We start from the raw sequence: 111426 nt of genomic DNA on the forward strand, positions 1-111426 counted from the left end.
AGGTGCTGCACCCCGACCGGCTCGCGATGGCCGCCGACCGGCAGGATGATCGCGCGGTAGCCGCTGCCGTCGCTGTTGAGGTCGAAATGCATCGGCGCCGCGTCGGCGCTGAACTCCAGTGCGGTGGCGGTGCCGGAGTCGGAGAAGATCGGATCGTCGAAGGTGGCGCTGCGGTCGCCGACCAGCAGCAAGCCCTTCTTGACCCCGCCGGCGGCGATCATCGAACCGAGCAGGTTGATGCCGAACGGGTAGGCCGAGCAGCCCAGGTTGACGTCGAAGGCCACCGTGGCGTGCGACAAGCCCAGGCGGTCCTGCAGGATGATCGCCGTGGCCGGGATCGGGTAGTCCGGCGACTGCGTGACCACGATCAGCGCATCGACCTCCTCGCGCTGCCATTGCAAGCGCTCCAGCAGCACCTGCGCCGCGTCGAAGGCCAGGTCGGAAAAGCACTGCCAGTCCGCAGCCATGCGCCGGGTATGGATACCGATGTTGCGCACCAGCCGCTCGCGCTCGGAGCGGATCTGCGGCCGGCAATCGGTGAGATTGGAGACGACGCGCTTGGGCACGCAGGTCGCCATGCCGGCGAAGCGCACGTTGCGCAGCGTGGAGGTCGGCATGTTACGCCCCGGTCAGTTTGTACAGATCGCCGAGGGTCACCACCGCGGCCAGGTGCTCGCCGGTGATGGTCTTGCCGTACTCCATATCGAACATCACGATCACGCCCAGCGCGGCCAGCGAATCCCACTCGGGCAACTCGCGCAACACCGTGTCCATGGTGACTTCGACCGGATTCTGGAAATCCGTGGCCGACAGGAAATTCTCGATAAACGTCTCTTGGCTCATGCTGCGGGTTCCACGGGTTGGGCGAAGGAGGGAGAGGCGAGGGTGCGACGGGAATCGGACGCGGGCATGACGCCGCCCGCCGCGGCGATCAGGTCGACGATGGCGTCCACCTGCTCGGCCCCCAGTCCGGGAAAGATCGGCAGGCACAGCACGCGGTCGGCCATCTGCCGCGCCACCGGCAGGCCGGCCGGGGCGGAGGAGGGCAGGCCGCGGTACATCGGGAAATCGCTGATCAGCGGGTAGAAATAGCGGCGCACGAGGATGTCGTGGCTGCGCAGCAGCCGGTGCAGCTCGTCGCGCGCCAGCGGGAAGGCGTCCTCGACCAGGATCGGGAACGAGGCGTAGTTGGACAAAGCCGGTTCCCGCGGCGCCAGGCAGCGGATCCCCGGCACCTGCGCCAGACGCTGCCGGTATTGCGCGTCGATCGCCCCGCGCTGCGCCAGCGCGGCATCGATGTGCTGCAGTTGCAGCAGCCCGAAGGCGGCGTTGATCTCGCTCATCTTGCCGTTGATGCCGGTCGCCACCACGGTGGTCTCGTCGACGAAGCCGAAGTTCTTCAGCCGGCTGATGCGCTGGTAGGTCTTGGCGTCGGGGCAGACGATGGCGCCGCCCTCGAAGGTGTTGAACACCTTGGTGGCGTGGAAGCTGAGCACGCTGAGGTCGCCATGGCGCAGGATCGAGCCGCCTTCGTCCTTGACGCCGAACGCATGCGCGGCGTCGTAGATGACCTTGAGGTTGTAGGTATCGGCAATGCGCTCGATCGCGGCGGTGTCGCAGGGCGTGCCGTAGCAGTGCACCGGCATGATCGCGGTGGTGTGCGGGGTGATCGCCGCCTCGATCTTCAGCGGATCCAGGTTCAGGGTCTGCGGATCGATATCCACGAACACCGGCTTGATGCCACGCCACAGCAGCGAATGCGCGGTGGCCACGAACGAGTACGGGGTGGTGATCACCTCGCCGGTGATGCGCAGCGCCTGCAGCGCGGTCAGCAGCGCCAGGGTGCCGTTGGTCAGCAGCGCCAGGTGGTTCACGCCCAGGTACTCGGCCAGCGCCTTCTCCAGCGCGCGGTGCATGTCGCCGCCGTTGGTCAGGATGCGGCTGCGCCAGATCTGCTCCAGGTAAGGGACGAACGCCTCCAGGGGCGGCAGCAGCGGACTGGTGACGGGGATGGACATGGGACCTGCCTGGCGACGGGTGGAAGTCCCCGGTGCGGAACGCCCCGCCCGGTGCTGTTGAAACGTGAAGCAAGCCACATGCCAAAGGTGCCTGTCCACTGTCGGCGCGTTCGACCGGGATGCAATGCAGGCGAAGGGTGGCGTGATCGCCGCGGGCGCGCAGCACAGCAGCCCCAGCGCGAGTCCGGTCTCAAGGGTGGGCAGGGGGATGGAGACGGTATCCGGCGGCACCACGGGCGCGCCGGGTGCCGTCGCACCCGGCGCCGTGCGCCGGCTCAGCTCGCCAGTTCGGTCTGGTCGCGGTCGATGCCGTACTTGCGCAGCTTCTCGACCAGGGTGGTACGCCGCAGGCCCAGCAACTGTGCCGCATGCGCGACCACGCCCTGGGTGCGCTCCAGCGCCTCGTTGATCAGCGCCAGCTCGATGTTGGCCATGTGCCCGCGCAGGTCCAGGCCGCTTTCCGGCAGCGTCGCCGCCGCCGGGGCCGCCGCGTCGGCGTCCGCGCCGCCGGGCTTGCCGCCGGCGTGCAGGTCCACCACGTTGGGCACCCGCCGCGGATCGGCCGCGATCGGCGCCGGCGGCGCCGACACGTCGATGGACGAGGCGAAGTCGCCACGATAGCGTGCCGGCAGGTCCTGCACCCGCACCAGGCCGCCCGGATGCAGCACCGCCAGGCGTTCGACCAGGTTGGTCAGTTCGCGCACGTTGCCCGGCCACTCGTAGCTGCGCAGCGCCTGCAGGGCCTCTTCGGAGAAGCGCACTTCGCCGCGCCCGGTCCGCGCCAGCTGCGCGGCGATGGTGTGGACCAGCGCCGGCAGGTCGTCGCTGCGTTCGCGCAGCGCCGGCATCTCGATCGGGAACACGTTGAGCCGGTAGAACAGGTCCTCGCGGAACTGGTTGCCGGCGATGCGCTCTTCCAGGTTGCGGTGCGTGGCGGCGATCACCCGCACGTTGCAGCGGATGGTGACATTGCCGCCGACCCGCTCGAAGCTGCGCTCCTGCAGCACCCGCAACAGCTTGACCTGCATCGGCAGGCTCATGTCGCCGATCTCGTCGAGCAGCAGGGTGCCGCCCTCGGCCATCTCGAAACGGCCCTTGCGCGCGCTCAGCGCACCGGTGAACGAGCCCTTCTCGTGGCCGAACAGTTCGCTTTCCAGCAGATCCGGCGGGATCGCGCCGCAGTTGATCGCCACGAACGGGCCATCGCGGCGCGGCGACTGCTGATGGATCGCGCGCGCCACCACTTCCTTGCCGGTGCCGGACTCGCCCAGCACCAGCACGGTGGTGTCGAAGGCCGCAACCTGGTCGATCAGCCGGCGCAGGCGGGTCACCGCCGCGCTGGTGCCGGTCGGGCCGTTGTCCTGCGCGGCGCCGGCCTGGTGCTCGGCGTCCAGCCGCTTGAGGCTGGCGCGGCGCAGCAGGGTCTCCAGTTGCGCGTGGCGCAGCGGCGCTTCCAGCTGCCACACGTTGGCTTCGTGCAGGCCATGGCGCTGCGCGAAGGCCTGCGCGTCGCCGTTGAGCAACAGCACCGGCGGCGGCAGCGAACTGCGCGCCACCCAGCCGAAGAAGGCGTCGGCCTGGTCCTGGTCGTCGAGCCCGCCGACCAGGATCGCCATCCATTCGGTTTGCCGATGCCGGCCGGGCTGGACGTCGGCCACGTCGGTCACCCAACGCGGGTTGAGGTCCATGAATTCGAGCAGGCTCACCGTCCGCTCGGCGCGCACCGCGTCGTCGTCGATCACCAGGATCCGCGATTCGCTCATGCCGGCACTCCTTCCGTGCGAAGTCCCTCCAGGATCGGCATCACTTCCTGGATGTAGGACAGCTTGCTGACGAAGTTGTCGGCACCGGCGCGCATGGCATGCTCGCGATGCTCGGCGTCGTCGAAATGGCTGGCGATCACGATGTAGGGCGCCTGGTCCTGGGTCTTGATCAGGCGGGTGGCCTGCAGGCCGCCCATCTCGGGCATGGCCAGGTCCATCAGTACCACCTGCGGCCGCAGCGACTCGGAGCGCTCGATGGCTTCCAGGCCATTGGCGGCGCTGCCGATCACTTCCATCCAGTCCAGCTTGCGGAAGTGGCGCATGGCGGCGTTGATGAAACCTTCGTGGTCGTCGACCAGAAGCACGGACAGTTTGTTCATATGCGTCGTTTTTCCTTAGCCCGCACGGGCCAGCAGCGTTTTGCTGCCGCGGCGGCGTTCGCGTGCGGGAGCGATGTCCAATTGTTCACGATACTTGGCAACTGTGCGCCTTGCCACGTTTACGCCCTGTCGCGACAGCAGCCCGGCGATGGCCTCGTCGGCCAGCGGCCGCCCGGCCGGCTCGGATTCGATCAAGCGCCGCACCATCGCGCGCACCGCCTGGCCGGATACCGCCGCACCTTCCAGGCGCACGGCGAAGAAGTGCTTGAGCTCGAAAGTACCGCGCGGGGTCTGCAGGTACTTGCCGGTGGTGATGCGGGAAATGGTCGACTCGTGCATGCCGATCGCATCGGCCACTTCCTTCAGGGTCAGCGGCGCCATCGCTTCCTCGCCCTTGACCAGGAACGCGGCCTGGCGCTCGACGATGGCGCGGGTGGTGCGCAGCAGGGTCTCGTAGCGCATCGACAGGCCACGGGTCAGCCAACGCGCTTCCTGCAGCAGCTCGCGCAGCGGCTGCGCGGCATCGCCGGCCTCGGCCAGGGCGCGCTCGTGCATCGGGTTGACGGTGACGCGGTGGGTGGTGGCGGGGTTCAGCGCCACCCGCCAGGTGCCGTCGGCATGCCAAGCCACCACGTCCGGCAGCACGTGACCCAGGTCCTGCGGCTGCAGGCTGTCGCCGGGGCGCGGCTGCAGCGACAGGATCAGCCGCACCGCCTCGCGCACATCGTCGGTCTCGGCATCGAGCTGGCGCCCGAGCAGGGCGTAGTCGTGGCTGGCGAGCAGGTCGAGGTCGCCGGCGAGGATGCGCGCGGCCAGGTGGCGGCCGGGCACGCGGCCGGGCAGGTCGCTCAGCTGCGCCTGCAGGCACTCGCGCAGGTCGCAGGCGCCCAGGCCGCCCGGGTCGCCATGCAGCAGGCGCTGGCGGACCGCTTCGGCCTGCGCTACCGACAGGCCCAGGCGGGCGCTGGCCAACTGCTGCAGGGTGTCGAGCGCGCCGTCCAGGTAGCCGGCATCGTCGCAGTGCTCCAGCCAGAACGCGGCCGCTTCCAATTCTGCTGCCGGCAGTTCCAGGGCCAGCCGCTGCAGCACGCGCAGATGCGGATCGGTGGACTCGCCGGCGGCGATGCGCTGCATGCGGTCGTCTTCGCCGTCGTTCCAGCCGGCGGCCGGAATGTCCCACATCGAGGATTCGGGAAGTTCGTCGAATGCCGCGGTTTCCAGCGCCGCATCCTCGTGCTTCACCACCGGCTCGATCACGCCCTCGGCCTCTTCCAGCTCGAGCAATGGATTGGTCTCCAGTGCGCGGCGGATTTCCAGTTCCAGTTGCATGCCGTCGAGCTGCAGCAGTCGGATCGACTGCAGCAGTTGCGGCGTCAGATGCAGTTGCTGGCCCAGTTGGGCGGAAACGGTCGGCTTCATGCGGACTTCCTCGGTTCGGCGCCAACCCTCTGGCGCCCGTGGAACGCATAGTGCTTGTCGCCCGACGGTAACAGAATCGGGGGGTTCCTGAGTAGAGTAGTCAAATTCCCGACAGGGTGTCGGGAATTTCCTGACATCGGCGTCGTGGGCGCCGGACAGTCGACGGCGCAATGCCTGATGCGGCGGGGTTCGGCGGGATCGTCACGCCTGCTGACCGGTTAAGGCAAGCGCTATGCCAATCTTCCGTGTCGGGATGCCGTCCCCAGTTCAGCTCAGCTCGCCCTGGTGGCGTGCGGCCAGCAGGACCAGATCGTTGGCGCGGCGGCAGCCCAGCGATTCCATCATCCGCGCGCGGTGGGTCTCGACGGTCTTGACGCTGATGCCCAGGTCCGAGGCGATTTCCTTGTTGCTCTGGCCCCGGCCGATCTGGCGCAGGATCTCGCGCTGGCGCGGCGACAGGGCGGCGATGCCCACCGGGCGCTCGCGGCCGAGCATCGGCGCGATCATCTTGGAAGAAATCTGCGGACTCAGGAACACCTGGTTGGCGCTGGCCGCGCGCAGCGCAAGTTCCAGCTCCAGCGGGGCGGCGTCCTTGACCACGAAGCCGGTGGCGCCGCGGTCCAGGGCATCGCGCACGTGTACCGGGTCGTCGTGCATCGACATCATCACCACCCGGGTCTTGGGCGAGCTGTGCAGCACGTCGGTGAGCGCGTCCAGGCCGCTGCGCCCCGGCAGGGACAGGTCCATCAGCACCAGGTCGGGGCGGTGGAGGGTGGCCAGATCCACCGCCTGCTGGGCGTTGCTGGCCTCGGCGACCACGTCGACGTCCGCAAACGTCTGCAGCAGCCGGCTCAGGCCGGCGCGTACCAGGGTGTGATCGTCGACGATGATGACTCGCACGGTGCAGGTCCTTCTATTCAGATCCGCACCTTAGCCGAGCCGCTCGCCGCCGCCAACCTCACCGCGGCCGCGGGTGGCCCGGGGCGGGCTCAGCGCGCCCGCCGGCTGTCGGCGATCTGCCGGCGGTGCAGCCGGAACAGGTGGCGTTCCAGGGCCTCTTCCAGGCCCGGCGGCTGTGTCTCGAACCGTAGCCAAAGTTGCACGACCCCGGCCGTGGTGGCCTCGGCCAGCACCCGCACCGGCAGTTCCAGGTGGTCCGGCAGCCAGTCCGAGGGCTGCAGGCGCAGCAGGCCGGCGGCGCCGGGCGCGGCGCCCGAGCGCGCGCCCAGGTCCAGCCGCACGCCCCGGCGCGACCAGCACAGCGGCCGCAACGGCAGGGCATCCTCGTGCTGGCGGGCCAACCGGCCCAGCAGCACCAGCATCAGGTCGAGCTTGGCCTCCATCCGCTGCGTCTGCGCGGTGGCGTCGCTGCGGTCGTCGCCGCCGTCCTCGCCGCGCAGATCCTCGATCTGCGCCAGGCTGCGCAACAGCGCCTCGCCCGCGGCCAGCCGGCCGGCACCGTTGCCCAGGCGGAAATCCGCCGGCAGCGCCAACGCGCAACTGAGGGTGTCGTGGAACAGTTCGGCGTCGGCCGGATGCTGCGCCGCGCCGTCCGGGCCGGCGTTCATCCCAGCAGTCCGGCCTGCGAATAGCTCCGCGCGGCATGGCTGGACTGGCGGCTGGCGCGCAGCCAGGCCGCGGCGTGGTCGCGCTCCATGCGCATCTGCGCGGTCACCGCCTGCTGCAAGGCGAGCAGTGGCTTCAGCGCCTCGCGCGAGCGGTCGGCGCCGTCCTGCTGCAGATACGCCTGCAGGCGCCGTGCGTGGTCGGTGACCATGGCCTGGGCCAGCGCGTAATCCTCGCCGCGCAGGATCTCGCGCAGTTCGTGCAGGTCGTTGTGCAGGTCGGCGAGCGCGATGCTCACGATGCGTTCGCCGTGGCCAGTTCGCGCTGCTGCGCGGGGATGGCGGCCCAGGCCGCGTCGATCTCGCTGAGCAGTTCCAGCGCTTCGGTCAGCGCCGCGTCGTCGTTGTGCAGGTTGGCTTCGGTCAGCCGGTGCATCACGTAGTCGTACAGCGCCGACAGGTTGCCGGCGATCTCGCCGCCGGCCTCGTGGTCGAGCGAGCCGTTGAGATGGCCGACGATCGCGCAGGCCTCGCCGATCGCCTTGCCCTTGCGCGCCTGGTCGCCCTGCGCGAGGCAGGCCTGGGCCTGGCGAATGCGCTGGCAGGCACCGGCGAACAGCATGGCGACCAGCTTGTGCGGATCGGCATCGGTGACGCTGGTGGAAATGCCCATCTTGCGATATTGCTCAGCGTACTGGCGGCTGGAACCGTACATGGAAAACTCCTCGGGTGGATCGGCTGGCCTCCGCGCCGTGCCGGTGAGCGGCGACGCTGTGGGCGGTTGCTGCGGCCAATCCGTAATGACTGTCGATACTCTTCATATCGGCCGCGACGCGCTTCGACTTGAGCCGCGGCCGCGCGCGCGTCAGCTGAACTGCTTGGTCAGGCCATCGCTGACGGTCTGCATCTGCGTCACCAGCGTTTCCATCGCGGTGAAGCGGGCGGTGTACTGGTCGCTCAGCGTCTGCATGCGCGCGTCCAGATCGCTGAGCTGGTCGGTCAGGTCGGAGATGTGCTTGTTGAGCGAGTTGGTGCGCTGGGTCAGGGTGCCGTCGGTGCTGTCCAGGTTGCTCTTCAACAACGTGCTCATGCCGGTGCCGAAACTGCCGTTGTTGCCCAGCAGGGTCTTGGCCGCGGACGGATCGCTGGCCGCGGCGGTATCGAACTTGGCGCTGTCGAAGCTCATCACTCCGTCCTTGTCGATGGTCACGCCCAGCGCCATCAGCCCGCTGACGTTGTCGCTGACCAGGCGGCGCAGCGACTGCTGCAGGCCGCGCACCATCGCATCGCCGGTCATCGCCGACGCCTTCTTGTTGGTGGCGTCGTAGGCGCTGGAGGACTTGAGCACGCTGTTGGCGGAGTTGTAGGCACTGACCAGGGCGGTCAGATTGGCCTTCAGCGGGGTGTTGTCGTTGGTGATGTTCAGGTTGAAGGTGCTGCCGGGGATGGCCTTGGTCAGGTTCAGCGCCACGCCGGGCACCAGGTCGGCGATGGTGTTGCTGCTGGAGGTGCGCGTGAAGCCGTCCACCTTCACCACCGCGTCGTCGGCGGCGATGGTCTGGGTCAGGCCGCCGCTGCTGCCGGCAGGGTAGGTGAGGTTGGCCAGGCCGCCGTCGCCGCCGGAGGCGGTGATGGTCAGGGCGCCCTTGGTGCCCGAGTCCACCGCGTTGAGCACCAGATGGTCGCCATCGTCGGCGCTGACCACGCTGGCGGTGACGCCGGCGCCGTTGGCGGCCTTGTTGATGAGGGCGGCCACGTCGCTGAGCTTGCTGCCCGTATCGATGTTGACGTTGAGCGTGGTGCTGCCGTAGGCGATGGTCAGGGTGCCGCTGCCGACCACGGCCCCGCTGGCGTAGCCCGACGAGGTCAGCTTCTGCGACTGCGCCAGCTTCACCACCTCGATCCCGTACTTGCCGGCGCTGGCGCTGGAGGTCACGGTGGCGGTGTAGCCGGCGCCATCGTCCACGCTCGACTTGTAGGCACCGCTGTCGGCGCTGTCGGAGACCGTGCTCATGGCAGTCTGCAGGTTGGACAACGCGCTCTTGATCGTGCTCAGGGCCGACAACTGCGCGCTGGACGCGGTGCCGTCGCGGTTGATCCGGTCTTCCTGCGGCTGGCGTTCCTTCGCCACCAGCTTGGCGACGAAGGTGGGGATGTCCAGGCCTGAGCCGATCGACGTGGTGGACATGATCGCGTTCCTTGAGGTGGCGGGCGCGCGACGCGCCAGCGGCTGAGGGGAGTATCGGCGCGCGGGGGCGCTTCTTGAGCGCCGCCCGCGCGTCGCTGCGGCCCGCAATGCGATGCAAATCCTGTGCCGCTTCCGCCCGCGTCAAAAAAAAGACCCCTCCTTGCGGAGGGGTCTGGTGGCGCTTGCGTTGCGTTGGCGCTTAGCCCTGGAGCAGGCTCAGCACGCTCTGCGGGGCCTGCTTGGCCTGGGCGAGCATGGCGGTGCCGGCCTGCTGCAGGATCTGCGTGCGGGTCAGCTCGGCGGTTTCCTTGGCGTAGTCGGTATCGCGGATGCGGCTGCGCGAGGCCGACAGGTTCTCCGAGGTCGAGCTCAGGTTGGCGATGGTGGAGGTGAAGCGGTTCTGGATCGCACCCATGTCGGCGCGCGAGGAGTTCACCGAGGTCAGCGCGTTGTCGATGATGCTCAGCGCCTTCTGTGCGCCCTGGAAGGTGGAGATGTCCACGTCGGCCAGGTAGTTGGTGGTGCCGGCGGTGGCAGCGGCGCTGGCGGCGATGCCGGCGTTGCTGAAGGTGACGCCGGTGGCGCCGGTGGCCGAGCCCGCGGTGAACGAGAAGTCCTGGCCGCCCTTGACCGATTCCAGCTTCAGCGCGCCGCTGGTGCTGTCGACCGAGGCGTACACGCCGGTCTGGGCCAGCTTGTCGTTGATCGCCGAGGCGATCTTCTTGGAGATGTCGCTGCCGGCGTCGCCGACGGCCACCGAGACCGAGGCGATGGTGACGCCGTTGACGACCATGCCGGAGAAGCTGCCGCTGGCGGTGGCGGTACCGGAGGCCAGGGCGGCCGAGCCGGTCTGGGTGGCGGCGAAGCCGGCCTTGCCCAGCGAGGCGGCGCTGGCGTTGACGATGCTGTTGATGCCGATGGTCTGGCCAGCGTCGGCGCCGACCTGGAACAAGGCGCCGGAGAACGAGCCGTCCAGCAGCTTGGTGCCGTTGAAGTTGGTCTGGCTGGAGACGCGGTCGATTTCCGAGGCCAACTGCTTGACTTCCGAGTTCAGCGCGCCGCGATCGGTGGTGGAGTTGGTGGCATTGGCCGACTGCACCGCCAGTTCGCGGATACGCTGCAGGTTGTTGCCGATTTCGACCATCGCGCCTTCGGCGGTCTGCGCCAGCGAGATGCCGTCGTTGGCGTTGCGCGAAGCCACGTCCAGACCACGGATCTGGGTGGTGAAGCGCTCGGAGATCGCCAGACCGGCGGCGTCGTCCTTGGCGCTGTTGATGCGCAGGCCCGAGGACAGACGCTGGATCGTCGTCGCCAGGCTGGCGCTGGTGGTGTTGAGGTTGCGCTGAGCGTTCAGCGACATTACGTTGGTATTGATGACCTGTGCCATTTTGATATCTCCTCTAAGCGATTTGTCCGGCAACCCGTTGGTGCCTGGAGCCTCCGCAGGGGGCCATCAATTGGCCATTGCCGCTGCTGGTATAAGTAACGGCAGTCGGTGCGCAACCTTTAGGGATTTGCTGCCGAAAATTTGGCGTTTCGGCGATTTGCGTGACACCAAAAACGCGGCGAAAGGCTTGTTTCGGCCGCGCTCTGTCAAACTTTAGGCTTCTTGCCCAAGTCGGGGAACAGCGGCCCGCATCGTGCCGAGCGCGATGTGCGCGATGTGCGCGATGCTCTCGATCGTGTGTCGCGTCGACGACGCGAACGCTTGACCTGCCGGTACGCAGCGCATCGCGACGCAACGGCTTGGCCATCTCATCTCTCCCTCTCTGTCTGATCGCCTTTCCTTGGCGATGAAGTAGAAGGAGTGTCGGTCGTCCGGCGATGTGGGCAATGTCGGCTCGCTGTCAGGTCGTGTGCTGCGCTGACGACACATGACAGGCGGTCTTGGAGCGCCGCCACGGTCATCGCCGACGCTGACCGCCATCCAATCCATTGCTCAAGGGGCGCGCGACAGCCCCAGCGGTCGGTGGCCGTGGCCGTTTCCCGTCGATCCCGCACAACGGGTCGCATGCACAGGGATCATCGCGGGTAGCATGACCACGCCTTCTGCTGGCCGCCGCTCTACAAGGCGGCGCAGCTCTGGCCTTCGGCGTCGAGGACCGGCGACGCGCGGAGATGGCGCTTCCTCCAAGATGCGACGGCCCGTGGCGGGAAAAGAGAACAAAAAAGGCCCCTCCTTGCGGAGGGGCCTCGGTGGTGCTTGCGTTGCGTTGGCGCTTAGCCCTGGAGCAGGCTCAGCACGCTCTGCGGGGCCTGCTTGGCCTGGGCGAGCATGGCGGTGCCGGCCTGCTGCAGGATCTGCGTACGGGTCAGCTCGGCGGTTTCCTTGGCGTAGTCGGTATCGCGGATGCGGCTGCGCGAGGCCGACAGGTTCTCCGAGGTGGAGCTCAGGTTGGCGATGGTGGAGGTGAAGCGGTTCTGGATCGCACCCATGTCGGCGCGCGAGGAGTTCACCGAGGTCAGCGCGTTGTCGATGATGCTCAGCGCCTTCTGCGCGCCCTGGAAGGTGGAGATGTCCACGTCGGCCAGGTAGTTGGTGGTGCCGGCGGTGGCAGCGGCGCTGGCGGCGATGCCGGCGTTGCTGAAGGTGACGCCGGTGGCGCCGGTGGCGCTGCCCGCGGTGAACGAGAAGTCCTGACCGCCCTTGACCGATTCCAGCTTCAGCGCGCCGCTGGTGCTGTCGACCGAGGCGTACACGCCGGTCTGGGCCAGCTTGTCGTTGATCGCCGAGGCGATCTTCTTGGAGATGTCGCTGCCGACGTCGCCGACGGCCACCGAGACCGAGGCGATGGTGACGCCGTTGACGACCATGCCGGAGAAGCTGCCGCTGGCGGTGGCGGTACCGGAGGCCAGGGCGGCCGAGCCGGTCTGGGTGGCGGCGAAGCCGGCCTTGCCCAGCGAGGCGGCGCTGGCGTTGACGATGGTGTTGATGCCGATGGTCTGGCCGGCATCGGCGCCGACCTGGAACAGGGCGCCGGAGAAGGAGCCGTCCAGCAGCTTGGTGCCGTTGAAGTTGGTCTGGCTGGAGACGCGGTCGATTTCCGAGGCCAGCTGCTTGACTTCCGAGTTCAGCGCGCCGCGGTCGGTGCTGGAGTTGGTGGCGTTGGCCGACTGCACCGCCAGTTCGCGGATACGCTGCAGGTTGTTGCCGATTTCGACCATCGCGCCTTCGGCGGTCTGCGCCAGCGAGATGCCGTCGTTGGCGTTGCGCGAGGCCACGTCCAAACCACGGATCTGGGTGGTGAAGCGCTCGGAGATCGCCAGACCGGCGGCGTCGTCCTTGGCGCTGTTGATGCGCAGGCCCGAGGACAGGCGCTGGATCGTCGTCGCCAGGCTGGTGCTGGTGGTGTTGAGGTTGCGCTGAGCGTTCAGCGACATTACGTTGGTATTGATGACCTGTGCCATTTTGATATCTCCTCTAAGCGATTTGTCCGGCAACCGGTTGGTGCCTGGAGTCTCCGCAGGGGGCCATCAATTTGGCCAGTGCGGCTGGTGATATAAGTAACGGCGACAGGCGCGCAACCTTTAGCGATTTACTGCAGAAAATTTGCCGTTCCGGCGATGCGCAAAACACCTGGAACACCGCGGAGAGCCTTTCTCGGCCGCACTTCGGCAAACTTTAGGGCTGCCTGCGCGTTGTCTACTTAGCCAGCGGCGATGGCGGTCTTTTGTATAAAGGAAAAGGCCCGGAGGCGTCGCCGCGCTCCGGGCCTTTTGGTATATCCGGTATATCGGCTGTTTAGCCGAGCCGGTCGAACAGCGACATCTTCTGCATCTGGGTGAAGATGGTCTGTGCCGCTTTCAGCGCCGACTGTTCCAACTGGTACTGGGAAATCGCCTGGGCGTAGTCGAGGTCGCGCAACGAGGACAGAGTGGTCTTCAGGGTCACGTCGTTGGCTTCGCGCAGGTCGGTGGCGTTGTCGATCGCCGCGAGCTGGGCACCGCCGGCGGCGCGCGCGTCGATCAGCTTCGACGAGGCCTGGGTGATGTCGCGCATCGACGATTGCAGGCCGTTCTGCAGCGCCGCCTTGGCCGTCGGAGTGATCGGATCGGTATTGAGCAGGTTGACCAGGTTGCTGATGGTGGAGAACACGTCCTTGGTGGTCGATGGACCGATCTGGAAGCTGTCGCCGGCCGCGGGAGCGCCGTCCACGCGCATCTTCAGGCCGGGCAGGCCGATGCTCTCGCCAGCGGCATAGGTACCGGTGTTGACCACCGTGCCGCTGCTGTCGCGCACCTCGTAGGTGGTGGCGGCAGTGAACACCACACTGTAGCTGCCGCCGTTCCAGGCGCTGCCGGAGCTGTCGCGGCTGAAGTCCAGCAGCAGGCCGGTGCCGGTGTTGCCGGCGGCCGCGTGCGCGTCGACGGTGCCGTCGCCGGTGGGCACGCGCATGAAGATCTCGCTGCCGGGCAGGGTGTCGGAGACCTTGGTATCCGGTGCGATCTCCACGCTGCGCTGGGTCTGGTTGCCACTGTAGACCACGTTGCCGGAGACCACGGCGAACGGCGCGGAGTCGTCGGCGGTACCGCCGAACAGGTAGCGGCCGGAGCCGTCGGTGCTGTTGGACAGGCTCAGCAGGCTGTCGTGCAGAGTCTTCAGTTCCGCGGCGATGGCCTTGCGGTCGGGGGTGGTCAGCGCCGAACTATTGGCTTCCACCGTCAGATCCTTGACCCGGGCCATCAGGTCGCCGGCCTGCGACAGCGAGTTCTCCTGCAGGTTGAGCCGGTTCTGCACGTTGGTGGCGTTGTCGCCGAAGCGCGCCAGCGCCGCCACCGTGCGATCCAGGCTGACCGCGGTGCCCGCGGCGACCGGGTCGTCGGCCGCGCTGACGATGCGCTGGCCGGTGGACAGCTGCTGCTGCAGGTGCGAGATCGTCGCCTGCTTGCCGAGCATGGTGTTGAGCGACTGATTGAAGATCATGCCGCTGGAGATGCGATTGCTCATCGGACCGCGCTCAGGATGGACTGGAACAGGGTGTCGGCGGTGGAGATCAGGCGCGAGGCCGCCTGGTAGGCCTGCTGCAGCCGCAGCATGTCCGCCGCTTCCTCATCGAGGTTGACACCGGACAGCGAGTCGCGCGCGTCCTGGGCGCTGCTCTGGATCACGTCCTGCGCGTCGGCCGCGTACTTGGCCTGGCGCGCCGCCGAGCCGACCGTGGTGGTCAGGCCGGCCACCGCGCCGTTGAGTGTGATCGTGCCGCCGTTGAACGCCTTGGCATCGTCCAGGTTGGACATCAGCAGGGCGTTGCCGTTGTTGCTCGAGCCGACCCCGGTCGGGCCCACCGCGAAACTGTCGCCGGCGGACGGGACGCCGTCCATGGTCAGGCTCCAGCCGTTGGCGCTGATGGTCTGCCCGGCGGTGTAGGTCTGCGGCGCGCCGCCGTTGATCGAGTAGTGGGTGGAATCGATGAAGGCGATGTTCGCCGGCGTCAGCAGGTTGGCGTTGCTGGCGTCGGTCGCGGCGACGTTGCTGACCTTGCCGGTGCCCAGGTTGCTCAGCGTGGCGCTGGCCTGGATCGGCGTGGCCGCGGCGATGCGCGAGGGGTCGGTGATGGCCACGGACAGCTTGTTGATGGCATTGGCGGTGGGCTGCAGCAGGAACTTGTCGCCGCTGGCGGCGGTACCGGACACCTGCAGGGTCACGCCGTTGACCACGAACGGGTCGGCGCTGGTGCCGGAACCGGTCATGGCGACGCTGGCGCCGGTGTCGGCGCGGCTGGCGTTCCAGCTGGTGCCGTTGTAGGTCAGCAGCAGGTTCTGCCCGTCGAGCTTGCTCAGGTCGCTGACGCTGGCGGTGAAGGCGGCCGTGCCGGTGTTGGCGCTGTTGCCGTCCACGGTCGGCGGCGGCAGGTTGAAGAAGTCGCCGCCCATTTGCCCGTACAGGTCCATGCCGGCGTGGTGCTGCGCGTTGTAGCTGCTGGCCAGGCCGGTGGCGATGCGGCCGAGTTCGGCCTTGGTCGGATCCAGGACGGTGCTGCGGAACTCCAGGAAGCCGCCGATCTGCCCGCCCAGCGCCTTGCTGTCGAGCGGCGTCGAGCCGCCTGGCGTCTTCAGCGCGATCTGCAGTTTTTCCGGCTGGTACGGATCGGGGCTGGTGACCAGGGTCGAGGCGTTGGTGCCGACCACCATCGCCTGGCCGCCGGAGGTGTAGACGTTCATCATCCCGCCGTCCTGCTGGATGACGCTGCCGCCGGTGTAGCCGATCAACTGGCTGATCATCTGGTCGCGGCGGTCGAGCAGGTCCGGTGCGGCGGCGTTCGCATTCGAGCCGATCTGGCCGTTGAGCTTGGCGATCTCGGTGGCCAGGCGGTTGGCTTCGGCAGTGCCGGCCAGCAGGCCGTTGTTGACCTCGCTGCCGAGCGAGTCGAGCTGGCCGTTGAGCTGCTTGAAGCGGGTCACCAGCGAGCCGCCGGCGTCCAGCAGGTTCTGCCGGTTGGCGCTGGCCGAGGCGTCGGAGGACAGGCCGCTGGTGGCGTCGAAGAAGTTCGACCACTGCCCGGCGATGCTGGTGGCCTTGTCCGAGAACAGGCCATCGACCCGGCTGGACATGCTGGAGAGCTGCTTCAGCCGCGCGACTTCGCCGGTGCTGTCGAACAGGCGCGAGATCGCCAACTGGTCCGCCACGCGGGAGACGTCGGTGATCTGGGTGCCGTTGCCGATGAACTCGCTGCCGTACTGGCTGGGAACCGTGGTCGCGAACGTCGTCCGCTGCCGGCTGTAGCCGTCGGTGTTGATGTTGGCGACGTTGTGGCTGACCGTGGACAGGGCCCGCTGGAAGGCGAGCAGGGCGCCGGTACCGGTGGAGAGGATGGACATGGGCGGCTACCTCAACGGCGCACGAGGCCGGACGAATCGACGGTGCTGGCCAGCACGCGCTCGATGCCGCCAGCGGCGGCGCTGCCGATCGCAGCGACCGCGCGGCCGATGGTCGGGCCACCGGCGATGGCGGCGATCTTGGCCGCGTAGGCCGGGTCGGTGGCGTAGCCGGCGCGCTGCAGGCCCTGGGCGAAGCCGCGGATGTCGGTGCCGGCCTTCAGCGCCTGCTGGTAGCGCGGATTGGTCTTCAGCAGGCGCACGTAGTCGGCGAAGCTCTCCGCCGGCGAGGAATAAGCGCGGAAATCGGCGGTCTGCGACTGCTTGACCCCATCCACGTACTCGTGGGTGCCGGTGGTCACGCGATCGCCGTCCCAGCCGGTGGCCTTGATCCCGAACAGATTGTTGGAACTGGCGCCGTCGCCGCGGGAGATGCCGCGGCGGCCCCAGCCGGTTTCCAGCGCGGCCTGCGCGACCAGGGCGCGCGCGTCCACGCCCAGTTCCTGCGCGGCCTTCTGCGCATGGTTCCAGATCTTGGCGACGAAGCCTTCCGGGGTGCGCTCGCCGAGGCTGGCCGCGGCGGCGTTGGCGGCCGCGGCGGCGCTGGGATCGATGGCGGTGCTGCTGTCGGCCGACGCTTGCACGTTCGACCAGCGGTCGTCGGCACCGGCCCAGGACAGGCCGGCGCTGCCGTCGGCCGGGCTGCTGCCGATGGCCTGGTGCATGGCGCTGCTCTCGCGGCCGGCGATCATGTCCAGCACCTGCTGCTGCGGGGAGGCGGTCGCGTCGGTGCCGCTCCACGGGCCGACGCCGGCGCCGGCCGCGGCACCGCTGGCGAGCGCGGCCTCGCCCTGCAGCGGCATCGGGCCATTGCTCGACTGGCCGGACACCAGCGAGTAGGCCTTGGCCGCCTTGGCAGCGTCCAGCGCGGTGTTCGGCGTGCCGGTCTCGCTCGTCTGCCCGCCGCCGAGCTGCTTGGCGATCATCGCCCGCAGGCCCAGCCCCTTGCCGTCGGTCAGGCCCTTGGCCAGTTGCTGGTCGTACATGTCGCGGAAAGTCTGGTTCTCGTTCGGGAACAGCGAATTGCCGAAGCTGGCCTCGCGCATGCTCTTGACCAGCATGTTGGCGAACTGCCCTTCGAGCTGGCGCGAGACCTTGTCGATCTTGGCCGGATCGTTCTGGGTAGAGGCGTGCAGGTCGAAGGGAGCGGCCGAGATACGCATGTCAGATCACCTCCAGCTCCGCGCTCAGGGCACCGGCCTGCTTGAGCGCTTCCAGAATCGCGATCAGGTCGCCAGGCGCGGCGCCGACCTCGTTGACCGCCCGCACGATCTGATCCAGCGAGGTGCCGCCCTCGAACTTGAACATGCGGCTGCCTTCGTTGGTGGCGGTGATGGTGGACTTGGGCGTGGCCACGGTCTGGCCGCCGCTCAGTGCATTGGGCTGGCTGACCTGGGTGCCTTCGCTGATGGTCACCGTCAGCGAGCCGTGCGAGATCGCGGCCGGGCTGACCCGCACCTGCGAACCGATCACCACCGTGCCGGTGCGGGCGTTGACCACCACCTTGGCCGGCGCCGCGCCCGGCGACAGCTCGACGTTCTCGATGCGTGCCAGCAGGCCGATGCGTGCGCTCTGGTCGGTGGGCGAACGCACCGCCACGGTGGAGCCGTCCACCGCATGCGCGCTGCCGGGACCGAAGGTGTTCTCCAGCGCCGAGACCATGCGCGAGACGGTGGTGAAATCGGGCTGGTGCAGGTTCAGGGTGATCTCGCCGGTGTTGCCGAACACGTCCGGCAGCGCGCGTTCCACGGTCGCGCCATTGGGAATCAGGCCGACGCTGGGCACGTTCACCGAGATCCGCGAACCGTCCTTGCCCTGCGCGCCGAAGCCGCCGACCACCAGGTTGCCCTGGGCGACCGCATAGACCTGGCCGTCGGCGCCCTTCAGCGGCGCCATCAGCAGGGTGCCACCGCGCAGCGAGATGGCGTTGCCGATCGAGGAGACGGTGATGTCGATGGTCTGGCCCGGCTTGGCGAACGCCGGCAACTGCGCGCTGATCGCCACCGCGGCCACGTTCTTCAGCTGCGGGTTGACGTTGGACGGCACGTTGACGCCAAGCTCGCCGAGCATGTTCTTCAGGCTCTGCACGGTGAAGGGCGCCTGGCTGGTGCGGTCGCCGCTGCCGTCCAGGCCGACCACCAGGCCGTAGCCGACCAGCGCGTTGTTGCGCACGCCGCCGACCTGGGCCAGGTCCTTGATGCGTTCGGCTGCGGCCGGGGCGGCCAGGCCGGCGCACAGGGCGACGGCGGCGAGCAGGCGGCAGGGCAGGGACAGGACGTTCATGGCGGGCCTCAGTACGGCGAGATGCGCGAGTTGAAGAAACGGCTCAGCCAGCCCATCGCGTTGGACTGCGCGACCGCGCCGCGGCCGCCGTAGGCGATGCGCGCCTCGGCGACCTTGCTGGAGGGAATGGTGTTGTCCGGGGCGATGTCGGCGGCGCGGACCACGCCCTGCACCTGCACCAGTTCGTCGCCCTGGTTCAGGCGCAGGTTCTTCTGGCCCTGGATCACCAGGTTGCCGTTGGGCAGGCGCTGCATCACGGTCACGGTGATGCTGCCCTGCATGGTGTTGCTCTGCGCGGTGTTGCCCTTGCCGGCGAAGCTGCGGTCGCCACTGGTGGCGTTGTTGAGGATGTTGGTGCCGTTGACGGTCAGCGGCGCGCCGAGCAGGGTCGGCGTGGCCATGGTCACCGCATCCTTCTTGCTGATGCTGGTGTTGGCGGTGCTGCTGGCGTTGGTGCTTTCGACCAGGGTGATGGTCAGCAGGTCGCCGACGTCGCGGGCGCGACGATCCGAGTACAGCTGCAGGCCGGGGCCGGCGGCGTAGATCGCACCGGCGGTGGGCTGGGCCTGCGGCGCCATCACCGGCGTGATCGGCGCCATCGGCGCGTACGGGCGCACGTCGCCGGCGGCCACGCCCAGGCCGGCGCAACCGCCGAGCAGGACCGGCAGCAGCAGCGCGGCGGAGAAGGAGAGAGAGGACAGGCGCGACATGGCGGATTCCGGAGGCGAGGGGATCAGACGTTGTTGTTCAGATAGCCGAGCATCGAGTCGGTGGTGGAGATGGCCTTGGCGTTCATCTCGTAGGCGCGCTGGGTCTCGATCATGCTCACCAGCTCTTCCACCACATTGACGTTGCTGCCTTCCAGCGCGCCCTGCGCGATCTTGCCGAGGCCGTTGAGGCCGGGCGTGCCGTTGGTGGCCGGGCCGGAGGCGGCGGTTTCCACATACAGGTTCTGGCCCTGGGCCTGCAGGCCGGAGGGATTGATGAAGTCGGTCAGGGTCAGCGAGCCGACCTGCAGCGCCGCGGCGGTGCCGGCAACCTGCACGCTCACCGTGCCGTCGGAGCCGATGGTCACCGACTGCGCGCCTTCCGGGATCTGGATGCCCGGCTGGATCGGGTAACCGCTGTTGGTGACCAATTGGCCCTGCGCATCGATCTGGAAGCTGCCGTCGCGGGTGTAGGCCGAGGTGCCGTCCGGCATCTGCACTTCGAAAAAGCCGCGGCCGTTGACCATCACGTCCAGGGCGCGGTCGGTCTGCTGCTGGCTGCCCTGCTCGAAATCCTTGGCGGTGGCGACCACGCGCACGCCGGTACCGATCTGCAAGCCCGAGGGCAGCTGCGTCTGCGAGGAACTGGCGCCGCCGGGCTGCCGCAGCTGTTGGTACAGCAGGTCCTCGAAGTTGGCGCGGTCGCGCTTGAAACCGGTGGTGTTGGTGTTGGCCAGGTTGTTGGAGACGACCGACATGCGCGTCTGCTGCGCATCCAGTCCGGTCTTGGCGACCCACAAAGCCTGATTCATGACCCGAGTTCCTCTGATGGTGGCCCCGGCACGACGCGCCGGGGGCGCAGGGAGTGATGCATGTGCCGTGCCAAACCGGCGCCGCTGGCGCCGAGGCGCGTCTTAGCCGTTCAGACGCAGCAGCGTGTTGGCCGACTGCGCGTTCTCGTCGCCGTTCTTGATGACCTTGACCTGCATTTCGAACTGGCGCTGCAACTGGATCATCTGCACCAGCGCGCCGGCGGCATCGACGTTGCTGCCTTCGAGTACGCCGGTCCGCAGCGAATTGCCGGTGGCGGGCGCAAAGGCCTTGGCCGGATCGTCGCTGACGTTGCGCATCAGGCCGTCGGGCCGGCGGGTGAGCTGGTCCGCCGGCGCCTGCACCACCTTCAAGGTGGCGACGGTGCTCATCGCGGTGGGCGCTTCGCCCAGCGGCACGATCGATACCGTGCCGTCGTTGCCGATCTCCAGCGACTGGTGCGGCGGGATCGACACCGGATTGCCCTGGTCGTCGAGCACCGCATGGCCGCTGGCGGTGACCAGCTGGCCGTTCGGGGTCAGCGCCAATTCGCCGCCGCGCGTGTACGCCTCCTTGCCGTCGGCGGACTGCACCGCCAGCCAGCGATCGGCGTCCAGCGACAGGTCCAGCGGATTGCCGGTCTGGTGCTGCGCGCCGACATCGCGGTTGAACCCCTGGTCGATGTGCAGCGCATCGATCCGCGACGGATAACCGGCGCCAGGAATCCGATACGCCTCGGTGTTGGCCAGCGCCGCCTTGAACCCGGAGGTCTCGACGTTGGCCAGGTTGTGCGACACGGTGGCCTGCGCCTGCAGCGACGCGCGGGCGCCGGTCATGGCGACGTAGAGGGCTTTGTCCATGGGTGTGGGCCGTGATTCGGGAGGAAGGGATTCGGGATTCGAAAAAGCGGAAATACCGCAGACGATTGGAAGTGGTGGCTCGTGCTGGCGCCCGTTCGACAGGGCGCCAGCGGGTGTCAAATCACCAATCCCGAATCACCAATCCCAGCCTTAACGCATATTGATGATCGTCTGCGTGACCTGATCCTGGGTCGAGATCACCTGCGAGTTCGCCTGGAAGTTGCGCTGGGCCACGATCATGTTGACCAGCTGCTCGGTCAGGTCGACGGTGGACGATTCCAGTGCGCCGGACTGCACGCTGCCGAAGTCCGAGGTCGCCGGCGAACCGGTGCGGGCGATGCCCGAGGCCGAGCTTTCCGCCCAGGCGTTGTCGCCGAGCGAACTCAGGCCCTGCGGGTTGACGAAGTTGGTCACCGCGATCTGGCCCAGCGCCTTGTCGGCGTTGTTGGAGTAGCGCGCGTAGACGATGCCCTTTTCGTCGATGCTGATCGAGTTGAGCTTGCCGCTGGCGTAGCCGTCCTGGGTCGCGCCACGCAGGGCGAAGGTTTCGCCGTACTGGGTCGACCCGAACACGTTCAGGTTCAGCGACAGGGTGCCGGCGCCGGTGGAGGGCGTGAAGGTGCCCAGCGCGATCTTGCCGTCGGCCGGGCTGACCAGCGCGCCGCTGTCGGAGAACTGCAGCGTGCTGGCACCGCCTGCGGCGACGCCGTCGACGTAGTTGTAGACGGTCCACTGGTTCGGCGTGGAGGTCTTGACGAAGTACGAGGTCTGCACGTGGGCCACGCCCAGCGAGTCGTAGACCGTGGTGCCGCCGCTGGAGTTGTTGTAGCTGTTGGCGTCGTTCGGATCGAACGTCGTCACCGTCGGCGGCTGGGTGTTGCCGGGCAGGGTGAAGGTCAGGTTGACCGTGCTGGTCTGCTTGGGCGGGCTGTCGGTGGTCAGCAGCTGCAGGTCGGTCAGGGTGCCGGCGGCGAAGCCGTTGCCGTTGCTCGCCGGCGGGAACACCTGCAGCCGCGCGCCCTGCGGATTGACCACATAGCCGTTGGCGTCGGTCTGGAAGTTGCCGGCGCGCGAATACACGCGGGCGCCGTTGTTGGACAGGGTGAAGAAGCCGGAGCCGGAGATGGCCAGGTCCAGGCTGCGCCCGGTCGGATCGATGGTGCCCTGCGAGAACTGCTGGGCGACGTTGCTGACGCGCACGCCGGAACCCACCGCGTTGCGCGCCAGGCCGTAGCCGTTGAGCGTGAACTGGTCGGCGAACTCGGCGCGCGAGCCCTTGAAGCCGGTGGTGTTGGCGTTGGCGATGTTGTTGGCGGTGACGTTGAGGTCGGTATTGGCCGCCCTGAGGCCGGACAGCGATGTATTGAAACCCATGGTGGACTCCTGTGGATGGTCGGCGCGGGATTAGCTGACGCGGAGGACGTTGGTCAGCGGCGTGGTGCCGAGCCCGGTCAGGTCGAGATAGATGCCGTCCGATCCGATGATGGCGCTCTCGACCGGCGCCTGGACGTAGGTGGACAGGGACAACTGGTTGCCCTGGGCATCGGTCTGCCCAGCGGTGATGCTGTAGCTGCCGGCCGGCATGCGCTTGCCGCTGGCGTCGGTGCCGTCCCAGGCGAAATCGAGCTGGCCGGCCTTGTCGGCGGTCAGGCTGATCTTCTTGATCGGCTGGCCGTTGGCATCGCTGACGGTGACGTCGACCACGCCGGCGGCCTTGGCCGCGACCAGGCCGCCGGTGCTGCCCTCGGCAGCCAGCGGCAGCGTCGCCGACGGCACCAGCACCTTGTGCCCGATCAGGTTGGCGCCGCGCAGCACCTGGTCGGTGCTCATCGACGAGGACAGCGCGGTGACGGTCTTGTTGAGGTCGCCGATGCCCTGCACGGTGGATAGCTGCGCCATCTGCGCGACCATCTGGCTGTTGTCCATCGGCTTGAGCGGATCCTGGTGCTGCAGCTGCTCGGTCATCAGCTTGAGGAAGTCGGCCTGCTGCAGCGCCTTGCCGCTGGTGGTGCTGGTGTTGCTCGAGGCGCTCAGGCCCAGACTGGAATAGGTGGTGTCGGTGGAGCTGGTGACGCTGGTCATGGAAGCGGTCCTGGAACGTGACGCGGCGGAGGGAGGGCGGATCAGCGGCCCATGGTCAGAGTGGCCAGCGCCAGTTCCTTGGCGGTGTTGAGGACCTCCACGCCGGCCTGGTAATTGCGCGAGGCGGAGATCAGGTTGACCATCTGCGAGACCGGATCCACATCGGGCGAATAGATGTAGCCGTCGGAATCGGCAAGCGGATGGCCGGGTTCGTAGCGCTTGATCGGCGGCGCGTTGGTCGTCGCGATTTCCTTGACGTTGACCGAGGTCAGGCTGCTGTCGTGCGGGTTGCGCACCGCCTGGAAGATCGGCTCGATCGGCTTGTAGGCCGCCTCCGCCGAACCGGCCACCGAATCGGCATTGGACAGGTTGCTGGCGATGGTGCTCATGCGCACCGACTGCGCCTGCAGCGCGGAGCCGGCGACGTCGAAGATCGGTAGATTGCTCATGCTTATTGGCCCGTGATCGCGGTGAGCATGGTGCGCACCTTGGACTCGATGAAGCTCAGCGATGCGCGGTACTCCAGCGCGGCGCGACCGTAGGCGGCGCGTTCGGCGTCCGGATCGACGGTGTTGCCGTCCATGCTCGGCTGGCTGGCGGCCCGGGTGACCTGGAACGGGTTCAGCCCGTCGCCGCCGACGGCGATGTGGCGGCTGTCGTCCACCGCGAGCTGGGTGCCCTCGCGCTGTCCCTGCGCCGCGCGCATCGCGGCATCGAAGTCCAGGTCCTGGGCCTTGTACCCGGGCGTGTCGACGTTGCTGAGGTTGCTGGCGATCAGCTTCATCCGCTGCTCGCGCAGCGGCAGGGCGTCGCCGTGGACGCCGAAATAGCCTGTGATCGGGTTGGACATGGCACGATCCCGCGGTTTGTTGCCGAAACCACAGGCAAGGCGCGTGCCAAAGCCGGGCCCAAGGCCCGTGAGATCAGGGGGTTGCCTCGGGGCGGGGAGCGCCCGCGCTCTATTGGAACGTCAGGCAGGCCGCGCAGCCAGGCGCGGCGCCCGGGTCAGGCGGCCGCTTGTGCGGCCGCCGCCACCACCCGCAGCCGGGCCAGGACGTACTCGGCCAGCTCGTTGGGGCTGTACTTGGCGACGAAGGCGTTGGCGCCCACGCGTTCGACCATCGCGTTGTTGAACACGCCCGACAGCGAGGTGTGCAACAGCACGTACAGGCCGGACAGGCCGGCATGGCGGCGGATTTCCGTCGTCAGCGTGTAGCCGTCCATCGCCGGCATCTCGATGTCGGAGATCACCATGGCGTAGCGCTCGGCCGGATTCTCGCCGGCGGCGTGGATCTGCAAGAGATGGTCCAGCGCCTGGCGACCGTCCGAGAGCAGGGTCGCGGCGACCCCGAGCTGGTCCAGCACGCTGCGGATCTGCTGCCGCGCCACTCGCGAGTCGTCGACCACCAGCACCTGCAGCTGCGGGCCGGTGAGCGCCAGCGACGGGTCCAGGTTGGCCTCGACCCGGGTCTGGGCGATGTCGGCCAGCACGCTTTCCACGTCGATCACCTGGATCAGTTCGCCCTGGAAGCGGGTCACCGCGGTCAGATAGCTGGACTCGGCGCCCAGTTCCGGCGGCGGATGGATGTCTTCCACCGCGATGTTGACGATGCGCTCCACGCCGCTGACCAGGAAGCCCTGCACCGAGCGGTTGAACTCGGTCACCACCAGATAGCCTGGCGCGGTGTCCGCGTTCGGTTCGCGTTCCGGGTGGCCGATGGCCAGGCCCAGGTCGAGCACCGGCACCGAGCGCCCGCGCACGTCGGCGACGCCGGAGAATTGCAGCGGCAGCCCCGGCACCTGGAACAGCTCCGGCCGGCGCAGCACTTCCTGCACCTTGAAGACGTTCACGCCAAAAAGCTGACGACCGCCCAGCCGGAACAGCAGCAGGGCAAGCCGGTTGTGGCCCGCCAAGCGGGTGCGCTGGTCGATTCGGTTGAGAAGGTCATGACTCATGGCGTTCATATCGGCGCCCTCGCGGCGGAACTTGAGGGCGGGTCCCGCATTGGACGTTCGGTTTACGGCACGGCCTTTGCATGGTGCCGGCGACCTTTCCCAGAGAGACGGCCATGCGCCCGATCCTATTGCTGGTCCTGCTGGCGGCGACGCCGGCCTGGGCCGCGGACTTCCAGTCGGTGGATTCGATCCGCGCCGCGGCGCTGTCCCTGGCCGGGGCCGACGCCGATGCCGAGGCGACCCTGGACCCGTCGGTCCGGGTGCCGCTGTGCCCGGTGCCGTTGCAGGCCCAGCCGACCGGGACCACCACCGTGGAGGTGAGTTGTCCGCGCGACACCGGCTGGCGGCTGTTCGTGCCGGTCAAGGTACGGCGCATGCAGCATGTCCTGGTGCTGGCGCGCGGCCTGTCCGCTGGAGAAACCATCGGCGCGGCCGATATCGTCCCCGAGAAGCGCGACGCGGCGCGCATCGTCGGCGCCGCGATGACCGAGCCGGAGGCGGCGATCGGCAAGGTGGTGCGGCGAACCCTGCCGGCCGGCACCTTGTTGTCCGCCACCGACCTGGTCGCGCCGCGGCTGGTGAGGCGCGGCGACAATGTGGCGCTGGTGGCGCGCAGCGGTGGCCTGGAAGTGCGCATGTCCGGCCGTGCATTGGGCGATGCGGGCGAAAACGAGCGTGTAACCGTCGAAAACCTGTCGTCCAAGCGCATCGTTCAGGGAACTGTGTCACAAAACGGCGACGTTTTAGTGACGCGCTAAGAATCCGGCTAAAGTTCTCCGACGCTGTGCCGTTACCTACACCGAACCCGTAACAGGATTTCCGCCATGACACAGAAAATTGAAGGGAATTTGCCGAGCCCGGCCACCCTTCGCACCTCGTCCGTCTCGACCAAGGCCGCCTCCGGCGCGTCCGAGGAAGGCAAGGACCGTGCGGTCGGTGCGGCCGCAGCCACCGACAGCCTGCGCCTGACCGGCGAGGCCTCCGGCCTGCAGACCCTGCAACGCCAGCTCTCGGCCGCTCCGGCGGTGGACAGCAGCCGCGTCGAGGCCGTGCGCTCGTCGCTGCAGAACGGCAGCTACAAGATCAACCCCGACGCGATCGCCAGCCGCATGATCGACATGGATCGGCAACTCAGCGCATGAACACGTCGGTGACCAACCCCCTGCAGCAGCTCAGCGACGCGCTCGCCGGCGAGCGCCAGGCGTTGTTGGATCACAATGTGGAAGGCCTCATGCAGGCGACCAGCGCCAAGCTGGCGGCACTGCGCGCCCTGGAGGCCGACGTGCCTGCCGGCGCCGAAGCCGAACTGCGGCTGCGCGAACTGGCCGACGCCAACCGCGCCAACGGCGCGCTGCTGTCGCGGCGCCGGCGCGAGGTCAACTGGGCGCTGCGCCACCTCGGCCGCAGTGAGAGCGCCTCGTCCTACGACGCCAACGGCCAGTCGAGCACGCCGCTCGCCCAACGTCCCCTGGCGATCGCGTAAGCCGCACCGCGTCCCGCTGCGGGGCGCGCATCCGCCGGCGGCAACGGCGTATATTGGGCATCCATCGATCGCCCACGGCCTGTCGTGAATTTCGCCGAAATCAATCCCAACGCAGCACTTGTCCTGCCCGCGCGCGAGAGCCTGCTCGCCCTCAGCGAACTGTTGTACGAAGGCGTGGTGCTGTTCCGCGCCGACGGCCAGTTGCTGCTGACCAACAGCGCCGCACGCCGCCATCTGTCCGGCGCCGACACCGGCGGCCTGGCCGCGCACCTGGCGCAATGGCTGCCGGGCGATGCGCTGTCGCAGGCGCGCAGCAGCGGCCGCTGGAGCGGCAGCCTGCCGACCGAACAGCACGTGGTGCTGGCCCACCTGTACTTCCATGCCGACGCGGACGGCGGCCATTACCTGATGCTGATCCAGGGCATCGAAGGCCAGCAGGACTACGAACAGGAACTGCAGCAGCGCCACGCCGAACTGCGCCAGGCCTACCTGCGCCTCAACGGCGCCCAGGAAAAACTGCTGCAGTCGGAGAAGATGGCCTCGATCGGCCAACTCGCCGCCGGCGTCGCCCACGAAATCAACAACCCGATCGGCTACGTCCATTCCAACCTGGGCAGCCTGCAGGAATACCTGCGCAGCCTGTTCACCCTGATCGAGGCCTACGAGCGCGCCCTGCGCGCGCCGGATCCGAAGGCGCTGATCCCGGAAATCGACGACATCCGCAACCGCTTCGACATCGACTTCATCAGCCGCGACCTGCCGCAACTGATGGCCGAGTCGCGCGAGGGCATCGAGCGGGTCACTCGTATCGTCCGCGACCTGAAGGACTTCTCCTATTCCGGCCGCGAGGAGTCGTGGAAGCTGGTGGACCTGCACTCGGGCCTGGAATCGACGATCAACATCATCTGGAACGAGCTCAAGTACAAGGTCACCCTGGAGCGCCACTACGGCAACCTGCCGCTGGTGGAGTGCCTGCCGTCCGAGCTCAACCAGGTGTACATGAACCTGCTGCTCAACGCCGGTCAGGCGATCGGCGAGCGCGGCACCATCGTGGTCAGCACCGGCCAGGACGGCGAAGAGGTGTGGATCGAGTTCAAGGACTCCGGCGCCGGCATTGCGGCGGACCTGCTGCAGCGCATCTTCGACCCGTTCTTCACCACCAAGCCGGTCGGCAGCGGCACCGGCCTGGGCCTGTCGATCTCCTACGGCATCATCAACAAGCACCACGGCCGCATCGACGTGAGCAGCGTCGTGGGCGAGGGCTCGACGTTCCGGATCGTGATTCCGGTGAGGCAGCCGAAGTAGCCGGGAATGGGGAATTGGGAATGGGGAATCGGAACAGCGGGAACACTGCTGCTGCCGCTTTCCGCACCCGATGTCGTTTCAATGAACTGACCTGAAAAAACGAAAAGCCGCGATGCGGCTTTTCCCATTCCCCATTCCCCAATCCCGGCCCCTCAGGGCCCCGCATCCCGCCGCTGTTCGTCGTGCGTGCGGAAGGCCTGGCGGATGTGTTCGCGCAGTTCGTCGTCGTTCCAGGGCTTGGTCAGGAAGCGGTAGATCGCGCCGCGGTTGATCGCGTCGGTGACGGTGGCCAGGTCGGTGTAGCCGGACAGGACCAGGCGGATGGTGTCGGGGTAGAGCATCTTCACCCGGCCCAGGAACTCGGTGCCGCTCATGTCGGACATGCGCTGGTCGGACAGGATCACCTGCACGTCGTTGGTGGCGAGCAGGTCGAAGGCGTCGCGGACGTTGCCGGCGGCGAGGATGCGGTAGCCGTCGCGGCGGAACAGGCGCACCAGCGAGCGCAGCACGTTCTCTTCGTCGTCGAGCAGCAGCAGGGTGCGGTCCGGGCGGGTCTCGGTGAACGATTCCGGGCGCAGGTAGCGCCGGCGCAGGGCCATGCCGGCCGCTTCGGCGGACATCGGTTCGCCGAACAGGTAGCCCTGGAAGATGTCGCAATCGTTGCGACGCAGGAAGCCGAGCTGCGCCTGCGACTCGACGCCGTTGGCGATCACCACCATGCCCAGCTGGTGGCCCATGGCGATGATCGCGCGGGCGATCGCCGCCTCGCGGTTGCCGGCCGGCGCGCTCTTGATGAAGCTGCGATCGATCTTCAGCTTGTCCACCGGGTAGCGCACCAGCGCGCTGAGGCTGGAATCGCCGGTGCCGAAGTTGTCCAGGCTCAGGCTGATGCCTTCGCGGCACAGGTTGGCCAGGGTCTCGTGGACGAAGTTGACGTTGTTGGTCAGCGCGCTCTCGTTGATCTCCAGCACCACCATCTGCGGCGGCACCCCGGCCGCCTGCAGCGCCGACATCACCTCGTTGAAGAAGGTCGGGCGCAGCAGCTGCAGGGTGGAGACGTTGACCGCGATGGTGAAGTCGTCGAAGCCCTGGTCGCGCCACAGCCGCGCCTGGCGCAGCGCGCCTTCCATCACCCAGGTGCCGATCTGCACGATCACGCCCAGGCGCTCGGCGGTGCGCATGAAGCGCTCCGGCACCAGGATGCCCAGAGTCGGCGACTGCCAGCGCAGCAGCGATTCCATGCCGACCACGCGGCCGTCGCGGGCGCTGACCATCGGCTGGTAGCGCAGCCGCAGTTCGCCGTTGGGGATGGCGTCGACGATCTGCCGCGAGATGATGCTCTCGCTGTGCGCGCTGGGCGGGCCGTCGGCGGCGTACAGGCGCACCAGATTGCCGCCTTCGCGCGCGGCCTGGTAGACCGCGTCCTCGGCGAAGTCGAGCAGGGTCGACAGGCGCGTGGAATGTTCCGGGCACAGGCTCACGCCGATCTTGCCGGTCATGAACAGGGTGTACGGCAGCACCGACAGCGGCAGTTCGATCTGCTGCCGGATCTCCTCGGCGAAGGCTTCCGGCGGCGGCACGTCGGCGGTGCGAGGTACCGCCATCACCAGTTCGTCGCTGCCGTGCCGCCACAGCAGGCCGCGGCCGCGCAGGTGCGCCTGCAGCCGGTGCGCCAGCAGCGCCAGCGCCTGGTCGCCGACCTCCGGGCTCATGTTCTCGTTGATCGAGGCGAAGTGGTCGATGTCGATGTGCAGCAACATCACCCCCGGCCCGCCGGCGAGCGCCTCGGCGATCATGCCGGTCAGGGCGGGATGGCCCGCACCCAGGCGCGACGGCAGTTCGTCGTCCACGGGTACGGCGCTGGCGGGATTCCACATCGGCTCAGGTTCCAGGCGGGGGCGACGGCGGTGCCGCGGTGGTGTAGGGCAGGCACAGCGTCACCCGGGTGCCGGCGCCGGGGGCGGTGTCGATCTGCAGGGTACCGCCGGCGCTCTGCGCGCGCTCGCGCATCACGATCAGGCCCAGGCCGCGCGGCCCGGCCGGATCGAAGCCGTCGCCGTCGTCGACCACTTCCAGGCGCAGGCGCTGGCGTTCCTCGTCGCCGAGGGTCATCCGCACCTCGCCGGCGCTGGCATGGCGCAGCACGTTGGTCAGGCTCTCCTGGGCGATGCGGAAACAGGCCTGCTCGACCTCGCCGCTGGGGCGCTCGGGCAGGGCGGCGATGTCCAGTTGCAGGCGCACCGGCGAGGCACGGAACAGCATGCCGGCCTGCCAGCGCAGCGCCGCCTCCAGGCCCAGCGCGTCCAGTTGCGGCGGACGCAGCAGGGTGGAGAGATTGCGCAGCTTGGTGATGCTGCTGTCGGCCAGTTGCACGATCTCGCTCAGGTCCTCGCGGCGGCGCTCGGCGTCGGTCTCGTCCAGCGCCGCGTGCGCGGACAGCTTCATCGCGGTGATCGCCTGGCCGATGTCGTCGTGCAGATCGCGCGAGATCGCCCGGCGCTCGTCTTCCTGCAGCGAGAACAGGCGCCGCGCCATCGCCTGCAGTTCGCGGTTGCTCTGCGCCAGCGCGTCGCGCATGCGCTCCGGTTCGCTGAGGTCGCGCACGATCATCAGCTTGCAGTCGCGGCCGCTGTAGCGGACGTTGCCGAACGACAGCCCGGCGTGGAACAGCGAGCCGTCGCGACGGCACATGCGCGCGGTGGCGCCGCGTTCGCCCTTGGCGCCCGCCGCGCCCATCCGCTGCCGAACCAGCGCCAGGTCGGCGCTGTCGACCAGGCCCTGCAGCGGCTCGCCGAGCAGGTTCTCGCCCTCGAAGCCGAACTGCCCGGCGCAGGCGGCGTTGGCGTACAGCACGTGCTCCTGGTGCAGGATCGCCACGCCATCCGGCAGCACCCGCACCAGTTCGCGGAACTGCTCCTCGCGCTCGTGCAGCAGGCGCCGCGAGCGCTCGTGCTCGGTCACGTCCTGCAGGGTGCCGTGCACGCAGGCGCCGCCTTCGTCGTCGCTGGACGATTCGGCGCGCAGGTGCAGCATGCGCGCCTGGCCATCGGCGGCCAGCACCGGCAGCAGCATGTCCAGTTGCAGCGGCGCGCTGCCGCACAGGTCCTCGATCACCCGCTGGATGCGCGCCTGCGAGGCCACGTCGGGCGGGACCAGCAGTTCTTCCAGGCGGTGCTGGCGCGGCTGGTCCGGCACGCGCCGGCCGAGCATGCGGTAGACCTGCTCGGAATAGCTGCCCAGGCCGCTGGTCCGGTCCAGTTGCCAGGAGCCCAGCCGCGCGATCGACTGCGCCTCCTGCAGATGCTGCAGGGCCTGGTCGCGGCGGCGCTGCGCGTCGTACTCGGCGCTGCGGTCGCTGATGACCACCAGCCGCGCCTGCCGGCCGTGGTAGTCCAGGCTGGTGCTGCGCGCCTCGGCCATGCACTGGGTGCCGTCGCGCAGGCGCAGCGGCTCGGCCACCACGCAGGTCTTGGACGGGGTCTGGCGGATCGTCTCGATCACCTCGGCCAGGCGGGCGCTGGCGCTGGGCGGCCACAGCCGGGCCAGCTCCAGGCCGACGAACTCGTCGTGCGACCAGCCGAAGAAAGCGACCGCGGCGGGGTTCACGTCGAGGATGCGCAGGCTCTCCAGGTCGTAGACCAGCATCGGGCTGGGATTGGCGTGGAACATCTGCCGGTAGCCGGCCTCCGACAGCGCCAGCCGCGTGTGCGCCTGCACCGCGGCGCGCACCAGCGGGCGCAGCAGGTAGTACAGGGCGACCGCGGTCAGGGCCAGGAACAGGGCGTCGTTGGCCAGCTGCAGGACGATCAACGTGCGGGGATCGTCTACGAAATGCGCCAAAACCAGGTCGCTACCGATCGACAGCGCCAGCCCCAGCAGGACATACAGCAGCACCACCCGCCAGATGCCGCGGTCCAGGCGCTGCGCCAGGCGCATGCCGGAGGTCGCCTGGGTGGGCAGGGAACTGTCGCGTTGTGGTTGCATGCCCCGGCAGCCTGCTGCGGTGGTCCGTGTCCGGCGGACATCTTAGCCGCTGACGGCCGCCGCGGCCCATCGCCGGGCGCTGCCGGCGCTCAATTAATGCCACCGGGTGCCGTTATCACCTTCGACCGCTGGCCTTCAGGGCGGCGAAACGGAGTATCTCGGCGTGGATCAAGGCGTCATCGCAAGCTTGCTGCAGCACCCGCTCACCTCGGCGCTCGTCCTGTTGGACGCCGATGGCAGGCCGCTGGCGGCGAACCGGGCAGCGCAGGCACTGGAGCTGCCGCGCACGGTGGAGGCGTATGCCGAGCTGTTGCGTGCGGCCCGCGAGCGCCTGCTCGGCGGCGAGACCATGCTCGCCTGCGCCTTGCCCGGCACCGCCGGGCGGCGCCTGGACGGCTGGCTGCGTGCGGTCCGCGACGACAGCGGCGGCTTGCTGGCCTACACCCTCAGCGTGCCCGAACCGGTCGGCAGCGACGGCGCCACCCGCTGGGAGATCGCCCTGGACAGCGCCGAACACGGCCTGTGGGACTGGGACATCCCCAGCGACACCATCTTCCGCTCCGAGCGCTGGAAGCGGATGCTCGGCTACGCCGGCGATGCCCCGGCCGACGGCCTGAACGCGCTGCTGCCGCTGGTCCACGGCGACGACCAGGAGCGCCTGCGCCAGGCGATCCGCGCGCATTTCGAGGGCCGCACCGAAACCTACATGTGCGAGTTCCGCCTGCGCCGGCAGGACGGGCAATGGCACTGGATCCTGGACCGCGGCCGCATCGTGGCGCGCACCGCCGACGGCAGCCCGCTGCGCATGATCGGCACCCACACCGACATCCACGAGCAGAAACTGCTCGAGCAGCGCCTGCGCGACCAGCAGACCCTGCTGCGCGAGGCGCAGCGCATGACCCGCATGGGAAGCTGGTCCTGGGACCCGCTGCGCGACCGGGTGTGGTGCTCGCGCGAGTTCCTGCGCGTCACCGGCCTGGACGAACAGCAGGCGCCGAGCAGCCGCGGCTGGCTGCGCCTGCTCAGCCGCGATTCGATGGCGCAGCTGATCTCGGTGTGGCGGCGCATGGCGCGCGAGGCCAAGCCGGCCAACTTCGAGGTCGAGCTGGTGCGCGGCGGCGAGTCGCCGCTGCACCTGCGGGTATGGGCGCAGCCGCAGGTGGAGGCCGACGGCCGCATCCAGCGCGTGCTCGGCCAGGTGCAGAACATCACCGAACAGCGCCAGACCGACGCGCTGATCCGCTGGCGCACCGAACTGCTCAACCGGGTCTCGGCGCTGGGCAAGATCGGTGGTTGCGAGATCGAGGTCGGCACTCGGCGCATGCAGTGGACCGAGGAGTGCTACCGCATCCATGGCCTGCGCAAGGAGGCCATCGATCTGGACCACGCACTGGCGCTGTACACCCAGGATTCGCGGGATGCCTTCGAGTCGGCGCTGGTGCGCATCGCCGAAGGCGGCCTGCCCGAGCAACTGGACCTGTGCTTCCACCGTCCGTCCGGGCAGCGCATCTGGGTGCAGGTGCTGATCGAGCTGGACGAACGCGACGGCCTGCCGCCGCGCTTCGTGGTGCTGTTCCGCGACATCACCCGCGAACGCGAGGCCAGCGAGCGCATCGAGCTGCTGGCCCACTACGACCTGCTGACCGGCCTGCCGAACCGGCAACTGCTGCGCGAGCAGGCCGAGAAGGCGATGCACGAGGCGGTGGAGCGCGGCACCACGCTGGCGATGCTGTTCGTCGACCTGGACGGCTTCAAGAGCATCAACGATTCCTTCGGCCACGCCACCGGCGACGCGCTGCTGAAGCTGGCGGCCACCCGCATGCACCAGCAACTGCGCACCAGCGACCTGTTCGGCCGTTTCAGCGGCGACGAGTTCGTGGTGGTGCTGCGCGACCTGGCCGAGCCGGGTGACGCCGGGCACGTGGCGCGCAAGCTGATCGCGGCGCTGGCCGAGCCGCTGCACAGCGGCGAGAACGTGATCAAGATCGGCGCCAGCATCGGCATCGCGCTGATGGAGGAGGGGCGCCAGGACTTCGACGGCCTGCTGCGCGCGGCCGATGCGGCGATGTATGCGGCCAAGGAATCCGGGCGCAACACCTGCCACTACTACAGCCAGGACGTGCTGCTGCGCGCGCAGCGGCGCCTGGAGATCGAGCATGCGCTGCACGGCGCGCTGGACCGCGAAGAGTTCTCGTTGGTGTACCAGCCGCTGGTGCATGCGGCGGGCGAGCGCGCGCCGGCGGTGGAAGCGCTGCTGCGCTGGCACCGCCCCGGCCATGGCCACTGCAACCCGGCCGAGTTCATTCCCATCGCCGAGGAATGCGGCGAGATCGTGCGCCTGGGCGACTGGGTGATCGGCGAGGCCTGCCGCCAGGCCGCGGCCTGGGATGCGGCGGGGCTGAGCTTCGACCGGGTCTCGGTGAACGTCTCGGCGATGCAGTTGCGCGACCGCGGCTTCGCCGAGCGGGTGATCGAGCTGTGCCAGCGCAACGGCTGGTCGCCGAAGCGGCTGGAACTGGAACTGACCGAATCGGCGCTGATCCGCGACAGCGAGTCGCTGCGCCGTTGCTTCGAACTGTTCGAACAGGAAGGCGTGCTGCTGGCGGTCGACGACTTCGGCACCGGCTTCTCCAACCTGCATTACCTCAACCGCTTCCCGGTGCAGCGCCTGAAGATCGATCGCAGCTTCGTGCAGGACATGCTGCACGACAGCGGCACGGCCAAGGTCACCCAGGCGATCGTGCAGCTCGGCCATGCGCTCGGCATGCAGGTGGTGGCCGAGGGCGTGGAGACGGTGCAGGAAGAGGCGTTGCTGCGCGAGCAGGGCTGCGACGAGATCCAGGGCTACCTGCACGCGCGGCCGCTGCCGCCGCGCGAGCTGGCCGCCTGGTTGCGCGCGCGCCAGCAGGTGGCGCCGGCCACGCATCCACGGCTGGTGCTGGCTGCGCAGTGAATGCGCGGCGCTGCGTGCGCCGTGCCGACTTGCGGCGGCGCAGCAGCTGGCTATACTGCGCGCGCCCATCGTTTCCCGGCCAGAGGCCACCTTCCTTGGACAGTCATCCTAGACCGACGCTGCAGCGACAGAGCTGACAGGACCGCCACGGTCTGGGTCGTCCCAGATGGGTCCCGTCCGCTCAGGACGGGATCGTTCGCCAGCCCCTTGCGGCGCTGGCCTTGATTCCGAGAGTGCGCAAGCCCGATCCGCGAGGACTCCGAGCGTAGCCCCTGGCGTTGCCCGTCGTCGGAGCCGCCCATGCGCCTGCCATCGCCATCGTTCCTGATCCACCTGACATCGCGGCCCAGTCGCGCGCGGTGGCGACGTCCTGCCTGCGCCACATCGCCTGGCGACGCCCGCGCAGCCGGCAGCGGCTGACGCACGCCGTACATCTTCCCCGGTCACACTGGGCGGTCCGCTCCGCGACCCGCGCCAGCGTCCTTTTTCCTGCGGCGCTCGCTGCCGCTCCTGCCGGATCTTCCCATGCTGCCATTCGCTCGCGACCGCACCGCGCCCGGACAGCTCGCCGCACGCCCCGGCGTGCTGCCCAACCTGCACGACCTGGCGGTGTTCGCGCTGCTGTTGGGACTGGGGGCGCTGCTGCTGCACGGCGCTGCCGACATGCGCGCGCCGTTGCCGCCGGCCGGCACCGATGCGGTGTCGCTGGACCTTTGGCAATTGCCCGAATACGGCCTGCGCACCACCTTGCGCATGTTCGCGGCGATGGCCGCCTCGCTGGTGTTCACCTTCGTGGTGGCGACCCTGGCCGCCAAGAGCCGCCGCGCCGAGCGGGTGATCGTGCCGGCGCTGGACATCCTGCAGTCGGTGCCGGTGCTGGGCTTTCTCACCTTCACCGTCACCTTCTTCCTGGGCCTGTTCCCCGGTCGGCAGATCGGCGCCGAGCTGGCCTCGATCTTCGCCATCTTCACCAGCCAGGCCTGGAACATGGCGTTCTCGTTCTACCAGTCGCTGCGCAACGTGCCGCGCGACCTGGACGAGGTGTCGCGCGGCTTCGGACTCAGCGCCTGGCAGCGCTTCTGGCGGCTGGAGGCGCCGTACGCCACGCCCTCGCTGATCTGGAACATGATGATGTCCATGTCCGGCGGCTGGTTCTTCGTGGTCGCCTCCGAGGCGATCAGCGTCGGCGACCACACCCTGGAACTGCCCGGCATCGGCTCGTACCTGGCGCTGGCGATCGCCCAGCGCAACTTCGCCGCGGTCGGCTGGGCGGTGGTGGCGATGGCGGTGCTGATCGCGCTGTACGACCAGTTGCTGTTCCGCCCGATCGTGGCCTGGTCGGACAAGTTCCGCGCCGAGCTCACCGCCTCGCAGGACAAGCCGCAGTCGTGGCTGTACGACCTGCTGCGGCGCACGCGCCTGGCCAAGCGGCTGGTCGCGCCGCTGGCCTGGGTCTGGCAGCGCGCCATGCTGGTGCGCTGGACGCCGCGGCGCCAGCCGCAACTGCTGGCCGTGCCGCAGGCACCCGGCCGCAGCGGGGTGTGGGGCGACCGGCTGTGGAGCGCGGCGCTGGCGCTGGCCGGCGCGGCCGCGGCCTGGTTCGCCTACGACTACGGCCGCCGCCACCTTGGCCTGCACGACCTGGCCGAGGCCTTCGGCGGTGGCCTGGCCACGCTGCTGCGGGTGGTGGTGCTGATCGCCCTGGCCAGCCTGGTGTGGGTGCCGATCGGCGTGTGGATCGGGCTGCGGCCGAAGGTGGCGCAACGGGTGCAGCCGCTGGCGCAGTTCCTGGCCGCGTTCCCGGCCAACGTGCTGTTCCCGTTCGCGGTCCTGGCCATCGTCAGCACCGGCGCCGATCCCAACATCTGGCTGTCGCCGCTGATGATCCTCGGCACCCAGTGGTACATCCTGTTCAACGTGATCGCCGGCGCCAGCGCGTTCCCCACCGATCTGCGCGAGGCCGCGACCATCTACCACCTGCGCTCGTGGACCTGGTGGCGGCGGGTGATCCTGCCCGGCATCTTCCCGTACTACATCACCGGCGCGCTGACCGCCTCCGGCGGTTCCTGGAACGCCAGCATCGTGGCCGAGCTGGCCAGTTGGGGCCACACCCAAGTGCAGGCCTACGGCCTGGGCGCCTACATCGCCCGCGCCACCGCCGCCGGCGACGGCCCGCGGGTCCTGCTCGGCGTGGCGGTGATGTCGTTGTTCGTGACCCTCTTCAACCGCGCGGTCTGGCGACGCCTGTACGTGTTCGCCGAACGCCGCCTGCGTTTCGACTGATTCCCGGAGACCCGACCATGAGCTATTCCGCAAGCGTGCCCGAGCGCGCCCCGCTGGTCCGCGTGCAGGGCGTGCGCAAGAGCTACGACAAGGGCGGGGCGACGCCGCTGGTAGTGCTGGAGGATGTCGACCTGACCCTGCACTCGGGGCAGATCGTCGGCCTGCTCGGCCGTTCCGGCTCGGGCAAGTCGACCCTGCTGCGCGCCATCGCCGGGCTGCTGCAGCCCAGCGCCGGCAGCATCGCCTTCCGCGACGCCGCGCCCGGCCAGGTCGCCGACGACATCGCCATGGTGTTCCAGAGCTTCGCCCTGTTCCCGTGGCTGACCGTGCTGCAGAACGTGGAAGTGGGCCTGGAGGCGCGTGGCGTGGCCGCCGACGAACGCCGCCGGCGTGCGCTGGCGGCGATCGACCTGATCGGCCTGGACGGCTACGAGGGCGCCTACCCGAAGGAACTGTCCGGCGGCATGCGCCAGCGCGTGGGCCTGGCGCGGGCGCTGGTGGTGCGGCCGAAGCTGCTGCTGATGGACGAGCCGTTCTCGGCGCTGGACGTGCTGACCGCCGAGACCCTGCGCACCGACCTGCTGGACCTGTGGTCGGAAGGGCGCATGCCGATCGAATCGATCCTGATGGTCACCCACAACATCGAGGAGGCGGTGCTGATGTGCGACCGCATCGTCATCTTCGGCGCCAATCCGGGGCGGGTGATCGGCGAGATCGAGGTGACCCTGCCGCAGCCGCGCAATCGCCTGGCGCCGGCGTTCCGCGCCCTGGTCGACGACATCTACGCGCGCATGACCGCCAGCCCGCAGCGGCCGCAGACCCGCGAGGGCGTGTTCCCGGGCAGCGGCATCGCCATGGTCCTGCCGCGCGTGTCGAGCAACCTGCTGGCCGGCCTGATCGAGGCAGTTGCGGCCGAGCCCTACCACGGTCGCGCCGACCTGCCGCCGCTGGCGGCCGGCCTGCAGTTGGAAGTGGACGAACTGTTCCCGATCGCCGAGACCCTGCAACTGCTGCGCTTCGCCGTCTTCGAACAGGGCGACCTGCAACTGACCCCAGCCGGGCAGCGCTTCGCCGAACTTGGGACCGACGCGCGCAAGCAACTGTTCGCCCAGCACCTGGCCACCTACGTGCCGCTGGCCGCGCACATCCGCCGCGTGCTCGACGAACGCCCAGCGCATCACGCACCGGCGCGCCGTTTCCGCGACGAGCTGGAAGACCACATGTCCGAGGCCTACGCGGCGGAGACGGTGCAGGCGGTCACCAGTTGGGCGCGTTATGCCGAGTACTTCGCCTACGACAAGCAGGCGGACCTGTTCTCGCTGGAGAATCCGAGCTGATCAAGCGAGCTGCACAGCCTCGCGTAGGAGCGGCTTCAGCCGCGAGCGGACGGCGAACATTGCAGGAACGACGTCAGGCACGGCCTTGCTCGCCGCCCAATGCGCCTTGCAGCAACATGTCGCGATCCGATCGGAGTCGTTGTGGGAGGGACTTCAGTCCCGACTGCAGGCGCATCGAAGCGCCGGACGGCATCGCGCGTCGCGACTGAAGTCGCTCCCACAGTGACGCTTTCCCACGGCCGGGCGCTCGCCATTGGGAGAAGGGTTCAGGCGCGCGCCTGGATGCGACGTCGATCGGTCAATGTGTCGTAGCTCGCCGCCGAATCCGCCTTTGCAGCAACGATGTCGCGATCTGATCGGAGCACTTGTGGGAGGGACTTCAGTCCCGACTGCATGCAGCCGGCCAGGCACGAGTCGCGCGCTTTTCGCGACCGAACGGCATTGCGCATCGCTGCCTTTTGCCTTGGTTTAGCGAGATTAGCCATCGCCTCGTAGGAGTCAACTGTCATGCAGCCGCGATGGCAGGAGGAGCGTACGGGGCCTGATCGCGCGCGATGGCATTGAGCCAGCGCAGGAACTTGTGCATGCAGGCGACGATGGCGACCTTGGCCGGTTTGCCGCCTGCGCGCAGGCGCGCGTAAGTGTTGGCCAAGGGGGATTTGGCGCGGATGCTGGCCCAGGTGGCCATGTACAGCACGCGCCGCACGTCGGCACGTCCGCCTTTGATGCGGCGTTGGCCTTTCCAGCAGCCGCTGTCGTGATTGAACGGGGCCAGCCCGACCAGGGCAGCGAGCTTGCGTGGCGGCAGCGTACCCAGCTCTGGCAACCGCGCGGCCAGAACCGCGCGCAGGATCGTGCCGAGCCCAGGCACCGGGGGGAGGCTCGAGCAGGTCTTGCCCTGCTGCTCGATCTCCTGCGTCAACGTCTGGATCTGCTGGTTCAGCAGGGCGATCACCTCTCGGCAACGGTGTTGCACCTTGGCGCTGGTGATGTGCTCCAGGCGCCGCCGATGGGTATCACGCTGGCTCACCAGGGTGGCACGCAGGTCCAGCAGTTCGCGAAGAGACTGCTGGTGCTCAGGTACCACGGGCGTGGGCATGGTCGGGATGTGCTGGGCGGCGATGGCCAGCAGGCGCGCGTCCAGGGCATCGGTCTTGGCATGCAGGCCCAAGGCCTGTGCTAGCTTGCGCGGACGATCGGCGGCCATCCGCACTGCCGGCAGGTCCGCCTCTCGGAGCACCTGCAGCACGGCATGTTCGTAGCCGCCACTGGCTTCCAGCACGATCCGCTCGCAGCCCAGCTCGGCCAGGCGTTGGGCCAGCGCACGCTGCCCCTGTGGCGTATTGGGTTGGGTCCAGGTCTGCTCGTCCGGCAAGACATGAATGACCAGTTCGGCCTTGGCAACATCGATCCCGACAAAGCGACGCATAGACGTTCTCCGCAGTAGACTCAGGGGTGAGAGCACTCCTGCCGATGCCCATGCTTGTGGAGTTCGAGCTCGCGACTCGAGCAACTGTTCGGGCTTGTGAGGCAGGAGACACGGAGTGCGGCGGCGCTGACTCCTACTCGTGCTTGCTGGCACTGCGGGCTACACGGCCTGCCGCACTCCGCTCTCACCTGCAACGATAGACCCTCTTTTGACACAAGCGGCTTCAGCCGCGACGAAGCATTGCCGAGACCATCCGTCGCGGCTGAAGCCGCTCCTACGGATGCGGGACGCGCATGGTTGGCTCGTCCCTCTCGGCCTTATGCGGCAAGCGAAATCGAGAATAACGAGCTGAGACAAAACGTTTGGCGACGCGCTGAACGCAATGCCCACACAAGGCTCCACTCGCCGCCCGCAACCGCAATCGCAACCGCCGCGTCGACTCAATCGCCGTCGTAAAGCGGGAAGTGCACCAGCGGCGCCGGCGTGCCGGCGGCAGCGACCGCGCTGCCGTTCAGGCCCATGTCCCAGGCCAGGCCGGCCCAGACCGGGTCGGCGATGCGCGCGTCCTGCGGTGCCGGCGCGCGCGCGATCAGCAATTGCCGCAATTCGGCCTGGGCCAGCGTCTCCAGCCGTCGCAGGGCGTGGCCGGGCTGGCGCGGTGCCGCCGCCGGCCGGATGCCGGGATCGGCCACCGGCTCGGACGCAGGCACGTGCGCGCTGCTGCTTTCATCGCAGGACATGGCCGCAACTCGGGACAGGGACTGGAGATGCATCGACATCGACGGGGCCGGACGGGGAGGGCAGAGACGACAAGCCCCGGCAAGGGCCGGGGACTCGTCGGTTCATGGCGTGGAGCGCGACAAGACGGACTTAGAACAACTCGACCGTGCCGGCACCCATGCTCTGCTGCGCCACCGGCTTGTGCGGCGGACGCTCCCACTCCACGCGCATGTCGCGCAGACGGTTGCCGACCCGCTGCAGGGCGTCGAGCAGTTCGTGGTCGAACACGCCGCCATTGCGATGCAGCAGTTCCTGCAGCGCCACGGCCTCGCGGTTGATCGCGGTCAGGCGGTCCAGGTGGGTGTGCACGCCGCCCAGGGCCTGGGTCGCGATGTCCTCGAACTGCAGGGCGCGCACCGCTTCGGCGACGCTGCTGTCGATGGCGCGGCCGCACTCGGAGATCTCGCGCATGCCGTCGCCCAGCGAGTGGTTGATCGCGGCCACGTTGTCGAGCATCGCCGCGGCCTCGGCCCGCGCCTCGCGGGAGCGGTCCATGTCGCGCGAGGCCATGTTCGAGACCGTCTCGCGGACCTTGGCGATGGCGTCCTTGGAGCTGTGCGCCAGCTTGCGGATCTGCTCATTGAAGGTGGTCGAGCGCTCGGACAGGTTGCGCACCTCGTCGGCCACTACCGCGAAGCCGCGGCCCGCCTCACCGGCGCGCGCCGCTTCGATCGCCGCGTTCAGCGCCAGCAGGTTGGTCTGGTCGGCGATCGACTTGACGTCCTCCAGCAGGGCGAAGATGCCGTCCAGGTGCTGGGACATGTCGTCGATGTAGTGCACCGTGGTGCTGCTCTGGCCGCTGACCTGTTCCAGCGCCTCCACCAGCTGCTCCATGCGCTGGCTGGCATGCTGGGCGAAGCGGGCCACGTCCACCCCGGCGCCGCCGTCTTCGCCGGCGCGGTCGACGATGCGGGCCAGCGCCACGCTCTGCTGCCGCGACTTGCGGTTCATCGCCTCGAAGCTGCCACCCAGGCCGCTGACCGCCTGGCGGATCAGTTCGCGGGCGCGTTCGATCTCGGAGCGGGAGCCCTCGATCTCGTTGCCGACGAAGCTGCGCAGCTCGGTCAGCAGGTGGTCCTGCTCGCGCATGACCTTGGCCTGCTCCGGCGAGCGCCGGCTCTGGCTGTACGCGGTCCAGCCGGCAAAGCCGAGCCAGCTCAGCGTCATGGTGGTGAGGATGGCCCAACGGACCGGGGCCGGCCAGTCGAAACCGGCGGCGATGGGGAACAGCAGCGTCAGGGCGAGCGGGGCGGCCAGACGGATCAGGAGGCGTGAGTACATGGAAGTTCTCGGCAGATTCACGATTGCTGTATCGGCCGTCCCCCCCGGGTCTTTAGCAGCGTCATCGCCGGATCGTCGAAACCTGCGTCCTTTCGCAGGATCGGCGTCGCAGAACGGGCGCGGCGGCCCGCGCCCGCCGCCTCCGGGCTCAGCGCAGCGCGCGGTCCACGGTCTCGCGCATGCGCCGCTTGGCCAGCAGGAAGTCCCACAGGCTGCCGCCCATCTGCCGCCATAGCACCGCCGCGCGGACCGCCGCCAGCAGCAGGGCGCGAATCTCCGCCACCACCCCGGCCTGGCCCAGGTAATGCGGATTGCCTTGCACCATCACCCGCGGGCGCAGGTGGCTGATGGTGTCGGCATAGAGCTGGCCCAGTGCGGTGATCACCTCCGGATGGGTGCTGTCGCCATGGCGCTCCAGCAGCGGTGCGATCCGGGCCAGGCCGGCATCGACCTTGGCGTCGGTCTCGGCATCGCCGGCGAAGCGCCGCTCCAGCTGGATCACCGCCATCGCCAGCCGCGGCAGCACCTCGTCCTGGCCCTGGTTGCGGAAGTAGTTGTGCAGCAGGCGCAGGCCCGGCGCCAGGTCGGCACGGCGGCCGTAGACCGCTTCGGGGCTGGGCGCGTCGATGCGGAACACGCTGTCGAGCAGGGTGCGCACCAGCGACGCCTCCGACTGGCCGGTCTCGGCGATGCGCCGCACCTGCTGCAGGGCCTGGGCCAGGCCCGCCAGCGCCAGCATGCGCGCGTCCATGGAATCGGTCATCGAATGGAGTCCTCGTGTACGGCGGGGGCCTGCTGCGCCAGGCGGCGCTCCAGCGGGGCATCGGTGGTGGCGATCACGGCGCCGCCCAGGCATTGCTCGCCCTGGTACAGCACCAGCGACTGCCCGGGGGTGACGGCGCGCTGCGGGCGCGCGAAGCGGACCGACAGGGTGCCGTCGTCGCCGACCTCGACCGTGCAGGGCTCGTCGGCCTGGCGATAGCGGGTCTGCGCGGTGCAGTCGAACCGTCGCGCCGGCGGCGCACCGGCGATCCAGTGGGCGGCTTCGGACTGCAGCCAGTTGGCCATCAGGTAGGGGCTGTCGCGGTCCTGGTCGACGTACAGCACGTTGCGGGCGACGTCCTTGCCGACCACGTACCACGGCGCCGCGGCACGCCCGCGCACCCCGCCGATGTTCAGGCCCTCGCGCTGGCCGAGGGTGAAGTAGAACACCCCCGGGTGCTCGGCCACGACCTGCTCGTGCGGGTCGCGGATCTCGCCGCGCCGGGCCGGCAGGTAGCGGCCCAGGAATTCGCGGAAATCGCGTTCGCCGATGAAGCAGATGCCGGTGGAATCCTTCTTGGCGTGGGTCGGCAGGCCGGCCTCGCGGGCGATGCGGCGCACCTGCTCCTTGGGCAGTTCGCCGACCGGGAACAGGGTCGCGGCCAGTTGCGCCTGGCCCAGCTGGTGCAGGAAATAGCTCTGGTCCTTGTTGCGGTCCAGCCCGCGCAGCAGCCGCCAGCGGCCGCCGACGCAGTCCACCCGCGCGTAGTGGCCGGTGGCGATGCGCTCGGCGCCGAGTTCCCGCGCCGCGTCCAGGAAATGCTTGAACTTGACCTCGCGGTTGCACAGCACGTCCGGATTGGGCGTGCGCCCGGCAGCGTACTCGGCCAGGAAGTGCGCGAACACGCCCTGCCAGTATTCCTGCGAGAAATCGCGGAAATGGAACGGGATGCCGAGCCGCCCGCAGACCGCCACCGCATCGCGGCGGTCGTCGTCGGCGCGACAGTCGCCACTGCCGTCGTCGGCCCAGTTCTGCATGAACAGGCCGGACACCGCCGCGCCCTGCTGGACCAGTTGCCAGGCCGCCACCGACGAATCCACGCCGCCGGAAACCCCGACCATGACCGCTGCGCCGCTCATGCCACCTGCCGCAACAGGTCCAGCGGGTATCGGCGCCCGGCCAGGTAGTCGGCCACCACCTGCCACACCAGCGGGCTGCGCCAGCGCGGCGCGGCGGCCTCCAGCTCGGCCGGGGTCATCCACAGCGCGCGCACGATGCCGGTGTCCAGCGGCCGCTGCGCATCGTGCGCGACCGGGTCGGCGGCGAAGGCGAAGCGCAGGTAGTGGCGGCCGTTGTCGGCCTTCCACTGGTAGGCGCCGATGAAGGCGGTCGGCTGCACCTGCCAGCCGGTTTCCTCCAGCGTTTCGCGCACCGCGGCCTCGATCAGGCTCTCGTCCGGTTCCAGGTGACCGGCCGGCTGGTTCAGCACCAGCGCACCGGCGATGGCTTCCTCGACCTGCAGCAGCCGCCCATCGCGCACCACCACCGTGGCCACGGTCACGTCCGGCTGCCAGGGCTCGGCGATCGCCGTCATCAGAACAGATCCTTGCCGCCGTTGAGCTCGGCGTCCATCGCATCGGCGCCGCGCGCGGCGGCCTCCAGCGCCTCGCGCAGCGCCGTATCGTCGGCATCGGCGGGCAGCTTGACCACGAACACGGCGGTACCGCCCTGGCGCACCCAGCCGCCGAGGATGTCCGACTGCGCGTCTTCCAGCAGCCGGTTGGCGACCTTGGCGGGCAGGCTGTCGCCCTGCGCCTGGTAGGCGGGCGACCAGACCTCGCGGATGCGGTAGCTGCCGAAGGTCTCCACCGGCGAGCGCACGTAGGTGAGCTGCTTGCGCTCCTGGCCGTGGTCGCGCAGGCCGAACAGCACCTGGTAGTCGCCGTCCTGATCGGCCTGCACGTCGTAGCCCAGCGACTGCAGCCGCTTGCCCAGCGCCGCATCCGGCGGCTCGGCGGCGGCCGGCAGGGCGGCGGCGAGCAGCGCGGCGAGCAGCGGAACCTTGGGGAACATCGTCGAATGCATGTGCAGCGCCATCGAAAGGAGGGGAATTGTGCGGGCAGGGCCGGCGATCGTCCAATCCGGGCCGGCAGGCCCCGTATATAATGGGCGGATGCCCCGCAAGAATTCCCCCGAGCACGATCATGGCGTCATGGTGGAGACCGGCAAGCCGGAAGTCGCCCGCCCGCCCATGTATCAGGTGCTGCTGCTGAACGACGACTACACCCCGATGGACTTCGTGGTGACCGTGTTGCAGCAGTTCTTTTCCCTGGACCTGGAGCGCGCCACCCAGGTGATGCTGCACGTGCATACCCGCGGCCGCGGGGTGTGCGGGGTCTATACCCGCGAGGTGGCTGAATCCAAGGTGGCTCAGGTGAACGAGTTCTCGCGGATGAACCAGCACCCCCTGTTGTGCACGATGGAAAAAGCCTGATAGTGGGAGGCGTCGGTCACCGGTTTGCCCGGACTAACGCGGTGTGAACACACTGATCCGATAGGGTTGTGGAAATTCGCAACTCAAGCCACATATTGTCGGCAACAGACGTCGGAGTACACCATGTTCAGCAAAGATCTCGAGCAGACCATCGGCCAGTGCTACAAGCGCGCCAGGGAAGCCCGTCATGAGTTCATGACGGTGGAGCACCTGCTGTTGGCGCTGCTCGACAATCCCTCCGCCCAGGCCGTGCTCAAGGCCTGCGGCGCCGACGTCGACCGCCTGCGCAGCGACCTGGAACAGGCCATCGAAGCTTCGGTGGCCCGGTTGGCCGAGGACGACGGCCGCGACACCCAGCCCACCCTTGGCTTCCAGCGGGTGCTGCAGCGGGCGGTCTACCACGTGCAGTCCTCGGGCAAGAAGGAGGTCAGCGGCGCCAACGTGCTGGTGGCGATCTTCGGCGAGAAGGACTCGCATGCGGTGTATTTCCTGAATCAGCAGGACATCACCCGCCTGGACATCGTCAACTACCTGTCCCACGGCATCGCCAAGATGGGCGAAGACGGCGAGCAGGCCGCGCCGAGCGACGGCGAGCCGAAGGGCGAGGCGGGCGAGGGCGAACCAAAGGGCGATGCCCTGGCCGAGTACGCCACCAACCTGAACGAACAGGCGCGCAACGGCCGCATCGACCCGCTGGTGGGCCGCGCCGACGAGATCGAGCGCACCATCCAGGTGCTGTGCCGTCGCCGCAAGAACAACCCGCTGTACGTGGGCGAGGCCGGCGTCGGCAAGACCGCCATCGCCGAGGGCCTGGCCAAGCGCATCGTCGAGGGCAGCGTGCCCGAGGTGCTGGCCGACGCGGTGATCTTCTCGCTCGACCTGGGCGCGCTGGTCGCCGGCACCAAGTACCGCGGTGACTTCGAGAAGCGCCTGAAGGGTGTGCTGACCTCGCTGAAGAAGGTGCCCAACGCGGTGCTGTTCATCGACGAGATCCACACCATCATCGGCGCCGGTTCCGCCTCCGGCGGCACCATGGACGCGTCCAACCTGATCAAGCCGGCGCTGTCTTCGGGCGAGCTGCGCTGCATCGGCTCGACCACGTTCCAGGAATACCGTGGCATCTTCGAGAAGGACCGTGCCCTGGCGCGGCGCTTCCAGAAGATCGACATCGTCGAGCCGACCGTGGGCGAGACCTTCGAGATCCTGCAGGGCCTCAAGCCCAAGTACGAGGCGCACCACGGCGTGACCTACGCCGACGATGCGCTGCAGGCGGCGGTGGACCTGTCGGTCAAGCACATCGGCGACCGGCTGCTGCCGGACAAGGCGATCGACGTGATCGACGAGGCCGGCGCGCGCCAGCGGCTGCTGCCGGAAGGCCAGCGCAAGGAGCTGATCGACATCGAGGAGATCGAGACCATCGTCGCCAAGATGGCGCGGATCCCGGCCAAGCAGGTCAGCGCCACCGACAAGGACGTGCTGCAGCACCTGGAGCGCAACCTGAAGATGGTGATCTTCGGCCAGGATCCGGCGATCGAGACGCTGTCCTCGTCGATCAAGCTGGCGCGCTCGGGTCTGGGCAATCCGGAGAAGCCGATCGGCAACTTCCTGTTTGCCGGCCCCACCGGCGTGGGCAAGACCGAGGTCACCAAGCAGCTGGCGCTGCAGTTGGGCATCGAGCTGGTGCGTTTCGACATGTCCGAGTACATGGAGCCGCATTCGATCAGCCGCCTGATCGGTGCGCCCCCGGGCTACGTTGGCTTCGACCAGGGCGGCCTGTTGACCGAGAAGATCGTCAAGACGCCGCACTGCGTGCTGCTGCTGGACGAGGTGGAGAAGGCGCATCCGGACATCTTCAACATCCTGTTGCAGGTCATGGACCGCGGCGTGCTCACCGACACCAACGGGCGCGAGGCTAACTTCAAGAACGTGATCCTGGTGATGACCACCAACGCCGGTGCCACACAGGCCTCGCGGCGCTCGATCGGTTTCACCCAGCAGGACCACTCCACCGATGCGATGGAGATCATCCGCCGCAGCTTCACCCCGGAGTTCCGCAACCGCCTGGACGCGGTGGTGCAGTTCCAGCCGCTGGCCTTCAGCCACATCCTGCGCGTGGTCGACAAGTTCGTGATCGAGCTGGAGATGCTGCTGCAGGAGAAGCACGTGTCGCTGTCGGCGACCCCGACCGCGCGCGACTGGCTGGCCCAGCACGGCTTCGACCCGCTGATGGGCGCGCGGCCGATGGCGCGGGTGATCCAGGACAAGGTCAAGCGCCCGCTGGCCGACGAACTGCTGTTCGGCAAGCTGGTCAACGGCGGCCGCGTCACCATCGACGTGCGCGACGGCGAGCTGGTGGTGGAGACCCAGGCCGAGCCGGAGCGCCTGCTGCCGGCCACGGTGGACTGAAGCCGGGCCACGGCACAGGCACGACGAAAGGCGGCTGCAGAGGCTGCAGCCGCCTGGCGAGGTCACCGTCGTTCCACCGTTGCAGACGCGAAAGGCGGCCAGTGGCCGCCTTCTTCATGTCCGCCCGTGGCGGATTACTTCATGCGGTAGGTGATGCGACCCTTGGTCAGGTCGTACGGAGTCATTTCGACCTTCACCCGGTCGCCGGTCAGGATGCGGATGTAGTTCTTGCGCATGCGGCCGGAGATGTGGGCGATGATTTCGTGCCCGTTTTCCAGCTTGACCCGGAACGTGGTATTGGGCAACGTCTCGCTGACGGTGCCTTCGAATTCGATGGAGTCGTCTTTCGACATGTAATCCTGTGCGATTCGGAACGGCCAAAGGCCTGAAGAGCGAGGATTTTACTCGCCTGCGCCGCGCCATGCAAAGTTTGCGTTAATCCCGCTCAGCCCTGGGCCAGTTCCGCGGCCGCCAGGGTGCCGAACTGCGACGTCCATGGCCCGATCTCGGCCGGTGCCGCCACCAGCGGGGCGATGGCCTCCAGGAAGCGCGGGCGCGGCCAGAGCTCGGCGCCCAGGCTCAGCAGATGGCCGTTCTCCACCTGCGCGTCGATCAGCGGCCAACCCCAGCCGTGCAGGCGCCGCGCCAGCGCCGCCAGCGCCACCTTGGAGCCGCCGCTGCGGGCGCTGAACATGCTCTCGCCGAAGAACATGCGCCCGCGCGCCACCCCGTAGATGCCGCCGACCAGGTCGTCGCCATCGAACACTTCCACCGAATGCGCGTGGCCGGCCTGATGCAGGGCCAGGTAGGCGGCGCGCATCGGGGCGGTGATCCAGGTGCCGTCCTGGCCGCGGCGCGGGAGTTGCGCGCAGGCGTCGATGACGGCGGCGAAGGCGGTATCGGCGCGCACCGTCCACGGCGAGCGCCGCAGGCTGCGGCGGAAGCGCGAGGACAGGCGCACGCCGTCGCTGCGGAACACGGTACGCGGGTCCGGGCTCCACCACAGGATCGGTTCGCCGTCGGAGAACCAGGGGAAGATGCCCTGCGCATAGGCGGCGAGCAGGCGGGTCGGCGACAGGTCGCCGCCGATCGCGAGCAGCCCATCCGGCTCGCGCAGGGCGCTGGACGGTGGCGGGAACGGGGCGGCGGGATCGGCCGCGAGCAGGGCAGGGAGACGACGCATCGCCGGCAGCGTAGCCGATGCCTCAGGCGTCGTGGCGGAACGGCGAGTGGCGCTGCAGTGCCGCCGCGCGCTGGCGGACCTCGGCGCGCTCCTGCGCGCACCAGTCGGCCAGCGGCGCGCGGAAGCCGGGGGCGGCGATCCAGTGGCGGCTGCGCACCAGCCGCGGCAGAAAGCCGCGGGCGATCTTGTGCTGGCCCTGCGCGCCCGGCTCGAAGCGGGTCAGGCCCTCGCGCAGGCAGTACTCGATGCCCTGGTAATAGCAGGTCTCGAAGTGCAGGCCGGGCAGGGCATCGCCGCCCCAGTAGCGGCCATACAGGGTGTCGCCGCCGCGCAGGCAGAACGCCCCGGCCACCGGCGTGTCCTGATGCATGGCGAGGAAGATCAGCAGGTTGCGCGGCATCGTTCGCGCAAGATGTGAGAAAAAGTCCAGGGTCAACGCCGGCGAATTGCCGTAGTCGTCGAAGGTGCGCAGGTAGAACCCGTACATGGCCTCCAGGTCGGCGGCGCTGGCCTCGTCGCCGTGCAGTACGCGGAAGCCGATGCCGGCGCGCTGCACCTTGGCCCGCTCCTGGCGGATGTTCTTGCGGTGCTTGTGGTCCATCGCGCCCAGGTAGTCGTCGAAGCCGGTCCAGCCGGCGTCGTTGTGCCACTGGTACTGCACGTCGTTACGTTCCAGCCAGTCGGTGCCGAACGCGGCGTCCTCGTCGGCGCGGTGGAAATTGACGTGGGCCGAGGACAGGCCGGTGCGCTCGGTCAGCGCCTGCATGGCCGCGAGCAGTTCCTGCTGCGCCGCCAGGTCGCGCGCCAGCAGCCGCGGCCCGGTCACCGGCGAGTACGGCACCGCGCACAGCCACTTGGGGAAGTAGTCCTGGCCGTAGCGCGCATAGGCATGCGCCCAGGCATGGTCGAACACGAATTCGCCGTGCGAGTTCGTCTTCACGTAGCCCGGCGCGGCGGCGATCAGGACGTCGCCGTCCCACAGCGTGAGGTGCAGCGGCGTCCAGCCCCAGTCCGGGCGCAGGCAGCCATGGCGTTCTAGGCCGGCCAGGAAGGCATGGGCGACGAAGGGGTTGCTGCCGTCGTGCAGTGCATCCCAGGCCGCCGCGTTCACGCCCTTCAGACCGGACTGCCACTCGGTGCGATGGCGTCCGCTGTCGCTCATCGCCGGGGTGGATTTTTCGCCGGGGCAGTGGCGTGGAAAGTCAATGGCAGACGCATGCCGCTTGGCGGGATGGGGTCTGCGCAACTCAGTCCGTCGGTCGGTAACCAATAGAGCGGCGCAGACAGCGCTGCGAGAAGCGCTGGATTGCGCGCATCCGCAGGCGGTGGAGCCTCGTCTACCTTGGCCTGCGGTGGGCAAAAACTATAATTCACATAGAGCGTAAGATCCTTTTCGGGCGGGGTCTGGCCACGAGTCGTTGCGACGATGGCAGGGGTCAGCAGCTTGGGAAGGAAGTACCCCAGTGCCAGCGCATATGCGCCGGAGGTTGCTGCTGATCCCTTTGCAGCCGTGTCGAGCTTTCCCGCTTCGATGAACAAGGGCACTGCCGCGCTCAGCGAAGGCGGGGCGCCCGGCAGGCCACGCATGGCAAATAACCCCAGATAGAACGCGGCCTCCTTGTCGCCGCCGTGGCGTGCAGTTTGCAGGAACTGCACGATCAGCGCCTGCTTGGCCTCAGCATAGGGAGTGCCGTCGAGTAGGCATTCGGCCCATAGCTTGCCCAGTCGCGCGGCGGAGGCCACATCGCCAGCCTGCGCTTGCTGCTGTGTAACCGCCAGTTTTTCGTATTCCGGCTTCAGTAAGGCGCTCAAGGACCGCGGGTTGGCCGGGTCGTACAACATTTTAAAAAGTACGTTGTCCTGGTCTCGAGTGGCGGCGATCAGTTCGTCGCGATCAAGACACAGGGGGTTGGGCGCAGGCGCTGCCTGTGCGGCCCAGGAACCACCGAACAGTAGCCCGGCAATGCTCAACAGCACAAGGCGCGGGCACTTCATTCGGAAATCTTGTCCAGATAGCGCTCGGCGTCCAGCGCGGCCATGCAGCCGAAGCCGGCCGAGGTGATCGCCTGGCGGTAGTGCTGGTCGGCGACGTCGCCGGCGGCGAACACGCCCGGCACCGAGGTCTCGGTGGCGGCGCCGCCGAGGCCGGAGCGGATCTCCAGGTAGCCGTTGTGCATGGCCAACTGGCCGTCGAACAGCTGGGTGTTCGGGTGATGGCCGATGGCGACGAAGAAGCCGTGCGCCTCCAGGTCGCGGGTGCTGCCGTCCTGCACCGACTTGACCCGCACGCCGGTCACGCCGGCCTCGTTGCCCAGCACCTCGTCCACCTGGTGATGCCAGACGGTCTCGATCTTGCCGGCGGCGACCTTGGCGAACAGCTTGTCCTGCATGATCTTTTCCGCGCGCAGGGTGTCGCGGCGGTGCACCAGGTAGACCTTGCGGGCGATGTTGGACAGGTACAGCGCCTCTTCCACGGCGGTGTTGCCGCCGCCGGCCACGACCACGTCCTGGTCCTTGTAGAAGAAGCCGTCGCAGGTGGCGCAGGCGGACACGCCGCGGCCCTTGAACGCCTCTTCCGAGGGAATGCCCAGATACTTGGCGGTGGCGCCGGTGGCGATGATCAGTGCGTCGCAGGTGTAGTCGCCGCTGTCGCCGCTGAGCCGGAACGGGCGCTGCGACAGGTCGGCGGTGTGGATGTGGTCGAAGATCACCTCGGTCTCGAAGCGCTCGGCATGCGCCTGCATGCGCGCCATCAGGTCCGGGCCCATCAGGCCGTGGGGGTCGCCGGGCCAGTTGTCGACCTCGGTGGTGGTCATCAGCTGGCCGCCCTGCTGCAGGCCGGTGATCACCACCGGCTTGAGGTTGGCGCGCGCGGCGTAGACCGCGGCGGTCCAGCCGGCCGGGCCGGAACCCAGGATCAGCAGGCGGGAATGCTTGGCGGAATTGGCGGCAGAGGGGCTCATGTATACTCGCGAACAGGGTGAAATGGCGGCGGAAACGCGGCATTGCGCGGGTTCCGGCGAAGGCGCATAGAGTGGCGGCCGGCCTGGAACGAATCAAGCCGCGTGGCGGAAACGCTGCGGCCCGCTGCGACAGGCAGCGGGTTTCGCGCGTCATTGCCGGCCTCAATCGGGCGCTGCCAGCGTCGGCCTGCGCAAGTCCGGACGATTCAGGTACCGACTGCTGAAATGCAAGGGCGAGTCGTTTATTATCAATCACTAACGATGCATTTCTAAGGTCTGGTCATAGCGTGGCGAAGCAGGTTCCGGAACGCGGCAAATCCCAGGGCGCCAATGCGGCGGCACGCAAGCAGGGCGCCGCGCCCAACCCACGCCGGCAGAAGCTGTGGCGCGACCTTGCGCTGATCGCGATCGCCCCGCTGTTGCTGTACCTGCTGGCCAGCCTGGCCACGTACTCGGCGACCGATCCGGGCTGGTCGCATACCGGAAGCGTGGTTGCGCCGGTGCACAACATGGGCGGCAAGTTCGGCGCCTGGATCGCCGACGTGCTGCTGCAACTGTTCGGCTACGTGGCCTTCCTGCTGCCGGTGGTGATCGGCGCGATCTCCTGGATCGCGCTGTTCGGCATGGACCAGGACGGCGATGGCGAGGCCGATCTCGGCCCGGCGCTGCGCCTGGTCGGCATCGTCGGCTTTTTGATCGCCGCCACCGGACTGCTGCACCTGCGCCTGTTCGCCGGCGACGTGGCCGGGGCCGGCGGCATCCTCGGCAAGCTGGTCGGCAATTCGCTGGGCGCGGGCTTCGGCGCGCTCGGCGCCAACCTGTTCGTGCTGGTGCTGCTGCTGGTGTCGGTGACCCTGGCTACCGGGCTGTCCTGGTTCGCGGTGATGGAGCGCATCGGCAAGGCGGTGATGACCCTGCCGGCGCTGGCCCGTCGCGGCACCCAGCAGGCCAACGAATGGCAGCAGACCCGCGCCATGCGCGAGGAACGCGAGGAAGTGCGCAAGGTCGACGCAGTGCAGCGCGCCAAGCGCGAGCCGGTCAAGATCGAGCCGCCGCCGGCGCCGGTGGTGGAGAAGAGCGAGCGCGCCAAGCGCGAGCAGCAGATCCCGCTGTTCCACGGCACCGGCAGCGACCCGTCCGGGGTGCCGCCGCTGGCGCTGCTGGACGACCCCAAGCCGCAGGCCAAGGGCTATTCCGAGGAGACCCTGGAAACCCTGTCGCGTCAGATCGAGTTCAAGCTGAAGGACTTCCGCATCGAGGCGCAGGTGGTCGGGGCCTATCCGGGCCCGGTGATCACCCGCTTCGAGATCGAGCCGGCGCCGGGCATCAAGGTCAGCCAGATCAGCTCGCTGGACAAAGACATCGCCCGCGGCTTGTCGGTGAAGTCGGTGCGCGTGGTCGACGTGATCCCGGGCAAGTCGGTGATCGGCCTGGAGATCCCCAACGTCAGCCGCGAGATGATCTATCTCAGCGAGCTGCTGCGCTCCAAGGAATACGACAAGTCGGCCAGTCCGCTGACGCTGGCCCTGGGCAAGGACATCGCCGGGCGCCCGACGGTGGCCGACCTGGCGCGCATGCCGCACCTGCTGGTCGCCGGCACCACCGGCTCGGGCAAGTCGGTGGCGGTCAACGCGATGGTGCTGAGCCTGCTGTACAAGGCCTCGGCCAAGGACCTGCGGATGCTGATGATCGACCCGAAGATGCTCGAACTGAGCGTCTACCAGGGCATACCGCACCTGCTGGCGCCGGTGGTCACCGACATGAAGGAGGCCGCCAACGGCCTGCGCTGGTGCGTGGCGGAAATGGAGCGCCGCTACAAGCTGATGAGTGCGGTCGGCGTGCGCAACCTGGCCGGCTTCAACAAGAAGGTCAAGGACGCGCAGGACGCCGGGCAGCCGCTGATGGACCCGCTGTTCAAGCCCAACCCGGACCTGGCTGAGGCGCCGCGGCCGTTGGACACGCTGCCGTTCATCGTCATCTTCATCGACGAATTCGCCGACATGATGATGATCGTCGGCAAGAAGGTCGAAGAGTTGATCGCGCGCCTGGCGCAGAAGGCCCGCGCCGCCGGCATCCACCTGATCCTGGCCACCCAGCGGCCCTCGGTGGACGTGATCACCGGCCTGATCAAGGCCAACATCCCGACCCGCATCGCTTTCCAGGTCAGCTCCAAGATCGACTCGCGCACCATCCTCGACCAGTCCGGCGCCGAGACCCTGCTTGGCCACGGCGACATGCTGTACCTGCCGCCGGGCACGGCGATGCCGGACCGCGTGCACGGCGCCTTCGTCAGCGACGAGGAGGTGCACCGGGTGGTCGAGCACCTCAAGGCCAGCGGCCCGGCCGACTACATCGAGGGCGTGCTGGACGAGGTGCAGACCATGGGCGACGGCACCGTGATCGGCGCCACCGGCCTGCCGGAAGCCGGCGGTGGTGGCGGCGACGAATCCGACCCGCTGTACGACGAGGCCCTGCGCATCGTCACCGAGACCCGCCGCGCGTCGATTTCCGGGGTGCAGCGGCGGCTGAAGATCGGCTACAACCGTGCCGCGCGGCTGATCGAGGCGATGGAAGCCGCCGGCGTGGTCAGCCCGCCCGAACACAACGGCGACCGCAGCGTGCTGGCGCCGCCGCCGCCGAAGTGAGGCGCACCGCGCCATTCGCCGGCCATGGCCGGCGCCTGTGTGGATTGGCGCAGTTGCCCCGGCTGTTCGCAGCGGCGCTGCTGGCGCTGGCCGGCGCCGCCGCCGCGCAACCGGCACCGGCTGCGCACGGCGACACCGACCAGGCCGCGACCACCGCGGCCGCACCGGTGGTCAGCAACAACTACAGCTACGTGCGCTACCGCGCCGACTACGAGGTGCGCGAGGACGCCACCAGCGTCGAGACCGACGAGTACGAGCTGCTGCTCAAGACCAAGGCCGGCGTCGACCAGTTCAGCCAGGTGCGGCTGGGCTACAGCGAGAAGCTGGAGACGCTGGAGGTGCTGGCCGCCTACACGCTGACCCCGGACGGGCTGCGCCACGACGTGCCGGCCGACAAGATCTATACCCAGGAGAGCTATTCCAGCGCGACGGCGGCGATGTACGCCGACCGCAAGGTCAAGGTAGTGGTGTTCCCGAACCTGATGCCCGGCGCGCGCCTGGTGTACCGGGTGCGGCGTACCCAGAACGTGCCGTACTTCCCCGGCTACTTCAGCCTGTGGGAGACCTTCAGCGTGTTCTCCCAGTACGACGACGCCACGGTGACCCTGGTGGCGCCGCGGCGCCTGCAGATGCACCTGTACACCCGCGGCGTGCAGGGCAGCGATACGCCGACGATCGCCGGCGAACAGGCGCGCTGGGAGTGGCGCTACAGCCGCCGCGAACCGATGAAGAGCCAGAACTGGTCGGCGGCCACCTGGGAATTCAGCCCGACCATCATGGCCAGCAGTTTCCGCCGCTGGTCGCAGATGGCCCAGGCCTACCAGCACAGCAGCGCCGCCGCCGCGCAGGTCACGCCCAAGGTGCGCGCCCGCGCCGAGCAGATCACCGCCGGCATCGTCGATCGCCGCGCGCAGGCCGCGGCGCTGTACGAGTGGGTGGCGCGCAACATCCGCTACGTGGCGGTGTACCTGGGCAACGGCGGGCTGCAGCCGAACAGCGCCGACAGCATCCTCGACAACCACTACGGCGACTGCAAGGACCACACCGTGGTGCTGGAAGCGCTGCTGGCGGCCAAGGGCATCGCCAGTACGCCGGTGCTGATCGGCGCGCAGGGCGGGCCGACCCTGCCGGAGGTGCCGGTGCTGGGCCGGTTCAACCACGCCATCACCTATCTGCCCGAGTTCAAGCTGTACGTGGATTCGACCAGCCCATACGCGCGTTTCGGCCAGTTGCCGGCCGGCGACCTGGGCGTGCCGGTGCTGCACACCGCCGACGGCACCGTGGCGCGCACGCCGCCGGACGACGCCAAGGTCAACCGCTACCTGGCCGAGACCGACTACCGTTTCGCTGCCGATGGCAGCGTCAGCGGCATCACCCGCCTGGACAGCGGCGACGTCGGCGAGATCGGCCTGCGCACCATGTTCGTGCAGCTCAACGCGCAGAACCGCACCCGCATCGAGGAGTCGATCGTCGCCGCCTCCGGCTTCGACGGCAGCGGCGAGCTGCTGCTGCAGGGCGCGCCGCAGGACCTGAGCCGGCCGTTCGGCTACGCCTACCGCTTCCGCGCCCACGACTATGTGGACTTCGGCGTGGTCGGCGGCATGAGCCTGCCGCTGATGCCCGGCGCCGACTCGGTGCGCGGGGTCTACAGCACCGCCTCGGCCGAGCGCAACCTGACCCCGTTCTACTGCAACGACAACGCGCGCAGCGAGACCTACCGGCTGACCTTCCCGGACAGCGTGCCGATCATCGCGATCCCAGCCGACACCCATTTCCGCAACGCCGCCGGCGAGTACGCTGCCACCTGGGTGCGCGACGGACAGACCGTGACCGCCACGCACACACTGCACCGGCGCGCGATCCACGGCCCGGCGGCGCTGTGCCAGCCGCAGGACTACGCCGCCTTCCGCGAGCTGTACCAGCAGGTGCGGCGCGGCTTCCGCGGGCAGATCCTGTACGGCGACCTGCGCCGGATGCAGACCGGGCCGTAGCCCTGGCTCGGCCGGCGACGTCCTCTGATCGCCTATTCAGGCGCGCCGCGTCACACTTCCCACACTCCATCCGGAAATCCATCCGCATGCTTCGCACACTCCGCTACACCGTCCTCGCCACCGCGCTGCTGGCCGGCTCCGCCTTCGCCGGCGCCCGCGAGGACCTCACCGCCTTCACCCGCGGGCTGAAGGGCCTGGACGGCCAGTTCGCGCAGAAGGTCTACGACGGCAAGGGCACGCTGAAGGAAAGCTCCAGCGGCCGCGTCGCGCTCTCGGCGCCGCGCCTGTTCCGCTGGGAATACCGCAAGCCCTATACCCAACTGATCGTCGCCGACGGCAGCAAGGTGTGGGTCTACGACCCGGACCTGAAACAGGCCACGGTGCGCGCGCAGGGCAGCGAGGAACAGAACAGCCCGCTGACCGCGCTGATCGACCCGGGCAGGCTCGACCGCCAGTACGACGTCAGCGAGGAGGCCGTGGCCCGCGACGGGCTGCAGTGGCTGACCATGACGCCGAAGGTGGACACCGAGGCCAGCTTCCAGATGGCCAAGCTCGGCTTCGACCGCAACGGCCTGGCGCGCATGGAAGTGGTCGACCCGGTCGGCCAGCGCACCGAGATCAGCTTCAGCGACTGGAAGCGCAATCCGGCCTTCGCCACCGGCACCTTCCGCTACGTCCCGGACAAGGACGTGGACGTGGTCGGCGACCGCTGAGCCGGCTGCCGCCGCGCACGTTGTCGGTGCGCGGCGGTTTGCCCGGTCAGTCCGGGCAGGTCTGCACTTCGATGCTGACGTGGCCCAGCGTGGCCACGTCCTGCAGGCGCGCGTGGTAGAACGCCGCCGGCCGCGGCTTGTGCGTCACCAGCGACACGATCGCCGCGTGCTGGCCGGGGCCGACCCGCCACACGTGCAGGTCGGCGATGCGCTCGTCGTCCTGCTGCAGGCGGTCGCGGATCTGCGCCTGCAGCGCCGCCGGCGCCGAGGCGTCGAGCAGCACCGCGCCGGTGTCGCGCAGCAGCGCCAGCGACCAGCGGGCGATGACGATGGCGCCGACGATGCCCATCAACGCATCGGTCCAGGTCCAGCCCAGGTACTTGGCCAGCAACAGGGCGACGATCGCCATCACCGAGGTCAGCGCGTCGGCCAGCACGTGCATGTAGGCCGAGCGTAGATTGTGGTCGGCGTGCGCGTGGCGGTCGTGGCTGTGCGCGGGCGCGGCATGGGCGTGCGCATGCCCGTGGTGATCGTGCGGGTGGTGATGGTCGTGACTGTGCGCGTAATCGTGATCGTGCCCATCGTGGTGCGCGTGCGCATGGTCGTCATGCCGATGCGCGGCATGGGCGTGGTCGTGATGATGCCCGTGCCCATGTCCATGTCCATGTCCATGTCCATGCCCATGATCGTGGTGGTGATCGGCGCCCAGCATCCAGGCGCTGAGCAGGTTCACCAGCAGGCCCAGCGCCGCGATCCACAGGGCCTCGTCGTAGGCGATGTGCACCGGCTGCGCCAGGCGCAGTGCCGACTCCACGCCGATGCCCAGGGCGATCAGCGCCAGGATCAGCGCGCTGGAAAAGCCGGCCAGGTCGCCGACCTTGCCGGTGCCGAAGGTGAAGCGCGGGTTGTGCCGGTGCCGGCGCGCGAACCAGTAGGCGAAGCCGGCCAGCGACAGCGCCCCGGCGTGGGTGGCCATGTGCAGGCCGTCGGCCAGCAGCGCCATCGAGCCGGTCCACCAGCCGGCGACGATCTCCACAAACATCATCGCGGCGGTCAGCGCCACCACCGACCAGGTGCGGCGCGCATTGCGCTCGTGGCGCGTGCCGAGGAAGTCGTGCTGGTGGGTAAAGGTGTCCAGGGTGTCGTGGTGGCTCATGGCGGGGTCGGCCAGGCAGGGGGATGCCGCGGATTCTAGCGCCGGCGCCCTACGGCGCGGCGGCGGGCGCGTCGAGATGGCGGCCGCTCCGCATCGCCACCGCCCACTTCGATGCCGGCTCTGCCGTTCCGCACTGGACACGACCGCGGCACGCAGCCTAATAAGGGCTGTTGGAGGATAACTAAGAATATAGCAAAATATCCGCTAAGACACTGATAATTCGGTAAATTCTGAAATTTTACGCATCTCAAATGGCGTGCTAATCGTGGTGCGAACGGACATCGCTGCTACCTCTAGGTCACAACTGCTCATACTTGTGCCGGATAGGAAGGAGTTCCCCTATTCCGAGGATATCCATGCGTTCAATTTCCAATGCGTTCTTTTACCAGGCCGAAATTACCCAGATAGATCGATGGGAGCACGGTCCACTCGAGCTCGCGTTCCTATCCGAGCCGGCGACAGGTCGCCTGGAATGGACGGCTCACCTACACGATTGGAATGCCACGCAAAGGGCAGGATTTGTGCGGTCGGGAAAAGCCATCGAAGGGTTGAAGCCGTTCGTGCCTTATCTTGAAGAGCGGCGCAACCCGAACATGATCCTGGTGCCGACCTACGGCGGGAACTCCGAGCTCGACGTCATGCTGGCCGGCCTGTTGCCCGATGACATCCTGGCCAAGGCTGGTCTCGAACGCCGACGCTCCATGATGGGCCTGATGTACATGCACAACGACTTGCCGGCGGACTACGGTCCGCGGGCACGAACTGCATTTGCGCACTACATCTGGACGCGTTTGTCTCCGCGAGCGCGTTTGGGTAAAGGCGCCTTCAACGCGCGCTCGCCGCTGCGACTGCTCGCCGGCGACACCCTGTACTGGGCACACCGCCTATATCGCCTAGCACTGGCAAGGCGTGATGAGTTCTTCGCTCCCACTACGCACGAAGACGAGACCTGGAGGCCGCTACCAGAGTTACGCGCCGGTATCTTGGCCGACCTGCCTGAAGAAGAGAGACACCTGTTCGATATCCAGCGGCCACTAATAGGCGGCGACATCTGGGACGAGTTTGATGCCGACGAGCGCGAGGAGGTGCTTCAAAGCGCGATTGACGGCGACGGGGTCCTTGAGTCGCTCGATCCGGTGATTGAGTTGCTGCACCGCCACCGGATGCACGAGGACTTCTCGGGCGCGAACTCCTGGATCAAAGAGGATTTCGAGCGCAGCTTCTATTCCAAGCGGGCCAAATTGAAAGTCGATCTAGTCGAGACCATCGACGATGCCCCGGCTTACGCGCTGGAGCCCAACGAGCCGTACGAGCAGGTTCTATTCCGCGATGTGATCGCAATGCTCGATCAAAAAGAGCGTCGCTTGATGGTAGCTCTGCGGCTTGGCAAGAGTGCTTCCACCATCGCGCGCGAGTCGGGTCTGCGCGGCCACGCGTCGGTTTCGCGGCGCATTGCCGCGCTCAAGGCGAAGGTCGCCCGACTGCTAAAATGAGCTAAAGCGCTAGCGCCGAGATAGCACCGTCGAGGATGCGCGCGGCCGCAGAGCGCGTTCCCCAAGCCGTTTGGCCTGGGGTTCCGCTCCGCGGCTTTGGACACCGGAGAAACCTTGTTTTTCACACACCGGTGTGAATGCAGGCTATCGCGCGATCTATGGAATAAATGCGCCGCGTTGCCAGGGCGTAGTGGTGATGACCAACAGGGACAACGGCACCGGCCTGGAACCGTCGATCCTGCGCGACATCGCACGTCTGTATCACTGGCCGCTCCTTCGCATCCTGGTCGGCTGAACGCCGACTGCCGGCCGCAGCACGGCGTATACGGGCCGCGGCGATAGAATGGGCAGATGGCCAAACGCAGACCCTTCGCTTCCGATACCCCAGACCTGTTGAGCGTCGACCGCGAGGCCATGCGCCCGCTGGCCGAGCGCATGCGACCGCGCACGCTCGACGAGATGGTCGGGCAGAAGCGCCTGCTGGCGCCGACCAGCGCGTTGCGCCGCGCGGTCGCGTCCGGACGCGTGCATTCGATGATCCTGTGGGGGCCGCCCGGCTGCGGCAAGACCACCCTGGCGCTGCTGCTGGCGCAGTACGCCGAAGCCGAGTTCAAGGCGATCTCGGCGGTGCTGTCCGGCCTGCCGGAGGTGCGGGGGGTACTGGCCGAGGCCGCGCAGCGTTTCGCCGATGGCCGCCGCACGGTGCTGTTCGTCGACGAGGTGCACCGCTTCAACAAGGCGCAGCAGGACGCGTTCCTGCCGCACATCGAGCGCGGCACCATCCTGTTCGTCGGCGCCACCACCGAGAATCCCTCGTTCGAGCTGAATTCGGCGCTGCTGTCGCGCTGCCGCGTGCACGTGCTGGAGGCGGTGTCGCCGCAGGACATCGCCGAGGCGCTGCAGCGGGCGCTGCACGATCCAGAGCGTGGGCTCGGTGCCGAGCACCTGCAGGTCTCCGATGCGGCCTTGCTGGAGATCGCCGGCGCCGCCGATGGCGACGTGCGGCGCGCGCTGACATTGCTGGAAATCGCCGCCGAGCTGGCCCAGGACGAGGGCGGGGAGATCACCGCGCAGACCCTGCAGCAGGTGCTGGCCGACCGCACCCGCCGCTTCGACAAGGGCGGCGAGCAGTTCTACGACCAGATCTCGGCGCTGCACAAGTCGGTGCGCAGTTCCAATCCTGATGCGGCGCTGTACTGGCTCACACGCATGCTCGACGGCGGCTGCGACCCGTCCTACCTGGCGCGGCGGCTGACCCGCATGGCGATCGAGGACATTGGCCTGGCCGACCCGCGTGCGCAGTCGATGGCGCTGGAAGCCTGGGACATCTACGAGCGCCTGGGCAGCCCCGAAGGCGAACTGGCCTTCGCGCAACTGGTGCTGTACCTGGCCAGCACCGCCAAGTCCAACGCCGGCTATGCCGCGTTCAACCAGGCCAAGGCCGAGGTGCGCGAGACCGGCACCCAGGAGGTGCCGCTGCATCTGCGCAACGCGCCGACCAAGCTGATGAAGACCCTGGGCTACGGTGCGGATTACCAGTACGACCACGACGCCGAAGGCGGCATCGCCCTGGACCAGACCGGCTTCCCCGATGCGATGGGCGAGCGCGTGTACTACCGGCCGGTGGAGCGCGGCCTGGAGATCAAGCTCAAGGACAAGCTCGACCGCCTGCGCGCCGCGCGCGAGCAGGCGCGGGCAGAGAAGGCCGGGACGCGCGGCTGACGGCCACCGAACCGCGGCGCGCGATGCCGCTGGACACCCGCGCGCAACGCCCCGCATACTCGCGGCAGGAGATGGCGTTCCTCCTTTAACCACCACGCGCTCGGCGTGGTTGATGACGCCTACAGTCGCCCGACCAGGTCGGGGCTGTAGGCGCGCGCGTCCGCATCCCTCGCTCCGGTCGGCCCAATCCGTGGATGAGGAGAGGACCGATGCCCAAGTTGCAACGCCTGGAACAGTTCGAATTGCTGCCCTACCTGGGCAAATGGTTGGTTATTGCCCTGATCGTCGGCACGCTGGCAGGCAGCGCGTCGGCGTTGTTCCTGTTTTCCCTCGACGGCGCCACGGCCTGGCGCGAAGCGCATCGCTGGGCGATCTGGTTGCTGCCCGTCGCCGGATTCGGCGTCGGCCTGGTCTACCACCTGCTGGGCAAGGCGGTCGATGGCGGCAACAACCTCATCATCGACGAGATCCACGATCCGAAGAAGGTCGTGCCGCTGCGGATGGTGCCGCTGGTACTGGGTGGGACGGTGGTGTCGCACCTGTTCGGCGCATCGGTGGGTCGCGAAGGGACCGCGGTGCAGATGGGCGGGGCCTTGGCAGACCAGCTCACGCATGTGCTGCGTCTGCAGCGTCCGGACCGGCGCATGCTGTTGATGGCCGGCATCAGCGCCGGTTTCGCCTCGGTGTTCGGCACGCCGCTGGCGGGCGCGGTGTTCGGCCTGGAAGTGCTGGCGATCGGCCGCATGCGCTACGACGCGCTGTTCCCCTGCGTCGTCGCCGCGATCGTCGCCGACCAGGTGTGCCGCGCCTGGGGCGTCCAGCACACCGCGTATGCGATCGGCCAGGTGGTGCCGGTAAGCGGCGCCAGCGTGATGGCCGTGGTCGCCGCGGGCATCGTGTTCGGCCTGGTCGGCATGCTGTTCGCCACCGCGACGCACCACGTCGGTGGACTGGTCAAGCGCACGGTCGCGTATGCGCCCCTGCGACCGGCCCTTGGTGGCATCGTGATCGCCACGGCAGTGTGGGCGCTGGATGCCTACCACTATGTCGGACTGGGCATTCCCGACATCGTGCGGTCCTTTCGGCAGCCGATGGCGCCGTGGGATTTCCTGGGCAAGTTCGCGTTCACCGTGGCCTCGCTGGGCAGCGGCTTCAAGGGTGGGGAAGTGACGCCCTTGTTCTACATCGGCGCGACCCTGGGCAATGCGCTGGCGCCGCTGCTGCACCTGCCGTTCCCCTTGCTTGCCGGCATCGGCTTCGTGGCGGTCTTCGCGGGAGCGGCCAACACGCCGATCGCCACCACGTTGATGGCGATGGAACTGTTCGGCGCCGATATCGGACCGCTGGCGGCGATCGGCTGCGTCACCGCCTTCCTGTTTTCGGGGCACACCGGCATCTATCACGCGCAACGCGTCGGGCACGGCAAGCATCGTCGCGCCGCAGGTCCGATGCCGGAGGCGCTGCGGATCGCCGACCTGGGGCAGTTGCGGCGCCGGCCGTTGCCTGTGCAGGACACGGCGGTGGACGCCGACGCGGAGCGGTTGCCGTGAACCGGCCGCTTCCAGCGCAGATGGCGGCCTTGCGCCTGTATTTTCCGTTCTCCACCAAGGCCGGGCGGCCCACGCGCTTCTGGCATCGGCTGACCGCGCCGGCGCTCGCCGATCACCTGCTGGCGATGGCGCGCCGCAGCCGTATTGCCCAAGCCATGCTGCATCCGGTCGAGCGTGGCTATCTGCCCGGCGCTGGTCTGTCGCAGCGGCATCCGGAGTTGAGCGGCATGCGCCATCCGCATTGCCTGGAACTGCTGGACACCGAGCAGCGCCTGCGCGATTTTGTGGCCGACCATGCCGAGGAGTTGCGCAAGGTCCACGCCGTGCTCTTCCTCTGCGAGCTGCCGCTTGCGCACAATGGGGGCTCTCACTCCGCCTTCCGCGCCCAGGGTGCCGCTCCATGAACACGCTCCAGACCATTGTCGCGATCGGGATCGGCGCGATGATCGGCGCCTTGGCGCGCTACGCCTTGAGCCTGGCGATGAACGGCGTGGTGCCGCAGATCCCGATGGGAACGCTGGCGTCCAACCTGATCGCGGCCTACATCGTCGGGGCCGGCATCGCCTTCTTCGCGGCGATGCCGACGCTGTCGCCGGCGTGGCGCCTGTTCGTGATCACCGGGCTGGCTGGGGGGTTGTCGACGTTCTCGACGTTCTCGGCCGAGCTGTTATTGCTGTTGCGCGATGGCCGTCTGGGCTGGTCGGCGGCAATGCTGGCGATGCATGTGGGCGGCTCGCTGCTGATGACGTTGCTGGGCATGTTCACCATCTCACTGGTCCGCAACGCATGAGCGAGGCGAGGACGATGCAAGGCTATCAACTGACGTTCTTCACCGAACAGGAGCGGCGGCACCGACATGCGCCGATCGGCGAATGGTTGCTGCAGTTCGCCAAGGCGCATGGCGCCTGCGGCGGCACGGTGATCGGCGGGCTCGAAGGCTTCGATCACGGCGACCACCTGCACGCCACGCACTTTTTCGAGCTGGCCGAACAGCCACTCGCGGTCACCGTGTCGGTGGACGAGGCCGCCTGCCAGCGGCTGATGCAGGCCTTGGCGGAGGAAGAACTCGATCTGAGCTACGTGAAAGTGCCGGTCGAGTATGGACGCGTGGGCAAGGCGGTCGCCTAGGCGACCTGCGGCGCATCATCGCCGACGGTGCATGGTCGAGGTCAACCCAGCAGGGCCGCGCCCACGCCCAGCGGCGGTGCAAGCAGCGCCAATGGCACGATCAGCCGCGGCCGGTACGGCAGCAGGCCCAGGGTCAGCAGCGCCGCGCTGGCGCTGAGCGAGCCCACCCACAGCACCGGGCCGATGCCCCAGCCGCGCGCGGTTACGCAGCAGGCGAATGCCGCGCCGAGCAACAGCCAGCCGGCAGCCCGTAGTTGCCGCAGGCGCGGCGCGGATGCGCGCTGTGCACCGTAAAGCTCGAGCTGGTGTTTCTCCATGCCCAGGCACAGCGCGACGAAGCCGGAGAAGGCCAGGCACAGGCCGAGCGTGGTCATGCGCCCTCCGTGGCCAGCGCCGGCTTGGCCGATCCGCCGCGCTCGCGGGCGCGGCGTTCGGCCGCCGACAGCGGCGGTTGCCAGCGCTGCATGCGGCGTGCGGCCAGCGCCAGGGCCACGCCGAGGAACAGGCAGACCAGGTCGAACCCGGCCAACGCCCAGTCGCCGGCCAGCAGGCTCACCCCCAGGTGCGCCTCGGTGGTGAGGGCGTTGAGCAGCGGCAGCAAGCCGAACAGCGCCGCGCCCGCATACAGTTGCCAGGCCCACATCGCGCGCTTCGGCCACACCTGGGCCGCGATCAGCGCCGCGGCCCAGGCCAGGAAGAACACTGCCGCTTCGCGTTCCGGGCGCGATTCCAGATGCAGCGGCAGCAGCCGGTTGCCCCAGAAATAGGCGGCGAAGGCGATCGGCAGCCCGGCCACGGTGCCGATGTTGAGCGCGTCGACCAGGCGCAGGCCCAGGCCGATGCGTCCGGCCTTGGCGTGCTTGGGCCGCTCCTTGACCGCCCATAGGATCGCGCCGCTGGCCACCATCAGGCAGCCGAGCAGGCCGCAGCCGAAGAACAGCCAGCGCAGCCAGGGCCCGGCGAAGTGCGCCAGGTGCAGGCCGTACAGGGTGCTGCGGGTTTCCGCGGCGGCACCGAGTTCGCCGCTGCGGCCGAGGATCTGCCCGCTGGCCGCGTCCAGCAGCAGCGAGGGCGTTGTGTAGCCCAGGCGCTGGCCGTCGCCCTGGCGGATCTGGATCGCCGCGGCGGCGTCGCCGGCGTTGTAGACGGTGAAGCCGGCGATCGGCGCCTGCGCGCCCCATTCGCGGCGCGCCACGTCCAGCAGTTGCGCGATCGGCAGCATGTGCCCCGGCGTGCCGCTGGCCTCGCGCAGGTTCTGCGGCTCCTGGAACGCCTCGGCATAGAACGCTTGCTCGGCGTCGGGGTAGGCGGTCTTGATGCCCCACGGCAAGTACATCAGCATCAGCGTGACCAGCCCGGTGTAGGTGATCATCGCGTGGTAGGGCAGGGCCAGCACCGCGCTGGCATTGTGGAAGTCCAGCCACGAGCGCTGGCCCTTGGCCGGGCGGAAGGTGAAGAAGTCCTTGAAGATCTTCTTGTGGGTGATCACGCCGCTGATGATCGCCACCAGCATGAACATCGCGCAGAAGCCGACGATGTAGCGTGCCCACAGGGCCGGCATGTAATGCAGGTCGAAGTGCAGGCGGTAGAAGAAGTCGCCGCCGCGGGTGTCGCGGGTCTGGCTGGCCTCGCCGCTGACCGGGTCGAGCAGGGCGTTGCCGAACAGTTCCTTGCGGCTCGGGCGGGTGCCGTCGGCCGGCGGCGGATTGCGCCAGAACAGGTCGGTGAACGGCGCGCGCGGGTTGGCCAGCGACACGAACCACTGCGGCGACTGCGGCGCCTCGCGCTGCAGCAGCGCCACCGCGCGTGCGGCGACCACGTCGGTGCTCGGCTGCGCACGCGGGAGTTCCGGGCGCATCCACTGGCTGATCTCGTTGCGGAAATAGCTGGCGGTGCCGGCCATGAAGATCAGCAGCAGCACCCACGACACCAGCAGGCCGCTCCAGGTGTGCAGCCAGGCCATCGATTGGCGGAATCCCTGCTTCATGGTACGTGCTGCTGCAGCCAGGCGATGGCCAGCGCCATCGGCGCCAGCAGCGCGGCGATGCCCAGCCAGGCGCGCCCGGCGCTGCGCGCGGCGAACGCCCACAGTGCGGTGCAGGCGCAGACCAGGATGCCGAGCATCATGCCGCTCAGCACCGCCTGCGCACGCAACGACGGCCACAGCAGTGGCAGCAGCACTGCGGTGGCCGCGGCCAGCGCGTAGCCGCCGACGATGGCGGCCAGGGTGCGTGCCAGCACGCCCAGCCAGGGCGGCAGGGTGCGGCGCCGCGGCGGGGCCGGGTCATCAAGGGTGCGAAGCGGAGCGGAAGAAGAAGACATGCATGCCCGTTGGGAGGAAGCACCGGCTGGGCAGCGGAGGACAGCGCGTGGCGGCGGTGGGTGAGATGTCAGTTAATGATACGCATTCCTATCTTCAGCGCAAATGCAGACATCACCACCGGGAGCGCCGTGTAGTTGGAGCGGCTGCCGCGGTGCGCCGAGTGGCGTGTCAGACCGCGTCGTCCAAGCTGTTCGCTGCGGATGCGCTGAAGAACCTGCTGGACCAGGCCGTCTGAGCGAATCGCCGTCCGTCACCGTTGTTGCGATCGCATCAGCGCTGCGGTGCGTCCATCGACGCGCGATTGGCCTTCATCGCGTCGGCGGCAGCAATTTTCTGCGCCACCGCCTCGCGCAGCGGCGACGCGGCGGGCAGCAGGGTCGACAGGTGGCGCCAGTCACCGGCCGCGTCGGCGTAGCGCTGCTGCTGGAAGGCGGCGATGCCGCGCATCCACAGCGCCCGCTGGTTGTCCGGTTGCTGCGCCAGGACCCGGTCGAGCATGGCGCGGGCGGCGCGGCTGACGGCCAGATCCGCGTGTTGTGCCATGTCGGTCTCCGCCCAACCGAGCAATGCCTCGACGTTGTCCGGGTCCAGGCGCAGGGCCTGCGCGTAGGCGCGCTGCGCGTCCTGCGGTCGCTTGGCCTGTTGTGCGTCCCAGGCCTGCTGCAACACGTCCTGCAGCGCTCGGACGTTCGGATCCGCGGCGGACGGCGGCAGCGGCTGCAGCGGCACACCGGCCAGGGCCGTCGGTGTGCCGATGTGCCAGTAGAGGCCGGCGCCGAGCAAGGGCAGGAGCAGCGCCAGCAGCAGCGCCACACCACGCTCCGCGCGTGCGCCGGTGTGGTGCATGAGCAACGGGCGCAGCACCGCGAACAGGGCGATGCTCAGCATTGCGGCGGCGGCCAGGACAAAGCCGGGCATCACCAGGCGTCCTCCGCGTCCGGTTCCGCCGTCGCGGCGCCGATGGCGCGACGGCGCTGGCGCAGCGTCGCCACGATCACGCCGGCGCCGCCCAGCAACAACAGTGCCGGCCCGAACCACAGCAGCCAGGTGCCCGGCGCCAGCGGCGGGTCGTACAGCACGAAGGCCGAATAGCGATCGACCATGTACTGCTTGATCTGCGCATCGCTGCGCCCGGCCTGCAGTTGCGCGAACACCTGGTGGCGCAGGTCGCGCGCCAGGGTCGCGTCGGAATCGGCCAGGTTCTCGTTCTGGCAGACCATGCAGCGCAATTGCGCGGTCAGGTGCTGGAAACGCTGTTCCTGCGCTCGGTCCTTGAAGGGCAGCGGGTCGACCGCCTGGGCAAAGGCCGGCACTGCGCCGCCTATCACCCACAGCAGCATCAGCAACCGCCACCACGGCATGCGCCGGGGCGTCCGTGCGACGAGGACGCTCATCGCCGCGCTCCGCCGAGCGCCGCAATCGCCGGGCGTACTTCCTCGGCCAGCACCTGCGGCGTCAGCACGCCGACGTGCTTGTAGCGGACCACGCCGTCGGCATCGATCAGGAAGGTTTCCGGCGCGCCATACACGCCCAGGTCGATGGCACGCTGGCCGTCGGCGTCCACCAGCACCAGCGCATACGGATTGCCGCGCTGCGCCAGCCAGGCGGCGGTGTCGTGTGGATCGTCGCGGTAGGCGTAGCCGACCAGGGTCACGCCCAGGTGCCGCGCCTGCGCCATCAGCAGCGGATGCTCCTCGCTGCAGGCCATGCACCAGCTGCCGAACACGTTGAGCAGATACGGATGGCCACGCAGCGCCTCGCTGCCGCTGCGCAGGTCCGGGCGATCCAGGCGCGGCAGCGCGAACGCCGGCACCGGTTTGCCCAGCAGCGGCGAGGGCACCTCGCGCGGATCGTGGCTGCGGCTCCACCACAGGCCGAATCCGAACAGCGCGGCCAGCAGCACGAACGCGGCCAGCGGCAGCAGCCGGCTCATGGCGCGGCTCCGGCGAGCGCGGCCGGCACGGTAGCGCTTGTCGCAGCCGGCTGCGCACGCAGGCGGCGCGCGCCGGCGCTGACGAAACCGCCGAGCATCATCAGCAGGCCGCCGGCCCAGATCCAGCGGATGAAGGGCTTGTCGTACAGGCGCAGGGTCCAGCCGTATTCGATGTGCTGGTCGTCGACCGGCTCGCCGAGCGCGACATACAGGTCGCGCAGCACGCCGGCGTCGATCGCCGCCTCGGTCTGGATGCGTTCGCTGCTGTACAGACGCTTCTGCGGATGCAGCACCGCCACGACGGCGCCGTCGCGCAGCACGCTCACCGTGCCTTGTTCGGCCTTCCAGTTGGGGCCATCGATCAACTGCACGCCATCGAAGCGGAAGCTGTGCACGCCGACCTGCGCGCTCTGGCCGGGATCCAGGCGCACGTCGCGTTCCACCGACAGGCTTTCCGATAGCAGCACGCCGGCCACGAACACCGCAACCCCGGCATGCGCGAGCAGCATGCCAGCCAGTTCGGCGGGGAAGCGGCGGCCACGCGGTGCGCTGCGCCAGCGGGTCAGCGCATACAGCGCGGTGCCGACGCCGACCCAGGCCGCGGCGGCGACGCCGGCCACCGCACGCAGCGTGCCGGCGCTCAACAGCCATGCCAGCAGCGCGCAGCCGAGCGCGGCCAGCCCGGCGCGGGCGGCCACCGCGCGCAGTGCGCCGGGTTCGGTGCGGCCCCAGCGCAGGTAGGGGCCGAACGGCAACAGCAATACCACCGGCAACATCAGCAACGGGAACAGCAGGCCGAAGTAGGGCGGCCCCACCGAAATCTTGCCCAACCGCAGCGCATCGCCGAGCAGCGGGAACAGCGTGCCCAGCAGCACCATCGCCGCGGCCACGCTGAGCATCAGGTTGCCGACCAGGATCGCGGTCTCCCGCGACAGCGCGGCGAACGGCTTGCCCGCGGCCAGGCGTGGCGCGCGCAGTGCGTACAGCAGCAGCGAGCCGCCGACCACCAGCACCAGGAAGCCGAGGATGTACAGGCCGCGGCGCGGGTCGGCGGCGAAGGCGTGTACCGAGGTCAGCACGCCCGAGCGCACCAGGAAGGTGCCCAGCAACGACAGCGAGAACGCCAGGATCGACAGCAGCAGGGTCCAGGCGCCGAGCGCGCCGCGCTTTTCGGTGACCGCCTGGGTGTGGATCAGCGCCGCGCCGACCAACCACGGCATGAAGCTGGCGTTCTCCACCGGATCCCAGAACCACCAGCCGCCCCAGCCCAACTCGGCATAGGCCCACCAGCTGCCGGCGACGATGCCGGCGCTGAGGAAGCCCCAGGCGACATTGGTCCACGGCCGCGCCCAGCGCACCCAGGCCTGCTGCTGCTCGCCGCCGAGCAGGGCGGCGATGGCGAAGGCGAAGGCCACCGAGAAGCCGACGTAGCCGGTGTACAGCACCGGCGGATGCAGCACCATGCCCGGGTCCTGCAACACCGGGTTGAGTTCGCTGCCGTCGCGCGGCATCGGTGACAGCCGCGCGAACGGATTGGAGGTGAACAGGACGAAGGCCAGGAAGCCGCTGGAAATCAGCCCGAGCACGCCGAGCACGCGCGCGGCGAACGCTTCCGGCAAGTGCCGGCCGCTGCGCGCCAGCGCCACCGTCCACAGGTTGAGGATGGCGATCCACAGCAGCAGCGAGCCTTCATGCGCGCCCCACACCGCGGCCAGCCGGTAATACCAGGGCTGCGCCAGGTTGGCATTGGCGGCGACGTAGCGCACCGAGAAATCCAGCTGCAGCAACACGTAGCCGAGCAGGCCGAAGGCCAGCCAGGCGAAGCCGGCCTGGGCGTAGGCGGCCGGCCGGGCCACCGCCATCCAGGCGCGCTGGCCGCGCCAGGCGCCGAGCAGCGGCAGCACGCCCTGCACCAGTGCCAGCAGCAAGGCCAGGATCAGCGCGCACTGGCCGAGTTCGGCGCTCATCGCGCGGCGCTCCCGATGCGGCGGGACGCGATCGGGCTCATTGCCGCGCTGCGGCTGCAGCCGCCGCCGCAGCGGTGCGAGCGGTCCTGGCGCGGTCGGCATGCGCCTGCGCCATCGCGTCTTTCAGTTCCTGCGGCATGTAGGTCTCGTCGTGCTTGGCCAGCACCTCGGTGGCGACGAAGCGCGCACCCTGCATCGAGCCGGTGGCGATCACCGCCTGGTTGTCGCGGAAGAGGTCGGGCAGGATGCCGGTGTAGGCCACGGCGGTGGCACCGGCCTTGTCGATCACGGTGAACTGCACCTGCAGCGAATCGGCGCTGCGTGTGATCGAGCCGGCCTTGACCATGCCGCCGAGCCGGAACACCCGGTAGTCCCGGGCCGCGCCGGCCTGCACCTGGCTGGGGGTGAACAGGTAGCTGATGTTGTGCTGCAGGGCCAGCACGAACAGGCCGGTGGCCAGCGCTGCGGCGCCGAGCAACAGCAGCACCAGCAGCAGGCGGCGCTTACGGGTGGGATGCATCGCGAACTCCAACAGCGGCGGCGTTGTCGCGGACGCGCCGGGCCCGTTCGCGCGTCACTTGCGCACGGATGTCGGCGAGCAGGCGACGCTGGCGGCGGCGCGGCAGCACGCTGTCCAGGAGCAGCACCACCAGGGCCAGCGCGTACGCGCTCCACACGTAGACGGCGTAGCCGCCCATCGCCCAGAACCCGCTCATGCCGCGTGTTCCGCTGGCAGCGGCATGGTGTCCGCTGGCGACGCCGGCACCGGCGAGGACTGCATGGCGATCGCCCGCACCCAGGCCTTGCCGCGCTCCAGCGCCAACAGGTCGGTGCGCAGGCGCCCGCACAGGCTGGCGACGTAATAGCACTTGCTGGCGACCACGCCGGTCAGCAGCGGCCACAGCATCGACAGCGGCATCGTCGACGGGCCGAGCACGCGCACCGTGGAGCCTTGGTGCAGGGTGTTCCACCACACCACCGAGTAATGCACGATCGGCAGGTTGATCAGCCCGACCAGCGCCAGCAGCGCGGCGGCGCGCGCGCCCTGGCGCGGATCGTCGATGGCGCGGTGCAGGCCGATCACGCCCAGGTACAGGAACAGCAGCACCAGTTCCGAGGTCAGCCGCGCATCCCAGGTCCACCATGTGCCCCACATCGGCCGGCCCCACAGCGAGCCGGTGCACAGGGTGACGAAGGTGAAGGCCGCGCCGATCGGCGCCGAGGCCATGCAGACGATTTCCGCCAGCTTGATCCGCCACACCAGCGCGACCAGGCCGCCCATGCCCATCGCCGCGTAGACGAACAGGCTCATCCAGGCGCATGGCACGTGCACGAACATGATGCGGTAGGCATCGTGTTGCTGGTAATCCGGCGGCGCCAGCACCAGCCCGCCGTAGGCGGCCACGGCGCCGAGCAGCATGGCCGCGGCCAGGCTCCACGGGCGCACCGCGCCGGCCACGCGATAGGCCGTCAGCGGTGCGCCGAGCCGGTGCAACCAGAGCGGGATCCAGGAACGCATGGCGATGACCTCAGCGGGCGAGAGGCGCGCTGCGCGGCAACGCCTGCACCGCGGCGGCGGCGTCCACCTGCAGCAGTCCGTCGCGCATGCGGCTGGTACGCAGCAGCAGGTCGTGCACGCTGCGCGCATCCAGTTGCGGCGCCAGCGCCAGCAACAGCGCGACCACGCCGCTGACGTGGGCGGTGGCCATCGACGAGCCGGAGGTGAAGTCGTAACCGCCGTTGGGCTGGGTGGTGAGGATGTCCTCGCCCGGCGCGCTGAGCACGCCCGCCGGCGCCGGCGTGGCGGCGCTGCTGCGCACCACGATCACCCCGGGGATGCCGTCGGGAAATCCGTCCAGGCGGCCGTTCGGCGGCATCGCTGCGACCACGATGCGGCCCTCGCGCAGCAACTGTTCCAGCAGCTTGCGCAGCAGCGGGTCGGCCGGACCGCCGAGGCTGAGGTTGACGATGCGGGTGCGGGTGTCGCCGATCGCCGCCAGCGCCTTGGCCAGAGTGAAGGAGTTGCAGCCGGCGCCGGCGCCGGGGCGCTGCGGATACCAGCAGGCCTTGTACACGTCGAGCATCGCCTTCGGCGCGATGCCGACGATGCCCAGGTGGTTGTTGCTGCCGGCGGCGATGATGCCGGCGACCTCGGTGCCGTGGTGGTCGCGGTTGAACGCGCCCGGGTCGGCGGCGACCAGGTCGCGGGTGTTGCGCAGGCGCCCGCGCAGGTCCGGGTGCGCGGTGTCCACGCCGGTGTCGACGATCGCCACGTCCACGCCCTGGCCCTGGCTCAGCGCCTGCGCGGTGGCCGCGTTGGTGGCGGCGAAGCCGCGCTGCATGTCCACGTAGGGATCGTTGTAGCGCAGCGGCTGCGTCGGCGTCGCTGCGGCCTGGCTGTCCGCGGAGTACGTGCCGAAGTCCTGCAGCGGCTGCGACAGCGCCACGCGGTCGTCCTTGGCCAGTTGCGCCAGCAGCGCGGCGCGGTCGCTGCCCGGTGCCGGCTCCAGCACCACGCAGTACAGTCCCAGCGCCTTGATCGGCCAGCCGGCGACCTGGCGCAGGCCGTAGCGCTTGTTCAGCGCGTCCAGGGTGGCCACCGCCTGGGTGCCGGCGCCGTAGTAGCGGGCCGAGGCGTAGCCGAGCAGGTTGGAGCCGGCATGGCGGCTCGGCGCGGCCATCGGGTTGGCCACGGCGAGGACGATCTGACGCTGGCTGTCCAGCGCCGGCGACGGATCCAGGCTCGGCGCCTTGGCCGCGGCCGTGGGTGCAGGATCGGCAACCGCCGCCGGCGCGGCATGGGCGCAGGCGCCCAGGCCCAGGCAGGCGACGAGCAGGCTGGCGAGACGCAGCTTCATGGCGCGGCGATCGGCTCCGCCAGGCGGATGCCGGCGGTGGCGCGCAACTGCTGCACGCTGCGCTGCGGCTGCGCCGGCGACCCGGCCTGGGTCGGCACCACGGTGTAGGCGCCGGCGGCGTTGGGGCCGCCGATCACCCGCAGTTGCAGCTTGCGCAGCAGCGCGTCCCAGTCGGCCAGGCTCATGCGCGCGTCCGGCACGACCCGGATCGCATCGACCGCCAGCGGCTGCGCGGCATCGCTGAGCGTTCGGTAGGCGGTGCTGCGCGCGTGTTCGGCGGACAGGCGCATGCCCAGCACGCCCAGGCCCACTGCCTGCAGCAGGGCGGCGGCAACCAGCGCCCGCGTGGTCCAACTGGCGCGGCTGCGCTGCGGCCGCGGCTGCGCGACCGGCGCGTCCAGGCGCTGCAGCAGGCGCTGCAGGCCGGCCTCGGCGTCCACCGGCACGTCGCTGGGCAGGGTCATGGCCATGCGCAGGCGGCTCTGCTGGGCGAACTCGGCGCTGCAATGCCGGCACCTGGCCAGGTGCGCCACCAGCCACGCGTTCTCTTGTTCCGTGGCGCTGTCCTGCAGCACCCACGGCATCAGTTCCCAGGCATGCGCGCACTCGTTGCCCGGCTCGTTGAAGCCCGTTTTCATCACGCGCTCTCCGTCAGCGTGGACGCATCGCCGGCCAATCCCGGCAACACGTTGCGAAGCTTGACCCGGGCATGGAACAGCCGGGCCTTGATGGTGCCCACCGGGCACTGCATGATCGCGGCGACCTCTTCCAGCTTGTGGCCGAGGCCGTAGACCAGTTCCACCACCAGGCGCTGGTCGGCCGACAGGCGGTCCAGGCCCTTGCCCAGCCAGTCGCGCAGCTCGCGGTCCTCGTCCGGGTCGGCCGCCGCGGCGTGGTCCTCGGCCATCGCGCCGTCGTCGATGGCGTCGTCGCTGTGGTGGCGGATCGCCTTGAGCCCGCAGCGGTAGGCGATGCCCATGATCCAGGTCGAGACCTGCGAGTCGCCGCGGAAGTCGCCGGCCTTCTGCCAGACGATCCAGAAGCAGTCGTTGATCGCTTCCTCGATGATGTCCGGGCGCCGGGTCAGCCGCGACAGGAACCGGCACAGGCGGCCGTGGTAGGCGCGGTACAGGCGGGCGAGCGCCTCGCGGTCGCTGGCCGCCATGCGCCGGAGCAGCATGCGGTCGGTGGCATCGCCGAGCAGGTCGGTGTCGTTCATGGGAGCAGGTGTGGCAACGGGCACCCGTATGTGCCGGGGCGGCACGGAAAGGTTGCGCTCGCCTCAGAAGCTGCGGGAGACGCTGGCCACCCAGGGCCACAGGCCGCGGTCGGCATAGCCGGTGCGGGCGTTGCTGAACACACGGTCCACCTCCAGGCTCCAGCGCCCGGCGTTCCAGATCAGCCCGGCGTGGCCGTAGCGATAGTGCGCCGTGTACTCCAGTCCGTACAGCGCCGGAGGCGCCTGGCTGACGCCGGCGCCCACCGACAGCGACAGCGGGCCGCGCAGCGGCTGGTGCGCGGTCAGGTCCAGCGCCCCGTACCAGCGCTGCTGCAGGCCGCTGTCGGGCATGCGGAAGGCAGCCAGCGACAGGCTCAGGCGGTCGCGGTAGCTCCAGCCCAGGCTGACTTCGTCGCGGTTGAACACGCGGTTGGCGCGCGACCCGGGGTAGCGGTACAGCAACGCTTCGGCCTGCAGTTGCCAGCTGTCGGACAGGGTCCAGCTGCGCGACAGGCCGAGGCTGCTCATCAGCACCGTGCCCGGCGCATCCAGCGCCACGCTGGCCGACCCGCTCAGCGACCAGCCCGGCGCGGGCAGCCAGAACAGCGCGCCCTGCAGGGTCGGGGTGCTGCGGGTCACGGCGATGCCGCGGTCGACCAGTTGCGAGCTGATCCCGGCGGCGCCGCCGATGTCGCCGGCGGTCGCGGCAGGTGCGTGCAGGGCGGCGAATGCCAGGCCTGCTGCCAATGCCGCGCTGGCGCCTGGACGCACGGACGCGCGTGCGCTCAGCATGCGCGGTCCGCCCTGCGGCGCCGGGGTGCGACGGAAAGCGGCGACAAGGCGCCGCGGGCGGCAGGGGGCAAACGCACGGTGGCTCGATGCTCGCAGGTCAGGAATCGGGCACGGGCGCGGCGCGATGGCCGGCCCGTCGGGCGCCGAATATGACCGGATCGGCCAGCCAGTTCAATGCAGGCTGTGCAGGTAGGCGATCAGGTCCTGCAACTGCTTGGCATCGTCCAGGCCGTCGTACTTCATCTTGCCGCCGGGCAGCGCCTTGGACGCCGGCTGCGACAGGTAGCTGCGCAGTTTGTCGTCGCTCCAGGTCCACTGGCTCTGCTTCATCGCGTCGGAGTAGGCGTAGTCCGGCACGCTGCCGGCGCGACGCCCGACCACGCCGAACAGGGTCGGGCCCTTCTTGTTCTTGGCCGGCGCGGCGCTGTGGCATTCGGCGCATTCGCTGGCGAACACGCCGGCGCCGGGCGCGCCGCCGGCGGCATGTGCGGGCGACGCCACTGCGGCCACCAGCGGCAGCAGGCCGGCCAGCAGCGAACACAAGGGGAAGGCAGTGATGCGTTTCATGGGGGAAAGCTCCGTGCGGGGGAATCAGAAGGCCAGGCTCAGGCTCAGCGAGAACTGGTTGAGGTCGCGCGGGCGGGTGACCGGGGTGGCCCCGAACACGTTGCCGGTGCTGCCGTTGAACTTGCTGAAACGGAACCAGGTCGCGGACAGGCGCAGGTTGGAGATCGACGAGTAGCTGTCGTCCTTGCCGAACGGCGCCCACGAGGCGCTGATCAGGTTGCTGGTGGTGTCCGGCGCGCCGTACGGGCGGTAGCGGAACGGATCGTCCGAGCCGGTGTTGATGAAGTGCGCCAGCAGCAGGCTGTAGCTCTGCTTGTAGGTGTAGTTGAGGCTGAACGACTGGTCGCGCACGCTGGCCCGGCGCGGGCCGGCCACGCTCGGGTCGGCAGGATCGATCAGCGCGCTGCCGTAGCGGCGGCGCTCGTAGATGTTGAGGTAGCCGAGCTTGAGGATGTGCTCGCGGGTGCCCAGGAACTGGTAGTTCAGGTCGTAGCCGAGATCGGTGAAGTCGTCGCGCGGGCCGGTGCTGCGCGGCAGCTGTCGGCGCGTGGTCAGCGCGACCACGCCGGCGGAGAAGAACTGCCGCTTGAGGTCCTTCATGTAGCTCAGGCGCAGGTAGCCGGTGTCGCTGAGCTTGCCGGGATCGCCGCCGATGGCGTAGCCGAGATCGTCCTGGGTCGACACCGGCAGGGCAGTGTAGGTGCCGACTTCGCCGTACCAGTTGCGGTCGTACAGGCCGTAGACGCTGGTACCGATCACCCGGTTGGACAGCGACGACTGGTTGAGCAGGGTGGTCGAGCTGGCATAGGCCGAGGCCGGGCCCAGGCCGGAGGCGTTGGGCAGCATGCCGATCGGGTCCTGGCTGCCGGGATTGTTGTTGACGCTGACGCCGAGCAGGGTGTCCTTGCCGCCGAGCTGGAAGCTCTTGAGCACCGCGCGCAGGTCCACGTTGTCCAGGCGCGTGGTGTAGTCGTTCTTGCCGTTGTTGCTGGTGGCGACCTTGACGTAGCCGCCGACGTTGTCGGTGATGCGTCCGGCCAGGTACAGGTCGGCCTCGCTGAAGCGGGTGCGGCTCTCGCCGCGCACCGGCACGCTGCGGGTGGCGGTGAGCTGCGCGGAGGCCGGGATCTTGGTGCCGTTGCCGTCGCTGTCGGTGTAGCCGCCGAGCTTGAAGCGCATGCCGTACGGGGTCAGCGCCGGGCCGTAGGCGCCGATGTGGCAGTCGGCGCAGGACGAACCGGTCTGCCGCGCGAACGCCGGCACCGCGGCGGCGCGCGGGCTCAGCACCAGCAGCAGCGAGCCCAGCGCCGACCACAGCAGCGCCTGCTCGGCGCCACACGTCCTGTCGCTGCGGGAGGAGGTGGAGGGGGACGACGGGGACTGGTGCATGCGGGAAGTCCTTTGGCAGGCGGGTGGGTGCGGCGACGGACGCGAACGAGGAAGGGAAGGGCGGCTCAGCGTTGGCGCAGGAACGGCAGCATCCGGCGCAGCACGCCATCGCGGCGGACGAAGTGATGCCAGAGCGCTGCGCCGATGTGCAGCAGGATCAGGGCCAGCAGCAGCCAGGCGGCATCCACGTGCCAGGCGCCAAGGCGATCGGCGAGATCGGGATCGGCGTCGACCAGCTCCGGCAGGGTGGCGCCGAACAGATGCACCGGCTTGCCCAGCGACTGGCTCAGCGCCCAGCCAAGCACCGGCAAGGTCAGCAGTAGCGCGTACATCACCACGTGGGTGGCGCCGGCCAGCACGCGCATCAGCGCCGAGCCGGCCTCCGGGTCGGCGCGCTTGCCCAGGCGCATGCGCACCACGACGCGCACGCAGAACAGGCCGAGCACGAACAGGCCGAAGTGGCGGTGGCCTTCCAGCAGCCACTGCCGCCACATGCGGCCTTCGACTTCTTCGCGCAGCAGGATCAGCCCCGCCGCCAGTACCAGGCACAGCACGGTGAGCCAGTGCAGCCACACCATCGGCCGTGGCAACGCGGCCGATGCGGCGGATGTGGAAGCGGGTGGTGTCGGAACGGCCGGCGTGGGCGAGGTCATGGCGGTACGCGGTGTCCTTGAAGGCGACGAGGTGGGGCGCCGCGCCATGCCGGGGGCATCGCTGCAGCTGTTGCGTCGATGGGTGCCGGCGCTGTGGCGAAAGGTTGCGTCGCGCTGCGTGTCGGCCTCGCGCAACCTTTCCGCGGACCGGCGGCACTCAGCCTGGACGCTCCGATGCGGAGCCCGGTCGGGCACTCTGATGGCAATCGAACGAATCCAGTTGCGGACGCACGGCGACGCGCGCGGCCAGCTCGTGGCGCTGGAGCAGCAGCGCGATGTGCCCTTCGACATCCGCCGCGTGTACTACCTGTTCGCCACCCGCAACGGCGTGCATCGCGGCCAGCACGCGCACCGCCATCTCAACCAATTGGCGGTGGCGCTGCACGGGTCGGTGTCGTTCCTGCTCGACGACGGCAGCGGGCCGGTGCAGGTGGTGCTGGACGATCCGCGGCAGGGCCTGCTGCTGGGCAGCATGGTCTGGCGCGATCTGTACGACTTCAGCGAGGACTGCGTGCTGATGGTGCTCGCCGACCAGGCCTACGACCCCACCGACTACATCTTCGACTACGACGAATTCCTGCGCGAAGCCGCAGGCGTGCGCCGGCAGGAGGCCTAGGCGATGGCACGTCCCCTGGTCATCGTCGGCGCCGGCGAGCTGGCGCAGATCGCCTGCGAATACTTCAGCCACGACAGCGACTATGCCGTGCTGGCCTTCAGCGTAGAGCGCGACTACCTCTCCACGCCGACCCTGGCCGGCCTGCCGGTGGTGGCCTATGAGGATCTCGAGCAGCACTATCCGCCGTCGCAGGTGGAGGTGTTCGTGGCGATTCCCGCCAGCGGCCTCAACCGGCTGCGCACGCGCTTCTATCTGGACGCCAAACGCCGCGGCTACCGCATGGCCAGCTACGTCAGCTCGCAGGCCTTCGTCTGGCGCAACGTGGAACTGGGCGAACACTGCTTCGTGTTCGAGCACAACGTGCTGCAGCCGTTCATCCGCATCGGCGCCAACTGCATCCTGTGGAGCGGCAACCACGTCGGCCATCGCACGGTCCTCCACGACCATGTGTTCCTGGCCTCGCATGCGGTGATTTCCGGCTACTGCGAGATCGGCGCCAGCAGCTTCGTCGGGGTCAACGCCACGCTCAGCGACCGGGTCAAGGTGGCTGCCGACAATGTGATCGGCGCCGGCGCGCTGCTGACCCGCGACACCGAGCCCGGACGCATCTACGTCGGTGCGCCGGCGCGGGCGGTGGCAGGCAAGTCCAGCTTCGACGTGGAGCTGTGAGGCGCATGTTCGCCTGGCACAAACGCGGTCTTGTCTTCGACACCGCACGCGATGGCGTCGGCGGCTGGATGCGGCATTCGGCGCTGACGCCGACGCCGCTGCGGCTGGATGCCGAGCGCCTGCGCATCTATGCCGGCTTCCGCGACGACGCCGGGGTCAGCCGCATCGGCTATGTCGACGTGCGCGCCGACGATCCGACCCGTGTGCTGGGTGTCAGCGCCGCGCCGGTGCTGGACATCGGTCGCCCCGGCTGCTTCGACGACAACGGCATGATCCTCGGCGACGTGGTGCAGGGGCCAGACGGTCTCTACATGTTCTATGTCGGCTTCCAGCAGGTGGCGCGGGCCAAGTTCCTGGCCTTCACCAGCCTGGCCGTGTCCACCGACGGCGGCGACACCTTCCAGCGCCGCCAGGAGACGCCGTTGCTGGATCGCGCGCCCGGCCGCAGCACCATCGCCGCGGTGCACTCGGCGCACTACGCGCATGGCCGCTGGCGGCTGTGGTACGCGGTGGGCGACGACTGGGAATGGATCGGCGGCACGCCATATCCGCGTTACCACATCCGCTGCGTGGAGACCGAGGACCTGCAGGCGATCCCGCGGCAGGATACGGTGTGCCTGCAGCCGCAGGGCGACGAGTACCGCATTGGTCGCCCGCGGGTGTACCGATGCGATGGCCGTTACCTGATGCTGTTCACCCACGGCAGCCGCGGCGGCGCCTATCTGCCTGGCATGGCGATCAGCGACGACGGCCGCCACTGGCAGCGCTGCGACGCGGCGCTGGGCCTGCCGCTGTCGGCCGAGGGCTGGGATGCACGCACGCTGTGCTACCCGGCGCTGATCCGCCACGGCGAGCGGCTGCTGCTGTTCTACAACGGCAACGACATGGGCCACGACGGCTTCGGCTTGGCCGAGGCGGTGCTGCCCGCCGGCACCGTCTGGGAGGATGCCGATGCTGTCGGTTAGGGCCTACACCGCCGCCGACGCGCCGCTGTGGGACTCCGTGGTGGATGCCTCGCGCAACGGCAATCTGTTGCACCGCCGCGGCTACATGGACTATCACGCGGCGCGCTTCGTCGATGCCTCCTTGCTGGTCGAGGACGCCGGCATACCGGTGGCGGTGTTTCCAGCCAATCGTGAGGGCGACGCGGTGACCAGCCATGCCGGCCTCAGCTATGCCGGGCTGCTGTCGACCCACGCGCTGCGCGCGACGGCGACACTGGAGGCGTTCGAGCGTATCGCGGCGTACTACCGCGCTGCCGGCGTGCGCACACTGCTGTACAAGGCCGTGCCGCATCTGTTCCACCGCACTCCGGCGGAGGAGGACCTGTACGCGCTGCATCGGCTGGGGGCGCGTCTCAACCACCGCGACCTGTCTTCCGCAGTGCCGCTGCGCGCGCCGCCGCGCTTCGCCGCCGCACGCAAGCGTTCGGTGGCCAAGGCGCGCCGCGCCGGACTGCACGTGCAGCGCGTGGACGACCCGGCGCCACTGCATGCGCTGCTGGGCGAGGTGCTGCAACGCCACGGTGCGCGTCCGACCCACAGCCTGGACGAACTTCGCCTGCTGTGCGCGCGCTTCCCGGCGCAGATCGTGCCGTATGAAGTCCGCGACGGCGCCGACCTGCTGGCCGGCACGCTGGTGTACGACTTCGGCCACGTCGTCCACACCCAATACCTGGCCTGCTCGGAGCAGGGCCGCCGCGCCGATGCGCTGAGCCTGCTGCTGGCCGAGTTGATCGAACAGGTCTACGCCCAGCGCGACTTCCTCAGCCTGGGCATTTCCACCGAGCAGCAGGGCCAGGTGCTCAATGCCGGCCTGGTCGAGCAGAAGGAGCGCTTCGGCGCGCGCGCGGTGGTTCACGATTTCTACCGTTGGGAGTTGCAATGAGCCTGCCGCCGGCCAGCGTGCCGTTCCTGGATCTGCGCGCCAGCAACGCGCGCTATGCCGACGAGCTCAAGGCCGCAGCGGCACGGGTGATCGATTCGGGCTGGTATGTGCTCGGCGAGGAATTGGAGGCATTCGAGCGCGAGTTTGCCGCCTACTGCGGCACGGCCCACGCCATCGGCGTGGGCAACGGCATGGACGCGCTGACCCTGATCCTGCGCGGCTACCGTGCGCTGGGCCGGCTGCACGAAGGCGACGAGGTGCTGGTGCCGGGCAACACCTTCATCGCCAGCTTCCTGGCGATCAGCGAGAACCGGCTGCGGCCGGTGCCGCTGGAGCCGGAGGCGGCCAGCTTCAATCTGGATCCGGCGCAGGTGGAGCGGGCGATCGGGCCGCGCACCAGAGCGATCCTGGCGGTGCACCTGTACGGACAACTGGCCGACATGGCCGCACTGCGTGCCATCGCCGAGCGCCATGGGTTGCTGCTGCTAGAGGACGCCGCGCAGGCGCATGGCGCGCGTCGCGACGGCCGCCATGCGGGCAGCTTCGGCGATGCCGCCGGCTTCAGCTTCTTCCCCGGCAAGAACCTGGGCGCGTTGGGCGACGGCGGCGCCGTGACCACCGACGACGACGAACTTGTGGCGCAGCTACGCGTGCTGCGCAACTACGGCTCGGACATCAAGTACCGGCATCTCGTGCAGGGCGTGAACTCGCGCCTGGACGAGCTGCAGGCGGCGCTGTTGCGGGTCAAGCTGCGCCACCTGGATGCCGATATCGCCGCGCGCCGCGCGATCGCCCAGCGCTATCTCGACGGCATTGCGCATCCGCAGATCGCCGTGCCGCAGGTGACCGACCCGGCCGCGCATGCCTGGCACCTGTTCGTGGTGCGCTGCGCGCAACGCGACGCGCTGCAGCGGCATCTGCAGGCCCAGGGCGTGCACTGCCTGGTGCATTACCCGACGCCGCCGCATCGGCAGCCGGCCTATCCGGAGCTGGCGATGCTGCAACTGCCGCTGTGCGAGCAGTTGGGTGCCGAAGTGCTCAGCCTGCCGATCGGCCCGACGCTGGACGATGCGGCGGTGGCGCAGGTGATCGACGCCTGCCGGCGTTTCGGCGGCGCGGCGGCATGAACGTGCTGCGCAGCGGCGTGTACAGCGGCGTGGCCACCGCGGCCAAACTGCTCGCTGCGCTGCTGGTGCTCAAGTTGGTGGCGGTGTACGCCGGCCCGGCGGGCGTCGCCCGGCTTGGCCAGTTCACCAGCCTGATGTCGCTGCTGGCGGTCGTGGCCGGCGGCGGCGTCGGTGCCGGCGTGGTCAAGTACGTGGCCGAGTACCGCGACGATGCGCAGTCGCTGACCCGGCTGCTCGGCAGCGCATTGGGCTACGCCTGCGCCGCGGCGTGCGCGATGGGCGTGGCCGCGCTGTTGTGCAGCCGCCTGATCGCCGAGCGCCTGCTCGGCGACGCGCAGTACCAGCCGCTGATCTGCGTGCTGGCGGTGGCGCAGCTCGGCATCGCCCTGGCCAACTACATCCTGGCCGTGGTCAACGGCTTCATGGACGTGCGCCGGCTGGCCTTGATCCAGGTCGCCGGCGCAGTGTTGAGCGTGCTGCTGGTGGCCGTTCTGGCGCACGGGCTGGGACTGTATGGGGCACTGCTGGGCCTGGTGCTGGGGCAGGTGGCCTGGCTCTGCGCGGGCGTTCCGGCGCTGCGCCGCAGCCCGTACTTCCGCCGCGAGATGCTGCGCATTCGCTTCGACCGGGCGATGGTGCGGCGGCTGGCGGCCTTCTCGGCGATGACCCTGGCCTCGGCGCTGCTGCCGCTGCTGGTCAACATCGGCGTGCGCGATCACCTGGCCGGCCAGCTCGGCTGGCAACAGGTCGGCTACTGGCAGGCGGTGAGCCGCGTGTCCGATGCCTATCTGTTGTTCTTCACCACCGCCATCAACGTCTACTACCTGCCCAAGCTGGCGGCGCTGCATACGCGCAGCGCGCTGTGGCAGGAACTGCGCGGGGCCTACCGCTATGTGCTGCCGGCGGTGATCGTGGCCGCGGCGGCGGTGTACCTGTGCCGTGCCTGGATCACCCAGCTGCTGTTCTCGGCGGATTTCGCCGCCGCGTTGCCGCTGTACGCGCCGCAGCTACTCGGCGACGTGCTCAAGATCGCCTCCTTCGTGCTGTCCTACCTGATGCTGGCCAAAGCGATGACGCGGCTGTTCGTGCTCTCCGAATGTCTGTTCGCTGCCAGCTACCTGGGCCTGGTGGTGCTGTTCACCGCGCGCATGGGCCTGATCGGCGCGGTCTATGCGTTCACCTGCAACTACGCGCTGTACCTGGCGTTCAACGTGCTGGTGGTGCGCCGCTACCTGCGAGGACTGGGCTGATGGACGCAATGCACACGCCATCGACGCTGCCGCTGGTCTCGATCCTGATTCCGGCCTACAACCACGCGCCCTTCGTGCAGCGCTGCCTGGACAGCGTGCTGGAGGATCCGTATCCGAACAAGGAGCTGGTGATCGTCGACGACGGCTCCCGCGACGGCACCGCCGAGTGCATCGCCGCGTGGATCGCGCAGCACGGCGACAGACTGCACGTGCGCTTCTGGCCACGCGAAAACCTCGGCATCGCCGCCACGCTCAACCACCTGGTGGCGATGGCCCGCGGCGAGTTCCTGCGCCTGGGGGCGAGCGACGATTACCTGTTGCCCGGCGGGCTGGGTGTGCAGGTGGCATACCTGGGCGCGCATCCGCACAAGGCCGCGGTGATCGGCGATGCCATCGTGGTCGACACCCAAGGCCGCACCGTGCACCAGAGCAGCATGCGCGACCTGCACGGCGTGGACAAACGCCTGTACCTGAGCGAAGCCGGCATCCGCCGCGCGGTGATCCGCCACTGGGCGGTGAGCGGGGCGGTGGCGCTGGTGAGGCGCAGCGCGCTGCAACCGGGCGCCGGATGGGACGAGGGCCTGCGCATCGAGGACTGGGACTTCTTCCTGCGCCTGGTCGCGCGCGACGCCCTGGGTTTCCTGGACGTGGCGGTCTGCGCCTACCGCGTGCACGACCACAACGCCAGCCGCACCCGGCATCTGCCCAGCCGCCTGGCCAACCTGGCCGAGTCGCGGCAGGTGGCGTTGCGCCGCGCGCGCTTGTTCGATCCGGCCTGCCGCACCTTGCTGCACGCGCAGGCGCACTACATCGCCGCGAAGATCGCGTTCCTGCGGCGCAGCCCGCTCGCGCTGGGCGGGCACCTGCTGGCGCATGCGTGGCTGTCGCTGTTGGCGCGGCTGCGCCAGGGCGACCAGTCAGCATTGATCGAGCGCGCATGAGCCGCCTGCTGCGCCTGCCGTCGGCGTATTTCGGCCTGCCTCTGCTGCTGAGCTGCGCGCTGACCTTGCTCACCTTCGACCTGCCGCCGGGCTATCTGGCCGGCATCGCACTGCTGGCCGCCGTGGCACTGGCGACGCTGGGCCTGGATGCACTGCTCGGCATCCGCCTGCCACCGCTGGCGGCGTTCCGGTCGCGCGAATACGCCGGCACGCGCGAGGCCTTCGTCGCGCTCGGCCTGGCCGCCGCGGTGGGGCTGTTCTGCCTGCTGGACCTGCTGCTGTTCCCGATCCCCTTGCTGCACAACCCCTCCGCCTACGCCGACCTGAGCCCGCTGCAATCGCATGTGCGGCATGTGTCGAACATGTGCTGGGTCCTGCCGCCGATCGGCCTGCTGTGCGTGCGTGAGCGCAGCGTGCGCAACGCGCTGCTGCTGGCCGGCTTCGCGTTCCCGGTGCTGGTGATCGACCGCAACCGCCTGTTCGCGGCAGTGTTCAGCGTCGGCCTGTTGCTGTTGCTGCGCCGCGACCCGGCGCGGCCGCTGCCGTGGAAGCGGGTGCTGGCGCTGCTGTGCGCCGGCGCCGCCGCGTTCTCGCTGCTGGGCACGCTGCGCTCCGGCTCGCTGGACTCGGTGGCGCTGCCGTTCGGCGCGCTGTACCGGGCCTCGCCGCAGGGCATCAAATGGCTGTTGCTGTACATCGGCGCCGGCCCGTACAACTTCGGCGCGCTGCTGAGCAAGGGCTACGCCAACGCCAGTTTCCTGATCAACCAGCTGGTGCCGCTGAGCGGTTCCATTGCCACCGCCGGCACCGGCATCCCGCTGGATGCGCCGAACATCAATGTCGGCACCGAGTTCCTGCCGTTCCTGCTGGCCGGCGGCCCCGGCGCCGCGCTGGCGGCGATGCTGGCGCTGTACGCGGCGCTGCTGTGGAGCGTGCGCCTGCTCGGCCGCGGCGTGGCGCTGTTCAACCTGCTGGTGTTCCTGCGCATCGCCTACGCCTGCGTGATGTCGCCGTTCGCGCCGCAGGCCTTCACTTGGACCAATGCCGGCTTCGTCGCGCTGTGCCTGCTGCTGCACGCCTGCAGCGCCTTGCTGCCGAACCGCCGCGACCCCACGCCGTCCACGGCCCTGCCTTTCGTTGCCCCGAGATCCCCGCTGCCATGACCGATACCGCCATGCCCCACGACGAAATCTACCTGATCGACCTGTGGCGGATCCTGCGGCGCGAATGGCGCTGGTGCCTGCTGCCGCTGTTGCTGGCATTGGCGCTGGCGGCGCTGTTCCTGCACGGTGCAACCCGCCAGTGGCAAGCGACCGCCTGGGTGCAGGTCGGCGAGTTCGGCCCGACCCCGGCCGGGCGCGACCCCAAGCTGGAGCCGTTCCAGCGGGTGATCGACCGGATCAAGACCCGGCAGTTCCAGGAACAGGTGCTTCACAGCGCCGGCGTAGCCTCGGACAGCCGCCAGGCCGCGCTGTACCGCGACAGCCTGAAGCTGGATCCCGACCCGTACGCCAACCTGATCCAGCTGACCCTGCGCGCGCAATCGCCGCAGCAGGCGCGGCAACTGGCCACGGCCACCATCGCGCAACTGCAGGCGCTGCACCGCCGCATCCAGGCCGGTCCGCTGCAGCAGGCCAGTGCGCGACTGCAGGAGTTGGCCGCGGACATCGCCGCCACCCAGGCCGAGCGCGAGCGCCTGTTGCAGCAGCAGCGCGAAGGCCGCGGCAGCGTCGAGCAGCAATTGCTCGGCAACATGCTGCTGTCGGAGAAGACCAGCACGCTGCGCGGCCTCAAGGCCGAGCGCGAGGACCTGCTCGGCCGGCTCGGTGGGCGCTACACCTACGACACCTCGGCGCCCTGGGACACCTACGTGCCGCCACGCGCGGCGTTCCCCAACCCGGTGCTGGTACTGGCGGCGGCGCTGCTGGCCGGGCTCGGCGGCGGTGTGCTGGCCGCGGTGGCGCGCAACGCGCTGCGTCGGTGCCAGGCGCAGCCGGTGCGAGCGCACGCCGCCGCATAACGGCGTCTCGCCGATTCAACCAAACGCCGCTGCCGCCGCACCTACCTGCAGTTCCGCGCGACCGCTCGCGCGGATTTCGACACGGGCAGGGCAGTGGAGAGGTACAGGTGACAGCGAATGGCAAGGCGGGCGCCGCGGCGCACACGACGACTCTCGATCCGGTGCGGTTGCTGGACACGCAGCGCGCCTTCGACAGCGTGGCCGCCGACTACGATGGCCCGCGCGGCAACAACGCGCTGATCCAGCGCATGCGCACCACGCTGTGGGACACGGTGGCGACGCAGTTGCCGGCCGGCTCGCGCCTGGTCGACCTGGGCTGCGGCACCGGCCTGGACGCACATGCCTTCGCCCAGCGCGGCTACCGCGTGCTGGCCACCGACTGGTCGCCGCAGATGGTCGAGCGCACCCGTGCCCGCGCACAGGATCCGAGCCTGCATGGCCGGCTCAGCGTGGCGCACGTCGGCATCCAGCAGCTGGACCTGCTCGATGGCGAGTTCGACGGGATGTACTCCAACTTCGGCCCGCTCAACTGCGCGCCGGACCTGCCGCAGGTCGCCAGCCATTGCGCACGGCTGCTGCGCCGCGACGGCCGCCTGGTGTTCTCGGTGATCGGCCGCCTGTGCCCGTGGGAGTTGGGCCACTACCTGCTGCGCGGCCGCCTGCGCCGTGCCGCGGTCCGCGCCGCGCGGGGCGCCACCGCGGTGGGCATGAACGGGCACACGATCTGGACCTGGTACTACTTCCCGCGCGAGTTCTACCGCGCGTTCGCGCCGCATTTCGAATTGGAGTCGTACCGCGCGCTCAGCCTGTGCCTGCCGCCACCGTACCTGGTCGACCACTACCAGCGCCACCCGCGCCTGGGCGAGGCGCTGGGCCGCCTCGACGACCGCATCGGCGCCTGGCCGCTGCTGCGCGACATGGGCGATCACTTCCTGATCGTGCTGCGCAAGCGCTGAGCATGGCCGTGCCTGTCGCCCCCGTCGACGTCTGCCTGGACGGTGCGCGCGTCGCGCACGCCGGCGGCGCCGTGCACGCGCCGCTGGCGCTGCACGCTGGTCGCATCGCCACGGCGGCCACGCCGGCCGCGCTGCGCATCGACCTGCACGGGCAGTTGGTGCTGCCCGGCTTGATCAACGCCCACGAGCATCTGCACGTCAATGCGGTGCCGCCGTTGCCGCAGGCTGCGCCGTTCGCCAACAGCTATGCCTGGATCGACGCCTTCGCCGCGCATTTCCGCACGCCGGCGGTGGCCGCGGCGCTGGCGTTGCCCAAGTCGCTGCGGCTGCGCCATGGCGGGTTGAAGAACCTGCTGGCCGGGGTGACCTGCGTGGCCCATCACGATCCCTGGCATGCGGCGCTGGACGCAGCCGACTTCCCGGTCGCGCTGCTGCGCGACTTCGGCTGGAGCTATACCTTGCACGGTCCGGATTATGGGCCGCCGCTGGCGCAGAGCTTCGCCGCGGCAGTCGCCGCCGGCTGGCCGTGGATGATCCACCTGGCCGAAGGCACCGACGCGGTGGCCGCCGGCGAACTGGCCGAACTGGAGCGGCGCGGCTATCTGGCCGATAACACGGTGCTGATCCATGGTGTGGGCCTGGGTGCGAACGACGTCGCCCGCGTGCTCGCCTGCGGCGCGGCGGTGGTGTGGTGCCCGAGCAGCAACCTGACTTTACTCGGACGCACCCTGGACCCGCAGCGCCTGAATGCGGCCGGACGCCTGGCGCTGGGCAGCGATGCGCGGGTCAGCGGCGGCCGCGACCTGCTCGACGACCTGCGCCTGACCGCTGCCCATGGCCTGGACGCGAGCCAGACACTGGCCCTGGCCACCACCGCCGCAGCCGACATCCTGCGCTTGCCGGATCGCGGACATCTGGCGCCGGGCGCACACGCCGATCTGCTGATCGTCGCCGACCGTGGCGGCGCGCCTGCCAACAGCCTGGTCGGACTGCCGCGCAGCGCATTGCGCGCGGTCGTGCGCGACGGGCGGCCGCGGGTCGCCGATCCCGATTTCGCCGCGTGGTTCGCTGCCGCCGGCGTGGACACGGTGCCGGTGACGCTGGACGGCGTGCCGAAGTTGCTCGCCGCAGAACTCGCCGACCCGGCGCTGCTCGCGCTGGAGCCCGGCCTGGAACTTCAGTTTGCGCCACCGCGTTCACACACGACACGCCTGTCGCAGGAATGCCCCGCATGAGCGCCGTCCCGACCCTCGATCCGATCGCCGCCTACGCGCTATGGGCGGACAGCTACCCGGCGCAGGCGCACAACCCGGTGATGCAGGCCGAACAGCGCGCCATGCTGGCGTTGTTGCCGCCGTCGTTGCGCGGGCAGCGCGTGCTCGATGCCGGCTGCGGCAGCGGTCGCTACCTGCTGCATGCGTTGCAGCGTGGCGCCGAGTACGTCACCGGTGTGGATTTGTCGCCGCAGATGCTGGCGCGCGCCGCGCAGGAACTGGCCGACGTCGATGGCGGCCGCTGCACCTTGCGCGAGGGCAGCCTGGAGGCCTTGCCCCTGGCCGACGCCAGCGTCGACCTGAGCCTCTGCGCGCTGGCGCTGGGGCACCTGCCGCAGTTGCCGCCGGCCCTGGCGGAATTGCGTCGCGTCACCCGGCCCGGCGGCTGGGTGCTGTGCAGCGACGTGCATCCGATCGGCCCGGCGCTGGGCTGGCGCCGCGATTTCAAGGCCGGCGACCAGCGCTACGCGGTGCGCCACACCCAGCATCTGTACAGCCACTGGCACGCCGCCTGTGCTGCGCTCGGGCTGGCCATTGACGCCGTCAGCGAACCGCTGCTCGACCCGGCGGACATTCCCGCCGGCGCCCATTTCGATCCCGTTGCATTGCAGGTGCCGGTGGCCCTGGTGCTGCGCCTGCGGCGCCTGCCGTGACCTCCGTCCTGCGTCCGCCCGGTATGTCCTCCACACCCAACACGCTGCTGGTCAATCCCACCATCACCAAGCCGGCCAGCGCTCGCTTTCCGCTGTCGTTGCTGAACCTGGCGGCGGCGCTGGACCGCCATGGCGACAGCCGCATCATCGACGGCAACGTCGACCGCGACTTCATCGAGCGCAGCCTGCAGGCACTGCAGGAGCGGCACTACGATGCGGTCGGCATCAGCGTGATGGGCGGACCGCAACTGGCGCCGTCGATCGCGCTGTCGCAGGCGATCCGCGCGCGCTTCCCGACACTGCCGATCGTCTGGGGCGGCTATTTCCCCACGCTGTACCCGGACACCGCGCTGGCCGCGCCTTATGTGGACTACGCGATCCGCGCGCAGGGCGAGGACACACTACCGGAACTGCTGGCCGCGGTGCGCGGCGAGGGGCCGACGCTGGCGCAGGTCGACGGGCTGTCCTGGAAGCAGGAAGGGGTGGTGGTGCACAACCGCAATCGCGCGTTCCAGCGTGGCGATGCGCTGCCATCGCTGCCTTACGAGAAGCTGGGCGAGCCGCGCCGCTACCTCGGCCGTACCTTCCTCGGCCAGCGCACCGCCTCGCACCAGGCCGCGCTGGGTTGCCGCTTCCGCTGCACGTTCTGCGGGGTAGCGGCGATGTTCGGCGGCGCCACCGCCTTGCCCACCGCGGCGCGCCTGGAGCGCGAGCTGGGATATCTCAAGTACGGCCTGGGCGCCGACTCGATCCAGTTCTTCGACCACAACTTCTTCGACCGCGAAGCCGACATGATCCCGCTGCTGGAGGTGATGGCCAAGCTGGAACTGCCGTGGTGGTGCTACGCACGCGCCGACGCGTTGCTCAACCTGTCCGAGAGCACCTGGACGCTGGTGCGCAAGAGCCGGCTGCGCATGGCCTACATCGGCGCCGAATCGCCGAGCGGGGCGATGCTCAAAGAGATCCGCAAGGGCACGCGGCCCGACCAGACCCTGGAAGTGGCCGAGCTGTGCCGGCGCAACGGGGTGATCCCGGAACTGTCGTTCATGGTCGCGCCGCCGCAGGACAGCGAGCGCGAGACCGAGCAGACCTTCGAGTTCATCCGCGAGTTGAAGCGGATCAATCCGCAGTCGGAAATCGTCGTCTACGTGTACACGCCGCTGCCGGACAGCAGCCGCCACGAGAAGGATCGCGGCCGCCGCGCCGGCATGCCCTTGCTCGACCGCGACGGCGTGCCGGTGCAGTTCCCGCGCACGCCGGAGGAATGGGCGCAGCCGCAGTGGGTGGACTATGCCTGCCACGCCGATGCGCCCTGGCTCACCGATGCGCTGCGCCAGCGCATCCGCGATTTCGTCACCGTGCTCGGCTGCCGCTATCCCACCGCGCAGGATCAGCGCTCGCCGGGCTGGGCCAAGCGTGGCCTCAGCGCGCTGGCCGCCTGGCGCTACCGCTACCGGCGCTACGACCGGCCGTGGGAGCTGAACCTGGCCAACCGGCTGGTGCGCCTGCACCGGCCGCAGGTGTCCGGAATCTGAGCATGGCCGGCACCGTCGCCCGTACCGTGCATGCCGTGCAGCTCAACTTCGTGCCGCTGCCGGACGGGGTGACGCCGGAGCAGGCATTCGTACTTTGGCCGTCGTTGGCCGATATCGCCGAGGCGGTGGCCAGCGCCGGCACCCGCGTGTCGGTGATCCAGACCGCCGCGGTCGATGCGCAGTTGCGGCGCAACGGCGTCGACTATCACTTCCTGCGCCGTGCCGATGCCGGGCGCCAGCGCCATCTGCGCCGCATCGCCGCGCTGCTGGCCGAGCTGGAGGCCGACGTGGTGCATGTGCACGGCCTGCAGTTCGCGCACGAGGCGGCGACGCTGGCGCGCTGGCGGCCGTCGCGGCCGATCCTGCTGCAGGACCACGCCAACCGTCCGCCGCGCTGGTGGCGGCGGCCGCAGTGGCGGCGCTGGTATGCCGCCGCCGCCGGCATCGCCTTCACCTCGCTGGAGCTGGCGCGCGGTTTTGTCGGCGCCGGGTTGTTCGCCGGATCCACGCGCCTGTTCGCCATCCCCGAATCCAGTTGCCGCTTCACTCCGGGCGAGCGCGACCAGGCGCGCCGCGACAGCGGACTGCACGGCGCGCCCTGCGTGCTGTGGGTCGGCCATCTGAGCGAGGGCAAGGATCCGCTCACCGTGCTCGAAGGGGTGGCCGGCGCCAGTATGCAATTGCCGGGACTGCAGCTGTTCTGCGCGTTCGGCGATGCACCGCTGCTGCCGGTGGTGCAACAGCGCATCCAGGCCGACCCACGGCTGGCCGGCCGCGTGCACCTGCTGGGCCGGGTGGAGCACGCGCAGATCCAGACCCTGATGCGCGCGGCCGACCTGTTCGTGTCCGCCAGCCTGTCCGAGAGCTGCGGCTACGCCGCGCTGGAGGCCTATGCCTGCGGCGCGGTGCCGGTGCTGACCGACATCCCGGCGTTTCGTGCGCTCAGCGATGGCGGCCGGGTCGGGGCGCTGTGGCCCTGCGGCGACACCGAACGCCTGGCGGCCGCACTGGTGCAGGCGTCGCGCGACGGGCCATCGCGGGCGTTGGTGCGCGCGCATTTCGATGCGCAGCTGTCGTTCGCGGCGGTCGGCCGGCGTTGGGCGCGTGCCTATGCGCACCTGCTCGACACCGCGCCGCGGAGCGCGGCATGAAGCTGGCGCTGGTGGTGCCGGGCGGCGTCGACCGCAGCGGCGAGTACAGGGTGATCCCGGCCTTCCTGAGCCTGATCGAGCGCCTGGCGCGCGCGCACGACCTGCACGTGTTCGTGCTGCACCAGGAGCCGCTGCCGGCGCAATGGGATCTGCTGGGGGCGCGCATCCACAACATCGGCGCGGTGCGCACGCGCTGGCGCGCGATCGCCGCGATCCGCGCCGAACATCGCCGCGCGCCGTTCGACCTGGTGCAGTCGCTGTTCTCCGGCCACTGCAGCCTGATCGCGGTGGTCGCGGCGCGCTGGCTGCGGCGCCCGAGCCTGGTGCACATCGCCGGCGGCGAACTGGTCGCCCTGCACGCGATCGATTACGGCGGCCGGCGCAAATGGCAGGGACGACTGCGCGAGGCGCTGGTGTTGCGCCTGGCGAGCGCGGTGACCGCCGCCAGCGCGCCCATCCTCGACAGCCTGCGGGCGTTGGGCATCGCCGCCGAACGCGTGCCGCTGGGCGTGGACCTGCGCGCCTGGCCGCCACGCCCGCCGCGTGCGCGCGGCGACGGGCCGGCGCGGCTGCTGCACGTGGCCAGCCTCAATCCGGTCAAGGACCAGACGACCCTGCTGCGCGCCCTCGCGGCGCTGGCCCGCGCCGGGGTCGACTTCCACATCGACCTGGTCGGGGTGGACACCCTCGACGGCGCGATGCAGCGTTTGGTGGCCACGCTGGGGCTGAGCGAGCGGGTGCGTTTCCTCGGCTTCAAGACTCAGCGCGACCTGCGGCCGCTGGTGGATGCGGCGGATCTGCTGGTGCTGTCGTCGCTGCACGAAGCCGGGCCGCTGGTCTTGCTGGAAGCAGCGGTGGCCGGGGTACCGACGGTAGGCACCGCGGTCGGGCATCTGCAGGAGTGGGCGCCGTCGGCGGCGCTGGCGGTGCCGGTGGGCGACTGGGCCGGGCTGGCCGATGCGCTGCGCCAGGTGCTCAGCGACGACGAACTGCGCCTGCGGCTGGCCTGGGCGGCGCAATGCCGCGCCGTGCGGGAAGACGCAGACTGCAGCGTGCGTGGCTTCACTGCGTTGTACCAGCGCCTGTGTGCTCCGCGCAGCGCCGACGGCCGGCGCGTGGCTCAGGATGGCTGACGCGCAGTGTGGCATTGGGACAACGCGCTTTCGCGACAATCGCGTTGTATCGGCTCGTCTTGTAGATACCGTCTTCCCCTCTAACAGGCAAGGGCCTTTTGAGGGAGGAAGGGCGTGCGGGATTTGAGCACGCCGTAGGCGATATGCAGCAGCTTGCGCATGGCGGCGCAGATGATCTGCTTGTTGGCCTTGCCGCGTTCGCGCAGGCGTTGTTTGAGCGCGCGCACGACCGGGTTGTGGGTCATGGCGACCAAGGCCGGCAGGAACAGGCCGGCGCGCAGGCGTGGGGAGCCGGTGCGGGAGATGCAGACCTGGCCCTGGCGCTTACCCGACTCCTGCAGCCGTGGATTCAACCCGGCAAAGGCAGTCACCGCCGAGGCGTGAGAGAAGCGCTCCACGTTGCCAAGCTCCGCCAGCAACAACGCTGCACTCCTGTGGGCAATCCCGTCGATGCTGACCAGCAGCTCGCGCTGCCCGCGCAGGGTCGGATCCTGGTCGATTTGGTCGTCAATGGCCCGTTCGATCTGGGCGATGCTCGCCTGGAGCTGGCTGATGATCTCCAGCAGCGAGTCGCGCACCACCGGCGCGGCGACATCCAGGCGATTGCGCTCCATCTGCAGCATCTGCAGCAGGTCGTCCCGGCGGCGCACCAGCGCCTTGAGATGCTTGAGGGCCGGCGGATCGGGCTGCCACGGCCGCAATTGCGACGCATGGCGCAGGCCATAGCTGGCGATCAGCTTGGCGTCGCTCCGGTCGGTCTTGACCCGAGTCAGCTGGCTGCGCGCATACAGCGCCGTCTGCGCCGGGTTGAGGACACACACCCGGTAGCCCAAGGCGTGCACGAACTCGGCCAGCGCCTCGTGGTAGGTGCCGGTGGCTTCCATCACGATCCAGCTGTCCGCCTGCGCGTGGGTCTGCAGCCACGTGCGTAGGGTCTGGAACCCCGTGGGATCGTTCGCAAGCTTGGCTTTGGTGCGGTACTTGCCGTTGGCCAGATCGATGGCCAGATCGAAACTGTGTTTGGCGACGTCGATACCGACGACTGGGGACATGGGGAATTCCTCCATCGTAGGGTGAACACGATCACCGCTGCGCCCGGTCCTGCCTTGTGGATGCGAGTTCACGCCAGCGGCGGACTCTGGATACCGTACGGACACCGATGGGCCAGCATGCGCAATGCGGGAGCCAATCTACAATGCAAGCTCGTGGCTTTAGGAGCGACTGGGCTTCCCGCACTGCTCCGATGATCAGTCGGAAGACATAACGCCGCGGGGGCCTCATGTCCAGATACAAGGAGCGGCTTCAGCCGCGACAGCCATTCGAGCTGACGCGTGTCGCGGCTGAAGCCGCTCCTACAACGGCAGTTCACGGCGCTGTCCAGTGACAGCGTGCGTCAGTCCGACGAAGCCGCGTAACCCTGCAGCGCCGTCCGCACCGCATACAGCGTGTCCATTCGCGGTACCGGATGCAGCAGCCGCTGCAGCACACGGCGCCGCTGCGGCAGGCGCACCCAGTCCTGGCCCTGCAGCCACAGCTGGGTACGGATCATCTCGGCCCGTTCATGCCGGCTTTCCGCCGAGGGCTGCAGGCGCTGGCGCAGATAGTCCAGCACCTCGCCGCCCGAACGCGCCCATTCGATGCCCGGCAGCGCCGGCAGCCACAGTTGCGAGCACGATGCTGCGGTCAGGTCCAGCCCACGCGCATGCAGCCGCAGCAGCGGCGGGCACTGCGCACGCAGTTGCTGCAGGACCGCCGATGGAATCGCAGTGCGGTAGTAGCGCAGCATCAACCGCAGCGGTGGCCACGCCCACCAGGCATCGGCGCCGATCAGTACCTGCCAGTCGCTGGCGCGCATGTGCGGCGCCAGCAGGGCAAGGTCGTGCAGGTGCATCAGCCGCAGGCTGCGGCTGCACAGTCCGCCGGCAGCGTGCAGCAGCAGGTGGCGCATCAGCACGCCGTTGCTCGGGTAGGGGTTCAAGCCGGGCTTGCCGTCGCGCGGCAGGATCGCGGTGCCGAGATCGACAGTGCGCAATGGCAGCCGCTCCTGGATGCGCACATGCAGTTCGATGTTGATCGGCGTGTCGCGGTGCTCGCCCAGGCCGCCAACCGCCTGTGCCTGTGCCGGTCGGAAGGTCTGGTGCTTCCACTGCGCGAACTCGGCCACATAGCCCAGCGCGCCCAGCAGCGTCGCAGCGCGCTCGGCGTCCTCGGGGCGCACCAGCAGGTCGATGTCCGCCATCGGCCGATCGCCGGGCCGATACAAGCCCAGCGCATGCAGCGCCGCCCCCTTCAGCGGCACGATCGCCAGGCCGGCCGTCTGCGCCAGGGCGTCGATCCGCTGCAGCAGGGCGGCGATGCGCTGGTAGCGCTGCGCCACGTGCTCGCGCTGTCCTTCGAGGAACGCGCGCCAGGCCCGGTCCGGCCACTGCGTGCGCTGGCTCAACAGTGGCGCCACGCCGTGCGCGACCGCCGCTGCCGCCGCCAGTTGCCAATGCAGGCCACGCCAGTCCGGCATCGGCGCGCCCGGGCGCGCCAACTCGTGCGCCAGGGTCTCGGTCGCCCGGCGCAGGCCACGACCCATGCGCCGCAGCGGCAGGTGCGCCGGCGTTGCCGCGGATGCCGTTGCCGGCAGATCGGCCGCCACGGCCGGGGACGCCGGCGTCGCCAGGTCGTTCATGCGCGTTGCACCAACGCGATGCGCCGGCTGCCGGCGGCGGCGACTGCCTTGGCTGCCGGCGCCGGCAGTGCTTCGGTCCGATGCTGCGCCTCGCGCGCGATCAGCGCGTCCCAGTCCGCTTCCAGCGTAGCCCGGTCCTGCGCGTGCAGCGGCGCCGGACACGTATCCTCGCGACATTGCAGGTCCACCTGCCGGTGCAGCAGGTCGCGCACCTGGCGGTAGAACGCCGAGTCGTAGGCGCCACGGAACATCATCGCCAGGTCGTCGCTGTCCTGCCAATGCGTCTTGCGCCCGAGCTGGTCCTTCACCTGCTGGTAGAACACGGTGCCGGGCAGGGGATAGGACACGCTGACGCCGATGTCGTCCGGGCGCGCCTGCGCCACCAGCCGACGCGTGGCGAGGATGTCGTCCAGTTGCTCATCCAGGTAGCCCAACTGCAGGAAGAAGCCGACGCGGATGCCCTGCGCGCCCAGCCGCTGGCGCGCGGCAATCACGCCCTCCACATCGGTGCCCTTGGTCATCTTGTCGAGGATGCGCTGGCTGCCGCTCTCCGCGCCGATCCAGGCCTCGCGGCAGCCGGCCCGTGCCAGGGCCGCGGCCATGCGCTCGCTGCACAGGTCGGCGCGGGTCTGGATCGTGAAAGGCACGGCACCATCGGCGGCGGCCAGTGCGTCGGCGAAGTCCTCCACCCAGTCGACGTGGAAGCCGAAGATGTCGTCGGCCATCCACACGTGGTCGGGCGCGAAGCTGCGCTTGAGCTGGATCATTTCCGCGGCCACGTCCTGTGCCTCTCGCCGCTTGTAGTGGTTGCCCCAGATCGGCTTGGCGCACCAGTTGCAGCGGAACGGGCAACCGCGCGAGGCGGCCATGTTCAGGCTGAAATGGCCGTGCCGCTGCTGCCAGAACACACGATAGCGCGCGATGTCGAGCAGGTCCCAGGCGGCGGTGACCGACAGCCGCGGATCCGGCGGCCGCGCGCCGATCTGCGCGCGCCGGAGTTGCGGCGCCACGGCGCTGGCCACCTCGGCGATGCCGGCCACCCAGCGCGCCGGCGCGATGTCCGGTTCCGCCTGCAGCCGCGCCACCAGGTCCAGCAGCGCCGCAATGCCTTCGCCGATCAGCACCGCGTCGGCACCGGCCGCAAGAAACGCCTCCGGATGGTCCGAGGCATCGGAGCCGGCGACGATCACCCGGCTGCCGCTGGCGCGCGCTTCGGCGATCATCCGGCACGCGGCCTCGCGCATCCGGCTCAGGCACATCTTGGTGAGGAAGTTGAAGTTGTCCTCGTAGAACACCACCAGGTCCGGCCGCTGCGTGCGGACGGCCTGGTCGTAGTCCTCAACGCCCTCGGCCAGCATCGCGTCGAACAGCGTCACCGCGTGGCCGTGCTGGCGCAGCAGCGCCGCCACCTGCAGCGTGGCCAGCGGCGGATACGGCTTGCCACGCTCCCACTGCTTGGGGTCGTAGCGCAGGAAGTAAGCGTGGCTGACCTGGATCTTGAGCATCGGCGAAAGGTCTCGTTCGGCGCCGCGGGGGGAGGGCGCATGCAGCGATGGCCGCGCGCAGGTGGCCGTGGCGGTAGGTGCCGGGGCTGTGCCGTTTGGTTGCGCGAAAGACCAGCGTTCGCCCGCGCAACCTTTGGCCACGGCAGGCGCACCCACGCTGCATCCATTCAAGCGATCTTTTTCCGATGCAGCGATCGACCGCGCGTGTTCTGGACGTGGAACCAGGCGACCACGCCGCACCTGTCGTCGCCGTTGACGGCGCGTGCGATCCGTTCCACACCCAACTGCGCCGCCCGCACACGCTCAGCAAGCAACTGCTCGGCGGACGCTTCCACTTCGAGAGCAACAGCCCGGCCCTGCTGGCGCTGGTGGAGGCCGCCTTCGGCGCGGTGCCGGCGCACCGCCTGCCGGAGAGCGCGGCGTTCCGTATCGAACTGACCCTGGTGGACCGCGGCGAGGCCCCGTACGCACTGGCGGTGGAGCCGCCGCCGGTGCAGACCCATTCCGGCGCCGGCGTCCTGAGTGGGGTGATCGATGCACATAACTACGTGGTGCTGGTGCCCGAGCAGGGCAGGGCGCTGCTGGTGGTGTCCGAGGACATGCTCGCCCACGCCTACCACGTGCGTTACGAACTGATCGAATTCGCCGTGTTCGTGCTCGCCGCGCGCGGCATGCAGCTGGTGCCGCTGCACGGCGCCTGCGTCGGCCGCGACGGCCGCGGCGTGCTGCTGCTCGGCGGCAGCGGCGCCGGCAAATCCACCCTGGCCCTGCACAGCCTGCTGCGCGGACTGGAGTTCCTCGCCGAGGACGCCCTGTTCGTCGCCCCGCAATCCCTGCTCGCCACCGGCATCGGCAATTTCCTGCATCTGCGGCCGGAACTGCTGCGCCTGCTCGACCCGCAGACCCGCGCCTGGATCGCCGCGGCGCCGATGATTCGCCGCCGCAGCGGTGCGCTCAAGCACGAGGTGGACATCCGCCAGGGCGAGGGGCGCCTGGCACAGGCACCGTTGCGGCTGGTCGCCGCCGTGTTCGTCTCGGCCACCATCGCGGCCGATCCGCAGCGGCTGCTGCAGCCAGTGCCCGACGCCGACGTGGCGGCGCGCCTGGCTGCGGACCAACCCTACGCCGCGGGCCAGCCGCACTGGCCATTGTTCGCCCGCCAGTTGCAGCGGCTGGGCGTGTACGAGCTGCAGCGTGGCCCACATCCGGAGGCCTCGGTCGATGCGCTGCAGACGCTGCTGGCCTGACGATCCGCGCCGCGCGACGAAGGTGGCGATGCGCACCGCTGGCGCGTGCCGATGAGCGCGCGCCCGGATCCGGCCTCGCATTTGTTGCGTGCCTTCATCGCCGTGCTCGGCCGTGGCGAGCGCCTGCGCATCGCCGGGTACGTGCTGCTGTCGCTGCTCGGCGCGCTCGCCGGCGCGCTCGCCGCGGTCGCGCTGGTGCCGTTGGTGCAACCGGGCCACGTGCTGACCCTGGCCGGCCACGCCTTGCCGCTGCCGACCGGCTTCCTCGCGCAGACCCTGCTGTTCGTCGCCGCCAGCAGCGGCTTCGCCCTGCTGCGCTGGTGGGGCACGCGCCTGGCCGCGGACCTGGCCAGCCGCCATGCACTGGATCTGCGTCGGCAGGTGCATGCGCGGCTGCTGCAAGCGCCGCTGCCGGCACTGGCCGATGCCAGTTCGGCGGAAATCGCCAACCTGCTCACCTACAACGTCGAGATCGTGGTGCAGGGCTTCAGCGCCCTGTTGCAGTTGCTGGTCGCGGCGATCACCGCGGCGGTGAGCCTGGCCGCCGCGTTCCTGGTCTCGCCGATGCTGGTGCTGGCGCTGCCGCCGCTGCTGGCGCTGGGCGTGCTCGCCTTCCGCATCGCCGGCCACGAACAGGCCCGGGTCAGCCGCGAGTACGTCGCCGACATGACCCGGCTGTTCTGGCTCAGCGAGGACTTCCCGCGGCGCCTGCGCCACGTGCGCTCGTTCGCACGCGAGGCGCGCGAGCAGGAAGCCTACGAGGCGATCGCCGGCCGGCTGGCGCATAGCTATGCGCGGCAGCAGGCGCTGGTGGCCTCCGGTCGCTTGGTGCTGGAACTGGCGGCGGTGGCCGCCATCGCCGCGATCATGCTGCTGGCCGGGGTGTGGCATGGCATCGACCGCGGCGCGCTGATCACCGTCGGCCTGCTGCTGGGGCGGCTGCTGCCGTACCTGGTCTCGACCCGACAGAGCGTGCAGCAACTGCGCTCGGCCGCGCCGGCGCTGGAACTGTGGCAGCGCTACGTGGCGCTCGGCACGCCATCGCCGGTTTTGCAGAGCACAGGAGCGGCGCCTCCCCAAGCAGCGACCGTGACCACGTCGGCATCGCCCATCCAGATCGAACGTATCGGTCTGGCGCCGCCGCTGGCCGCGGTGGCTTTGACCGACCTGGTGCTGGCACCAGGCACGCTGACCCTGATCAGCGGCGCGTCCGGGGTCGGCAAGAGCAGCCTGATGGACGCACTGGCCGGCATGGTCGCACCCCCGCAGTTCGCGGCCCACTGCGATGGCCGCGCGCTCGACTTCGCCAGCTATCGCGCCGAACTGCAACCCCTGGCCTATGTCGCCCAGGGCGTGCGGCCCTGGCAACACGCGGTACGTCAGTGCCTGGCCTGGGCCGCACCGGCCGCGAGCGAGGCGGCGATGTGGGAGGCCCTGCGCGACGTCGGCCTGGCCGCGCGCCTGCAGGGCGGCACCGGCCTGGACACCGCCGTGCATGGTGCTGGCGCGCGCCTGTCCGGCGGCGAACTGCAGCGGCTGTTGCTCGCCCAGGTGCTGCTGCGCCGACCGCGCGTGGCCTTGCTCGACGAAGCCACCAGTGCCCTCGACGCCGTCGCCGAACAGCAGGTTCTGAGCACGTTGCGGCGCCGCCTGCCGCAAACGGCGCTGGTTGCGGTTTCGCATCGGCTTGGCCTGTCCGCCATCGCCGACCAATGCGTGATGGTGCAACGCGGGACGGCGACACCGCTGCTGCTCGCCGACCGCGCGTCCTGAGTCGTTCGGGAGCCGCCTGTGCGGTCTACACCGGCGCGGCGGGATCTTGCTTTTTTTCCATCTGCACGCCCGACCGGCTACAGTGCGCGGATTGGTTCGCAGCGCCTCGCCTTGCGCCCGATCCGGCGAAGGGAGTGGGTGAGGGCGGAAGGTGCAATGCGATCGCCAATAGCGAGCCTCGAATCGACATGATGACCAGCGGAGCCCGTGAACTGCTGAAGTGGATCGCCCTGGTCCTGATGACCGGCGACCATGTCGCCAAGGTGTTTTACGGCGGTTATGTCCCGGTGGTGTCCGAACTGGGTCGCACCGCGTTCCCGGTGTTCGCCGTCGTCCTGGCCTACAACCTGGCGCAGCCCGGGGTGGACGCACTCAAATCGTTTCGCCGGCTACTGCTCTGGGGCATCCTGGCGCAACCTGCGCACGGTATGGCCTTCGGCTACTGGGCGCCATTCAACGTCCTGCTGAGTTTCGCCCTGGCCAGCGCTGCTATCTGGAGCATCCAGCAGCGGCAGTGGGTGCTGCTGGGCATGTGCAGCGTCGTCGCACCGTTTCTGGTGGATTACCAGTGGTTCGGCCTGGCGTTGGTGCTGTCGTCGTGGTGGCTGTTCCGTTTCTCAATCGAAGCGCGAAGTGCAACACCCGCGGCGATCGTGCCGGGTGCTACGAGGCCGTGGAACGGACGGAGTCTGCGTCTGGTCCTGGTCGCCGCCGGCTTCGGCCTGTTGTGCTGGTACAACCGCAACGGCTGGGCACTGCTCGCGATTCCGTTGCTCGTAGCGCTTGCGCCGCGCGACGTCCAGGTTCCGCGTATGCGCTGGGCGTTCTACGGATACTATCTGGGACATTTGGTGGTGCTGGCGGTCCTGACGAAAGTGTTGCCGTCGTAGGAGTCGCGAAATCCGTGGACTTACTTGCCGGTTACCGCCGTTGGCATGACACCGAAAGAATGGCCATCATCCGACCCAATCCCAGCCATCCATCGGACGATTGGACGTTCGTCAGACGCACAAGACGAAGGCCCCGCAATGCAGGGCCTTGGTCTTACGTAAACGATACGACGCATAGCACGACGTAGGGCGAACTCACCCCTGCGGAAGATCGCACTTCATCTTTCCATCCACGTAGTACGGCTTCGGCACGTCCGGATTCTGGCTGGTCTTCTCGAACACCACCTCGAACGAGTTGGGGTCCGGCTTGCCCTTGCGTTCGGTGCAGGCGTCCTGCAACTTCTTCTTGACCGCGGCGATGCCGGCGTCGCGGTTGGCACCGTCGGCGCTGTTGGTGAGATTGGCGACCTCGGCGAAGGCAGGCGAAGCGAGGCCCAGCAAGCTTCCTGCGAACACGAGTGCGTGCAGCTTCTTCATGGCGTCTCCTTGTGTGTGGGTGTCCGTACGCAGTTGGAGGCGTGTGTCGCGGCGCATGCGGCAATGCATGGCGCAACGGGCGCCTTCCAGCGCGGGGCTAGGATAGGGAGCGCTGGTTAAGACTTCGTAGCGATCGGCGCGCGAGACCCTCGCAGCAGCATCCGGCAGGTCAACGCAGCGCATTGACGCGGCGCCGTGTCTTCCGGCCGAGCGCATGCTTTGACACGCGCCGGCCCACCCATGGATGCACACGTCGCAGGACGACTCAGCGACTACTCGGTCCGCGGTGCCTCGTAGCTCTGGCCAGGCTGCAGCGTCGTCACGTAAGGGCCGTTCCAATCGCGGTCGAAGATACGCTTCAACGTCTCGGCCGGGCCCTTGCCCTTGACGAATACCGAGGCGTCCACCGCCGTGTTGAAGTAGCTCCATTCCCAGTTGCCGGTGCCGATGACGCTGCTGCGGTCGTCGGCCACCGCGTACTTGGCATGCTCGACCCGCGCATACGGAATGAAGCCCTGCGGCGCCGGCGGCAGGCGGCTGAACTTCACCGTGATATTGGGCAGCGCAGCCAGGCTCTTCAGGTACGCCTGCATCGGTTCGCGCAGCGCCCAGTCGGCGACGATGATGTGCACCTGCACGCCACGTGCGGCGGCGTCGCGGATGGCGCCGTCAACCGGCGCCCACCAGCCCCTGGGCCCGAAGCTGCGGATCGCCGAGAGCGTCATCACCTGGATGCGCAGCGCATGCTGGCTGGCGCGGATCATCTCGACCAGCGCCGGCTCCTCGGCGCTGACCCAGGCCGGCTGCAGCGCCGGCGGGCTGAACGCGGGGAAGGCGACCAGCGGCGCGTCGCTATGGGCATCCAGCAGGACCGGATCGGTGGCGGTGACCGGCGCGAAGTCCGGCGGCTGCACGCCGCGCGCCTGCGCCTTGGCCAGATTGCCTTCGTCGACCAGGCGCCAGCTGTAGTCGAAACTGGCGGCGAAGGTCTTGGCGAAGCGCGCGTCGTCGATGCGCGCGCCGATCTCGTGGATCTGCTCCAGCGCCCGCCAATCCCAGTTCTGGCTGCCGACGAACACGCTGGCGTCGTCGACAATCATGTACTTGGCGTGCAGCACGCCGCCGGTCAGCGTGTCGACCGGCAGCACCCGCACGGTGATGCCCGGCACCTTGCCCAGCCAGGCGACGCTGTCCGGGTTCTTGGCCAGGAAGGTGTGGTCGACCAGCAGGTGCACCGCCACCCCGGCGCGCGCGCGGGCGGCCAGTGCGTCCAGTACCGGCGTCAGTCCTGTGCCGGGCTTCTCGGAGATATAGAACGCGGCGATGTCGATGCGTTGCCTGGCGCCGTTGATCATCGCCAGCCAGGTCTGCTGGGTGCGCGGCACCCCAGGCTCGCCGTAGACGCTGGCCTCGGGCACGCTTTCGACGATCTGGAACTGCGAAGGCTGCGGCCGGGCCTCGGCGCCGGTGGCTGCCGACAGCAGCAGGCAGGTCAGGGCGGCGGACAGGAAGCGGCGCGCGGGATGCGCGCTGGCGATGGAAGCGAGAGGCACGTTGGGTGTCCTTGCGGGAGCGTGGGAAGTGGATGCCGGCGGCGATGCGCGTGCATGCTACCGGCAGCCGTCGTAGCTTGGCAGCCTGCTTTGCAACGCACGTGTCAGTGAGATGGATCCGGCTAAGTTGGCGTTCCCGTCCAGGGGCGTCAGCGCATCAGAGTGGAGCGCGCAGCCGATGCGTGCGCCGGCCGCCGCCGACCTCGATCGCTTGACGAATCACTGCCCTCACTGGGATCAGGGCATCGTCATGCCGCGCCGCGTTCAGCACGTCCGGCCGTGCGGCGTTCGCAGAAGGAATGCATCGCCGTCCAGCGGCACCAGCGACTGCGTCCTGCCGCGCGAGAGGGTTCATGCGCGACCGTCGGCGAATGCGGCCTGTGCCTGCGCAAACCACTGCAGGACCTGCTGGCGATGCGGCTCGCCCCAGCAGCGCACGAACTGCTGGGTGTGATGGTCGCTGGGGTCGTTGAGCGCGGCGATGCGTTGCGCGATATAGGCAGGCTCCAGGCGCAGGCCGCAGTCGACCTCGATGCAGTGGCGCCAGGCGGTGTAGCTGTCGGGAACGATGGAAGACGACATGGAGGTTCCTTGAAGTTCGGCGCCGTGCATCGCAGGCCCGGCCTCCGAAGCGAGGCGGCGATGGCCGGATGCGAACCGCGGCTGACTGACGGCAGCAACAGACTTGCGCCCACGTTCGATTATTCACTAATGTTATAGTGTAACTCAACCGATGCGCTGCATATGCGACCTGGCATTCCCCTGATCCTGTTGTGTCTCTCCGCCAGTTCGCCGGCCGCCGCAGCGGTTCGCCACCACGGCCCACACGTGCACGGCCAGGCCAACCTGGAGGTCGCCGTCGACGGCACCGCCGTGGACGTGCAACTCAGTGCGCCCGGCATCGGCATCCTCGATTTCGAACATCCCGCACGCGACGCCGGCGAGCGTCAGCGGCTGCAGGCTGCGATCACCACCTTGCGCGCTGCCGGCTGGTTGCAGTTTCCGGTCGCGGCGGCGTGTTCGCTGCGCAGTGCGCAGGTCACCACCGAGGGCTACGACGTGGCGATGGCCGATCCGGACGAACCCGGCCACAGCCATGCCGAATTCCACGCTCACTACATCTTCGACTGCGCGCGGCCGGCGCGGCTCGATCACCTGCAGGTATTACTGCCGCAGCGTTTCCCCGGGCTGCACACGGCGGTGGTCGACGTCGCCACCGCCGCCGGCCAGAGCCGCACCGAGGTGGTGGCCGGGCAGGCCCGGGTGACGCTGCCGCAATGAGCCAACCGCATGTGGTCGAACTGAGCGAGGTCTGCTTCGGCTATCCCGGCGCCATTGCGCCGGTCCTGGACATCGCGGCGTTCGCGCTCCCGCGCGGGCAGCAGTTGCTGCTGCGCGGCGCCAGCGGATCGGGCAAGAGCACCTTGCTGGCGTTGATCGCCGGCGTGCTGCAGCCCACGGCCGGCCGCGTGCGCGTGGCCGGGCAGGACCTGGCGGCCTTGCGCAAGGCCGCGCGCGACCGCTTCCGTGCTGACCACTGCGGCGTGGTGTTCCAGCAGTTCAATCTGCTGCCGTTCCTGAACACCCGCGACAACATCGCGCTCGGCCTGCAGTTCTCCGCGCGCCGCGGCCGACTGGCGGCGGGCACGCAGGCGCTGGACACCGAGATCGAGCGGCTGATGGTCGCGCTGGGCCTGGACGTGGCGGCGCTATGGTCGCGCCCGGCCGCGCGCCTCAGCGTCGGCCAGCAGCAACGCGTGGCCGCGGCGCGTGCGTTGATCGCGCGGCCGCCCTTGCTGCTCGCCGACGAACCCACCTCCGCGCTCGACCCGGTCGCGGCGCAGGCCTTCCTGCAATTGCTGTTCGCCGAGTGCCGCCAGGGCGGCACCAGTTCGATCGTGGTCAGCCATGATCCGTCGATCGCACCGCTGTTCGACGCCCAGGCGGACCTGGCCATGCTCAACCGCGCCAGCGAAGGAGGTGCGCGATGACGCTGTTGAAGCTGGCGCTAGCCAGCCTGCGCAGCCGGCGCCTGGGCGTGGCCTTGACCGTACTGGTGATCACCTTGAGCGTAACCCTGCTGCTGGGTGTGGAGCGCATCCGCACCCAGGCGCACGAAGGCTTCGCCAGCACCGTGTCGGGCACCGACCTGATCGTCGGCGCGCGCTCGGGCCCGGTGAACCTGCTGCTGTATTCGGTGTTCCACATCGGCGACGCCACCAACAACGTCTCGTGGAAGAGTTACCAGGACATGAGCGCGATGCCCGAAGTGAAGTGGGCGGTGCCGCTGTCGCTTGGCGATTCCTATCGCGGCTACCGCGTGGTCGGCACCAGCACCGGCTTCTTCGAACACTACCACTATGGCGCCAAGCATCCGCTGGCGTTCGCGCAGGGCAGGGCGTTCGACGACCTCTACGATGCGGTGATCGGCGCCGACGTCGCCGCCGCGCTCGGCCGCCACCTCGGCGACGAGATCGTGCTGACCCATGGCACCGGCCGGATCAGCCTGGCCACCCATGCCGACAAGCCGTTCCGGATCGTCGGCATCCTGCGCCGTACCGGCACGCCGGTGGACTCCAGCGTACTGGTCTCGCTGCAGGCGATCGAGGCGATCCATATCGACTGGCACTCCGGCGTGCGCCTGCCGGGCCAGCACGTCAGCGCCGCGCAAGCGCGGGCGATGGACCTGACCCCGGACGCCATCACCGCCTTCATGCTCGGCCTGAAGACCCGCATCGCCACCTTCTCGGTGCAGCGCCGGATCAACGAGTACCCGGAGGAAGCGATGCTGGCGATCATGCCGGGCGTCACCCTGCAGCAGCTTTGGGGCACACTGGGCACCGCCGAAGGCGCCTTGCGCATGATCGCCTCGCTGGTGGTGCTGCTCGGCCTGGTGTCGATGGTCGCGCTGTTGGTGGCCACGCTGCAGGAGCGCCGGCGCGAGATGGCGATCCTGCGCGCGGTCGGCGCACGGCCACGCGACGTCGCCTGGTTGCTGCTGTTCGAGGCCGGCCTGGTCACCGTGGTGTCATGCGCGCTGGCGTTGTCGGTGGTAACGGCGGCCAGCTGGCTGGCGCGCGGCTGGGTGCTCGATCATTTCGGCCTGGCGATCAACCGCATCGCACCCAGCGCGGCGGAATGGGGCTGGCTCGGCTGCGTGCTGCTGGCTGGCGTGCTTGCCGGCATCGTGCCGGCGCTGCTGGCCTATCGCCGCACCCTGGCCGATGGCCTGTCACCGGAGCTGTGAGCATGACGCGCTGGATGTTTCCCTTGCTGGCGCTCGCAGTGTTGTGCGGTTGCGGCCGGCAGCAACAACCCGCCGCTCCGAAAAAAGCGCAGGAAACAGCGGCGGCGCAGCCAGCACCAGCCAACGATGCGGCGATCAACCCACCGCTGGGCGAGCCGGATGCCGACGGCTATCGCGAACTGGACTGGAGCGCGATGCTGCCGCCGGCCGAGCTGAAGGCCCTGGAAAACAGCGACGAAGCGCCGGTCAACCACACCGGCAAGCGCGCGATGCCGCAGACCGGCACCTACAACACCGTGGCCGCCGTGCTGGCGCGCAAGGTGCGCCTGCCGGGCTACGTGGTGCCGCTGGACAGCGACGACGCCGGCCACGTGCGCGAGTTCCTGTTCGTGCCGTACTACGGCGCCTGCATCCACGTGCCGCCACCGCCGCCGAACCAGATCGTGCATGTGCGCCTGGACACCCCGATCGACCCGCCCGACATGTACAGCCCGTTCTACCTGAGCGGCCAACTGCGCGCGGAAACCCTGCACGGCGAACTCGCTGGCACCGCCTACACGATGGAGCAGGCCCACCTGCATCCCTATGAAAAAGGCTGATCGCCATCTCCTGCTGGCTGGAGTGCTGTGCCTGCTGGCGGGCTGCCACGGTGATGGCGGGAAGCAGCCGGACGCCACACCGACACCATCACCGGCAACAAAGCACACGACCGCAGCAGCCGACGCCGTCCCGGACACAGTGGAACGTTGGGAGCAACTGGCACCAGCCAACGACATCTACCAGCGACCACCGCCGCGGATCAACGCGGCCTGGCGGGGTGACGCCGCGGTGATGGACCAGCCGGCGCCCGTCGACGATGGCCCGTCCGTGGTCAACGGCATGCCGATCGACCATTCCGGCACCCAGCGCGCCGCCCAGTTCGGCTCGTCGCAAGTGGTGAAGGGCCTGGAAGGCAAACGCTTTGCTTTAGACGGCTACGTGGTGCCGCTGGAAAGCGACGACCAGGGCAAGGTCAGCGAACTGCTGTTCGTGCCGTTCTATGGCGCCTGCATCCACGTGCCACCACCGCCACCGAACCAGATCCTGCACGTGGTGCTGCGCACCCCGATCGACGTGCCGGAGCTATGGGACCCGTTCCACCTGCAGGGGCGGCTGCATCTGGCCGACTTCAAGGCCGACATCGCCAATGCCACCTACGAGGCGGAGGACGCCACGCTCACCCCGGTGCAGGGCTGAGGGCAGTTCGATGCACCTGAAGTCGCCGATGCGTTTGGCGATCGCGATCGCCGCCTGTGAGCTCGTCGTTGCCGGCGGCGTGCTGTTGGCATTGCGCACGCACGGGCACGTTGCACCGACGCCGCGTGCTGCTGCGACCACGGCGACCCACCCGCCAACCGTGCCCGCATTTCATGTCGCGCCCTTGTCCGAAGATACAGCCGACAAGCGCATCGCCACCCTGCTGCACAGCGATCCGGCATTCGCGCGCGACGCCACATTCCTGATCGCCGCCAGCGTCCGCGAACGCTGCGCACCGGCCCATTCTGGCGAATTGGCGAAGATGGCCAACCGCGCACGCCTGCCGGTGCTGGCCGCGACGTCCGAGGTGACCGCACGCGAACCCGACCTGGACCATCCGATCTACCAGGCGATCCAGCGCATCGCCGCTGCGGCACCGTGCGGCCGCGCGCTCTACCTGACGGCGACCGGCCTGCCGCTGCAACTGGATCCGGAACGCTACGCGGCTGCATTCCCCGACAGCTACTACCAACCAACGCTGGACACCGTGCCGCACGAGTATGCCGGCCAACCACTGGGCGCCCGTGCCGCACAGGAATGCCAGTCGATCGCCTACGCGGTCCTGCCGCTTGGCCGGGACGGCTGGCAGTGCAGGGCGCTCTGGTCCGGCATGCGCCCGCGGATCGTCAAGGCCTGCGAGCAGGCCCGCAGCGCAGGCGGGCAGGGGGCGGGTGAGGCGATTTCGCCGGAAGTCGCAAACCGGCTGACGCCGGTGGTGGCGGGGTTGCTGGAGAAGTTGCCGGAGTCCTGTCGCTGAGCATGGTTGCGTTTGTACTGCGAAGCCAACGGCTGCGAACAGCAGGAACTGGCCAGACAGCAGCTCGCGCAGCCGTGACTAGGCGTGTCTCCCACGCCGCGTTGTTGATTTGGCGGTCACCTGGGATCGCCCACCAAACCCTTGCAACCGCAACTGGATGAACTCCAGCAACGCCCGAACCCGCGCAGTGACCGAATGACGGTGACTGTAGGCGCCAAGCAATTGCAGCGGGGCAGGGCATAGATCCAGCAGCACTTCCTGCAACCTGCCTGCGGCAAGATCTTCCTGGCACGGGTAGGCCGCAACGATCGCAAAGCCGAGACCCTGGCGCGCGCCGGCCACCGCGAGTTCCCCGCTGTTGACGCGATAGCGGCTGCGCACGGGCACCTTCACGATCTCGCCCGCAGGATCGAGAAATTGCCAGGGCTGCCCCTTCAGGGCGCTCACGGTGGTGATGCACGGCAGGGACTTGAGTTCGCGTACATGGCGCGGCATTCCGGTCTGGGCCAGTAGCGCGGGGGAGGCGACCACGATGCTGGGCAAGGTCGCCAGTTCGCGGGTGATGAACGCGCTGTCGTCCTGACGCCCGCGGTGGAAGACGAGGGAGAGGTCCATGTCCTCGCGCAACACCTCCAGGCCGGTCAGGCGCGTGTCGCATTCCAGTTCGATGCCCGGATGGAGACTGCAGAATTCGGCGAGGATCGGCGCGAGCAACCTGGGCGCTTCGTTGGGCATGCACATCCTGAGGGGCCCCTTCAATTCGCGCTGGACTACGCCAAGCTCCTCCTCCGTGGCCAGCAAGGCGTCGAGGACCGGCTTGGCGCGCGCGTACACCAACTTTCCGGCTTCCGTCATGCGCAGATGGCGCGTGCTGCGTTCCAGCAAGCGCACGCCCAGCCTGCGCTCCAGCGCCGCGACGTGACGGCTGACGTTGGACGACGGCAACGCCAGCAGGCGCCCAGCCCCGGAAAAGCTCTGCGCGTCGACGACGGCCACATAGACGCGGACTGCATTGAGGTCGAGGTCTGTGCGCACCATTATCCCAGATGGGGTATGAAACCACGCCATTTTTGCATGCTAGTTTGCGCAATTGGTGGAGACCAAGATGCACTCCCGTCCAACGGCTGCCCTGCAACGGCACGCCTGGACCAATTGAATCGGGATGCATCGGCATGGAGATCGGAATACTGGGTGGCGGCATCGCAGGCTTGAGCGTGGCCCTCGCGTTGCACAAGCAGGGGCACACCGTGTGCGTCTATGAACGTCGGAACGGGCCGGCCACCATGGGCGCTGGCGTGACGCTTTGGCCCAACGCGGGCTTTGTGCTGCAGGAACTCGGGTTGTTGGAGGATGTCGGGGCGGTGGGCGGTCGGCCACTGTCGGTACACCGCAAAGACGCAGCGGGTAACGCGCTGGGAGGCCTGGACATCACGCTGCTGGACCGACTCATGGGCTACCCGACCCACACGATCCTGCGCCGCGACTTGCAGGCAGTACTGCTGGACCACGTGGCACGCGCTGGTATCCAGGTGGAGTTCGGGCATCGAGCCATCGCGATCGACCTGGATGCCGGCGGCGAGGCCGTAGCGCGGTTCGAGAACGGGAAGAGCATCTGTCCGGATCTGCTCATTGGCGCGGATGGCCGCATGGGCTCGGTGGCGCGCAAGTTCGTCGCAGGGGACAACACGCCCATCTACCAGGGGTTCGTAAACTGGATCGGCGTTGCACAGGGCAATGGCCCGTTGCTGAGCGACATGGCGATTCACGATTACTGGGGGTCTGGCGACCGTTTCGGTTGCGTGCCGATTCGGACGGATCTGGTGTACTGGGCCGCCGCGCAGGCGCGGCCATTGCCCGAGGCGACGCCCGCAGCGGAGATGCGCAAGGAGGTGATGGATCTGTTTGCAGGATGGCCCGAGCCTGTCGCCCGCCTCATCGAAGCCACGCCGGCCCAATCCATTCAACTGATCGCCGTGCATGACGTCGAGCCCTTGCATACATGGAGCCGAGCGAATGTGCTGCTCGTCGGCGATGCGGCGCACGCGCCACTGCCGACCTCGGGTCAGGGCGCCTGTCAGGCGTTGGAAGACGCCTGGCATCTGGCGCGGTGCCTCGAAGACGCAGACGGCGCGCTGGATCAAGCATTGCCACGCTTTGCCGCAATCCGCGGACCCAAGACCACCAAGCTGGCAGAGCAGGGCAGGCTGTTCGCGCGCGGCCTGTTCGCCCAAGACCCCGAAACCTGCCGTCTTCGCAACGAGCGCGCCAAGGCGTCCGATCCGTTGCGCGATGCCCAAGCCATGGCGGCGGGATGGTCGCAGGGATTGCCGATGGCGGACTGCATTGACAGGACGCCGGCGAACGGTGTTGGCAGTCTGTATCGCCTCTGACAGCCAATCCTGATCCCAGCGTCGTAGCACCTCCGCTGCAGGAAGCATTTCCACAGGATCCGGGGATCCATTTCATTTCTTGCTAAGCAGGTTATGAACCTGAGGCTCGCACGGCTATCGTAGCGGATGAAGTCTCCCCTATCCGATGGACGTATCCAATGAAGAATGGGCCTTCGCTGCACCCTGCTTGACGCTGATGGATCCGCAAGCACGGCAGCGCATGACCAGCGCTTAATGTTCAATGCCTTGCGCTGGATGGCGGGAGCCGGGGCGCCCTGGCGCTTGATTCCCATGGGTTTCCGCCGTGGGAGGCATTCTACCAGCTACCGAGCGGGGGTTGCGGGCTGACTGCTTTAAGGCAATGGTTGGCGACTAGTCTTTGATCTTGCCGGTTGCGCAAGGCGAGCAACGGCAACCTGACGTGCCGATCCTGGATCGGCCGGACGCTGTAGATTACATGCGAAAGTGGACCGCGTGTTGGCTACGACGGCTATAAGCGCAAGAACGACAGTAAGGTGCATATGGCTGTGGACACGCTAGGCCACCTGTTGGCAGTACAGGTCACCCCTGCCAGCGAGCAGGGGCGCGCTCAGGTGCGATCACTGGCGCAGGAAGTCCAGCATGTCACGGGCAAGACGAGGAACTGGCTTTCATCCATCAAGGCGACACAAGCAAAAGCCCGGCAGAAGCGGCACAGGAAGAAGGCATCGAACTGCGCGCGGTAAAGTACCGGAGGCCAAGAAGGCTTTGTG

108 protein-coding genes, 1 pseudogene and 1 riboswitch (2 of these 110 running past the window's edge) are annotated in these 111426 nt (G+C 69.1%); of the genes and pseudogenes, 45 read left to right on the plus strand and 64 right to left on the minus strand.

The features are described from left to right. From AC1PLR_RS09970 to AC1PLR_RS10090, 25 genes are all read right to left on the minus strand, one after another. Positions 1–617: the 5' portion of a ketoacyl-ACP synthase III gene (locus tag AC1PLR_RS09970; RefSeq protein WP_481103430.1), read on the minus strand. The gene continues 424 nt to the left of window position 1, outside the view; the window shows 617 of its 1041 coding nt (coding positions 1–617); its start codon is at positions 615–617; its stop codon lies off the left edge, out of view. Between the two features lies 1 nt (position 618). Further along, complete coding sequence (locus AC1PLR_RS09975) at positions 619–843, minus strand: acyl carrier protein (RefSeq protein ID WP_019801391.1); 225 nt, start codon at positions 841–843, stop codon at positions 619–621. Beyond that, positions 840–2018 (minus strand): DegT/DnrJ/EryC1/StrS family aminotransferase, encoded by a 1179-nt coding sequence (locus tag AC1PLR_RS09980; RefSeq protein WP_420009884.1) that lies wholly within the window; start codon positions 2016–2018, stop codon positions 840–842. Before AC1PLR_RS09980 ends, AC1PLR_RS09975 begins: the two co-directional genes overlap by 4 nt. Positions 2019–2293: 275 nt before the next feature. Then, on the minus strand, positions 2294–3781 hold the full coding sequence (locus AC1PLR_RS09985) for a sigma-54 dependent transcriptional regulator (RefSeq protein ID WP_371182210.1): 1488 nt from the start codon (positions 3779–3781) through the stop codon (positions 2294–2296). Continuing rightward, a complete protein-coding gene (locus AC1PLR_RS09990) occupies positions 3778–4161 on the minus strand; it encodes a response regulator (RefSeq protein WP_010341669.1) in 384 nt (127 codons plus the stop codon). Before AC1PLR_RS09990 ends, AC1PLR_RS09985 begins: the two co-directional genes overlap by 4 nt. Before the next feature lie 15 nt (positions 4162–4176). Beyond that, complete coding sequence (gene rpoN / locus AC1PLR_RS09995; RefSeq protein WP_420009883.1) at positions 4177–5580, minus strand: RNA polymerase factor sigma-54; 1404 nt, start codon at positions 5578–5580, stop codon at positions 4177–4179. Positions 5581–5847: 267 nt separating this feature from the next. Then, positions 5848–6480 carry a response regulator gene (locus AC1PLR_RS10000; protein WP_017908534.1) on the minus strand — a complete coding sequence of 211 codons (633 nt, stop codon included), beginning with the start codon at positions 6478–6480 and terminating at the stop codon, positions 5848–5850. Positions 6481–6569: 89 nt separating this feature from the next. Next, the gene (locus AC1PLR_RS10005) at positions 6570–7148 is read right to left on the minus strand and encodes a PilZ domain-containing protein (protein WP_420009882.1); all 579 of its coding nucleotides are present in this window, start codon (positions 7146–7148) and stop codon (positions 6570–6572) included. Further along, positions 7145–7444 carry a hypothetical protein gene (locus AC1PLR_RS10010; RefSeq protein WP_010341673.1) on the minus strand — a complete coding sequence of 100 codons (300 nt, stop codon included), beginning with the start codon at positions 7442–7444 and terminating at the stop codon, positions 7145–7147. The genes AC1PLR_RS10005 and AC1PLR_RS10010 overlap by 4 nt, the downstream gene beginning before the upstream one ends. Next, a complete protein-coding gene (fliS, locus tag AC1PLR_RS10015; RefSeq protein ID WP_010341674.1) occupies positions 7441–7860 on the minus strand; it encodes a flagellar export chaperone FliS in 420 nt (139 codons plus the stop codon). Before fliS ends, AC1PLR_RS10010 begins: the two co-directional genes overlap by 4 nt. A gap of 150 nt (positions 7861–8010) precedes the next feature. Further along, the gene (gene fliD, locus AC1PLR_RS10020) at positions 8011–9333 is read right to left on the minus strand and encodes a flagellar filament capping protein FliD (RefSeq protein WP_481103431.1); all 1323 of its coding nucleotides are present in this window, start codon (positions 9331–9333) and stop codon (positions 8011–8013) included. A 199-nt stretch (positions 9334–9532) separates the two neighbouring features. Continuing rightward, a complete protein-coding gene (locus tag AC1PLR_RS10025) occupies positions 9533–10720 on the minus strand; it encodes a flagellin (protein WP_420009880.1) in 1188 nt (395 codons plus the stop codon). 833 nt (positions 10721–11553) lie between these two features. Beyond that, a complete protein-coding gene (locus AC1PLR_RS10030) occupies positions 11554–12741 on the minus strand; it encodes a flagellin (RefSeq protein ID WP_209231536.1) in 1188 nt (395 codons plus the stop codon). A 334-nt stretch (positions 12742–13075) separates the two neighbouring features. Next, on the minus strand, positions 13076–14281 hold the full coding sequence (gene flgL / locus AC1PLR_RS10035) for a flagellar hook-associated protein FlgL (RefSeq protein WP_481103432.1): 1206 nt from the start codon (positions 14279–14281) through the stop codon (positions 13076–13078). Next, a complete protein-coding gene (flgK, locus tag AC1PLR_RS10040; protein ID WP_481103433.1) occupies positions 14278–16152 on the minus strand; it encodes a flagellar hook-associated protein FlgK in 1875 nt (624 codons plus the stop codon). The genes flgL and flgK overlap by 4 nt, the downstream gene beginning before the upstream one ends. Positions 16153–16163: 11 nt before the next feature. Then, complete coding sequence (gene flgJ, locus AC1PLR_RS10045; protein WP_209248663.1) at positions 16164–17372, minus strand: flagellar assembly peptidoglycan hydrolase FlgJ; 1209 nt, start codon at positions 17370–17372, stop codon at positions 16164–16166. A 1-nt stretch (position 17373) separates the two neighbouring features. Continuing rightward, positions 17374–18492 carry a flagellar basal body P-ring protein FlgI gene (locus tag AC1PLR_RS10050; RefSeq protein ID WP_481098179.1) on the minus strand — a complete coding sequence of 373 codons (1119 nt, stop codon included), beginning with the start codon at positions 18490–18492 and terminating at the stop codon, positions 17374–17376. A gap of 8 nt (positions 18493–18500) precedes the next feature. Then, complete coding sequence (gene flgH / locus AC1PLR_RS10055; RefSeq protein WP_010341760.1) at positions 18501–19202, minus strand: flagellar basal body L-ring protein FlgH; 702 nt, start codon at positions 19200–19202, stop codon at positions 18501–18503. A 23-nt stretch (positions 19203–19225) separates the two neighbouring features. Further along, positions 19226–20011 carry a flagellar basal-body rod protein FlgG gene (flgG, locus tag AC1PLR_RS10060; RefSeq protein ID WP_010341758.1) on the minus strand — a complete coding sequence of 262 codons (786 nt, stop codon included), beginning with the start codon at positions 20009–20011 and terminating at the stop codon, positions 19226–19228. 102 nt (positions 20012–20113) lie between these two features. Then, entirely contained in the window at positions 20114–20869 is a 756-nt protein-coding gene (locus tag AC1PLR_RS10065; protein ID WP_010341757.1) for a flagellar basal body rod protein FlgF, read from the minus strand. A gap of 150 nt (positions 20870–21019) precedes the next feature. Next, positions 21020–22243, minus strand: coding sequence for a flagellar hook protein FlgE (gene flgE, locus AC1PLR_RS10070; RefSeq protein ID WP_010341756.1), 1224 nt, complete (start codon positions 22241–22243; stop codon positions 21020–21022). 30 nt (positions 22244–22273) lie between these two features. Further along, positions 22274–22951 (minus strand): flagellar hook capping FlgD N-terminal domain-containing protein, encoded by a 678-nt coding sequence (locus tag AC1PLR_RS10075; protein ID WP_010341755.1) that lies wholly within the window; start codon positions 22949–22951, stop codon positions 22274–22276. A gap of 41 nt (positions 22952–22992) precedes the next feature. Next, positions 22993–23400, minus strand: coding sequence for a flagellar basal body rod protein FlgC (flgC, locus tag AC1PLR_RS10080; RefSeq protein WP_019800422.1), 408 nt, complete (start codon positions 23398–23400; stop codon positions 22993–22995). Between the two features lie 2 nt (positions 23401–23402). After that, positions 23403–23801, minus strand: a complete 399-nt coding sequence (flgB, locus tag AC1PLR_RS10085) for a flagellar basal body rod protein FlgB (RefSeq protein WP_019800421.1) — start codon at positions 23799–23801, stop codon at positions 23403–23405. A 155-nt stretch (positions 23802–23956) separates the two neighbouring features. Beyond that, entirely contained in the window at positions 23957–24907 is a 951-nt protein-coding gene (locus AC1PLR_RS10090; protein ID WP_160947292.1) for a chemotaxis protein, read from the minus strand. A 113-nt stretch (positions 24908–25020) separates the two neighbouring features. On the opposite strand from AC1PLR_RS10090, the gene flgA reads away from it, so the two are divergent. The 4 genes from flgA (at position 25021) to AC1PLR_RS10110 (ending at position 27695) form a co-directional block, all read left to right on the plus strand. After that, complete coding sequence (gene flgA, locus AC1PLR_RS10095) at positions 25021–25665, plus strand: flagellar basal body P-ring formation chaperone FlgA (RefSeq protein WP_209029339.1); 645 nt, start codon at positions 25021–25023, stop codon at positions 25663–25665. 66 nt (positions 25666–25731) lie between these two features. Then, on the plus strand, positions 25732–26049 hold the full coding sequence (flgM, locus tag AC1PLR_RS10100; RefSeq protein WP_010341747.1) for a flagellar biosynthesis anti-sigma factor FlgM: 318 nt from the start codon (positions 25732–25734) through the stop codon (positions 26047–26049). After that, positions 26046–26390 (plus strand): hypothetical protein, encoded by a 345-nt coding sequence (locus tag AC1PLR_RS10105; RefSeq protein ID WP_019800978.1) that lies wholly within the window; start codon positions 26046–26048, stop codon positions 26388–26390. Before flgM ends, AC1PLR_RS10105 begins: the two co-directional genes overlap by 4 nt. 84 nt (positions 26391–26474) lie before the next feature. Next, complete coding sequence (locus AC1PLR_RS10110) at positions 26475–27695, plus strand: ATP-binding protein (protein WP_010341744.1); 1221 nt, start codon at positions 26475–26477, stop codon at positions 27693–27695. Positions 27696–27847: 152 nt separating this feature from the next. Here the strand turns inward: AC1PLR_RS10110 and AC1PLR_RS10115 are convergent, their stop codons facing one another. Together AC1PLR_RS10115 and AC1PLR_RS10120 are read right to left on the minus strand one after the other, a co-directional pair. Continuing rightward, positions 27848–29572, minus strand: a complete 1725-nt coding sequence (locus tag AC1PLR_RS10115; RefSeq protein WP_010341742.1) for an EAL domain-containing protein — start codon at positions 29570–29572, stop codon at positions 27848–27850. Positions 29573–29576: 4 nt separating this feature from the next. Continuing rightward, on the minus strand, positions 29577–31679 hold the full coding sequence (locus AC1PLR_RS10120) for a PAS domain-containing sensor histidine kinase (protein WP_481103434.1): 2103 nt from the start codon (positions 31677–31679) through the stop codon (positions 29577–29579). Positions 31680–31842: 163 nt separating this feature from the next. On the opposite strand from AC1PLR_RS10120, the gene AC1PLR_RS10125 reads away from it, so the two are divergent. From AC1PLR_RS10125 to AC1PLR_RS10135, 3 genes are all read left to right on the plus strand, one after another. Beyond that, a complete protein-coding gene (locus AC1PLR_RS10125; RefSeq protein WP_209029257.1) occupies positions 31843–34632 on the plus strand; it encodes a sensor domain-containing protein in 2790 nt (929 codons plus the stop codon). A 525-nt stretch (positions 34633–35157) separates the two neighbouring features. Then, positions 35158–36915 (plus strand): ABC transporter permease, encoded by a 1758-nt coding sequence (locus tag AC1PLR_RS10130; protein ID WP_481098175.1) that lies wholly within the window; start codon positions 35158–35160, stop codon positions 36913–36915. A gap of 17 nt (positions 36916–36932) precedes the next feature. Continuing rightward, entirely contained in the window at positions 36933–38252 is a 1320-nt protein-coding gene (locus tag AC1PLR_RS10135; RefSeq protein ID WP_048489799.1) for an ABC transporter ATP-binding protein, read from the plus strand. A 505-nt stretch (positions 38253–38757) separates the two neighbouring features. Here the strand turns inward: AC1PLR_RS10135 and AC1PLR_RS10140 are convergent. From AC1PLR_RS10140 to AC1PLR_RS10170, 7 genes are all read right to left on the minus strand, one after another. Further along, positions 38758–39681, minus strand: a complete 924-nt coding sequence (locus tag AC1PLR_RS10140; protein ID WP_481102227.1) for an IS110 family transposase — start codon at positions 39679–39681, stop codon at positions 38758–38760. 440 nt (positions 39682–40121) lie between these two features. Then, positions 40122–40421: a hypothetical protein gene (locus AC1PLR_RS10145; RefSeq protein WP_420009872.1), complete on the minus strand. Its 300-nt coding sequence runs from the start codon at positions 40419–40421 to the stop codon at positions 40122–40124. 130 nt (positions 40422–40551) lie between these two features. Next, entirely contained in the window at positions 40552–41742 is a 1191-nt protein-coding gene (locus tag AC1PLR_RS10150; RefSeq protein ID WP_010341735.1) for a methyl-accepting chemotaxis protein, read from the minus strand. A 148-nt stretch (positions 41743–41890) separates the two neighbouring features. Then, positions 41891–42505, minus strand: coding sequence for a high frequency lysogenization protein HflD (gene hflD / locus AC1PLR_RS10155; protein ID WP_209029260.1), 615 nt, complete (start codon positions 42503–42505; stop codon positions 41891–41893). After that, positions 42502–43644: a tRNA 2-thiouridine(34) synthase MnmA gene (gene mnmA / locus AC1PLR_RS10160; protein ID WP_420009871.1), complete on the minus strand. Its 1143-nt coding sequence runs from the start codon at positions 43642–43644 to the stop codon at positions 42502–42504. The genes hflD and mnmA overlap by 4 nt, the downstream gene beginning before the upstream one ends. Then, positions 43641–44099 (minus strand): NUDIX hydrolase, encoded by a 459-nt coding sequence (locus AC1PLR_RS10165; protein ID WP_010341730.1) that lies wholly within the window; start codon positions 44097–44099, stop codon positions 43641–43643. Before AC1PLR_RS10165 ends, mnmA begins: the two co-directional genes overlap by 4 nt. Then, positions 44099–44602: a hypothetical protein gene (locus AC1PLR_RS10170; protein WP_481103435.1), complete on the minus strand. Its 504-nt coding sequence runs from the start codon at positions 44600–44602 to the stop codon at positions 44099–44101. Before AC1PLR_RS10170 ends, AC1PLR_RS10165 begins: the two co-directional genes overlap by 1 nt. 76 nt (positions 44603–44678) lie before the next feature. On the opposite strand from AC1PLR_RS10170, the gene clpS reads away from it, so the two are divergent. Both clpS and clpA read left to right on the plus strand, forming a co-directional pair. Next, the gene (gene clpS, locus AC1PLR_RS10175; protein ID WP_010341728.1) at positions 44679–44999 is read left to right on the plus strand and encodes an ATP-dependent Clp protease adapter ClpS; all 321 of its coding nucleotides are present in this window, start codon (positions 44679–44681) and stop codon (positions 44997–44999) included. A gap of 123 nt (positions 45000–45122) precedes the next feature. Then, positions 45123–47405 carry an ATP-dependent Clp protease ATP-binding subunit ClpA gene (clpA, locus tag AC1PLR_RS10180; RefSeq protein ID WP_010341727.1) on the plus strand — a complete coding sequence of 761 codons (2283 nt, stop codon included), beginning with the start codon at positions 45123–45125 and terminating at the stop codon, positions 47403–47405. Between the two features lie 134 nt (positions 47406–47539). Here the strand turns inward: clpA and infA are convergent, their stop codons facing one another. The 5 genes from infA to trxB form a co-directional block, all read right to left on the minus strand. Further along, positions 47540–47758, minus strand: coding sequence for a translation initiation factor IF-1 (infA, locus tag AC1PLR_RS10185; protein ID WP_004425677.1), 219 nt, complete (start codon positions 47756–47758; stop codon positions 47540–47542). Positions 47759–47850: 92 nt separating this feature from the next. Beyond that, on the minus strand, positions 47851–48588 hold the full coding sequence (gene aat / locus AC1PLR_RS10190; protein ID WP_481103436.1) for a leucyl/phenylalanyl-tRNA--protein transferase: 738 nt from the start codon (positions 48586–48588) through the stop codon (positions 47851–47853). A gap of 22 nt (positions 48589–48610) precedes the next feature. After that, positions 48611–49750, minus strand: a complete 1140-nt coding sequence (locus AC1PLR_RS10195) for a GNAT family N-acetyltransferase (protein ID WP_481103437.1) — start codon at positions 49748–49750, stop codon at positions 48611–48613. Then, the gene (locus AC1PLR_RS10200) at positions 49747–50583 is read right to left on the minus strand and encodes a hypothetical protein (RefSeq protein WP_371182179.1); all 837 of its coding nucleotides are present in this window, start codon (positions 50581–50583) and stop codon (positions 49747–49749) included. Before AC1PLR_RS10200 ends, AC1PLR_RS10195 begins: the two co-directional genes overlap by 4 nt. Further along, positions 50580–51551 carry a thioredoxin-disulfide reductase gene (trxB, locus tag AC1PLR_RS10205; RefSeq protein WP_481103438.1) on the minus strand — a complete coding sequence of 324 codons (972 nt, stop codon included), beginning with the start codon at positions 51549–51551 and terminating at the stop codon, positions 50580–50582. Before trxB ends, AC1PLR_RS10200 begins: the two co-directional genes overlap by 4 nt. A 287-nt stretch (positions 51552–51838) precedes the next feature. On the opposite strand from trxB, the gene AC1PLR_RS10210 reads away from it, so the two are divergent. The 3 genes from AC1PLR_RS10210 to lolA all read left to right on the plus strand — a co-directional run bounded on the left by AC1PLR_RS10210 (position 51839) and on the right by lolA (position 56900). Further along, positions 51839–54196: a DNA translocase FtsK gene (locus tag AC1PLR_RS10210; protein ID WP_017909556.1), complete on the plus strand. Its 2358-nt coding sequence runs from the start codon at positions 51839–51841 to the stop codon at positions 54194–54196. 53 nt (positions 54197–54249) lie between these two features. Beyond that, complete coding sequence (locus AC1PLR_RS10215) at positions 54250–56187, plus strand: DUF3857 domain-containing transglutaminase family protein (RefSeq protein ID WP_481103439.1); 1938 nt, start codon at positions 54250–54252, stop codon at positions 56185–56187. Between the two features lie 86 nt (positions 56188–56273). Beyond that, positions 56274–56900, plus strand: coding sequence for an outer membrane lipoprotein periplasmic chaperone LolA (gene lolA, locus AC1PLR_RS10220; protein WP_267110243.1), 627 nt, complete (start codon positions 56274–56276; stop codon positions 56898–56900). Positions 56901–56946: 46 nt separating this feature from the next. Here lolA and dmeF read toward each other — a convergent pair whose 3' ends face one another. Then, complete coding sequence (gene dmeF / locus AC1PLR_RS10225; protein ID WP_481103440.1) at positions 56947–58056, minus strand: CDF family Co(II)/Ni(II) efflux transporter DmeF; 1110 nt, start codon at positions 58054–58056, stop codon at positions 56947–56949. 356 nt (positions 58057–58412) lie between these two features. On the opposite strand from dmeF, the gene AC1PLR_RS10230 reads away from it, so the two are divergent. From AC1PLR_RS10230 to AC1PLR_RS10260, 7 genes are all read left to right on the plus strand, one after another. Further along, on the plus strand, positions 58413–59549 hold the full coding sequence (locus tag AC1PLR_RS10230; protein WP_148828697.1) for a hypothetical protein: 1137 nt from the start codon (positions 58413–58415) through the stop codon (positions 59547–59549). A gap of 133 nt (positions 59550–59682) precedes the next feature. Next, positions 59683–59844 (plus strand): hypothetical protein, encoded by a 162-nt coding sequence (locus AC1PLR_RS10235; protein WP_267119756.1) that lies wholly within the window; start codon positions 59683–59685, stop codon positions 59842–59844. Between the two features lie 56 nt (positions 59845–59900). After that, positions 59901–61271: a replication-associated recombination protein A gene (locus AC1PLR_RS10240; RefSeq protein WP_148828698.1), complete on the plus strand. Its 1371-nt coding sequence runs from the start codon at positions 59901–59903 to the stop codon at positions 61269–61271. A gap of 58 nt (positions 61272–61329) precedes the next feature. After that, positions 61330–61400: riboswitch (Fluoride riboswitch) on the plus strand. Positions 61401–61480: 80 nt separating this feature from the next. Next, a complete protein-coding gene (locus tag AC1PLR_RS10245; RefSeq protein WP_148828699.1) occupies positions 61481–62821 on the plus strand; it encodes a voltage-gated chloride channel family protein in 1341 nt (446 codons plus the stop codon). After that, entirely contained in the window at positions 62818–63225 is a 408-nt protein-coding gene (locus AC1PLR_RS10250) for a hypothetical protein (protein ID WP_225851617.1), read from the plus strand. The genes AC1PLR_RS10245 and AC1PLR_RS10250 overlap by 4 nt, the downstream gene beginning before the upstream one ends. Next, positions 63222–63611, plus strand: a complete 390-nt coding sequence (gene crcB, locus AC1PLR_RS10255; RefSeq protein WP_019801484.1) for a fluoride efflux transporter CrcB — start codon at positions 63222–63224, stop codon at positions 63609–63611. The genes AC1PLR_RS10250 and crcB overlap by 4 nt, the downstream gene beginning before the upstream one ends. Beyond that, a complete protein-coding gene (locus AC1PLR_RS10260) occupies positions 63608–63949 on the plus strand; it encodes a DUF190 domain-containing protein (RefSeq protein ID WP_481103441.1) in 342 nt (113 codons plus the stop codon). Before crcB ends, AC1PLR_RS10260 begins: the two co-directional genes overlap by 4 nt. A 41-nt stretch (positions 63950–63990) precedes the next feature. Here AC1PLR_RS10260 and AC1PLR_RS10265 read toward each other — a convergent pair whose 3' ends face one another. The 17 genes from AC1PLR_RS10265 to AC1PLR_RS10345 all read right to left on the minus strand — a co-directional run bounded on the left by AC1PLR_RS10265 (position 63991) and on the right by AC1PLR_RS10345 (position 77575). Next, on the minus strand, positions 63991–64323 hold the full coding sequence (locus tag AC1PLR_RS10265) for a DUF3325 domain-containing protein (protein ID WP_481103442.1): 333 nt from the start codon (positions 64321–64323) through the stop codon (positions 63991–63993). Next, entirely contained in the window at positions 64320–65936 is a 1617-nt protein-coding gene (locus tag AC1PLR_RS10270; RefSeq protein WP_481103443.1) for a PepSY-associated TM helix domain-containing protein, read from the minus strand. Before AC1PLR_RS10270 ends, AC1PLR_RS10265 begins: the two co-directional genes overlap by 4 nt. Beyond that, a complete protein-coding gene (locus AC1PLR_RS10275; protein WP_481103444.1) occupies positions 65933–66271 on the minus strand; it encodes a DUF3649 domain-containing protein in 339 nt (112 codons plus the stop codon). Before AC1PLR_RS10275 ends, AC1PLR_RS10270 begins: the two co-directional genes overlap by 4 nt. 271 nt (positions 66272–66542) lie before the next feature. After that, the gene (locus AC1PLR_RS10280) at positions 66543–67190 is read right to left on the minus strand and encodes a tetratricopeptide repeat protein (protein WP_481103445.1); all 648 of its coding nucleotides are present in this window, start codon (positions 67188–67190) and stop codon (positions 66543–66545) included. Then, positions 67190–67666 carry a cytochrome c-type biogenesis protein gene (locus AC1PLR_RS10285; protein WP_481103446.1) on the minus strand — a complete coding sequence of 159 codons (477 nt, stop codon included), beginning with the start codon at positions 67664–67666 and terminating at the stop codon, positions 67190–67192. The genes AC1PLR_RS10280 and AC1PLR_RS10285 overlap by 1 nt, the downstream gene beginning before the upstream one ends. After that, positions 67663–68205, minus strand: a complete 543-nt coding sequence (locus tag AC1PLR_RS10290) for a DsbE family thiol:disulfide interchange protein (protein WP_481103447.1) — start codon at positions 68203–68205, stop codon at positions 67663–67665. The genes AC1PLR_RS10285 and AC1PLR_RS10290 overlap by 4 nt, the downstream gene beginning before the upstream one ends. Then, positions 68202–70172: a heme lyase CcmF/NrfE family subunit gene (locus AC1PLR_RS10295; protein WP_481103448.1), complete on the minus strand. Its 1971-nt coding sequence runs from the start codon at positions 70170–70172 to the stop codon at positions 68202–68204. The genes AC1PLR_RS10290 and AC1PLR_RS10295 overlap by 4 nt, the downstream gene beginning before the upstream one ends. 37 nt (positions 70173–70209) lie before the next feature. Next, a complete protein-coding gene (ccmE, locus tag AC1PLR_RS10300) occupies positions 70210–70692 on the minus strand; it encodes a cytochrome c maturation protein CcmE (RefSeq protein ID WP_481103449.1) in 483 nt (160 codons plus the stop codon). Next, entirely contained in the window at positions 70676–70888 is a 213-nt protein-coding gene (gene ccmD / locus AC1PLR_RS10305) for a heme exporter protein CcmD (protein ID WP_010341703.1), read from the minus strand. The genes ccmE and ccmD overlap by 17 nt, the downstream gene beginning before the upstream one ends. Then, positions 70885–71691 carry a heme ABC transporter permease gene (locus AC1PLR_RS10310; RefSeq protein ID WP_481103450.1) on the minus strand — a complete coding sequence of 269 codons (807 nt, stop codon included), beginning with the start codon at positions 71689–71691 and terminating at the stop codon, positions 70885–70887. The genes ccmD and AC1PLR_RS10310 overlap by 4 nt, the downstream gene beginning before the upstream one ends. 10 nt (positions 71692–71701) lie before the next feature. Next, on the minus strand, positions 71702–73030 hold the full coding sequence (locus AC1PLR_RS10315) for a S8 family serine peptidase (RefSeq protein WP_481103451.1): 1329 nt from the start codon (positions 73028–73030) through the stop codon (positions 71702–71704). Next, positions 73027–73668, minus strand: a complete 642-nt coding sequence (locus tag AC1PLR_RS10320; protein ID WP_481103452.1) for a zf-HC2 domain-containing protein — start codon at positions 73666–73668, stop codon at positions 73027–73029. The genes AC1PLR_RS10315 and AC1PLR_RS10320 overlap by 4 nt, the downstream gene beginning before the upstream one ends. Then, complete coding sequence (locus tag AC1PLR_RS10325; RefSeq protein ID WP_209231565.1) at positions 73668–74249, minus strand: RNA polymerase sigma factor; 582 nt, start codon at positions 74247–74249, stop codon at positions 73668–73670. Before AC1PLR_RS10325 ends, AC1PLR_RS10320 begins: the two co-directional genes overlap by 1 nt. Positions 74250–74312: 63 nt before the next feature. Next, the gene (locus AC1PLR_RS10330; RefSeq protein ID WP_481103453.1) at positions 74313–74996 is read right to left on the minus strand and encodes a hypothetical protein; all 684 of its coding nucleotides are present in this window, start codon (positions 74994–74996) and stop codon (positions 74313–74315) included. 216 nt (positions 74997–75212) lie between these two features. Next, positions 75213–75608 (minus strand): c-type cytochrome, encoded by a 396-nt coding sequence (locus AC1PLR_RS10335; protein WP_371182148.1) that lies wholly within the window; start codon positions 75606–75608, stop codon positions 75213–75215. A 24-nt stretch (positions 75609–75632) separates the two neighbouring features. Continuing rightward, positions 75633–76997 (minus strand): cytochrome C, encoded by a 1365-nt coding sequence (locus tag AC1PLR_RS10340; RefSeq protein ID WP_481103454.1) that lies wholly within the window; start codon positions 76995–76997, stop codon positions 75633–75635. Between the two features lie 65 nt (positions 76998–77062). Next, the gene (locus AC1PLR_RS10345; RefSeq protein WP_481103570.1) at positions 77063–77575 is read right to left on the minus strand and encodes a cytochrome b; all 513 of its coding nucleotides are present in this window, start codon (positions 77573–77575) and stop codon (positions 77063–77065) included. A 274-nt stretch (positions 77576–77849) separates the two neighbouring features. On the opposite strand from AC1PLR_RS10345, the gene AC1PLR_RS10350 reads away from it, so the two are divergent. The 15 genes from AC1PLR_RS10350 (at position 77850) to AC1PLR_RS10420 (ending at position 92862) form a co-directional block, all read left to right on the plus strand. Beyond that, on the plus strand, positions 77850–78266 hold the full coding sequence (locus AC1PLR_RS10350) for a sugar 3,4-ketoisomerase (RefSeq protein WP_209248598.1): 417 nt from the start codon (positions 77850–77852) through the stop codon (positions 78264–78266). A 3-nt stretch (positions 78267–78269) separates the two neighbouring features. Next, entirely contained in the window at positions 78270–78935 is a 666-nt protein-coding gene (locus AC1PLR_RS10355; RefSeq protein ID WP_481103455.1) for an acetyltransferase, read from the plus strand. Between the two features lie 5 nt (positions 78936–78940). Next, entirely contained in the window at positions 78941–79900 is a 960-nt protein-coding gene (locus AC1PLR_RS10360; RefSeq protein ID WP_481103456.1) for a glycoside hydrolase family protein, read from the plus strand. Beyond that, complete coding sequence (locus AC1PLR_RS10365) at positions 79887–80822, plus strand: GNAT family N-acetyltransferase (RefSeq protein WP_481103457.1); 936 nt, start codon at positions 79887–79889, stop codon at positions 80820–80822. The genes AC1PLR_RS10360 and AC1PLR_RS10365 overlap by 14 nt, the downstream gene beginning before the upstream one ends. Further along, positions 80819–81949, plus strand: a complete 1131-nt coding sequence (locus tag AC1PLR_RS10370) for a DegT/DnrJ/EryC1/StrS family aminotransferase (RefSeq protein ID WP_481103458.1) — start codon at positions 80819–80821, stop codon at positions 81947–81949. The genes AC1PLR_RS10365 and AC1PLR_RS10370 overlap by 4 nt, the downstream gene beginning before the upstream one ends. Beyond that, on the plus strand, positions 81946–83199 hold the full coding sequence (locus tag AC1PLR_RS10375) for an O-antigen translocase (RefSeq protein ID WP_481103459.1): 1254 nt from the start codon (positions 81946–81948) through the stop codon (positions 83197–83199). Before AC1PLR_RS10370 ends, AC1PLR_RS10375 begins: the two co-directional genes overlap by 4 nt. Next, positions 83199–84140 (plus strand): glycosyltransferase family 2 protein, encoded by a 942-nt coding sequence (locus AC1PLR_RS10380; RefSeq protein WP_481103460.1) that lies wholly within the window; start codon positions 83199–83201, stop codon positions 84138–84140. Before AC1PLR_RS10375 ends, AC1PLR_RS10380 begins: the two co-directional genes overlap by 1 nt. Beyond that, positions 84137–85303, plus strand: coding sequence for a hypothetical protein (locus tag AC1PLR_RS10385; RefSeq protein WP_481103461.1), 1167 nt, complete (start codon positions 84137–84139; stop codon positions 85301–85303). Before AC1PLR_RS10380 ends, AC1PLR_RS10385 begins: the two co-directional genes overlap by 4 nt. Before the next feature lie 11 nt (positions 85304–85314). Beyond that, positions 85315–86160, plus strand: a complete 846-nt coding sequence (locus AC1PLR_RS10390) for a Wzz/FepE/Etk N-terminal domain-containing protein (RefSeq protein ID WP_481103462.1) — start codon at positions 85315–85317, stop codon at positions 86158–86160. 107 nt (positions 86161–86267) lie between these two features. After that, complete coding sequence (locus AC1PLR_RS10395; protein ID WP_481103463.1) at positions 86268–87116, plus strand: class I SAM-dependent methyltransferase; 849 nt, start codon at positions 86268–86270, stop codon at positions 87114–87116. A 2-nt stretch (positions 87117–87118) separates the two neighbouring features. Continuing rightward, positions 87119–88351, plus strand: a complete 1233-nt coding sequence (locus AC1PLR_RS10400; RefSeq protein WP_481103464.1) for an amidohydrolase family protein — start codon at positions 87119–87121, stop codon at positions 88349–88351. Then, complete coding sequence (locus AC1PLR_RS10405; RefSeq protein WP_481103465.1) at positions 88348–89043, plus strand: class I SAM-dependent methyltransferase; 696 nt, start codon at positions 88348–88350, stop codon at positions 89041–89043. Before AC1PLR_RS10400 ends, AC1PLR_RS10405 begins: the two co-directional genes overlap by 4 nt. A 23-nt stretch (positions 89044–89066) precedes the next feature. Beyond that, positions 89067–90578, plus strand: a complete 1512-nt coding sequence (locus tag AC1PLR_RS10410; RefSeq protein WP_481103571.1) for a B12-binding domain-containing radical SAM protein — start codon at positions 89067–89069, stop codon at positions 90576–90578. A 2-nt stretch (positions 90579–90580) separates the two neighbouring features. Next, on the plus strand, positions 90581–91729 hold the full coding sequence (locus AC1PLR_RS10415; RefSeq protein WP_481103466.1) for a glycosyltransferase family 4 protein: 1149 nt from the start codon (positions 90581–90583) through the stop codon (positions 91727–91729). After that, positions 91726–92862: a glycosyltransferase family 4 protein gene (locus tag AC1PLR_RS10420; RefSeq protein ID WP_481103467.1), complete on the plus strand. Its 1137-nt coding sequence runs from the start codon at positions 91726–91728 to the stop codon at positions 92860–92862. Before AC1PLR_RS10415 ends, AC1PLR_RS10420 begins: the two co-directional genes overlap by 4 nt. Before the next feature lie 80 nt (positions 92863–92942). Here AC1PLR_RS10420 and AC1PLR_RS10425 read toward each other — a convergent pair whose 3' ends face one another. The 3 genes from AC1PLR_RS10425 to AC1PLR_RS10435 form a co-directional block, all read right to left on the minus strand. Further along, positions 92943–93914: an IS110 family RNA-guided transposase gene (locus AC1PLR_RS10425; protein ID WP_481101059.1), complete on the minus strand. Its 972-nt coding sequence runs from the start codon at positions 93912–93914 to the stop codon at positions 92943–92945. Between the two features lie 341 nt (positions 93915–94255). After that, positions 94256–95539 carry a nucleotidyltransferase family protein gene (locus AC1PLR_RS10430; RefSeq protein ID WP_481103468.1) on the minus strand — a complete coding sequence of 428 codons (1284 nt, stop codon included), beginning with the start codon at positions 95537–95539 and terminating at the stop codon, positions 94256–94258. Next, on the minus strand, positions 95536–97044 hold the full coding sequence (locus tag AC1PLR_RS10435; protein ID WP_481103469.1) for a B12-binding domain-containing radical SAM protein: 1509 nt from the start codon (positions 97042–97044) through the stop codon (positions 95536–95538). The genes AC1PLR_RS10430 and AC1PLR_RS10435 overlap by 4 nt, the downstream gene beginning before the upstream one ends. Before the next feature lie 185 nt (positions 97045–97229). Here AC1PLR_RS10435 and AC1PLR_RS10440 point away from each other — a divergent pair, with 185 nt between their 5' ends. The 3 genes from AC1PLR_RS10440 (at position 97230) to AC1PLR_RS10450 (ending at position 100954) form a co-directional block, all read left to right on the plus strand. Then, positions 97230–98291 (plus strand): phosphoenolpyruvate carboxykinase (ATP), encoded by a 1062-nt coding sequence (locus AC1PLR_RS10440; RefSeq protein WP_481103470.1) that lies wholly within the window; start codon positions 97230–97232, stop codon positions 98289–98291. 51 nt (positions 98292–98342) lie between these two features. Next, positions 98343–100064: an ATP-binding cassette domain-containing protein gene (locus AC1PLR_RS10445; protein WP_481103471.1), complete on the plus strand. Its 1722-nt coding sequence runs from the start codon at positions 98343–98345 to the stop codon at positions 100062–100064. 191 nt (positions 100065–100255) lie between these two features. Beyond that, a complete protein-coding gene (locus AC1PLR_RS10450; RefSeq protein ID WP_481103572.1) occupies positions 100256–100954 on the plus strand; it encodes a TraX family protein in 699 nt (232 codons plus the stop codon). Positions 100955–101149: 195 nt separating this feature from the next. Here the strand turns inward: AC1PLR_RS10450 and AC1PLR_RS10455 are convergent, their stop codons facing one another. The 3 genes from AC1PLR_RS10455 to AC1PLR_RS10465 form a co-directional block, all read right to left on the minus strand. Next, on the minus strand, positions 101150–101431 hold the full coding sequence (locus AC1PLR_RS10455) for a hypothetical protein (protein WP_209029302.1): 282 nt from the start codon (positions 101429–101431) through the stop codon (positions 101150–101152). A gap of 272 nt (positions 101432–101703) precedes the next feature. Beyond that, the gene (locus AC1PLR_RS10460) at positions 101704–102984 is read right to left on the minus strand and encodes a phospholipase D-like domain-containing protein (RefSeq protein ID WP_481103472.1); all 1281 of its coding nucleotides are present in this window, start codon (positions 102982–102984) and stop codon (positions 101704–101706) included. Positions 102985–103335: 351 nt separating this feature from the next. Beyond that, the gene (locus AC1PLR_RS10465) at positions 103336–103566 is read right to left on the minus strand and encodes a hypothetical protein (RefSeq protein ID WP_481103473.1); all 231 of its coding nucleotides are present in this window, start codon (positions 103564–103566) and stop codon (positions 103336–103338) included. 162 nt (positions 103567–103728) lie between these two features. Between AC1PLR_RS10465 and AC1PLR_RS10470 the strand changes: the two genes are divergently transcribed. The 6 genes from AC1PLR_RS10470 (at position 103729) to AC1PLR_RS10495 (ending at position 108284) form a co-directional block, all read left to right on the plus strand. Further along, the gene (locus AC1PLR_RS10470; RefSeq protein ID WP_481103474.1) at positions 103729–104265 is read left to right on the plus strand and encodes a ZrgA family zinc uptake protein; all 537 of its coding nucleotides are present in this window, start codon (positions 103729–103731) and stop codon (positions 104263–104265) included. After that, positions 104262–104975, plus strand: a complete 714-nt coding sequence (locus tag AC1PLR_RS10475) for an ATP-binding cassette domain-containing protein (RefSeq protein ID WP_481103475.1) — start codon at positions 104262–104264, stop codon at positions 104973–104975. The genes AC1PLR_RS10470 and AC1PLR_RS10475 overlap by 4 nt, the downstream gene beginning before the upstream one ends. Positions 104976–104977: 2 nt before the next feature. After that, positions 104978–106231: an ABC transporter permease gene (locus tag AC1PLR_RS10480; protein ID WP_481103573.1), complete on the plus strand. Its 1254-nt coding sequence runs from the start codon at positions 104978–104980 to the stop codon at positions 106229–106231. A gap of 2 nt (positions 106232–106233) precedes the next feature. After that, positions 106234–106830 carry a DUF3299 domain-containing protein gene (locus AC1PLR_RS10485; RefSeq protein WP_481103476.1) on the plus strand — a complete coding sequence of 199 codons (597 nt, stop codon included), beginning with the start codon at positions 106234–106236 and terminating at the stop codon, positions 106828–106830. Between the two features lie 139 nt (positions 106831–106969). After that, a complete protein-coding gene (locus AC1PLR_RS10490; protein ID WP_481103477.1) occupies positions 106970–107467 on the plus strand; it encodes a DUF3299 domain-containing protein in 498 nt (165 codons plus the stop codon). A 10-nt stretch (positions 107468–107477) separates the two neighbouring features. Continuing rightward, the gene (locus tag AC1PLR_RS10495) at positions 107478–108284 is read left to right on the plus strand and encodes a hypothetical protein (protein WP_481103478.1); all 807 of its coding nucleotides are present in this window, start codon (positions 107478–107480) and stop codon (positions 108282–108284) included. A gap of 78 nt (positions 108285–108362) precedes the next feature. Here AC1PLR_RS10495 and AC1PLR_RS10500 read toward each other — a convergent pair whose 3' ends face one another. Beyond that, complete coding sequence (locus AC1PLR_RS10500) at positions 108363–109352, minus strand: LysR family transcriptional regulator (protein WP_481103479.1); 990 nt, start codon at positions 109350–109352, stop codon at positions 108363–108365. 104 nt (positions 109353–109456) lie between these two features. Between AC1PLR_RS10500 and AC1PLR_RS10505 the strand changes: the two genes are divergently transcribed. Then, the gene (locus AC1PLR_RS10505) at positions 109457–110674 is read left to right on the plus strand and encodes an FAD-dependent oxidoreductase (RefSeq protein ID WP_481103480.1); all 1218 of its coding nucleotides are present in this window, start codon (positions 109457–109459) and stop codon (positions 110672–110674) included. A gap of 145 nt (positions 110675–110819) precedes the next feature. Further along, positions 110820–111426, plus strand: a pseudogene (locus tag AC1PLR_RS10510) (transposase); it runs 167 nt beyond the window's last position.

The sequence above is a fragment of the Xanthomonas sp. NCPPB 3570 genome (assembly GCF_056725115.1).

Excerpts from the sequence above, each read along its gene's own strand:
- AC1PLR_RS09975 (WP_019801391.1), bottom strand. The coding sequence starts at position 843 with ATGAGCCAAGAGACGTTTATCGAGAATTTCCTGTCGGCCACGGATTTC.
- AC1PLR_RS09980 (WP_420009884.1), bottom strand. The coding sequence starts at position 2,018 with ATGTCCATCCCCGTCACCAGTCCGCTGCTGCCGCCCCTGGAGGCGTTC.
- AC1PLR_RS09985 (WP_371182210.1), bottom strand. The coding sequence starts at position 3,781 with ATGAGCGAATCGCGGATCCTGGTGATCGACGACGACGCGGTGCGCGCC.
- AC1PLR_RS09990 (WP_010341669.1), bottom strand. The coding sequence starts at position 4,161 with ATGAACAAACTGTCCGTGCTTCTGGTCGACGACCACGAAGGTTTCATC.
- rpoN (WP_420009883.1), bottom strand. The coding sequence starts at position 5,580 with ATGAAGCCGACCGTTTCCGCCCAACTGGGCCAGCAACTGCATCTGACG.
- AC1PLR_RS10005 (WP_420009882.1), bottom strand. The coding sequence starts at position 7,148 with ATGAACGCCGGCCCGGACGGCGCGGCGCAGCATCCGGCCGACGCCGAA.
- fliS (WP_010341674.1), bottom strand. The coding sequence starts at position 7,860 with ATGTACGGTTCCAGCCGCCAGTACGCTGAGCAATATCGCAAGATGGGC.
- fliD (WP_481103431.1), bottom strand. The coding sequence starts at position 9,333 with ATGTCCACCACGTCGATCGGCTCAGGCCTGGACATCCCCACCTTCGTC.
- AC1PLR_RS10025 (WP_420009880.1), bottom strand. The coding sequence starts at position 10,720 with ATGGCACAGGTCATCAATACCAACGTAATGTCGCTGAACGCTCAGCGC.
- AC1PLR_RS10030 (WP_209231536.1), bottom strand. The coding sequence starts at position 12,741 with ATGGCACAGGTCATCAATACCAACGTAATGTCGCTGAACGCTCAGCGC.
- flgL (WP_481103432.1), bottom strand. The coding sequence starts at position 14,281 with ATGAGCAATCGCATCTCCAGCGGCATGATCTTCAATCAGTCGCTCAAC.
- flgK (WP_481103433.1), bottom strand. The coding sequence starts at position 16,152 with ATGTCCATCCTCTCCACCGGTACCGGCGCCCTGCTCGCCTTCCAGCGG.
- flgJ (WP_209248663.1), bottom strand. The coding sequence starts at position 17,372 with ATGCGTATCTCGGCCGCTCCCTTCGACCTGCACGCCTCTACCCAGAAC.
- AC1PLR_RS10050 (WP_481098179.1), bottom strand. The coding sequence starts at position 18,492 with ATGAACGTCCTGTCCCTGCCCTGCCGCCTGCTCGCCGCCGTCGCCCTG.
- flgH (WP_010341760.1), bottom strand. The coding sequence starts at position 19,202 with ATGTCGCGCCTGTCCTCTCTCTCCTTCTCCGCCGCGCTGCTGCTGCCG.
- flgG (WP_010341758.1), bottom strand. The coding sequence starts at position 20,011 with ATGAATCAGGCTTTGTGGGTCGCCAAGACCGGACTGGATGCGCAGCAG.
- AC1PLR_RS10065 (WP_010341757.1), bottom strand. The coding sequence starts at position 20,869 with ATGGACAAAGCCCTCTACGTCGCCATGACCGGCGCCCGCGCGTCGCTG.
- flgE (WP_010341756.1), bottom strand. The coding sequence starts at position 22,243 with ATGGGTTTCAATACATCGCTGTCCGGCCTCAGGGCGGCCAATACCGAC.
- AC1PLR_RS10075 (WP_010341755.1), bottom strand. The coding sequence starts at position 22,951 with ATGACCAGCGTCACCAGCTCCACCGACACCACCTATTCCAGTCTGGGC.
- flgC (WP_019800422.1), bottom strand. The coding sequence starts at position 23,400 with ATGAGCAATCTACCGATCTTCGACGTCGCCGGCTCCGCGCTGCAGGCG.
- flgB (WP_019800421.1), bottom strand. The coding sequence starts at position 23,801 with ATGTCCAACCCGATCACAGGCTATTTCGGCGTCCACGGCGACGCCCTG.
- AC1PLR_RS10090 (WP_160947292.1), bottom strand. The coding sequence starts at position 24,907 with ATGAGTCATGACCTTCTCAACCGAATCGACCAGCGCACCCGCTTGGCG.
- flgA (WP_209029339.1), top strand. The coding sequence starts at position 25,021 with ATGCGCCCGATCCTATTGCTGGTCCTGCTGGCGGCGACGCCGGCCTGG.
- flgM (WP_010341747.1), top strand. The coding sequence starts at position 25,732 with ATGACACAGAAAATTGAAGGGAATTTGCCGAGCCCGGCCACCCTTCGC.
- AC1PLR_RS10105 (WP_019800978.1), top strand. The coding sequence starts at position 26,046 with ATGAACACGTCGGTGACCAACCCCCTGCAGCAGCTCAGCGACGCGCTC.
- AC1PLR_RS10115 (WP_010341742.1), bottom strand. The coding sequence starts at position 29,572 with ATGTGGAATCCCGCCAGCGCCGTACCCGTGGACGACGAACTGCCGTCG.
- AC1PLR_RS10120 (WP_481103434.1), bottom strand. The coding sequence starts at position 31,679 with ATGCAACCACAACGCGACAGTTCCCTGCCCACCCAGGCGACCTCCGGC.
- AC1PLR_RS10130 (WP_481098175.1), top strand. The coding sequence starts at position 35,158 with ATGCTGCCATTCGCTCGCGACCGCACCGCGCCCGGACAGCTCGCCGCA.
- AC1PLR_RS10135 (WP_048489799.1), top strand. The coding sequence starts at position 36,933 with ATGAGCTATTCCGCAAGCGTGCCCGAGCGCGCCCCGCTGGTCCGCGTG.
- AC1PLR_RS10140 (WP_481102227.1), bottom strand. The coding sequence starts at position 39,681 with ATGCGTCGCTTTGTCGGGATCGATGTTGCCAAGGCCGAACTGGTCATT.
- AC1PLR_RS10145 (WP_420009872.1), bottom strand. The coding sequence starts at position 40,421 with ATGTCCTGCGATGAAAGCAGCAGCGCGCACGTGCCTGCGTCCGAGCCG.
- AC1PLR_RS10150 (WP_010341735.1), bottom strand. The coding sequence starts at position 41,742 with ATGTACTCACGCCTCCTGATCCGTCTGGCCGCCCCGCTCGCCCTGACG.
- hflD (WP_209029260.1), bottom strand. The coding sequence starts at position 42,505 with ATGACCGATTCCATGGACGCGCGCATGCTGGCGCTGGCGGGCCTGGCC.
- mnmA (WP_420009871.1), bottom strand. The coding sequence starts at position 43,644 with ATGAGCGGCGCAGCGGTCATGGTCGGGGTTTCCGGCGGCGTGGATTCG.
- AC1PLR_RS10165 (WP_010341730.1), bottom strand. The coding sequence starts at position 44,099 with ATGACGGCGATCGCCGAGCCCTGGCAGCCGGACGTGACCGTGGCCACG.
- AC1PLR_RS10170 (WP_481103435.1), bottom strand. The coding sequence starts at position 44,602 with ATGGCGCTGCACATGCATTCGACGATGTTCCCCAAGGTTCCGCTGCTC.
- clpS (WP_010341728.1), top strand. The coding sequence starts at position 44,679 with ATGCCCCGCAAGAATTCCCCCGAGCACGATCATGGCGTCATGGTGGAG.
- clpA (WP_010341727.1), top strand. The coding sequence starts at position 45,123 with ATGTTCAGCAAAGATCTCGAGCAGACCATCGGCCAGTGCTACAAGCGC.
- infA (WP_004425677.1), bottom strand. The coding sequence starts at position 47,758 with ATGTCGAAAGACGACTCCATCGAATTCGAAGGCACCGTCAGCGAGACG.
- aat (WP_481103436.1), bottom strand. The coding sequence starts at position 48,588 with ATGCGTCGTCTCCCTGCCCTGCTCGCGGCCGATCCCGCCGCCCCGTTC.
- AC1PLR_RS10195 (WP_481103437.1), bottom strand. The coding sequence starts at position 49,750 with ATGAGCGACAGCGGACGCCATCGCACCGAGTGGCAGTCCGGTCTGAAG.
- AC1PLR_RS10200 (WP_371182179.1), bottom strand. The coding sequence starts at position 50,583 with ATGAAGTGCCCGCGCCTTGTGCTGTTGAGCATTGCCGGGCTACTGTTC.
- trxB (WP_481103438.1), bottom strand. The coding sequence starts at position 51,551 with ATGAGCCCCTCTGCCGCCAATTCCGCCAAGCATTCCCGCCTGCTGATC.
- lolA (WP_267110243.1), top strand. The coding sequence starts at position 56,274 with ATGCTTCGCACACTCCGCTACACCGTCCTCGCCACCGCGCTGCTGGCC.
- dmeF (WP_481103440.1), bottom strand. The coding sequence starts at position 58,056 with ATGAGCCACCACGACACCCTGGACACCTTTACCCACCAGCACGACTTC.
- AC1PLR_RS10230 (WP_148828697.1), top strand. The coding sequence starts at position 58,413 with ATGCGTTCAATTTCCAATGCGTTCTTTTACCAGGCCGAAATTACCCAG.
- AC1PLR_RS10240 (WP_148828698.1), top strand. The coding sequence starts at position 59,901 with ATGGCCAAACGCAGACCCTTCGCTTCCGATACCCCAGACCTGTTGAGC.
- AC1PLR_RS10245 (WP_148828699.1), top strand. The coding sequence starts at position 61,481 with ATGCCCAAGTTGCAACGCCTGGAACAGTTCGAATTGCTGCCCTACCTG.
- crcB (WP_019801484.1), top strand. The coding sequence starts at position 63,222 with ATGAACACGCTCCAGACCATTGTCGCGATCGGGATCGGCGCGATGATC.
- AC1PLR_RS10260 (WP_481103441.1), top strand. The coding sequence starts at position 63,608 with ATGAGCGAGGCGAGGACGATGCAAGGCTATCAACTGACGTTCTTCACC.
- AC1PLR_RS10265 (WP_481103442.1), bottom strand. The coding sequence starts at position 64,323 with ATGACCACGCTCGGCCTGTGCCTGGCCTTCTCCGGCTTCGTCGCGCTG.
- AC1PLR_RS10270 (WP_481103443.1), bottom strand. The coding sequence starts at position 65,936 with ATGAAGCAGGGATTCCGCCAATCGATGGCCTGGCTGCACACCTGGAGC.
- AC1PLR_RS10275 (WP_481103444.1), bottom strand. The coding sequence starts at position 66,271 with ATGTCTTCTTCTTCCGCTCCGCTTCGCACCCTTGATGACCCGGCCCCG.
- AC1PLR_RS10280 (WP_481103445.1), bottom strand. The coding sequence starts at position 67,190 with ATGCCCGGCTTTGTCCTGGCCGCCGCCGCAATGCTGAGCATCGCCCTG.
- AC1PLR_RS10285 (WP_481103446.1), bottom strand. The coding sequence starts at position 67,666 with ATGAGCGTCCTCGTCGCACGGACGCCCCGGCGCATGCCGTGGTGGCGG.
- AC1PLR_RS10290 (WP_481103447.1), bottom strand. The coding sequence starts at position 68,205 with ATGAGCCGGCTGCTGCCGCTGGCCGCGTTCGTGCTGCTGGCCGCGCTG.
- AC1PLR_RS10295 (WP_481103448.1), bottom strand. The coding sequence starts at position 70,172 with ATGAGCGCCGAACTCGGCCAGTGCGCGCTGATCCTGGCCTTGCTGCTG.
- ccmE (WP_481103449.1), bottom strand. The coding sequence starts at position 70,692 with ATGCATCCCACCCGTAAGCGCCGCCTGCTGCTGGTGCTGCTGTTGCTC.
- ccmD (WP_010341703.1), bottom strand. The coding sequence starts at position 70,888 with ATGAGCGGGTTCTGGGCGATGGGCGGCTACGCCGTCTACGTGTGGAGC.
- AC1PLR_RS10310 (WP_481103450.1), bottom strand. The coding sequence starts at position 71,691 with ATGCGTTCCTGGATCCCGCTCTGGTTGCACCGGCTCGGCGCACCGCTG.
- AC1PLR_RS10315 (WP_481103451.1), bottom strand. The coding sequence starts at position 73,030 with ATGAAGCTGCGTCTCGCCAGCCTGCTCGTCGCCTGCCTGGGCCTGGGC.
- AC1PLR_RS10320 (WP_481103452.1), bottom strand. The coding sequence starts at position 73,668 with ATGAAAACGGGCTTCAACGAGCCGGGCAACGAGTGCGCGCATGCCTGG.
- AC1PLR_RS10325 (WP_209231565.1), bottom strand. The coding sequence starts at position 74,249 with ATGAACGACACCGACCTGCTCGGCGATGCCACCGACCGCATGCTGCTC.
- AC1PLR_RS10335 (WP_371182148.1), bottom strand. The coding sequence starts at position 75,608 with ATGAAACGCATCACTGCCTTCCCCTTGTGTTCGCTGCTGGCCGGCCTG.
- AC1PLR_RS10340 (WP_481103454.1), bottom strand. The coding sequence starts at position 76,997 with ATGCACCAGTCCCCGTCGTCCCCCTCCACCTCCTCCCGCAGCGACAGG.
- AC1PLR_RS10345 (WP_481103570.1), bottom strand. The coding sequence starts at position 77,575 with ATGGTGTGGCTGCACTGGCTCACCGTGCTGTGCCTGGTACTGGCGGCG.
- AC1PLR_RS10350 (WP_209248598.1), top strand. The coding sequence starts at position 77,850 with ATGGCAATCGAACGAATCCAGTTGCGGACGCACGGCGACGCGCGCGGC.
- AC1PLR_RS10355 (WP_481103455.1), top strand. The coding sequence starts at position 78,270 with ATGGCACGTCCCCTGGTCATCGTCGGCGCCGGCGAGCTGGCGCAGATC.
- AC1PLR_RS10360 (WP_481103456.1), top strand. The coding sequence starts at position 78,941 with ATGTTCGCCTGGCACAAACGCGGTCTTGTCTTCGACACCGCACGCGAT.
- AC1PLR_RS10365 (WP_481103457.1), top strand. The coding sequence starts at position 79,887 with ATGCTGTCGGTTAGGGCCTACACCGCCGCCGACGCGCCGCTGTGGGAC.
- AC1PLR_RS10370 (WP_481103458.1), top strand. The coding sequence starts at position 80,819 with ATGAGCCTGCCGCCGGCCAGCGTGCCGTTCCTGGATCTGCGCGCCAGC.
- AC1PLR_RS10375 (WP_481103459.1), top strand. The coding sequence starts at position 81,946 with ATGAACGTGCTGCGCAGCGGCGTGTACAGCGGCGTGGCCACCGCGGCC.
- AC1PLR_RS10380 (WP_481103460.1), top strand. The coding sequence starts at position 83,199 with ATGGACGCAATGCACACGCCATCGACGCTGCCGCTGGTCTCGATCCTG.
- AC1PLR_RS10385 (WP_481103461.1), top strand. The coding sequence starts at position 84,137 with ATGAGCCGCCTGCTGCGCCTGCCGTCGGCGTATTTCGGCCTGCCTCTG.
- AC1PLR_RS10390 (WP_481103462.1), top strand. The coding sequence starts at position 85,315 with ATGCCCCACGACGAAATCTACCTGATCGACCTGTGGCGGATCCTGCGG.
- AC1PLR_RS10400 (WP_481103464.1), top strand. The coding sequence starts at position 87,119 with ATGGCCGTGCCTGTCGCCCCCGTCGACGTCTGCCTGGACGGTGCGCGC.
- AC1PLR_RS10405 (WP_481103465.1), top strand. The coding sequence starts at position 88,348 with ATGAGCGCCGTCCCGACCCTCGATCCGATCGCCGCCTACGCGCTATGG.
- AC1PLR_RS10410 (WP_481103571.1), top strand. The coding sequence starts at position 89,067 with ATGTCCTCCACACCCAACACGCTGCTGGTCAATCCCACCATCACCAAG.
- AC1PLR_RS10415 (WP_481103466.1), top strand. The coding sequence starts at position 90,581 with ATGGCCGGCACCGTCGCCCGTACCGTGCATGCCGTGCAGCTCAACTTC.
- AC1PLR_RS10420 (WP_481103467.1), top strand. The coding sequence starts at position 91,726 with ATGAAGCTGGCGCTGGTGGTGCCGGGCGGCGTCGACCGCAGCGGCGAG.
- AC1PLR_RS10425 (WP_481101059.1), bottom strand. The coding sequence starts at position 93,914 with ATGTCCCCAGTCGTCGGTATCGACGTCGCCAAACACAGTTTCGATCTG.
- AC1PLR_RS10430 (WP_481103468.1), bottom strand. The coding sequence starts at position 95,539 with ATGAACGACCTGGCGACGCCGGCGTCCCCGGCCGTGGCGGCCGATCTG.
- AC1PLR_RS10435 (WP_481103469.1), bottom strand. The coding sequence starts at position 97,044 with ATGCTCAAGATCCAGGTCAGCCACGCTTACTTCCTGCGCTACGACCCC.
- AC1PLR_RS10440 (WP_481103470.1), top strand. The coding sequence starts at position 97,230 with ATGCAGCGATCGACCGCGCGTGTTCTGGACGTGGAACCAGGCGACCAC.
- AC1PLR_RS10445 (WP_481103471.1), top strand. The coding sequence starts at position 98,343 with ATGAGCGCGCGCCCGGATCCGGCCTCGCATTTGTTGCGTGCCTTCATC.
- AC1PLR_RS10450 (WP_481103572.1), top strand. The coding sequence starts at position 100,256 with ATGACCAGCGGAGCCCGTGAACTGCTGAAGTGGATCGCCCTGGTCCTG.
- AC1PLR_RS10455 (WP_209029302.1), bottom strand. The coding sequence starts at position 101,431 with ATGAAGAAGCTGCACGCACTCGTGTTCGCAGGAAGCTTGCTGGGCCTC.
- AC1PLR_RS10465 (WP_481103473.1), bottom strand. The coding sequence starts at position 103,566 with ATGTCGTCTTCCATCGTTCCCGACAGCTACACCGCCTGGCGCCACTGC.
- AC1PLR_RS10470 (WP_481103474.1), top strand. The coding sequence starts at position 103,729 with ATGCGACCTGGCATTCCCCTGATCCTGTTGTGTCTCTCCGCCAGTTCG.
- AC1PLR_RS10475 (WP_481103475.1), top strand. The coding sequence starts at position 104,262 with ATGAGCCAACCGCATGTGGTCGAACTGAGCGAGGTCTGCTTCGGCTAT.
- AC1PLR_RS10485 (WP_481103476.1), top strand. The coding sequence starts at position 106,234 with ATGACGCGCTGGATGTTTCCCTTGCTGGCGCTCGCAGTGTTGTGCGGT.
- AC1PLR_RS10495 (WP_481103478.1), top strand. The coding sequence starts at position 107,478 with ATGCACCTGAAGTCGCCGATGCGTTTGGCGATCGCGATCGCCGCCTGT.
- AC1PLR_RS10500 (WP_481103479.1), bottom strand. The coding sequence starts at position 109,352 with ATGGCGTGGTTTCATACCCCATCTGGGATAATGGTGCGCACAGACCTC.
- AC1PLR_RS10505 (WP_481103480.1), top strand. The coding sequence starts at position 109,457 with ATGGAGATCGGAATACTGGGTGGCGGCATCGCAGGCTTGAGCGTGGCC.